The 115,343-nt window shown below is 61.2% G+C and carries 93 protein-coding genes, 4 tRNA genes and 5 pseudogenes (2 of these 102 cut by a window edge); 54 read left to right on the top strand and 48 right to left on the bottom strand.

Annotation, left to right across the window (positions count from 1 at the left end; genetic code table 11):
- A protein-coding gene (locus tag V3W27_RS15215; protein WP_330206955.1) for a hemagglutinin repeat-containing protein crosses the window boundary here: on the top strand, nt 1-4,392 show its 3' portion. The gene continues 78 nt to the left of window position 1, outside the view; only the last 4,392 of its 4,470 coding nucleotides appear in the window; its start codon lies beyond the left edge, outside the window; it ends in the stop codon at nt 4,390-4,392.
- A gap of 138 nt (nt 4,393-4,530) precedes the next feature.
- On the opposite strand, the gene nhaA is transcribed toward V3W27_RS15215, so the two are convergent.
- The gene (gene nhaA / locus V3W27_RS15210; protein ID WP_330206962.1) at nt 4,531-5,739 is read right to left on the bottom strand and encodes a Na+/H+ antiporter NhaA; all 1,209 of its coding nucleotides are present in this window, start codon (nt 5,737-5,739) and stop codon (nt 4,531-4,533) included.
- Between the two features lie 215 nt (nt 5,740-5,954).
- Between nhaA and V3W27_RS15205 the strand changes: the two genes are divergently transcribed.
- From V3W27_RS15205 to V3W27_RS15195, 3 genes are all read left to right on the top strand, one after another.
- A complete protein-coding gene (locus V3W27_RS15205) occupies nt 5,955-6,455 on the top strand; it encodes a sigma-70 family RNA polymerase sigma factor (RefSeq protein ID WP_003223490.1) in 501 nt (166 codons plus the stop codon).
- 40 nt (nt 6,456-6,495) lie between these two features.
- Nucleotides 6,496-7,479 carry a FecR family protein gene (locus V3W27_RS15200; RefSeq protein ID WP_027614009.1) on the top strand — a complete coding sequence of 328 codons (984 nt, stop codon included), beginning with the start codon at nt 6,496-6,498 and terminating at the stop codon, nt 7,477-7,479.
- Between the two features lie 98 nt (nt 7,480-7,577).
- Entirely contained in the window at nt 7,578-10,001 is a 2,424-nt protein-coding gene (locus V3W27_RS15195; protein WP_330206954.1) for a TonB-dependent siderophore receptor, read from the top strand.
- Nucleotides 10,002-10,118: 117 nt separating this feature from the next.
- Here the strand turns inward: V3W27_RS15195 and V3W27_RS15190 are convergent, their stop codons facing one another.
- Nucleotides 10,119-11,270: an MFS transporter gene (locus tag V3W27_RS15190; RefSeq protein WP_115990275.1), complete on the bottom strand. Its 1,152-nt coding sequence runs from the start codon at nt 11,268-11,270 to the stop codon at nt 10,119-10,121.
- Between the two features lie 373 nt (nt 11,271-11,643).
- Between V3W27_RS15190 and V3W27_RS15185 the strand changes: the two genes are divergently transcribed.
- Nucleotides 11,644-12,627 carry a diaminopimelate epimerase gene (locus V3W27_RS15185; RefSeq protein ID WP_247268305.1) on the top strand — a complete coding sequence of 328 codons (984 nt, stop codon included), beginning with the start codon at nt 11,644-11,646 and terminating at the stop codon, nt 12,625-12,627.
- Between the two features lie 128 nt (nt 12,628-12,755).
- Here V3W27_RS15185 and codA read toward each other — a convergent pair whose 3' ends face one another.
- The 5 genes from codA to V3W27_RS15160 form a co-directional block, all read right to left on the bottom strand.
- The gene (codA, locus tag V3W27_RS15180) at nt 12,756-14,003 is read right to left on the bottom strand and encodes a cytosine deaminase (protein ID WP_247268304.1); all 1,248 of its coding nucleotides are present in this window, start codon (nt 14,001-14,003) and stop codon (nt 12,756-12,758) included.
- A 14-nt stretch (nt 14,004-14,017) separates the two neighbouring features.
- Nucleotides 14,018-15,289: a cytosine permease gene (gene codB / locus V3W27_RS15175; RefSeq protein WP_247268303.1), complete on the bottom strand. Its 1,272-nt coding sequence runs from the start codon at nt 15,287-15,289 to the stop codon at nt 14,018-14,020.
- Nucleotides 15,290-15,534: 245 nt separating this feature from the next.
- Nucleotides 15,535-16,347 carry an alpha/beta fold hydrolase gene (locus V3W27_RS15170; RefSeq protein ID WP_247268302.1) on the bottom strand — a complete coding sequence of 271 codons (813 nt, stop codon included), beginning with the start codon at nt 16,345-16,347 and terminating at the stop codon, nt 15,535-15,537.
- 200 nt (nt 16,348-16,547) lie between these two features.
- The gene (gene queD, locus V3W27_RS15165) at nt 16,548-16,904 is read right to left on the bottom strand and encodes a 6-carboxytetrahydropterin synthase QueD (RefSeq protein ID WP_007915588.1); all 357 of its coding nucleotides are present in this window, start codon (nt 16,902-16,904) and stop codon (nt 16,548-16,550) included.
- A gap of 95 nt (nt 16,905-16,999) precedes the next feature.
- A complete protein-coding gene (locus V3W27_RS15160) occupies nt 17,000-18,079 on the bottom strand; it encodes a patatin-like phospholipase family protein (protein ID WP_330206953.1) in 1,080 nt (359 codons plus the stop codon).
- A gap of 245 nt (nt 18,080-18,324) precedes the next feature.
- Between V3W27_RS15160 and V3W27_RS15155 the strand changes: the two genes are divergently transcribed.
- The 4 genes from V3W27_RS15155 to V3W27_RS15140 are packed head-to-tail and all read left to right on the top strand — an operon-like array spanning nt 18,325 to nt 20,926.
- Entirely contained in the window at nt 18,325-18,633 is a 309-nt protein-coding gene (locus tag V3W27_RS15155; protein WP_027614000.1) for a PepSY domain-containing protein, read from the top strand.
- Nucleotides 18,633-18,944, top strand: a complete 312-nt coding sequence (locus V3W27_RS15150; RefSeq protein WP_027613999.1) for a PepSY domain-containing protein — start codon at nt 18,633-18,635, stop codon at nt 18,942-18,944. Before V3W27_RS15155 ends, V3W27_RS15150 begins: the two co-directional genes overlap by 1 nt.
- Nucleotides 18,945-18,947: 3 nt before the next feature.
- Entirely contained in the window at nt 18,948-19,616 is a 669-nt protein-coding gene (locus V3W27_RS15145) for a response regulator transcription factor (RefSeq protein WP_003223514.1), read from the top strand.
- Nucleotides 19,613-20,926, top strand: a complete 1,314-nt coding sequence (locus V3W27_RS15140; RefSeq protein WP_027613998.1) for a sensor histidine kinase — start codon at nt 19,613-19,615, stop codon at nt 20,924-20,926. Before V3W27_RS15145 ends, V3W27_RS15140 begins: the two co-directional genes overlap by 4 nt.
- Nucleotides 20,927-21,049: 123 nt before the next feature.
- Here the strand turns inward: V3W27_RS15140 and V3W27_RS28235 are convergent.
- Nucleotides 21,050-21,643, bottom strand: a pseudogene (locus V3W27_RS28235) (methyl-accepting chemotaxis protein); the annotation flags it as partial.
- 264 nt (nt 21,644-21,907) lie between these two features.
- A pseudogene (locus V3W27_RS28230) lies at nt 21,908-22,876 on the bottom strand (HAMP domain-containing protein); the annotation flags it as partial.
- A gap of 770 nt (nt 22,877-23,646) precedes the next feature.
- Here V3W27_RS28230 and V3W27_RS15130 point away from each other — a divergent pair.
- The 3 genes and pseudogenes from V3W27_RS15130 to V3W27_RS28220 all read left to right on the top strand — a co-directional run bounded on the left by V3W27_RS15130 (nt 23,647) and on the right by V3W27_RS28220 (nt 26,844).
- Entirely contained in the window at nt 23,647-24,966 is a 1,320-nt protein-coding gene (locus V3W27_RS15130) for a Na+/H+ antiporter family protein (protein ID WP_330206951.1), read from the top strand.
- Between the two features lie 195 nt (nt 24,967-25,161).
- Nucleotides 25,162-25,938 (top strand): annotated as a pseudogene (locus V3W27_RS28225) (cache domain-containing protein); the annotation flags it as partial.
- A gap of 84 nt (nt 25,939-26,022) precedes the next feature.
- Complete coding sequence (locus V3W27_RS28220) at nt 26,023-26,844, top strand: methyl-accepting chemotaxis protein (protein WP_442962656.1); 822 nt, start codon at nt 26,023-26,025, stop codon at nt 26,842-26,844.
- Between the two features lie 126 nt (nt 26,845-26,970).
- Here V3W27_RS28220 and V3W27_RS15120 read toward each other — a convergent pair whose 3' ends face one another.
- Nucleotides 26,971-27,906, bottom strand: coding sequence for a LysR family transcriptional regulator (locus tag V3W27_RS15120; RefSeq protein WP_330206949.1), 936 nt, complete (start codon nt 27,904-27,906; stop codon nt 26,971-26,973).
- 113 nt (nt 27,907-28,019) lie between these two features.
- Between V3W27_RS15120 and V3W27_RS15115 the strand changes: the two genes are divergently transcribed.
- From V3W27_RS15115 to V3W27_RS15105, 3 genes are all read left to right on the top strand, one after another.
- Nucleotides 28,020-28,505 carry a DMT family transporter gene (locus tag V3W27_RS15115; protein WP_097087815.1) on the top strand — a complete coding sequence of 162 codons (486 nt, stop codon included), beginning with the start codon at nt 28,020-28,022 and terminating at the stop codon, nt 28,503-28,505.
- 4 nt (nt 28,506-28,509) lie between these two features.
- Complete coding sequence (locus V3W27_RS15110; RefSeq protein WP_330206961.1) at nt 28,510-28,965, top strand: DMT family transporter; 456 nt, start codon at nt 28,510-28,512, stop codon at nt 28,963-28,965.
- A gap of 978 nt (nt 28,966-29,943) precedes the next feature.
- A complete protein-coding gene (locus tag V3W27_RS15105) occupies nt 29,944-30,111 on the top strand; it encodes a metallothionein (protein ID WP_081730276.1) in 168 nt (55 codons plus the stop codon).
- A 22-nt stretch (nt 30,112-30,133) separates the two neighbouring features.
- On the opposite strand, the gene V3W27_RS15100 is transcribed toward V3W27_RS15105, so the two are convergent.
- A complete protein-coding gene (locus tag V3W27_RS15100; protein ID WP_047597391.1) occupies nt 30,134-30,406 on the bottom strand; it encodes a hypothetical protein in 273 nt (90 codons plus the stop codon).
- 40 nt (nt 30,407-30,446) lie between these two features.
- Entirely contained in the window at nt 30,447-30,674 is a 228-nt protein-coding gene (locus V3W27_RS15095; protein WP_095138739.1) for a DUF6555 family protein, read from the bottom strand.
- A 136-nt stretch (nt 30,675-30,810) separates the two neighbouring features.
- Between V3W27_RS15095 and V3W27_RS15090 the strand changes: the two genes are divergently transcribed.
- The 3 genes from V3W27_RS15090 to V3W27_RS15080 all read left to right on the top strand — a co-directional run bounded on the left by V3W27_RS15090 (nt 30,811) and on the right by V3W27_RS15080 (nt 33,629).
- Entirely contained in the window at nt 30,811-31,587 is a 777-nt protein-coding gene (locus tag V3W27_RS15090; protein ID WP_330206948.1) for an AraC family transcriptional regulator, read from the top strand.
- 879 nt (nt 31,588-32,466) lie between these two features.
- The gene (locus tag V3W27_RS15085) at nt 32,467-32,640 is read left to right on the top strand and encodes a DUF1427 family protein (protein WP_095138741.1); all 174 of its coding nucleotides are present in this window, start codon (nt 32,467-32,469) and stop codon (nt 32,638-32,640) included.
- Between the two features lie 32 nt (nt 32,641-32,672).
- Nucleotides 32,673-33,629: a quinone oxidoreductase family protein gene (locus V3W27_RS15080; RefSeq protein ID WP_330206947.1), complete on the top strand. Its 957-nt coding sequence runs from the start codon at nt 32,673-32,675 to the stop codon at nt 33,627-33,629.
- 119 nt (nt 33,630-33,748) lie between these two features.
- Here the strand turns inward: V3W27_RS15080 and V3W27_RS15075 are convergent, their stop codons facing one another.
- Together V3W27_RS15075 and V3W27_RS15070 are read right to left on the bottom strand one after the other, a co-directional pair.
- Nucleotides 33,749-34,771 carry a purine-nucleoside phosphorylase gene (locus V3W27_RS15075; RefSeq protein WP_330206946.1) on the bottom strand — a complete coding sequence of 341 codons (1,023 nt, stop codon included), beginning with the start codon at nt 34,769-34,771 and terminating at the stop codon, nt 33,749-33,751.
- A gap of 15 nt (nt 34,772-34,786) precedes the next feature.
- Nucleotides 34,787-35,746, bottom strand: coding sequence for a nucleoside-specific channel-forming protein Tsx (locus V3W27_RS15070; protein WP_330206945.1), 960 nt, complete (start codon nt 35,744-35,746; stop codon nt 34,787-34,789).
- A 454-nt stretch (nt 35,747-36,200) separates the two neighbouring features.
- Here V3W27_RS15070 and V3W27_RS15065 point away from each other — a divergent pair, with 454 nt between their 5' ends.
- The 3 genes from V3W27_RS15065 (at nt 36,201) to mnmH (ending at nt 49,143) form a co-directional block, all read left to right on the top strand.
- Nucleotides 36,201-46,724 carry an autotransporter-associated beta strand repeat-containing protein gene (locus V3W27_RS15065; protein ID WP_330206944.1) on the top strand — a complete coding sequence of 3,508 codons (10,524 nt, stop codon included), beginning with the start codon at nt 36,201-36,203 and terminating at the stop codon, nt 46,722-46,724.
- A gap of 281 nt (nt 46,725-47,005) precedes the next feature.
- Nucleotides 47,006-48,040 carry a selenide, water dikinase SelD gene (selD, locus tag V3W27_RS15060; protein ID WP_330206943.1) on the top strand — a complete coding sequence of 345 codons (1,035 nt, stop codon included), beginning with the start codon at nt 47,006-47,008 and terminating at the stop codon, nt 48,038-48,040.
- Entirely contained in the window at nt 48,040-49,143 is a 1,104-nt protein-coding gene (gene mnmH, locus V3W27_RS15055) for a tRNA 2-selenouridine(34) synthase MnmH (protein WP_285373734.1), read from the top strand. Before selD ends, mnmH begins: the two co-directional genes overlap by 1 nt.
- Nucleotides 49,144-49,279: 136 nt before the next feature.
- On the opposite strand, the gene V3W27_RS15050 is transcribed toward mnmH, so the two are convergent.
- Nucleotides 49,280-49,954, bottom strand: coding sequence for a hypothetical protein (locus V3W27_RS15050; RefSeq protein WP_027613858.1), 675 nt, complete (start codon nt 49,952-49,954; stop codon nt 49,280-49,282).
- A gap of 223 nt (nt 49,955-50,177) precedes the next feature.
- On the opposite strand from V3W27_RS15050, the gene V3W27_RS15045 reads away from it, so the two are divergent.
- A complete protein-coding gene (locus tag V3W27_RS15045; RefSeq protein WP_098968051.1) occupies nt 50,178-50,876 on the top strand; it encodes a glutathione S-transferase family protein in 699 nt (232 codons plus the stop codon).
- Nucleotides 50,877-51,119: 243 nt separating this feature from the next.
- Nucleotides 51,120-52,094, top strand: a complete 975-nt coding sequence (gene hemB, locus V3W27_RS15040) for a porphobilinogen synthase (RefSeq protein WP_027613860.1) — start codon at nt 51,120-51,122, stop codon at nt 52,092-52,094.
- A 124-nt stretch (nt 52,095-52,218) separates the two neighbouring features.
- Here the strand turns inward: hemB and V3W27_RS15035 are convergent, their stop codons facing one another.
- Together V3W27_RS15035 and V3W27_RS15030 are read right to left on the bottom strand one after the other, a co-directional pair.
- A complete protein-coding gene (locus tag V3W27_RS15035; protein WP_330206942.1) occupies nt 52,219-53,754 on the bottom strand; it encodes an FAD-dependent oxidoreductase in 1,536 nt (511 codons plus the stop codon).
- A gap of 275 nt (nt 53,755-54,029) precedes the next feature.
- On the bottom strand, nt 54,030-56,234 hold the full coding sequence (locus V3W27_RS15030) for a TonB-dependent receptor (protein WP_330206941.1): 2,205 nt from the start codon (nt 56,232-56,234) through the stop codon (nt 54,030-54,032).
- 324 nt (nt 56,235-56,558) lie between these two features.
- Between V3W27_RS15030 and V3W27_RS15025 the strand changes: the two genes are divergently transcribed.
- A complete protein-coding gene (locus V3W27_RS15025; RefSeq protein ID WP_330206940.1) occupies nt 56,559-57,650 on the top strand; it encodes a DUF1615 domain-containing protein in 1,092 nt (363 codons plus the stop codon).
- A gap of 7 nt (nt 57,651-57,657) precedes the next feature.
- Here V3W27_RS15025 and V3W27_RS15020 read toward each other — a convergent pair whose 3' ends face one another.
- From V3W27_RS15020 to V3W27_RS14970, 11 genes are all read right to left on the bottom strand, one after another.
- Entirely contained in the window at nt 57,658-58,359 is a 702-nt protein-coding gene (locus tag V3W27_RS15020; protein ID WP_330206939.1) for an anti-sigma factor, read from the bottom strand.
- Nucleotides 58,356-58,889 (bottom strand): sigma-70 family RNA polymerase sigma factor, encoded by a 534-nt coding sequence (locus tag V3W27_RS15015; protein WP_330206938.1) that lies wholly within the window; start codon nt 58,887-58,889, stop codon nt 58,356-58,358. Before V3W27_RS15015 ends, V3W27_RS15020 begins: the two co-directional genes overlap by 4 nt.
- Before the next feature lie 179 nt (nt 58,890-59,068).
- Nucleotides 59,069-59,590 (bottom strand): DUF3455 domain-containing protein, encoded by a 522-nt coding sequence (locus tag V3W27_RS15010; RefSeq protein WP_225138259.1) that lies wholly within the window; start codon nt 59,588-59,590, stop codon nt 59,069-59,071.
- Nucleotides 59,591-59,758: 168 nt separating this feature from the next.
- Nucleotides 59,759-61,393, bottom strand: coding sequence for an ABC transporter ATP-binding protein (locus tag V3W27_RS15005; protein WP_330206937.1), 1,635 nt, complete (start codon nt 61,391-61,393; stop codon nt 59,759-59,761).
- A 14-nt stretch (nt 61,394-61,407) separates the two neighbouring features.
- On the bottom strand, nt 61,408-62,430 hold the full coding sequence (locus tag V3W27_RS15000) for an ABC transporter permease (RefSeq protein WP_096797383.1): 1,023 nt from the start codon (nt 62,428-62,430) through the stop codon (nt 61,408-61,410).
- Nucleotides 62,430-63,494, bottom strand: a complete 1,065-nt coding sequence (locus V3W27_RS14995; RefSeq protein ID WP_330206936.1) for a microcin C ABC transporter permease YejB — start codon at nt 63,492-63,494, stop codon at nt 62,430-62,432. Before V3W27_RS14995 ends, V3W27_RS15000 begins: the two co-directional genes overlap by 1 nt.
- Nucleotide 63,495: 1 nt before the next feature.
- Nucleotides 63,496-65,361 (bottom strand): extracellular solute-binding protein, encoded by a 1,866-nt coding sequence (locus V3W27_RS14990; protein WP_330206935.1) that lies wholly within the window; start codon nt 65,359-65,361, stop codon nt 63,496-63,498.
- A 124-nt stretch (nt 65,362-65,485) separates the two neighbouring features.
- Nucleotides 65,486-68,197 (bottom strand): TonB-dependent receptor, encoded by a 2,712-nt coding sequence (locus V3W27_RS14985; RefSeq protein ID WP_330206934.1) that lies wholly within the window; start codon nt 68,195-68,197, stop codon nt 65,486-65,488.
- A gap of 206 nt (nt 68,198-68,403) precedes the next feature.
- A complete protein-coding gene (locus V3W27_RS14980; RefSeq protein ID WP_003223575.1) occupies nt 68,404-68,805 on the bottom strand; it encodes an ExbD/TolR family protein in 402 nt (133 codons plus the stop codon).
- Nucleotides 68,805-69,512 (bottom strand): MotA/TolQ/ExbB proton channel family protein, encoded by a 708-nt coding sequence (locus V3W27_RS14975; protein WP_247268277.1) that lies wholly within the window; start codon nt 69,510-69,512, stop codon nt 68,805-68,807. The genes V3W27_RS14980 and V3W27_RS14975 overlap by 1 nt, the downstream gene beginning before the upstream one ends.
- Nucleotides 69,513-69,563: 51 nt before the next feature.
- Nucleotides 69,564-70,388: an energy transducer TonB gene (locus tag V3W27_RS14970; protein WP_027613873.1), complete on the bottom strand. Its 825-nt coding sequence runs from the start codon at nt 70,386-70,388 to the stop codon at nt 69,564-69,566.
- Between the two features lie 1,092 nt (nt 70,389-71,480).
- Between V3W27_RS14970 and V3W27_RS14965 the strand changes: the two genes are divergently transcribed.
- On the top strand, nt 71,481-72,104 hold the full coding sequence (locus tag V3W27_RS14965) for a glutathione S-transferase N-terminal domain-containing protein (RefSeq protein ID WP_103369787.1): 624 nt from the start codon (nt 71,481-71,483) through the stop codon (nt 72,102-72,104).
- Between the two features lie 133 nt (nt 72,105-72,237).
- On the opposite strand, the pseudogene V3W27_RS28215 reads toward V3W27_RS14965, so the two are convergent.
- A pseudogene (locus tag V3W27_RS28215) lies at nt 72,238-72,528 on the bottom strand (CBS domain-containing protein); the annotation flags it as partial.
- 84 nt (nt 72,529-72,612) lie between these two features.
- Nucleotides 72,613-72,747, bottom strand: a pseudogene (locus tag V3W27_RS28210) (CBS domain-containing protein); the annotation flags it as partial.
- Nucleotides 72,748-73,076: 329 nt separating this feature from the next.
- On the opposite strand from V3W27_RS28210, the gene V3W27_RS14955 reads away from it, so the two are divergent.
- On the top strand, nt 73,077-75,437 hold the full coding sequence (locus V3W27_RS14955) for a DNA polymerase II (RefSeq protein WP_330206932.1): 2,361 nt from the start codon (nt 73,077-73,079) through the stop codon (nt 75,435-75,437).
- Here the strand turns inward: V3W27_RS14955 and V3W27_RS14950 are convergent.
- From V3W27_RS14950 to V3W27_RS14940, 3 genes are all read right to left on the bottom strand, one after another.
- Nucleotides 75,402-75,872: a DUF1810 domain-containing protein gene (locus tag V3W27_RS14950; protein WP_007966638.1), complete on the bottom strand. Its 471-nt coding sequence runs from the start codon at nt 75,870-75,872 to the stop codon at nt 75,402-75,404. The two genes, V3W27_RS14955 and V3W27_RS14950, sit on opposite strands and share 36 nt — an antisense overlap.
- Nucleotides 75,873-75,900: 28 nt before the next feature.
- Nucleotides 75,901-76,722, bottom strand: coding sequence for an aldo/keto reductase (locus tag V3W27_RS14945; protein WP_225138374.1), 822 nt, complete (start codon nt 76,720-76,722; stop codon nt 75,901-75,903).
- A 178-nt stretch (nt 76,723-76,900) separates the two neighbouring features.
- Nucleotides 76,901-78,049 (bottom strand): aldose epimerase family protein, encoded by a 1,149-nt coding sequence (locus V3W27_RS14940; protein ID WP_097087765.1) that lies wholly within the window; start codon nt 78,047-78,049, stop codon nt 76,901-76,903.
- Nucleotides 78,050-78,283: 234 nt separating this feature from the next.
- Here V3W27_RS14940 and V3W27_RS14935 point away from each other — a divergent pair, with 234 nt between their 5' ends.
- From V3W27_RS14935 to V3W27_RS14925, 3 genes are all read left to right on the top strand, one after another.
- The gene (locus V3W27_RS14935) at nt 78,284-79,033 is read left to right on the top strand and encodes a hypothetical protein (protein ID WP_330206931.1); all 750 of its coding nucleotides are present in this window, start codon (nt 78,284-78,286) and stop codon (nt 79,031-79,033) included.
- Nucleotides 79,034-79,206: 173 nt separating this feature from the next.
- Nucleotides 79,207-80,424 carry an MFS transporter gene (locus V3W27_RS14930; RefSeq protein ID WP_330206930.1) on the top strand — a complete coding sequence of 406 codons (1,218 nt, stop codon included), beginning with the start codon at nt 79,207-79,209 and terminating at the stop codon, nt 80,422-80,424.
- Nucleotides 80,425-80,636: 212 nt separating this feature from the next.
- Nucleotides 80,637-81,422, top strand: coding sequence for a sulfite exporter TauE/SafE family protein (locus V3W27_RS14925; protein WP_064586898.1), 786 nt, complete (start codon nt 80,637-80,639; stop codon nt 81,420-81,422).
- Nucleotides 81,423-81,502: 80 nt separating this feature from the next.
- On the opposite strand, the gene V3W27_RS14920 is transcribed toward V3W27_RS14925, so the two are convergent.
- Nucleotides 81,503-81,976: a GNAT family N-acetyltransferase gene (locus V3W27_RS14920; RefSeq protein ID WP_330206929.1), complete on the bottom strand. Its 474-nt coding sequence runs from the start codon at nt 81,974-81,976 to the stop codon at nt 81,503-81,505.
- Nucleotides 81,977-82,185: 209 nt separating this feature from the next.
- Between V3W27_RS14920 and V3W27_RS14915 the strand changes: the two genes are divergently transcribed.
- Entirely contained in the window at nt 82,186-82,758 is a 573-nt protein-coding gene (locus tag V3W27_RS14915) for a DUF4174 domain-containing protein (protein ID WP_330206928.1), read from the top strand.
- Nucleotides 82,759-82,896: 138 nt separating this feature from the next.
- Here the strand turns inward: V3W27_RS14915 and ampC are convergent, their stop codons facing one another.
- Nucleotides 82,897-84,063 carry a class C beta-lactamase gene (gene ampC, locus V3W27_RS14910; protein ID WP_330206927.1) on the bottom strand — a complete coding sequence of 389 codons (1,167 nt, stop codon included), beginning with the start codon at nt 84,061-84,063 and terminating at the stop codon, nt 82,897-82,899.
- 160 nt (nt 84,064-84,223) lie between these two features.
- Between ampC and V3W27_RS14905 the strand changes: the two genes are divergently transcribed.
- Complete coding sequence (locus V3W27_RS14905) at nt 84,224-85,096, top strand: LysR family transcriptional regulator (protein WP_103369780.1); 873 nt, start codon at nt 84,224-84,226, stop codon at nt 85,094-85,096.
- 132 nt (nt 85,097-85,228) lie between these two features.
- Here V3W27_RS14905 and gudD read toward each other — a convergent pair whose 3' ends face one another.
- A complete protein-coding gene (gene gudD / locus V3W27_RS14900; protein ID WP_103369512.1) occupies nt 85,229-86,572 on the bottom strand; it encodes a glucarate dehydratase in 1,344 nt (447 codons plus the stop codon).
- Between the two features lie 34 nt (nt 86,573-86,606).
- Complete coding sequence (locus V3W27_RS14895; RefSeq protein ID WP_330206926.1) at nt 86,607-87,953, bottom strand: MFS transporter; 1,347 nt, start codon at nt 87,951-87,953, stop codon at nt 86,607-86,609.
- Nucleotides 87,954-88,319: 366 nt separating this feature from the next.
- On the opposite strand from V3W27_RS14895, the gene V3W27_RS14890 reads away from it, so the two are divergent.
- Both V3W27_RS14890 and V3W27_RS14885 read left to right on the top strand, forming a co-directional pair.
- The gene (locus V3W27_RS14890; protein ID WP_103369508.1) at nt 88,320-89,033 is read left to right on the top strand and encodes a FadR/GntR family transcriptional regulator; all 714 of its coding nucleotides are present in this window, start codon (nt 88,320-88,322) and stop codon (nt 89,031-89,033) included.
- A 92-nt stretch (nt 89,034-89,125) separates the two neighbouring features.
- Nucleotides 89,126-89,359: a hypothetical protein gene (locus tag V3W27_RS14885; protein WP_097087777.1), complete on the top strand. Its 234-nt coding sequence runs from the start codon at nt 89,126-89,128 to the stop codon at nt 89,357-89,359.
- A 136-nt stretch (nt 89,360-89,495) separates the two neighbouring features.
- Here the strand turns inward: V3W27_RS14885 and V3W27_RS14880 are convergent, their stop codons facing one another.
- The gene (locus V3W27_RS14880) at nt 89,496-90,389 is read right to left on the bottom strand and encodes a DMT family transporter (RefSeq protein WP_330206925.1); all 894 of its coding nucleotides are present in this window, start codon (nt 90,387-90,389) and stop codon (nt 89,496-89,498) included.
- Nucleotides 90,390-90,490: 101 nt separating this feature from the next.
- Here V3W27_RS14880 and V3W27_RS14875 point away from each other — a divergent pair, with 101 nt between their 5' ends.
- Nucleotides 90,491-91,354, top strand: coding sequence for a LysR family transcriptional regulator (locus V3W27_RS14875; protein ID WP_096797757.1), 864 nt, complete (start codon nt 90,491-90,493; stop codon nt 91,352-91,354).
- Between the two features lie 118 nt (nt 91,355-91,472).
- On the opposite strand, the gene trhP is transcribed toward V3W27_RS14875, so the two are convergent.
- The gene (trhP, locus tag V3W27_RS14870; protein ID WP_330206924.1) at nt 91,473-92,807 is read right to left on the bottom strand and encodes a prephenate-dependent tRNA uridine(34) hydroxylase TrhP; all 1,335 of its coding nucleotides are present in this window, start codon (nt 92,805-92,807) and stop codon (nt 91,473-91,475) included.
- A 192-nt stretch (nt 92,808-92,999) separates the two neighbouring features.
- Here trhP and V3W27_RS14865 point away from each other — a divergent pair, with 192 nt between their 5' ends.
- Nucleotides 93,000-93,686 carry a cysteine hydrolase family protein gene (locus V3W27_RS14865; RefSeq protein WP_330206923.1) on the top strand — a complete coding sequence of 229 codons (687 nt, stop codon included), beginning with the start codon at nt 93,000-93,002 and terminating at the stop codon, nt 93,684-93,686.
- A gap of 117 nt (nt 93,687-93,803) precedes the next feature.
- Complete coding sequence (locus tag V3W27_RS14860) at nt 93,804-94,865, top strand: AI-2E family transporter (RefSeq protein ID WP_027613894.1); 1,062 nt, start codon at nt 93,804-93,806, stop codon at nt 94,863-94,865.
- On the opposite strand, the gene V3W27_RS14855 is transcribed toward V3W27_RS14860, so the two are convergent.
- The 3 genes from V3W27_RS14855 to V3W27_RS14845 all read right to left on the bottom strand — a co-directional run bounded on the left by V3W27_RS14855 (nt 94,862) and on the right by V3W27_RS14845 (nt 95,915).
- Nucleotides 94,862-95,044 carry a hypothetical protein gene (locus V3W27_RS14855; RefSeq protein WP_330206922.1) on the bottom strand — a complete coding sequence of 61 codons (183 nt, stop codon included), beginning with the start codon at nt 95,042-95,044 and terminating at the stop codon, nt 94,862-94,864. The two genes, V3W27_RS14860 and V3W27_RS14855, sit on opposite strands and share 4 nt — an antisense overlap.
- A 102-nt stretch (nt 95,045-95,146) precedes the next feature.
- Nucleotides 95,147-95,341: a hypothetical protein gene (locus tag V3W27_RS14850; RefSeq protein ID WP_047597446.1), complete on the bottom strand. Its 195-nt coding sequence runs from the start codon at nt 95,339-95,341 to the stop codon at nt 95,147-95,149.
- 229 nt (nt 95,342-95,570) lie between these two features.
- The gene (locus tag V3W27_RS14845; RefSeq protein ID WP_330206921.1) at nt 95,571-95,915 is read right to left on the bottom strand and encodes a hypothetical protein; all 345 of its coding nucleotides are present in this window, start codon (nt 95,913-95,915) and stop codon (nt 95,571-95,573) included.
- Nucleotides 95,916-96,172: 257 nt separating this feature from the next.
- Between V3W27_RS14845 and V3W27_RS14840 the strand changes: the two genes are divergently transcribed.
- Both V3W27_RS14840 and V3W27_RS14835 read left to right on the top strand, forming a co-directional pair.
- The gene (locus V3W27_RS14840) at nt 96,173-96,991 is read left to right on the top strand and encodes a shikimate 5-dehydrogenase (RefSeq protein ID WP_330206920.1); all 819 of its coding nucleotides are present in this window, start codon (nt 96,173-96,175) and stop codon (nt 96,989-96,991) included.
- 212 nt (nt 96,992-97,203) lie between these two features.
- Complete coding sequence (locus tag V3W27_RS14835; protein ID WP_330206919.1) at nt 97,204-97,722, top strand: cupin domain-containing protein; 519 nt, start codon at nt 97,204-97,206, stop codon at nt 97,720-97,722.
- A 132-nt stretch (nt 97,723-97,854) separates the two neighbouring features.
- Here the strand turns inward: V3W27_RS14835 and V3W27_RS14830 are convergent, their stop codons facing one another.
- Nucleotides 97,855-98,499, bottom strand: a complete 645-nt coding sequence (locus tag V3W27_RS14830) for a YceH family protein (protein WP_330206918.1) — start codon at nt 98,497-98,499, stop codon at nt 97,855-97,857.
- A gap of 125 nt (nt 98,500-98,624) precedes the next feature.
- Between V3W27_RS14830 and V3W27_RS14825 the strand changes: the two genes are divergently transcribed.
- Nucleotides 98,625-99,134 (top strand): DUF1993 domain-containing protein, encoded by a 510-nt coding sequence (locus V3W27_RS14825; RefSeq protein WP_007965386.1) that lies wholly within the window; start codon nt 98,625-98,627, stop codon nt 99,132-99,134.
- Between the two features lie 150 nt (nt 99,135-99,284).
- Here the strand turns inward: V3W27_RS14825 and sstT are convergent, their stop codons facing one another.
- On the bottom strand, nt 99,285-100,517 hold the full coding sequence (gene sstT, locus V3W27_RS14820) for a serine/threonine transporter SstT (RefSeq protein WP_027613899.1): 1,233 nt from the start codon (nt 100,515-100,517) through the stop codon (nt 99,285-99,287).
- Between the two features lie 337 nt (nt 100,518-100,854).
- On the opposite strand from sstT, the gene V3W27_RS14815 reads away from it, so the two are divergent.
- Nucleotides 100,855-102,018: an MFS transporter gene (locus V3W27_RS14815; RefSeq protein WP_330206917.1), complete on the top strand. Its 1,164-nt coding sequence runs from the start codon at nt 100,855-100,857 to the stop codon at nt 102,016-102,018.
- Here the strand turns inward: V3W27_RS14815 and nhaR are convergent.
- Nucleotides 102,013-102,912, bottom strand: coding sequence for a transcriptional activator NhaR (gene nhaR / locus V3W27_RS14810; protein ID WP_134785956.1), 900 nt, complete (start codon nt 102,910-102,912; stop codon nt 102,013-102,015). The genes V3W27_RS14815 and nhaR overlap by 6 nt on opposite strands.
- Before the next feature lie 153 nt (nt 102,913-103,065).
- Between nhaR and V3W27_RS14805 the strand changes: the two genes are divergently transcribed.
- Complete coding sequence (locus V3W27_RS14805; RefSeq protein WP_330206916.1) at nt 103,066-103,308, top strand: hypothetical protein; 243 nt, start codon at nt 103,066-103,068, stop codon at nt 103,306-103,308.
- A gap of 29 nt (nt 103,309-103,337) precedes the next feature.
- A complete protein-coding gene (locus V3W27_RS14800; protein ID WP_027613902.1) occupies nt 103,338-104,087 on the top strand; it encodes a TerC family protein in 750 nt (249 codons plus the stop codon).
- A gap of 73 nt (nt 104,088-104,160) precedes the next feature.
- Here V3W27_RS14800 and V3W27_RS14795 read toward each other — a convergent pair whose 3' ends face one another.
- Nucleotides 104,161-104,316, bottom strand: a complete 156-nt coding sequence (locus V3W27_RS14795) for a hypothetical protein (RefSeq protein ID WP_179353273.1) — start codon at nt 104,314-104,316, stop codon at nt 104,161-104,163.
- A 244-nt stretch (nt 104,317-104,560) separates the two neighbouring features.
- Between V3W27_RS14795 and V3W27_RS14790 the strand changes: the two genes are divergently transcribed.
- The 3 genes from V3W27_RS14790 (at nt 104,561) to V3W27_RS14780 (ending at nt 105,735) form a co-directional block, all read left to right on the top strand.
- Nucleotides 104,561-105,232, top strand: a complete 672-nt coding sequence (locus V3W27_RS14790; protein WP_330206960.1) for a peptidase C39 family protein — start codon at nt 104,561-104,563, stop codon at nt 105,230-105,232.
- Between the two features lie 89 nt (nt 105,233-105,321).
- A complete protein-coding gene (locus V3W27_RS14785; RefSeq protein WP_027613904.1) occupies nt 105,322-105,528 on the top strand; it encodes a DUF6021 family protein in 207 nt (68 codons plus the stop codon).
- A 12-nt stretch (nt 105,529-105,540) separates the two neighbouring features.
- On the top strand, nt 105,541-105,735 hold the full coding sequence (locus tag V3W27_RS14780) for a hypothetical protein (RefSeq protein WP_047291581.1): 195 nt from the start codon (nt 105,541-105,543) through the stop codon (nt 105,733-105,735).
- 150 nt (nt 105,736-105,885) lie between these two features.
- On the opposite strand, the gene pbpG is transcribed toward V3W27_RS14780, so the two are convergent.
- Both pbpG and folD read right to left on the bottom strand, forming a co-directional pair.
- On the bottom strand, nt 105,886-106,824 hold the full coding sequence (gene pbpG, locus V3W27_RS14775; RefSeq protein ID WP_047597458.1) for a D-alanyl-D-alanine endopeptidase: 939 nt from the start codon (nt 106,822-106,824) through the stop codon (nt 105,886-105,888).
- Between the two features lie 229 nt (nt 106,825-107,053).
- Nucleotides 107,054-107,908, bottom strand: a complete 855-nt coding sequence (gene folD, locus V3W27_RS14770) for a bifunctional methylenetetrahydrofolate dehydrogenase/methenyltetrahydrofolate cyclohydrolase FolD (RefSeq protein ID WP_003223627.1) — start codon at nt 107,906-107,908, stop codon at nt 107,054-107,056.
- Nucleotides 107,909-108,182: 274 nt separating this feature from the next.
- Between folD and V3W27_RS14765 the strand changes: the two genes are divergently transcribed.
- The 9 genes from V3W27_RS14765 to V3W27_RS14725 form a co-directional block, all read left to right on the top strand.
- Nucleotides 108,183-108,259 (top strand) — tRNA-Arg (locus V3W27_RS14765).
- 32 nt (nt 108,260-108,291) lie between these two features.
- A tRNA-His gene (locus V3W27_RS14760) sits at nt 108,292-108,367 on the top strand.
- 58 nt (nt 108,368-108,425) lie between these two features.
- Nucleotides 108,426-108,510 (top strand) — tRNA-Leu (locus V3W27_RS14755).
- A gap of 76 nt (nt 108,511-108,586) precedes the next feature.
- Nucleotides 108,587-108,662: transfer RNA gene (locus V3W27_RS14750), tRNA-His, on the top strand.
- Between the two features lie 398 nt (nt 108,663-109,060).
- Nucleotides 109,061-110,371, top strand: a complete 1,311-nt coding sequence (gene tig, locus V3W27_RS14745) for a trigger factor (RefSeq protein ID WP_027614582.1) — start codon at nt 109,061-109,063, stop codon at nt 110,369-110,371.
- Nucleotides 110,372-110,463: 92 nt separating this feature from the next.
- Nucleotides 110,464-111,099 (top strand): ATP-dependent Clp endopeptidase proteolytic subunit ClpP, encoded by a 636-nt coding sequence (gene clpP / locus V3W27_RS14740; protein WP_007951559.1) that lies wholly within the window; start codon nt 110,464-110,466, stop codon nt 111,097-111,099.
- Between the two features lie 112 nt (nt 111,100-111,211).
- Nucleotides 111,212-112,495, top strand: a complete 1,284-nt coding sequence (gene clpX / locus V3W27_RS14735; protein WP_003223632.1) for an ATP-dependent Clp protease ATP-binding subunit ClpX — start codon at nt 111,212-111,214, stop codon at nt 112,493-112,495.
- A gap of 163 nt (nt 112,496-112,658) precedes the next feature.
- Nucleotides 112,659-115,055, top strand: a complete 2,397-nt coding sequence (lon, locus tag V3W27_RS14730; protein ID WP_003223634.1) for an endopeptidase La — start codon at nt 112,659-112,661, stop codon at nt 115,053-115,055.
- Between the two features lie 148 nt (nt 115,056-115,203).
- Nucleotides 115,204-115,343, top strand: partial view of an HU family DNA-binding protein gene (locus V3W27_RS14725; RefSeq protein WP_008077714.1) — the 5' portion only. The gene runs 133 nt beyond the window's last position; the window shows 140 of its 273 coding nt (coding positions 1-140); it begins with the start codon at nt 115,204-115,206; its stop codon lies off the right edge, out of view.

The raw sequence follows: 115,343 nt of genomic DNA, 5'->3' as shown, positions 1-115,343 counted from the left end.
GTGCACCTGCCCAGCGCCATCGCCGGCGGTGTGGTGGTCGCTCCCGGCCCCGGCGGCACCGCGCAATTGCAGACCCAGGGCGGCGTGCCCATCGTCAATATCGTCGCGCCCAACGGCTCGGGCCTGTCGCACAACCAGTTCCTCGACTACAACGTCGACCGTCAGGGCCTGGTGCTGAACAACGCCTTGCAGGCCGGGCAATCGCAGCTCGCCGGGCAACTGGCAGCCAACCCGCAACTGCAGGGCCAGGCGGCGAGCGTGATCCTCAACGAGGTGATCAGCCGCAACCCTTCGGCGATCAACGGCGCCCAGGAAATCTTCGGCCGCGCGGCCGATTATGTGCTGGCCAACCCCAACGGCATTTCGGTGAACGGCGGCAGTTTCATCAACACGCCTAACGCCAGTCTGCTGGTCGGTCGTCCGGAATTGAACGACGGCAAACTGCAAGCCTTGAACACCCGCGACGCCAGCGGTCAGTTGCAGATCCAGAGTGGCGGCCTGCGTAACGCCGAGGGTTCGGTCAATCTGATCGCCCCGCGTATCGACAGCCAGGGCCGCATCGATGCCCGCGATCAGTTGAACCTCACGGTCGGACGCAATCAGATCGATTACGCCAGCGGTCAGGTCAAAGCCGTGGATCCGGCGGGCAACACCCAGGATCAACGCATTGACGCCAGCCTGTTCGGTGCGATGCAGGCCGGGCGCATCAACATCGTCAGCACCGCCGAAGGCGCGGGCGTGCGTGTGGGGGCGGTGCAAGTGGCCGGGCGTGACGGGGTGCAGATCCGTTCCGCTGGCGACCTCAGCGTCAGCGGTGAAGCCATCCCCAACAGCCTCGATGTGACCCGTGCCGGCATTCGCAGCAGTCAGGGTGATGTCGGGCTGCACAGCGGCAACGACCTGAACCTGGTCGCCACCGATGTCAGTGCTCGCGACGTCAGCGTCAATGCCAAGCGCAATCTGACCCTGAGCAGCGTCGAAAGCCGCAAGCTCCAGGAGCAGCGCGAAAACTGGAGCAACAGCACCATCGGCATCACCTGGGAAACCTACGACCGCACCCAGACCGACAGTGAAACTCGCCAGCACGGCAGCCAGATCGTCGCCAGCCGCGACGTCAAGCTGACTTCCGGCAAAGACACCGAACTCAAAGCCGCCAAGGTTGAAGCGGCGAAAAATCTCGATGTGCAGAGTGGCGGTGATCTGCGCCTGACTGCGGCCACCGAAAGCCACACCCAGACCGATCAGGGCAACCATCGCAAGCATCTGTGGAAGGCTGACTGGAACAACAGCAGCGAAGAACAGCACAGCATCGGCAGCCAGTTGAAGGGCGGCAATATCGCGCTGCAGACCGCCGCGTTGTTGCGCGCCGAAGGTGCCGAACTGAACAGCACCGGCGATGTGAAACTGGCGGGCAAGCAAGTGGACGTCACCACCGCCACGCGCACCAGTCGCAGCAACAACAACAGTTACTCCGGCGACCTGGTGGGTGGCGGTTTCTTCGGCAAGACCGGTGACGCTGACAAGGGCCAGACCCGGCATCAGGGCAGCAAAATCAATGCGGCGGGCAAACTGATCGTCAAGGCTGACGACGTGCGCATCAGCGGCAGCCAGGTCCGTGGCGGCACCGAGGCCAGCGTGATCAGCGATCAGGGTTCGCTGGTGATCGACGGTGTGCAGGACACTTCGCACAGCAACAACCACGACAAGGACAGCAAGTTCTTCGGCATCAGCAAGGACGAGTCGCGGCAGAACGCCAGGGACAGCACCACGGTGCGCAGCGAGCTGGTTTCCGACAGCAACCTCAAACTCAAGAGCGCCAAGGACATCGAAGTGGCCGGCTCCACGGTCAAGGCTGGTGGCGTGCTGACCGCAGACGCAGCGGGTGATGTGAACGTGCATTCCACGCAGAACACCCACGACAGCAGCTCGACCACCGAGACCCGTGGCTTCGATGCCTACGCCAAAGAGCAAACGCCGGAGCAATATCGCGCCGGGGTGCACTACGAAGACAAGCAGCAGACCGTCACCCGCAACGACGTCAATCAGCAAGGCTCGAGCCTCAGCGGCGGCACCGTGCAAGTGAAGGCCGGCGGCGATCTGACGATCAAGGGCGGTGAAGTCAAATCCACGGCCGGCGACACCACGCTGAGCGGCAAGAATGTGTCGTTGCTGGCCGAACAGGACAGCCACAAAACCTCATCCGACACCTCTAGCACCGGCGGCGGTTTCTACTACACCGGTGGCCTCGACCGTGCCGGCAGTGGCGTCGATTTTGCCCACAGCACCACGCAAGACAGCAGCAGCAAAACCACCGCGCAAACCACCCACGTGCAAAGCAGCGGCAGCCTGAACATCAATGCCGACAAACTGCTGACCGAAGGCGCGCAGGTCAAGGCTGGCAACGGTCTGAACGTCGCGGCCAACGAGGTCGACAACCGCGCCGCCAGCAACACCGAAAGCAGCACTCACAACCAGAGCAACTGGTCGGCGGACATCGGCGCCAACGTCGAGTACAAGGACATCGCCCGCCCGATTGCCGGTGCGGTCAAGGATGTGCTCAACGGCAAGGTGCCGGACAAGGAAGCCCTGAGCAATCTCGGCCAGCCGAACGTCGGTATCGACGTGGCGATCGGTCACGGCAGCGCCGACAAGACCGAGCACAACAGCAACGCCGTGGTCAGCCGTTTCGACGGTGGCAGTGTCGACGTGAAAACCGCCAGCACCCTGCACGACCAGGGCACCCAGTACAGTGCGAGCAACGGCATGGTCAACATCAGCGCTGACAAACTGGTTGCCGAAGCCGCGAGCAACACTCACAGCAGCACCGATAACTCGGTGGACGCCAAGGTCGACGTGCGCGTCTACACCAAGACCGGCGAGGACGTGAACGTCGCCGGCAGCGGCGCCGGTGGCAACAGCTACAGCAGCAAGGACAGCAGCACCGCAGTGGTCGGCGGTTTTGCCGGCAGCCAAGGCGTGAACATCAAGGTGGGCGGTGATGCGCAGTTCGCCGGCAGCCGTTTCGATGGCGGGCAGGGCGGTGTGAGCATCAAGACTGGCGGCGATCTGGCGCTGAATCAGGCAAACGACCGTCAGAGCAGCAGCGACTCCAGCCTGCGCGGCAACGGCTCGCTGACGGTCGGCACCTTGCCGGGCACCGACGGCACCAACGTCGACCTCGGCGCTGGCTTCCAGCTTGACCACACCGGCAAGCAGACCAATGACACCCAGGCTCACGTGGCGAGCATCAGCGGCAACGGCCCGGTGCAACTGAGCAGCGGCGGCAATCAGGTCCAGCAAGGCACCAGGATCGACAGCGCCGGCGCCATCGATCTGCACGCTGATGGCAAGCTTGATCTGCAAGCGGCCACCGCTACGCACACCGCAACCGGCAGCAATCTCGGCGGCGGCTTGAAGGGCGGCGGCAGCAAATCCAGCAGCGAGAAGAGTCGCGATCAGGGCGGTAATCTGAGCGGTAACTTCAACATTGGTCGGGTCAACGAAAACTCGCAAACCCTGACCGGTGGCCAGCTCAACAGCCAGAGCAACGTCGCCTTGAGCGGTGACGCGGTGCACCTGCAAGGCACGCAAGTCAGCGCGCCGAACGTCAGCATCGATGCGCAGAAGGGCGGTTTGGTTCAGGAATCGGCGCAGTCCACCGAGAGCCGCAACAACTGGAACGTTGCGCTGAATGCCGGCGGCAACCTGAGCAGCAAGACCCCGACCGCAGCCGATGAAAAGGCCAGCAGTGACCACGGCTTCAACGCCGGGGCCAAGGTCGGCGTCGATTACCTGCAAGGCACCACCCAGCAGAACAGCCAGATCAAGGCTGACAGCGTGGTGCTCAACAGCGCAGGTGATGCACAACTGTCTGGCGCGCGGATCGACGCGAACACTGTCGGCGGCAAGGTTGCCGGTAATCTGACCGTCGAAAGCCGTCAGAACTCGAAGACGCAGGCCAAGGTCGATGTTGATCTGGGCCTGACGGCGAAGAAAAATCCACCGAGCGACAAGGAAAAGCTCGCCGGCACCGACTATAAACCGACGCTGAAAGCGCAAGGCGAATACGCGCACAAGGACAGTGTGGTGCAGGCGTCCGGCATCAGTGGCAATCAGGGTGTGAAGTTGAACGTTGGTGGTGGTACGCAGCTGACCGGCGCACGGATTTCATCGACGGACGGCAAGGTCGATCTGGGCGCTTCGAAGGTCGTTGGCAGCGATCTGGTCAACCGTGACTACGGGGTGAAAGCCGGACTGGACCTGCCGCAGAAAACCGAGGAGAACGCACCGAAGGTATCGTTCGATAACGGCAATCTGAAAGTCGGTCCGGTGACCCTGAGCGGCAATCTGGACAGCCAGACCCTACAGGCCGGGATCGACGAAAAAGGCTGAGCAGCACCGCTGTAAAAACTGTGGGAGCGGGCTTGCTCGCGAAGGCGGTGATTCAGTCGATAAATTAGCTGACTGAATTGACGCTTTCGCGAGCAAGCCCGCTCCCACATTGGTTTCTGTCTCGACCAGATCCGGCGGTCAGTTCGAAGCCTTCGCCTTACCCGCACTCATCAGCACGACCACCGCCAGCAGCGCGGACAGGATCGAACCCAGCAACACCCCAACTTTCACCGAGTCGACCAGATGCGGCGCGCCCGGGAACGCCAGCGCGCCGATGAACAGGCTCATGGTGAAGCCGATCCCGCAGAGCAGGGCGACGCCGTACAGCTGCAGCCAGCTCGCGCCTTGCGGCAGTTGTGCCAGACCACTGCGAATCGCCAGGGCGCCGAGGCCGAGGATACCGATCTGCTTGCCGAACAACAGCCCCAGCGCCACGCCCAGTGGTACCGGCTCAAGCAGGTTGCTCGGAGAAATGCCGGTCAGCGACACACCCGCGTTGGCGAAGCCGAAAATCGGCACCACGGCGAACGCCACCCACGGATGCATTTTTTCTTCGAGGTACAGCAGCGGCGAGTTGTGCTCGTCCTCCGGGTTACCCAGCGGAATGCACAGGGCCAGAATCACCCCGGCGAGGGTCGCGTGGATCCCCGATTGCAGCATGAAGAACCACAGGAAGGCGCCGGCGATCAGGTATGGCCAAAGCTTTCTGACACCGCAGCGATTGAGGATCACCAGCAGTGCAATCACTGCCAACGAGGCCAGCAGCATGCTCACCGACAGGCCGCTGGTGTAGAAAATCGCGATGATCACCACTGCGCCCAGGTCATCGAGGATGGCCAGCGCCGAGAGGAAGATTTTCAACGAGACGGGCACCCGTTTGCCCAGCAGCGACAGCACGCCCAGGGCGAAAGCAATGTCGGTGGCGGCGGGGATCGCCCAACCGCTCAGGGTCTGCGGATTACCCCAGTTGATCGCAACGTAGATCAAGGCCGGGACCAGCATCCCGCCCAGCGCGGCGAAGCCCGGCAGCGCGCGCTGACCCCAGGTCGACAACTGACCGGCGAGCATTTCGCGCTTGATCTCCAGGCCCACCAGCATGAAGAAGATCGCCATCAGGCCATCGTTCACCCAATGCTCGATCGACAGACCGGCGATCTTGATGTGCAAGGTCGAGAAATACGTGGCCGCCCAAGGCGAGTTGGCGACCAACAGTGCGGCGAGGGCCGCGGCCATCAGGATCAGACCACCGGCGGACTCGGCGGCGAAGAATCGGGTGAGAAAGGCCAGGGCAGACGGCGCCTGCTGGCGGGCAGGGGCAGCATGCAAGCGTGACGGATCGTGGCTCATAGGCACGGCGACTCCGCGCGGCGGCCCGACCTGCGCTGAATTAAACCTGCCCTGCCGCGTTGTTGCGGTGGCACCCGGGCGGCATTTTACACAATAGGTGGGGGAAGGCGCGGTTTTACTGACGATTACCCTTGAATCGAGCGTTTCCAAGGAATGAATTGCCGGCCTTAATAGGAAGCATTACTATTCACGCCTCTTTCCCCCAGCACGCTGTCATGAACCCCATGCTGCCCCGCAGACCCGGCTTTTTCGAGCATTACGAAGAGTTGATCGGCACCTGGACCCGGCGTCTGCGCAATCGCGCGCAGGCCGAGGATCTGGCGCACGACACCTTTGTGCGGGTGCTCGAATCCGATTCGGCAGCGGTGCAGCAGCCACGGGCGTATCTGCACCAGACCGCACGCAATATTGCGGTCGACGGTTATCGGCGTGAGGACCGACGGGAAGCCATGGAGTCGCAGGCGATCGATCACAGTGTGTCGTCCACCGGCGACCCGGAGCATTACATGCAGGCGATCCAGCTGGCCGACTCCATCGAACGGGCGCTGCAGGAACTGCCGCTCAACTGCCGGAAGATTTTCGTCTGGCAGAAGATCGAAGGGCTGACCCAGGCGGAAATCGCCGAACGCCTGGGGCTGTCGAGGAACATGGTCGAAAAGTATATGATCCGCACCCTGCGCCACTTGCGCGATCGCCTCGACGGCATGCAGTCATGAGCGGCCGCCGCTTTTCATCTTCAGCCCGACAGGACACTCCATGATGGATACCCGTGATTGCGCGTGCGGGCAAACAACGGTGCGCGATGAAGCGGCACGCTGGTTTGTGCGTTTGCAGGAACCGCTGATCAGCGCCGACGAACAGCAGCGCTTCGATGCCTGGCTGAACCAGCATCCGCAACACCGTGACGAATTCCAGTTGCTGCAAGGCCTGTGGACGGCGGCCGATCTGCTGCCGGCGCCACGTCTCAAGTCCCTCGTCGAAACCCCGCCGGCCCGTCGCGAACGTCGCCCGCTGCTGCGCTATGCCGTGGCCGCCAGTGTGCTGGCGGTGGCGCTCGGCCTCGGTCTGTTCAGCGGTCTGAATCTCCCCGACGGCTACAGCGCCGAGTTCGCGACGGCGCTGGGTGAGCGCAAGCACGTGGCGCTGCCGGACGGATCGGTGATCGACCTGAACAGCCGCAGCCGTCTGCAGGTGCGTTTTGAGAAGGATCGGCGGCTCATTGAATTGAGTGAAGGCGAGGCGCTGTTCAGCGTTCAGCACGACACCGCGCGCCCGTTCGTGGTCGAGGCCGGCAGTGGCAAGGTCACCGTGACCGGTACGCGGTTCGATGTGCGCCGCGACGTCATGCAAACCCGGGTCGCGGTGGAGCAGGGCACGGTAAAGGTGCAGGGGCGCAATGCGCCGGACAACGAGTTCATCAACTTGACGGCAGGTCTCGGTACCCACGTCGATGCCGAGGGTCGCGTCGCCGCCGCATATGCGGTCAACCCCGCCGAACTGACGGCGTGGCGAAGCGGCAAACTGGTGTTCAACAACGCCAGCCTCGGCGAAGTGGCAGCGGAAGTTTCGCGTTATCGCGACAAGCCACTGACGGTCAGCAACCCGGCCGTGGCCAGTTTGCGCCTGACCAGCGTGTTCAAATCGGACAACACCGACGCCTTGCTCAAGGCCCTGCCAAACATCCTGCCGGTGGCCGTTCGCACCCTGGCCGATGGCAGTAAGGAAATAATTTCAAAATAACATTCAGGTTTTTTTCGAGTTCATCGTCTTCCTGTTCAACTGCAACTGGTTTGCATTAACAGACGCACACTCTTGCGCTCCACAGGACTACGTTCGACGTGAAAAACACCTCAACCAACAACAAAAAATCCCCCTGGTTACCGCTGGCCCTGGCGTTGGCGGTCAACGCCGCCGTGCCGCTGGCCTTCGCCGCTGAAGCCATTCACATCCGCGCCCAGCCGTTGGGCCAGGCCCTGAGTGAACTGGGCCAGCAAACTTCGCTGCAAGTGTTTTTCAGCCCGGAACTGGTGGCCGGCAAACAGGCACCCGCGGTCGATGGCAACATATCTCCCGAGCAGGCGTTGCGCCAATTGTTGCAGGGCAGCGGCCTGGACTATCAGATCAACGAAGGCTCGGTGACCCTGGCCCCGGCCGCCACTGCCGCCAGCAATGGCCCGCTGGAACTGGGCGTGACCGACATCAAAGTGGTCGGCGACTGGCTCGGTGACGCTGACGCCGCCGTGGTGCAGAACCACCCGGGCGCACGCACGGTGATCCGCCGCGAAGCCATGGTCGAGCAGGGCGCGATGAACGTCAGTGATGTGCTCAAGCGTGTGCCGGGCGTACAGGTGCAGGACTCCAACGGCACCGGCGGCAGCGACATCGCGCTGAACGTCGGCGTGCGTGGCCTGACTTCGCGCCTGTCGCCACGCTCCACGGTGCTGATCGACGGCGTGCCGGCCGCGTTCGCGCCGTACGGCCAGCCGCAGCTGTCGATGGCGCCGATCTCCTCGGGCAACCTCGACAGTATCGACGTGGTACGCGGTGCCGGTTCCGTGCGTTACGGCCCGCAAAACGTCGGCGGGGTGATCAACTTCGTCACCCGCGCCATTCCGGAAAAAGCCACCGGGGAAATCGGCACCACCCTGGAGACCACCCGTTACGGCGGCTGGAAGCACATCGACACGGCGTTCCTCGGCGGCACTGCCGACAACGGCATGGGCGTGGCGCTGTTGTATTCCGGGGTCAACGGCAACGGTTACCGCGAGCGCAACAACGACAACGACATCGACGACGTGCTGCTCAAGACCCATTGGGCGCCGACCGATCAGGACGATTTCAGCCTCAACTTTCATTACTACGACGCCAGCGCCGACATGCCCGGCGGCCTGACGCAGAAGCAGTACGACGACAAACCGTATGATTCGGTACGCGATTACGACAACTTCAGCGGTCGGCGCAAAGACGTGTCGTTCAAGTGGATTCGGCAGATCGACGAGCGTACTCAGGCAGAAATCCTTACCTATTACACCGACAGCTTTCGCGGCAGCACCATCGCCGCCCGCGACCAGAAAACCCTCAGCTCGTACCCGCGTTCCTACTACACCCTCGGTGTCGAGCCGCGTGTGTCGCGGGTGTTTGACGTCGGCCCGACCACGCAGGAAGTCAGCGTCGGTTATCGCTACCTGAAAGAGGCGATGCACGAACAGTCGAGCCGTCTGGCGCTGGTCAACAATCAGCCGGTGGTCACCCCGACGTCCGACGGCCATGTGTTCCAGGATCGCACCGGTGGCACCGAGGCCAACTCGGTGTATGTCGACAACAAGATCGACGTCGGCAACTGGACCATCACTCCGGGCATTCGCTTCGAACACATCAGCACTGACTGGCATGACCGCGCCGTGCTCGACACCGCAGGCAAACGCGTGCCGGAGAAAAACCGCAGCATCGAAAGCAACGAACCGCTGCCAGCGCTGAGCGTGATGTATCACCTGTCGGACGCGTGGAAACTGTTCGCCAACTACGAAACCTCGTTCGGCAGCCTGCAGTATTTCCAGCTCGGCCAGGGCGGCTTGGGCGACCAGACCGCCAACGGCCTGGAGCCGGAAAAAGCCAAGACTTACGAGATCGGTACGCGCTACAACGATGACGTGTGGGGCGGGGAAGTGACGCTGTTCTACATCGACTTCGATGACGAACTGCAATACATCAGCAACGATGTCGGCTGGACCAACCTCGGCGCGACCAAGCACCAGGGCATCGAAGCGTCGGTGCACTACGACATGGCAGCGCTCGATCCGCGTCTCGACGGTCTGACCGCCAACGCCGGTTTCACCTACACCCGTGCGACTTACGAAGGTGAGATTCCGGGCTTCAAGGGCCGTGATCTGCCGTTCTATTCGCGGCAGGTGGCGACCGTGGGCTTGCGTTACGACGTCAATCGCTGGACCTACAACATCGACGGTTTCGCCCAGTCGAAACAGCGCTCGCCGGGCACCGGGGTCAACGCCGATGGCAGCTTCAACGGCAACTACATCACCGAAGGCACGGCCGACGGGCAGTACGGCGACATCCCGGGTTACGTGACCTGGAACGTGCGCGGCGGGTATGACTTCGGGCCGCAAGTGTCGAACCTGAAGCTCGGCGCCGGGGTGAAAAACGTCTTCGACAAGCAGTATTTCACCCGTTCCAGCGACAACAATTCGGGGATGTATGTGGGCGCACCGCGGACGTTCTTTGTACAGGCCAGCGTCGGTTTCTAATGACGCCTGACCCTGTGGCGAGGGAGCTTGCTCCCGCTGGACTGCACAGCAGGCCCGATTTTTTGGGGTCGCTTCGCAACCCGGCGGGAGCAAGCTCCCTCGCCACAATGATGGTGTTCAGACCTTGAGGACTTTGCCGCCGATGGCGACGGCCACCAACAGCAGCGCCATCAACCCGAAAGCAAAACTCAAACTGCTGGCATGCGCGACAAAACCGATCACCGCCGGCCCCGCCAGAATCCCTGCGTAACCCAGCGTGGTGATTGCCGGCACCGCGATGCTTTCCGGCATCACCGTCTGCTTGCCCACCGCCGTGTACAGCACCGGCACGATGTTCGAGCAGCCGGCGCCGACCAGCGCATAACCGAGCAGCGCGGCTTCCCAGCTCGGGGCGAAGGTCGCCAGAAACAGGCCTGCCGCCGCCAATAACCCGCCGAACAGAATGATCCGCGTGGCACCGACACTGCGCACGATCCTGTCACCCAGCAAGCGTCCCGCCGTCATGGTCAGGGCAAATGCGGCGTAACCCAAGCCCGCATACGCCGTGTCGATCCCGCGTTCCTGTGCGAGGAACACCGCGCTCCAGTCGAGCGCCGCGCCTTCGGTGAGGAACACGATGAAACACATCCCGCCGATGAACAGCACGATGCCGTGGGGAATGGCGAATGCCGGGCCCGAGCTTTCACTGCCGTACGGCAGCATGTGCGGCACCGCTTTGACCAGCGCACCGATCAACACCGCCACCACCACCAGCATCGCCGCCAGCGGCGTCAACCCGAGACCGAGCAGGGCGCTGACACCGGCCGCGCCGACAATCCCGCCGAGGCTGAACAGGCCATGAAACCCCGACATCATGTGCTTGCCGCTGGCCCGTTCGACGATCACCGCTTGCAGGTTGACGGTCGAATCCACCGTGCCCAACCCGGCGCCGAACATGAACAGCGTGGCGATCAGCGCCGGTATCGACGACACCGTCGCCAGCAACGGCAGCGCCGCGCAAATCAGCAGGGTGCCGCCGGTGGCGACTTTGCGGCAGCCGAAGCGCGTGGCGAGAATCCCCGCCAAGGGCATCGCCAGAATCGAGCCGACTCCCAGGCACAGCAGCAACAGGCCCAACGTGCCTTCGTCGAGTCCGGCGCGGGCCTTGGCGTACGGCACCAGCGGCGCCCATGCGGCAATGCCGAGGCCGGCGATGAAAAAAGCGATGCGCGTCGACATCTGTTGCAGGCGTCCGGGGACGAAGGTGTCTTGGGGGTTGAGGCTGGTCATATCGATCCTTGGCAAAAAACGTCGCGTCCCCGAATGACAGTGATAGCGCGTCGAGGTTCGATCGCAAGTCTCGGGGGCGGTGCAGCCGACATCCTAACCTGTAGGGATAAGTCTGCTCGCGATAGTGGTGTGTCAGCCAAAGAATATAGTGAGTGACACACCGCCTTCGCGAGCAAGCCCGCTCCCACAGTGATCTGCGCATGACAGCAGATTTGTGAGCGCCCGCCATTTAATGTGGGAGCGGGCTTGCTCGCGAAGGCGGTGGCTCCGGCAATGAACAGGGCGCCTGACACCCCGCTATCGCGAGCAGGCTCACTCCTACAGGGGATCGCGGTTTACAGTAGGTGCTTCGACTAGGTGAGTGAGGCTAGTGATGACGCAGTTTTACGATGCACGGGGCAATATCTACGGGGTGGTTTCGCCTCAGGCACTTCGTGAGGCGGGGATCGATTTGCCTGTCGGTGCCGCGCAGTGTGCCTTGTCGACACAGGCATGGAGTCAGGCAGCCATTGCGCTGTGCTGCGACTGGCCCGAGGGCCAGCGTCCGGCGGGGAGTAAATCGCACCGCAGCGACGGTCTGCTGATCGGCCCGTTCCAGGCAGTGCCGCCGTTCGACGTGCTGATCGTCAATACCGACGGCACCTTGGCCGAGCGCAGCGGCAATGGCCTGACGATTTTTTCCCAGTCGTTGCTGGAGCAGGGGCTGATGCCGACGGAAGGGGCGTCGCTGCGAGTGCATCACGACAAGGGGGGCGACGCTGTGGAAACTTCGGTGAAAACGGCCACAGTTGAAGGCGTGAACGGCTTCTGGCTGGACCTCGGTCAACCGGGCTTCGGGCCTTCAGCGGTGACCGCCCGGAATGTTGAAAACCGCGAATTCAATGGTCATGAAGTGAGCCATGTAAAACCCTTGGCACAGCTCGATCCCGCGTGGCAGCACAGCCAGTTTGTGCGCATCGGCAACCCGCATTGCGTGACCTTGCTCACCGACGTCGCCGAGCTGCCGAGCAACCCGCAAATGCGCGAATCGCCCTGGGCCGAAGGCCTGACCCGAATCGCCTACGCGATGCCGACCGGCGCCGGCCAGCCATGCCCGGCGGGCATCAATCTGCAATGGGCCGCGCTTGAGTCAGCGCAGCGCATCGTCGCCCGAGTATTCGAGCGTGGCGAAGGGCCGACGGCGTCTTCCGGTACCAGCGCCAGTGCGGTGGCCTGCGCAGCATGGGCGGTGGGTTGGGTGGCGAGCGGCGAAGTGCACGTCGTCATGCCGGGCGGGACGGCGCCGGTGTTGCTCGAAGAAAAGCAGGGCGAATTGGTGCGGGTCAGGCTGTTTGGTACGGCTCGATTGATCGACTGAAGCGGCAATCGCCTTCGCTGGCAAGCCAGCTCCCACAGGGTTATGTGGTGAGCACAAATCACGCGTTCACTGCTGAATACTGTGGGAGCTGGCTTGCCAGCGAAGAGGCCATCAGCCTGACAACCATTTCAGATCTGTCCGCTGTTGAACTCCACCAAGGGCATCTTCCGCTGCATCAACACCTTGCCGCCGCGAATCGAATACAACGGCAAGCCTTGGCTGCGAATAACCTCGTAATCGCTGTCCGCCGACAGAATCAGCAAGTTCGCCGGACGCCCCTGTTCCAGGCCATAACGCTCGCCCAAGTGCATGGCCTTGGCGCTGTTGTCGGTGACCAGGTCCAGCGCGTTCTGCAGGTTGCGGTAACCGAGCATGTGGCAGATGTGCAACCCGGCTTCCAGCACCCGCAGAATGTTGCCGTTGCCTAGCGGATACCAAGGATCGACGATCGAATCCTGGCCAAAACACACGTTCATCCCGGCCTCAAGCAATTCATTCACGCGCGTCACGCCACGGCGTTTCGGGAAGTTGTCGAAGCGCCCCTGCAGGTGAATGCTTTCGGTCGGGCACGAGACGAAACTGATCCCGGAATGCCCGAGCAGGCGGAACAGTTTGGCGCAGTAAGCGTTGTCGTAAGAACCCATTGCCGTGGTGTGGCTGGCGGTGACCCGCGCGCCCATGTCGCGGCTGCGCGCCTCTTCGGCGAGCACTTCGAGAAAGCGCGAGTGCGGGTCGTCGGTCTCGTCGCAATGCACATCGACCAGGCACCCGGTGCGCTCGGCCAGATCCATCAGAAACTTCACCGAACTGACGCCCTGATCACGGGTGTACTCGAAATGCGGAATGCCGCCGACCACATCGGCGCCCATGCGAATCGCTTCTTCCATCAGCTCGCGACCGTTGCGGTACGACTCGATGCCTTCCTGTGGGAACGCGACGATTTGCAGATCGATCAGGTGCCGGGATTCTTCGCGGACTTCGAGCATCGCCTTGAGAGCGGTGAGTTGCGGATCGGTGACGTCGACGTGGGTGCGCACGTGCTGGATGCCGTGTGCGGCCAGGGCCTGGATGGTCTTTTTCGCGCGGGTCTTGGTGTCTTCTTCGGTGATGGTGACTTTGCGCTCACCCCAGCACTCGATGCCCTCGAACAGCGTGCCGCTCATGTTCCAGCGCGGCTCGCCAGCGGTCAGCGTGGCGTCGAGGTGGATGTGCGGCTCGACGAAGGGCGGCACCACCAGATTGCCGCCGGCGTCGAGGTCGCCGGGATTGAGGCTCGGGGCTTCGGTCTGGCGACCGATGCTGCGGATCAGGCCGTCTTCCAGGTGCAATTCGTGCAAACCTTCCTGGTTGCGCAGCCGGGCGTTGATGATGTGCATCAGGCGAATCCTTCTTATAGGTCTGGTAGTGGCGCACTGGCGCGGCGGGCGCCGAGCAGGCCGGTGACGATGACATACGTTAGCGCGGCGGCGGCAATCCCTACCAGCGGCGCGACCCACGGCGAGTGGAACGCAGCGAGCGTACCGACCGCGTAAGCCCCCAGTCCCGGCCAGTTGAACGCCGGCAGCCGTGCGTCGGCCAGACGCGGATAGCGCCCGCGCCAGCGAAAGAAAAAGTCGGCCATGATCACCCCGCCAATCGGCGGAATCACCGTGCCCAGCAAAATCAGGTACGGCACCAGCATGTCGTACATGCCCAGCAGGGCGAGCAGGGTGCCGATCACCGCGCCGGCCAGGGTCACGGTTTTGCGTCGGCCGGTGCGCAGCAGGTTGCAGCCGGCGACGGCAAAGTTGTAGATGGTGTTGTCCTGGGTGCTCCAGATATTCAGTAGCAGCATGGCCATTGCGGCCATGGCGAAACCTTGCAGCAGCAACACTTCAACCACGTCGGGCTGCTGATAGACGATCGCGCCGTAGGCACCGATCAACACCATCAAGCCATTGCCGATGAAAAATCCGATCAGGCTCGCCAGCACGGCAACCCGTGCCGAGCGCGAGAAGCGGGTCCAGTTGGTCGCCTGGGTCGCGCCGCTGACGAAGGTGCCGAACACCAGCGTGATCGCGGTCGACCAGTCCAGCGAACCCGTCGGCACCACGCTGAGCAAACCATCGAGGCCACCGACTTTTACCGTCGCGACCCACATCGACAGCATCAACAGCAACATCATCGCCGGCACCGCGATGTACGACAGGATCTCCAGGCCGCGATAACCGATATACGCCGTGGCGCAGAACACCAGGCCGAACAGCACCATCAAGCCGAGCACTGTGCCTTGCCCCAGATCGAAGTATTTGCCGAGCACCACGGCGGCGGTCGCAGTGCCCCAGGCGTACCAGCCGATCTGGGTGAAACCGAGGATCAGGTCACTGAGCTTGCTGCCGACTTCACCAAAACAGAACCGCCCCATCAGTACCGAATTAAGCCCGCTCTTGAAGGCGATATAACCCAGCCCCGCCGCATACAGACCGAGCAGCAGGTTACCGACGATGATCACCGCCATCATCTCGCCAAAACTGAAGGCGACCCCAAGCTTGCCGCCGGCGAACATGGTTGCGGTGAAGAAGGTGAAACCCAGCAGCACCATGGCGGTTGAGGCCAGACCTTTGCGGGCATGCATGGGCACTTCGCTGAGCGGGTAGTCGTTGCCGGGATCGTTCTGCGTCATGGGGCGTTCCTTGCTGGATTGGGGAGACGCGAAGCAAGTTGCAGTGGTCGTGCCAAATACCGTTATGCGGATTATGTATAGCCGAGTCAGGGATTTCGGCGCGAAAGCAGTGCACCAGAACGCACACAGGCCCAATGTGGGAGCGGGCTTGCTCGCGAAGGCGCCGGGTCAGCCATTGCAGGTGGTGACTGATGCAGCGCTTTCGCGAGCAAGCCCGCTCCCACCGTTTTGAACTGTGTTGGGGGTCAGAGGAAGCGCAGCAGGGCGGCGACGATGGCTTCCGGGGCGTCTTCCTGGACGAGGTGGCCGGCGTTGAGGATTGGGTGAAATTGTGATCCCGGAATCATCTGGTGCAACGCCCGACCCCGCTCGATGGGAATCCACTGATCGGCTTCACCCCAGAGAATCTGCACCGGGCAGCGGATGCTCGGGTACAGCGGTTCGGCCTCGCGGGTGTAGCGCTCGTCCATCTGCGCGATCTGCCGATAGAACGCCGCTTGCCCCGGATCGCCGAGCCACGGTTGCACGTAGGGCGCCAGTTCAGCGTCGGGGATGTCGCGGTGAATCGCCCCGCGAATGTAGGTCGGGACGGTAGCGCGCTGGATGTAGTCCGGCAGGCCGCTGAACGCCGTTTCATGCTGGCGCACATGCTGCACGAACGGCGAACCCCATGGCGTCAGCGCCACCGGATCGATCAGCGTCAGGCTGCGGTAGTCCTTGCCATCGAGCAAATGCGTGCGCAACGCGGTGGCGCCGCCGAAGTCATGGGCGACCACGTCCGGGCGCTGGATGTTCCAGTGATCGAGCAACTGCGCGAGCAGTTGATTCTGTACGCCGAGGGAAACGTCGGCGTCCGGTTGTGCGGAGCGTCCGTAGCCCAGCAGGTCGAAATAATGCACCCGATGACTGGCAAAGAAATGCGGCGCGATGCGGTGCCACACGTAAGACGAGAACGGCGTGCCGTGCACGAACACCAGTGGCGGGCCGTCACCGCGCACGGCGTGGCGCACCGGATGCCCATTGAAATCGAAGACCTGATCCAGCAGCCAGTCTGTCATCGGCCTGTCCTCTTGGCGGGGTTGAGCCAAAAAGCATAGGCATAAAAAAACAGCCGTGAAGGCTGTTCTCTATTTCCCTGACAAACACCGATCCTTTGTAGGAGTGAGCCTGCTCGCGATAGCGTCGGCACATCCGAAATCAATGTGTCTGACAAACCGCTATCGCGAGCAGGCTCACTCCTACAGGGGGATGTGTTGGATCATTCACCGCGATAAATGCAACCGCTGGTGCAGGTCTCGTGAATGCGGATCGCGCTGAGTTCCGGCAGCAGTGGCTTCATTTCATTCCAGATGAATTTGGCCAGGACTTCGCTGGTCGGGTTTTCCAGGCCGGGAATGTCGTTCAGGTAGTTGTGGTCCAGACGCTCGTACAACGGCTTGAAAATCGCCTTGATCTCGGAGAAGTCGCGGATCCAGCCGGTGTGCGGATCGAGGTCGCCGCTCAGGTGCAGCGCCACTTTGAACGAGTGACCGTGCAGGCGTCCGCACTTGTGGCCGTCCGGGACGTGCGGCAAGCGGTGGGCGGATTCGAAAGTAAACTCTTTGAAAATTTCCACAGTATTTTCGGCTCTGTTCAGGTGGCGTTCGCCGCAGCGATTCGGGCAGGCGGCGAGTTTACCAGCTTGTGTTTGGCGATGCGGGAAAACACTGACTAAAGGGTCAGCAAGCGCTCGGCGAGGCGACCGTTGGTGGTCAGTTCGAGAAACTCGTCGCCCAGTCGGCGGCTCTCGTCCATCGCCGCGTGCCAGTACTTTTGGCGGCTCGGCGCATCACCCATGAAGCGCTTGAAGTCGTTACGGTCGGGCAGTTTGCCGTAGGGCAGCCGTGCCAGATATTCCTTGGATGGCGCGAGCAACAGCACGTCCTGCAAGCGCTCGACCGACGCGCGGCGCCACGGCAGGGTCTTGTCGAACCAGCCGGGGATCACCCGATCGGTGAAGTGCGGATAAAGCACGATGCCGTCGCCGCTGTAGGGCAGGTCGAGGTGATAGTCGAGCAGGCCGCCGTCGCGGAACGTGCCGGCACCGGCGCCCGGCAGGTCGCGCACGCCTTCCATGACCATCGGGATCGACCCCGAGGCCAGCAGCGCCTGGCGCAGGTTGCCGGCGTTGAGGGCAACGAAGCGCGACGGAAAGTCATTCAGCGCATTCACCGGCGGCGCCAGGCGCGGGTCGTGGATAATCAGGCGTTCGAAGTGCCGCGACAGCCGCGCGCGACCGCGCAGGTTATCGGCAATCACCGAGCCCAGCGCCAGACCGAGGCGGCCACGATGATCGTCGGCCAGGCGTCCGTGGCTTTTCACCACCATGATGTTCAGGCGGTAGTCGGCGTTGTTGAGGATACTGGCGTCGCGGCCGTCGAGCAGGTCATTGAGCATGCGCTGCGAGCTCTGGCTGATCTCGGCCATGGTCACGCCTTTGTTGAAGTTCTGCTCGGCGTACAACTGACCGAGGCGGCGGATGCCTTCGGCGGCGTCCGGCAGGCAGGCGCTGGCGAAGCGCCAGGAACCGACCGACGCGCCGATCAGCGAGCGCTCACGCGGCGCGCTCGGCAGCCATTCACCGAACAACGCCAGGTCCAGCCCCTGAATCCCCAATGCCTTCGGCCCGCCGGCCGCACCGGGCAGGGTGCCGACGTCAGCGGCGTTCAGGCCTTGGGCACGAATGCGCGCCATGGCCCGAGGGCCGGCCTTGAGGGTGAGGGCAGGGAACTTGATGTGGATGGCAGTCATACCGGTCTCGATCGTTAGCAAGCGAACAATTATAAGCACATGTTACAAAACACTGTAGGAGTGAGCCTGCTCGCGATAGCGGTGTATCAGACATATCAATGCTCAATGACACATCGCAATCGCGAGCAGGCTCACTCCTACAGGGGAAACGGGTTGCTCTGGGGCAATGATGGCAATTCAGTTTCAGTTAAGTTCGCACCGCTATGGTGCCGACCGTAGCTGCACATAAAAACACGGAGACACCCATGAAAACCCTGACTGCCCTGTCCATTGCCTCGATCATCGGCCTGACCGCCAGCCTCGCCCACGCCCGCGATCTTGGCCCGGATGAAGCCCTGCGTCTGCGCGACGCTGGTACTATCGTCTCCTTCGAGAAGCTCAACGCCACGGCGCTGGCCAGACACCCGGGCTCGACCATCACCGAAACCGAGCTGGAAGAGGAGTACGGCAAGTACGTCTACCAGGTCGAAATGCGTGATCCGCAAGGGCTGGAGTGGGATCTGGAATTAGACGCGGTCACTGGGCAGGTTCTCAAGGATCATCAGGATACGTAATGAAGGTTAATGTTCGCGCCACCAGCCGCACGGCGTTGGCGCTTGTGATTGTTTGCTCGGCGGCGATGGCCCGCGACCTCGATCAGGACGAAGCGCTGAAGCTGCGTCAGCAGGGCGTGATCCTGCCGCTGGAGCAGGTGCTGCAACAGGCGCTGGATCGCTATCCGGGGGCCAAACTGCTGGAGGTCGAGCTGGAGGAAAAGCACGACGTCTATGTTTATGAAGTCGAGCTGCTGACGGTCGAGGGCGTGGCGCGCGAGCTGCATCTGAAAGCCGATACCGGCCAATTACTCAAAGACAAGGAAGATTGACCGATGCGTTTGCTTCTGGTGGAAGACCACGTGCCGCTCGCCGACGAACTGATCGCCGGCCTGCAGCGCCAAGGCTACGCGGTGGACTGGCTGGCGGACGGACGCGATGCGGTCTATCAGGGCAGCAGCGAGCCCTATGACCTGATCATTCTAGACCTCGGTCTGCCCGGCGTTCCCGGGCTGGAGGTGCTGGCGCAATGGCGTGCCGGTGGCCTGTCGACCCCGGTGCTGATCCTCACCGCCCGCGATTCCTGGGCCGAGCGCATCGAAGGCCTGAAGGCCGGCGCCGACGATTACCTGACCAAACCGTTCCATCCCGAAGAGCTGCACTTGCGGGTGCAGTCGTTGCTGCGTCGCTCCAAGGGCCAGGCCAATCAGCCGACGCTCAAGGCGGCCGGCCTGCATCTGGATGAAGGTCGCCAGTGCGTGATCCGCGACGGCAGCGAGATTCAGCTGACCGCCGCCGAATTCCGCCTGCTGCGCTATTTCATGCTGCACCCGGAACAGATCCTGTCGAAAACCCACCTCGCCGAGCACCTCTACGACGGCGAAACCGAGCGCGATTCCAACGTCCTCGAAGTTCACGTCAACCACCTGCGGCGCAAGCTGGGTAAAGCGGTGATCGAAACCCGTCGCGGCCAGGGTTACCTGTTCGGCGGGCAAGCTTCGTGAGGTCGATCCAGCGCCGCTTGAGCCTGGGGTTGATCAGCGTGATGGTGATCGTCGGCCTGGTGTTGGCGCAAACCAGTCTGTGGTTGTTCGAAGTCGGGTTGCAGCGTTACCTCGAGGCCGGTCTGCGCAACGACAGCGAAAGCCTGCTGGTCGCACTGGTGCGTGGCCCGCAAGGTTTGCAACTGGATGAGCGGCATCTGTCGCCGGCCTATCAGCGACCGTTTTCCGGGCATTACTTCCGCATCGATTTTGCCGACAGCCACTGGCGCTCGCGTTCGCTGTGGGATCAGGATCTGCCGCTGCTGGAACACCCAGGTTTGCACAGCAACCTGCAACTGGGGCCGGACGGTCAGCAGTTGCTGGTATTGCGTTCGGATTATCGGCGTCTGGGGCAGTCGATCTCGATCAGCGTCGCCCAGGATTACACCCCGGTGCGCGAGAGTTTCCAGCGCATGCGCCAGATCGGCCTCGGTCTGGGCCTTGCCGGTTTGCTGCTGATTCTGCTGCTGCAACGGCTGACGGTGCGCCGCGCGTTGAAGCCGCTGGAACGCGCGCGCGAGCAGATCGCCCAGTTGCAGCAGGGCCAGCGCTCGCAACTGGACGATCAGGTGCCAGTCGAGCTGGAGCCGCTGGTGGCGCAGATCAACCATTTGCTCGCGCACACCGAAGACAGCCTCAAGCGCTCGCGCAATGCACTGGGCAATCTGGGACATGCGCTGAAAACCCCGCTGGCGGTGCTGCTGAGTCTGGCGTCGAGCGAGAAACTCGACGCCCACCCGGAGTTGCGCCGAATCCTCAAGGAACAACTGGAGCAGGTGCAACAGCGGCTCAATCGCGAGCTTAATCGCGCGCGGTTGTCAGGTGATGCGCTGCCCGGCGCGCTGTTTGATTGTGACGCGGAACTGCCGGGATTGCTGGCAACGCTGAACATGATCCACGGCGAGCATCTGGCGTTGAGTTACGTCGCGCCGCCGGGGCTGCAACTGCCGTGGGACCGCGAGGACTTGCTGGAACTGCTCGGCAACCTGCTGGACAACGCCTGCAAATGGGCGGACGCCGAGGTGCGTCTGAGTGTGATCGAACGTACTGACGGTTACGCCCTGAGCGTTGAAGATGACGGGCCGGGAATTCCTGAGGAGCAACGCACTCAGGTGTTCAGCCGTGGCACGCGGCTCGATGAGCAGACTGACGGGCATGGCCTGGGGCTGGGAATTGTGCGCGATATCGTCGAGACGTGGGGTGGGTTGCTGATGTTGGGCGAGAGTGAGTGGGGCGGGTTGAAGGTGGTGATCGAGTTGCCTAAACGCTGATCCCGGCCTGCCAAAGAACTGTAGGAGTGAGCCTGCTCGCGATTGCGCCGATACATTCGAATCAATGTGTCTGACAAACCGCTATCGCGAGCAGGCTCACTCCTACAGGGACGGTGATGGTTTTCAGACCCGGAACTGATCCATCAGACTCTGCTGTTGATTCGCCAGGCTGTTCAGCGACTGGCTCACCCGCGCCGACTCATTGGCCTGTCCGGACAGCGATTCGGTCACGTCACGAATGGTCGCGACGTTGTTGTTGATCTCCTCGGCCACCGCGCTCTGTTCTTCCGCCGCGCTGGCGATCTGCAGGTTCATGTCGCTGATCACCGTCACCGCATCACCGATCTGGCGCAGTGCGGTCACCGCTTGCCCGACCTGTTCGACACTGCCCTGCGCCTGACGATGGCTGTTGCCCATCGACCCGACCACATCCTGGGTACCGGTCTGCAATTGCTCGATGACCTGACGGGTTTCTTCCACCGACTCCTGCGTGCGGCGGGCGAGGTTGCGCACTTCGTCGGCGACCACGGCAAAACCGCGCCCGGCTTCACCGGCGCGAGCGGCCTCGATCGCCGCGTTGAGCGCCAGCAGGTTGGTCTGTTCGGCGATGGCGCGGATGGTTTCCAGCACGGTGCCGATCTTCTCGCTGTTGGCAGCCAACCCTTCGACCTGAACCATCGCCGCGCTCATGTCGGCGGCGAGGGTGTCGATGCTCGCGGTGGTGCGGTCGATCACGGTCAGGCCCTGGCGGGTGGCGCGGTCGGCGTCCTTGGCCGCTTCGGCGGCTTGCGCGGCGCTGCGTGCAACGTCCTGCGCGGTGGCGCTCATTTCGTGGGAGGCAGTGGCGACCTGATCGACCTGACGGTATTGCTGCTCCATGCCGGCGCTGGTCTGGGTGGCGATGGCCGAGGACTGGTCGGCGGTGTTGCGCGCATCCTGCACCGAGCGTTTCACCTCGGCGATGATCGGCTGCAGCTTGTCGAGGAACTTGTTGAACCAGCCGGCCAGTTGACCGAGTTCATCTTTCTTGTCATACGCCAGACGGCGGGTCAGATCACCTTCACCACTGGCAATGTCTTCGAGCATGTGGGCCACGCCGAGGATCGGTTTGGTCACGCTGCGCGCCATCAGCCACACCAGCAGCAGGCCGACCAATGCCGCCAGCACGCCGAGGCTCAGCTCGATCAGGGTGCCGGAGTTGTTGCTCGCATCCAGTTGCTGCTTGAGCGCTTCGGCGCGGCTGACCAGCACCTTTTCCGGCACGTCGAGCAACACGCCCCACGACGGGCCGCCGGGGATCGGCTGGAACGGCGACAGCACTTTCAACTGGCCGTTGCTGTGCAGGCTGCTGACGCTGCTGCTGGCGGCGAGTTGACGCAGCAGTTCGGCGCCGCTGACGGTATCCACGGCATCGAGGCGCTTGCTCAGTTTGCTGGCGTCCGGGCTGTAGCCGGCGAGCAGGCCGGTGGGGCTGATGATGCTCACGGCGGTCTGGCCGTCGTAGAGTTTTTTGCTCGCGCCCTGGCTGATCGCCTGCAGGCTGTTGAGATTGATGTCCACCGACAGCGAGGCGATGACTTTGCCGTTGACCATCAGCGGGAAGACGATGCTGGTCATCAGCACGTTCTGACCGTCGATCACATAGAAGTACGGTTCGATCACGCACGGTTTGAGCGTGGTGCGCGGGCAGGTGAACCAGGCGTTGGCCGCCTGACCGCTGGGGCCGGTGCTGGTGTCGGTCATGTCGCTTTCCGGCAGGGCCATCGAGGTGACTTTGCCGGGAGTCGGCTGCGACCAGTACAGGGCAAAACGACCCTTGTCGTTGCTGCCGAGTTCAGCCTGACCGGCGAACAGCTCATCCTTGCCATCCAAGGCGTTGGCTTCGAACACCAGCGACAGACCGAGCAGCTCCGGGTTGGCCTGCAGCGCGGACTTGACCTGACGGGTCATGTCTTCGCGCAGGTCGAAGGCATCGAGGAAGCGCTTCTCGGCCTGTTCGCGCAGGAACAGCACCTGACGCGAGAAGCCGTGGCCATATTGATAGGCGTCCATGAACTGCTGGCGAATCCCGGCAGCCTGCACCTCACCCTGCGACTCAATGCGCGCCTGGGCCGACTCGGTCAGCATCTCCATGCTCGAAGCCTTCACCAGCTCGGAGCTGTGCTCCATGCGGTACAGCGAAAGACCCACCAGCAGGGTCACGATGCCCGCCAGGCACAGGCCGGCGAGCAGGGTGATTTTCCATTGAATGGAAAGTTGTCTGAGCGACATGGAGACGTCCTTATTCGATAAATATCTGAGACTTTGCACTGTAACGGCCGCGTTTCGGCTTTCTTTATTGTTCAAGCGCAATATGACCAATTGCCGCAGTTGAGTGACGTTTAGCCCCCTGTGGCGAGGGAGCTTGCTCCCGCTGGGGTGCGTAGCGCCCCCAAATCCTGCTGATGCGGTCATTCAGGCATAACGCGTCTACCGGGTTTGCGACTGCTGCGCAGCCGAGCGGGAGCAAGCTCCCTCGCCACAGGGATCTCCTGCGCATCACCGGGTTGTGCATTGGCAGTTACATTTCAGTTCAGCCGCTCGCTTTGACACCGCCGCCACTCTGCGGCACAGTGCGCGCCCTTCTAATAAGACCCTCTTTGCAAATCCGCCGGTTAACCGTTGGCGGACTCATCCTGTCTGGCGGTGATCGTTCATCGCAGTGTTTTTGAGGTAGTGAAATGAATGCAGTGATTGCTGCGGTCGGCGTCATGCTGATCCTCAGCCTGTCCCGCGTGCACGTGGTGATCGCCCTGATCGTCGGTGCGCTGGTCGGTGGCCTGACCGGTGGTCTGGGCATCGACGCCACGCTCAAGGCGTTCAACAGCGGTCTGGGTGGCGGGGCGACGGTGGCGTTGTCCTACGCATTGCTCGGCGCTTTCGCCGTGGCGATTGCCAAGTCCGGCCTGGCCCATGCGCTGGCCGACAAGGCCCTGGCGATGGTCGATCGTCAGCATTCGACCGGCGGCGGCAGCGTCAAATGGCTGCTGATCGGTCTGCTGTGGGTGGTGGCGATTGCCTCGCAGAACATCCTGCCGATCCACATTGCGTTCATTCCGCTGCTGGTGCCGCCGCTGCTTTATGTACTGACCAAGTTGCAGCTGGATCGCCGGTTGATTGCCTGCGTCATGACCTTCGGCCTGATCACCCCGTACATGGTGTTCCCGGTGGGTTTCGGCAACATCTTCCTCAACCAGATCCTGCTGGCCAACGTCAGCAAGGCCGGGGTCGATATCAGCCAGATCAACGTCATGCACGCCATGGCGATTCCGGCCCTGGGCATGGTCTTCGGCCTGTTGCTGGCGGTGTTTTTCAGCTATCGGAAAAAGCGTGTTTACGATCTGGAGAAAATCGAGCAGGTCGAGCAAGTCAGCGTGGCGTACAACCCGAAGACCATCGGCATTGCCGGTCTGGCGATTGCCGCCGCGTTCATCATTCAGTTGCTGCTGGACTCGATGATTATCGGTGCGCTGGCCGGGTTCCTGATCTTCTCGGCGTCGGGCATCGTCAAATGGCGTGAGACCGACGACCTGTTCACCGAAGGCATGAAGATGATGGCGATGATCGGCTTCATCATGATCTCGGCCTCGGGTTTCGCCGAAGTGCTCAAGGCCACCGGTGAAGTGCGCTCGTTGGTGGAAAGCGCAGCGGCGTGGATCAATCACAGCCAGGCGATTGGTGCGTTGTTGATGCTGCTGGTGGGCCTGATGGTGACCATCGGTATCGGCTCGTCGTTCTCCACGGTGCCGATTCTGGCGGCGATTTTCGTGCCGTTGTGCGTGCAACTGGGCTTCAGCCCGATGGCCATCGTGTGCATCGTCGGCACCGCCGGGGCGCTGGGCGATACCGGCTCGCCAGCCTCCGACTCGACGCTGGGCCCGACCTCGGGTCTGAACGTCGATGGCCAGCATCACCACATCTGGGACACCGTGGTCCCGACCTTCCTGCACTACAACCTGCCGCTGCTGGCGTTCGGCTGGGTGGCGGCGATGGTTCTCTAAACCCGCCAATCCCCTGTGGGAGCGGGCTTGCTCGCGAAAGCGGTGTATCAGAAACATAAATGTTGACTGACACGACGCCTTCGCGAGCAAGTCCGCTCCCACAGGGGAATGCGGTGAATCCCCCGCTCAACTTTTGCTATTGCGTGCCGTTAACGCCTTTAACCACGCCAATAAAACCAAAAGAGTGAGCCCCCCATGCGCTTGAGTCTCAAGGCCAAAGTCCTGTCCCTTGCCGTCCTGCCGGTGCTGCTCTTTGCGCTGGTCATCAGCCTGACCACGCTGTTTATCCTCCAGCAGCAGGCGCACACCGAGGTCGAACAGACCCGCGATCGCTTGCTCGCCGATGCCAAGGCCACCCTGCAAAGTTACGTCGCCGTGGCGATGACCACGATCAAACCGCTGTACGACGCTGCCGCCCCCGGTGACAACGCGGCGCGGGCGCAGGCGATCAAGCTGCTGTCGGGCATCCGCTACGGCAAGGACGGCTACTTCTTCGGCTATGACTCCGAGACCGTGCGCCTGTTCAAGGCCAACGACCCCGAAGGCGTGGGCAAAAGCTTCAAGGACAACCGCGACCCGAATGGCGTCTACGTCAACCTCGGCCTGGTGAAAGTGGCGAAAGACGGCACCCACTATCTGCAATACAGCTCGCCGCTGCCGGGCAATGCCAACGTGCTGGTGCCGAAACTCGGCTACACCGAGTACCTGGCGAAGTGGGACATGGCGGTCGGTACCTCGGTCAACCTCGACGGCATTGAAGCGCAAGTGGCAGTGGTCGAGGCGCAAGTGCAGGAGCGCATGCAAGGCGTGATCCTCAGTATCGTCGGCGTTGCGGTGCTGGTGCTGTTGGTGATTGCCATCGCGGGGATGCTGCTGGCCAACACCATTCTGCGGCCGCTGAACCTGATGAAAGCCAATCTCGACGACATCGCGGCGGGCGAGGGCGATCTCACGCGCCGGTTGAACATCACCAGCCAGGACGAACTCGGCGAACTGGCCGGCTCGTTCAATCGCTTCGTCGACAAGATCCACGGTCTGGTGCGGCAGATCACCGAGATGACCACGCAACTGACTGGCCTGGTGACCCAGGTGTCGGATCAGGCCCAGCGTTCCGATCAGGCGATGGAGCGTCAGCGCCACGAGACCGATCAGGTCGCCACGGCGATCAACGAGATGTCCGCCGCCGCCCAGGAAGTTGCCAAGAGCGCGCAGAACGCCGCGGTCGCCGCGCAGCAGACCGACGAAGAAGGCCAGAGCGCCAAACGCGTGGTGGCCGGCAGCATCAAACAGATTCATGCGCTAGTGGATGAAATTCGCAGCAGCGGCGTGTCGCTCGACAGCCTGCAACAGGACGTGTCGTCGATTGTCGGCGTGCTCGGGGTGATCCGCTCGATTGCCGAGCAGACCAACCTGCTGGCACTGAACGCGGCGATTGAAGCGGCGCGTGCCGGGGAGGCCGGGCGCGGTTTTGCGGTGGTGGCGGACGAAGTACGGGCACTGGCCAGCCGCACGCAGATCAGCACCCAGGAAATTCAGGGCATGATCGATCGCCTGCAAGCGGGTACGCAGTCGGCGGTCGAGGCGATGCGCCGTTCCAGTGAAGCGGGCGATGGTACTTCGGCGCAGGCCAATCAGGCCGGGGCGTCGCTGGATGCCATGGCTGACCTGATCGCGACGATCAACTCGATGAACGCGCAGATCGCCAGTGCTGCCGAGGAACAAACGGCAGTGGCCGAAGAGATCAACCGCAGCGTGCATCAGATCGCGGTGGCGGTGGACAGCGTGGCGGACGAGACGCAACTGGGGGCGCAGACTTCGCGCAGTCTGGCAGAGCTTGGGCAGCGGTTGGGCAAGCTGGTGGGCCAGTTCCGCATTTAAAAAGTCTGTAAAACCTCATTGTGGGAGCGGGCTTGCTCGCGAAGGCGTCATGTCAGTCAGTATTCTTGTATCTGACACACCGCCTTCGCGAGCAAGCCCGCTCCCACATTGGGTTTCGTGTAGGGCTTAGGGTCTGTCCCAGTACGGCACTTCGCCAAAGCACTCGATGAAGAAATCAATCACCGTCCGCACCTTCACCGACAACCTTCGACTCCCCGGCCACAGCACTGCGATCTGCTGCGGCTCCAGGCTGTTCGACACCTGATATTCGCCCAGCACTGGCACCAGCGTGCCTTCGCGCACCGCCTCACCAATCAGCCAGGACGGAAACATCACCAACCCCAGGCCTTGCTCGGCGGCCTGGGTGAGGGTGTCGGCGTGGTTGCCAGTGATCGGGCCTTTGACCGAGTAAGGCGTCCAGTCGCCCTGATCCTTACGGAAAAACCAGCGTTGCTGACCGGTCGCACCTTTGTAGGCCAGGCACTGGTGTTGCGCGAGTTCGTCGGGATGCTGCGGCGTGCCGTGACGTTTCAGGTAAGCCGGGCTGGCCGCGACCTGAAAGCGGTGCGGCGCGAGAATCCGCGCCTGCATGCTCGAGTCGTGCATCGGGCCGATGCGAAACAGCAGGTCGGCGCCTTCCTGCAACGGGTCGACGTAATGGTCAGTCTGCTGGATGTCCAGTTGCAGCTTTGGATAGCGCGCGCACAACTGACCGAGCCACGGCGTCAGATGCCGTTGGCCGAACACCACCGGCGCGTTGATCCGCACCAGTCCGGTGGGTTCGCTTTGCTGCTCCTGCAACGCTTGCTCGGCTTCCTCCAGTTGCACCAGCACCAGCCGCGCATGGTGGCCGAGCATGCGCCCGGCCTCGGTCGGCATCACGGCGCGGGTGTGGCGGTAGAGCAATTGCTGGTTCAGCGCCTGCTCCATCAACTGGATCTGCCGTGAAATCGAAGAGGGCGCCACGCCCTCGCGCCGGGCGACTTCGGAAAAACTGCCGTGGTCGAGCACCGCCACAAATAGCCTCAGCGCCTTGAAGCCCAGTTCATTCAGCCCGTGCATGAATCGTCCTGCTGTGCGAGTTGCGCAAAAGTGTTGTCTGGATGCTCCCATTTATCGCACAGCGGCGCCAGCCGATAATCCGCGCCATCGTTTACTTGCGTGGGTTTTGGATGATGCAGACATTGGATGAAGTGAGTGTGCCGGCGCCGGCGACCCGGTCGTGGTTGCGCCTGTTGTTGCTGCCGCTGGTGATTCTGGCCGGCATGGGCCTGTCGGTGGAGGCCGGGTTACTGGGGCCGCTGGGGGAGCAGGTCGGGCATCTGTGGGCGACCTTGAGCATCTTCGGCGTGGGTTCGGCGATTCTGTTTTTGCTGCTGTTGTTCGCCGGCCCGCAGAAAGGCCCGGCGCTGACCGATCTGCCGCGCTGGCAATTGATCGGCGGCTTTCTCGGGCCGATGTACGTGGTGGTGCTGACCCTGGCGACGCCGCATATCGGGATCGCGATGACGATGATCGCGATTTTGTCCGGGCAGGTCGGCAAGAGTGTGCTGATCGACCATTTCGGCTGGTTCGGCGCGACGCGCAAGAAGGTCAATGCCGAGCGGTGGCTGGCGTTGGGGTTGATTGTGGTGGCACTGGTTCTGATTGCGCGGGGTTGAGAATATGAGTCTGGTTATTTTGTTGGCAGTGGTGGTGTTGGCTGGCGCGGTGTTGAGTGTGCAGGCGGCGATCAATGGGCGCCTCGGTGAAAGCGTCGGGGTATTGCGCAGCAGTTTGCTGACGTTTTTCGTCGGGGCTGTGGTTAGCGGGTTGTTGATTGTGTTTTTTGAACCGGCGCATGCGGTGAGTTTGCTCGATGTGCCGAAGTGGCAGGTCTGCGGGGCGCTGTTTGGCGTGGTTTACATGATGGTCATGGTTGGCGCGGTGCCTGTTGTGGGGACTGCGGTGGCGACTGTTGCGGTGATTGTCGGGCAACTGGGGATGGGGATGTTGATCGACAATTTTGGCTGGCTGGGGAATCCGGCGATCGAGCTTTCGTCCTCGCGGGTGTTGGCGATGGTGTGTCTGGGGTTGGCTTTGGTTTTTATGTATCGGAGTAGTGTTCGCGGTTCTGATTGAGTTTTGGGTGTATATCCGTTGCTGCGGTCACGGCGGCTTAGGGTTCCGCCCTTACGGCGGGTCACTTTTTCCAGACGCCGAAAAAGTAACCAAAAAGGCTTTACCCTGACGTTCGGCCCTCGCCTAGGCTCGGGTTCCTTCGCTGCGGGATTCATCCGGGGGGCAGCGCCTACGGTTTGCTTCGCTGCACCTCCTCTCGCTGTGTTTGGCTGCGCCAAACGGTCGCTGCGCTCCCACCCCCGGATAAACCCCTCCACTCAGCCTGCCGACGGGCCCTCAGATCAAAAGCGGTACTCGAGCTAACGCTCATTGTGTTGAGTGGGGCGGCCTCGCCGCATGGGGCGCACACTCTCTAAATTGTAGGAGCTAGCCTGCTGGCGATGGCGGCCTGACAGCCGACCAATTTCCAACTGAAGCCACCCATTCCAACTGTGGGAGCGGGCTTGCTCGCGAAGGCGGCCTGCCAGCCGACCAATCTCTAACTGAAAGCCCCCCCATCCCATGTAGAAACTGTCGAAGGCTGTGATCTTTTGATCTGCTCTGGCTCTGGCTCTGGCTTTTGATGTGGCTTTTGATCTTCAGCCCCTTCGGCAGGCCGAGCGTAGGTGTTCATCCGGGGGTTAGGCGCGCAGCGCCATGCGGCGAAGCCGCATCCATCAAGAGGAGGTGCAGCGAAGCAAACCGGAGGCGATGCCCCCGGATGGACACCGTAGCGAGGGAACACTGAGCCTCAGCGAAGTGCCGTACGCCGGGGCAAAGCCTTTTGGGTTACCTTTTCGGCGTTTGGAAAAGGTGACTCGCTGTAAGAGCGAAACCGCCAGCGGCAGCACCCGAAAAAACGGATATACACCCAAAAACAAAGTATCCAAATCGCACCCAAGCAAAATCAAAAGATCGCAGCCTGCGGCAGCTCCTACACTGGTATTTACGGCTTATCCCAAGAGCCCAGACAACCACCAAATAAAGGAGTCTGCCCCCATGCCCGATAGAAAATGCGATTGCCCCAACTGCAAATGCACCATCAAGGAAGGCGACCACGCTTACGCCGTGCACGGCAAACACTATTGCTGTGAAGCCTGCGCTCACCACCACAAGGGCGGTGAAGAGTGTTCAAGCAAAGGCTGCCATTGCGCCCACCCCAAATAACCGCGCGCAAAAAAAGTGGAGCCTAATCAGGCTCCACTTGCAGTTTCAGGCTTTCATCATCCAGCCGTTCGGTATGGCGCACCGTGCCTTGCAGTCGTCGCCCGTCAACCCTGACCACCACGGTTTTCGCCTGGTCGAGGTCTTCCGGTAACGGCGCCGGCACACGCAGGGCGAAGCTATACGGGTCGTCTTCGACAGCCTCAAGACCCACCCGACAGTCCACGCTTTTGGTGATACGTCCGAACAGGGTGTCCAGTCCGTAATCCAGATGCGCCGGGCTGAAGATGCTGGTCATTGTGTACGCCCCCAAAGAGTCCCCATCGCCTGACGAGAGTCTAGCCCGCCGGTCGCCATGTGACGTTTTCCACGCCGAATTTCTCCGCCATCGGTTTGCTGGTCTTTTGCACTTTTTCCCGGCCGAAACGCGGGATGCGACCCACACCGGCGTCGCAGCTTGCCCAGTGCCACGCCTCGGCGTTGTCCATTCTGTCCGAGCGGATAATGAACGACTTAGGCGTGCCGTGAAGGGTGTAATCGATGACAAACAGTTTTGCGTTGTTCATAAAGCCCGTAATCCTCCCTGTGGTATTAGAAGGATCGCGGCGCGTCGGGAAAATTCACTCGGATTGTCCGACGGTATCTATCGTTGTCGACGCTGTGACCGACTGGTTACCATGCGCCTTCCGCCAACCCCAATGAATGCTCGCCATGGCCCTCGCCGCACCCCCCGATCTCACGGATACCGATGTGCCGGTGCAACCGCTGGCGCGCACTTATCCGCGTGGTTTGTTCATCGAGCCGCACGAGCATGTCTGGGGGCAGTTGCTGTATGCGATGAGCGGAGTGATGTGGGTCGAGACCCCGCATGAGGCACTGGTGGTGCCGCCGCAGCGCGCGGTGTGGTTGCCACCCGGGGTGCCCCATGGAATTCGTGTGGTGTCGGACTTGCAAATGCGCAATATCTACCTGCGCCCGGTGCTGGCGGCAACGCTGGATCCGACAGTGCAGGTGATTGAAGTCGGAGGGCTGTTGCGCGAGTTGATCGTCGGGCTGGTGGAGCAGGGCGATAGCGGTGAGCCGGCCTATTACGACGCGTTGGTCGGGCTGGCGTTGCTGGAGCTCAAGCGTGCCCGGCGCTCGCAATTGAAGATCCCGCTGCCGGACGATTCCGACCGGCGCCTGATGAATTTGTGCCAGGCGGTGATGGCGGCACCGTCGCTGGACATTCCGTTCGAACAGCACGCGGAAAACGCCGGGGCCAGCGTGCGCACGCTGGCGCGGCTGTTCAAGGACAGCCTCGGCATGGGCTTCGCTGAATGGCGGCGGCAGGTCCAGTTGGCGACGGCGGTGACGGAGTTGATTCAGGGCGTGCCGGTGAGCGCGATCGCTCGCGAGCTGGGGTATTCGCCGAGCAGTTTCAGTGACATGTTCCGCCGCGAGCTGGGTGTGGCGCCTTCGCAATTTACGATCACCTGAACGCAATCCCCGTGGGAGCGGGCTTGCTCGCGAAAGGCGGTGTGTCAGCGAAGCATAAAGTGACTGACCCGCCGCCTTCGCGAGCAAGCCCGCTCCCACATTTTTACCGTGTTGTATTCAGGATTTCGGGACGCTGTTTTCTCACGCCGACCAGTGTTTCAGGATGTCTGCACCAACGGATTGCCAGCACGATAGAGGTTCTCCAGCACCGGCTCCCCTGACATCGCAAAACAACAGTGGGAGCGGGCTTGCTCGCGAAAGCGGCAGGTCTGTGAAGCATAAAGTGACTGACCCGCCGCCTTCGCGAGCAAGCCCGCTCCCACATTTTTACCGTGTTGTACTCAGGATTGCAGGACGCCGTTTTCCCACGCCGACCAGTTTTTCAGATTGTCCTGCACCAGCGGATTGCCGGCGCGAAAGAGGTTTTCCAGCGCGGGCTCCCCTGACACCGCAAAACCACTGTGGGAGCGGGCTTGCTCGCGAAAGCGGCAGGTCTGTGAAGCATAAAGTGACTGACCCGCCGCCTTCGCGAGCAAGCCCGCTCCCACCGTGTTGTACTCAGGATCGCGTGACGCCGTTTTCCCACGCCGACCAGTTTTTCAGATTGTCCTGCACCAGCGGATTGCCAGCACGGAAGAGGTTTTCCATCGCCGGCTCCCCTGACACCGCAAAACCACTGTGGGAGCGGGCTTGCTCGCGAAAGCGGCAGGTCTGTGAAGCATAAAGTGACTGACCCGCCGCCTTCGCGAGCAAGCCCGCTCCCACAGGGGACGACAGAGAACGCGGGGAATTGGCCGAAATTCAGAAGTCCTTGGCCGACGCCTCTGCCGATCCTTCCCTAGACTCTGCCCATTCCTTCAACGCGGCGGAGTTTCCTCCATGAACTACCTGATTTCGCTGGGCATCGGTCTCGGTGTCGGCCTGCTCTATGGCGCGCTGGATTTTCGTTCCCCGGCACCTCCGGCGATTGCGCTGGTGGGGCTGCTGGGCATGCTCGCGGGTGAGCAGCTGTGGCCAATGGGCCGGCAACTGGTCGCCGGTTGGTTGTCCTGAATGTCCTTTTTTTCCCTTTGGTGGATGTCCTCATGAAAGCACTGCAATTCGATAAAACCGGCGATCTGTCCTCCCTGCGCTTCGCCGATGTCGCCAAACCCGTACCGAGTGCTGGTGAAGTGCTGGTCGAGATCAAGGCGGCCGGTCTGAACCCCAGTGATGTGAAGAACGTGCTCGGGCGATTTCCGTACACCACGTTGCCACGGATTCCCGGGCGCGATTTCGCCGGTGTCGTGGTCGAGGGGCCGCAGGCGTTGCTCGGTCAGGAAGTCTGGGGCACCGGGCGCGAGCTGGGCTTTTTCGCCGATGGCTCGCACGCGCAGTTCGTCAAACTGCCGGCCAATGGTGTGGCGCACAAACCGTCGCACTTGAGTTTCGCCCAGGCGGCCAGCCTCGGCGTGCCGTACACCACGGCGTGGGATGCGCTGGAGCGTAGCTTGGTGACGGCTGAAACCCGTTTGCTGGTGATCGGTGGCGGCGCGGTGGCGACGGCGGCGTTGGCGCTGGCCAAGGTGCGTGGTGCGCAAATCCTCGCGGCAGCGCGTAGGCCGGAGCAGGTCAAGGAGTTACAGGCGCAGGGCTATGCGACGATTCAGCTTGATAAACCCGAAGACCTCGGCGCGCAGGTCAACGCGGTGTACAGCGGCGGCGCCGACGTGATCTTCGACACCACCGGCTTCTGGCTGCCGGCCTCGGTGGCGGCACTAGCAGCGTTCGGCCGCATCGCGATCATCGCCGCACCGGTCGACGGCCATGTGCAATTGCCGGCATTGGCGTTGTACCGCAAGGGCGGTTCGGTGGTCGGGATCAACTCGCTGCTGTACGGCGTGCAAGCCTGTGCGGTGATGCTCGAGCAGTTTGGGCGGTTCTTTGATGAGGATCTGTTGCCGTTGCCGCAGGGGTTGGTGCAGGTGCCATTGGCGGAGGGGTTGGACAGCTACGCGCAGGTGAATCAGGGCAGTGGCGACAAGATTATCCTTATTCCCTGACACCGCAAAACAACTGTGGGAGCGGGCTTGCTCGCGAAAGCGGTGTGTCAGCGAAGCAAGTATTGGCTGATACACCGCATTCGCGAGCAAGCCCGCTCCCACATTTTTACGTGTTGTACTCAGGATTGCGGGACGCCGTTTTCCCACGCCGACCAGTTTTTCAGAATGTCCTGCACCAGCGGATTGCCCGCGCGATAGAGATTTTCCAGCGCCGGCACAAAGCCGCCCTGATCGGCGTACTTGAGCAGATTATCCACTTCACTGCCGCCCGGTGCCGGCCGATCAAAGTCAGAGCCGGCACGCACCACGGCCAGACGCTGCACATCCACCAGACCTTCGCGACTGGCGCGTAACAAGGCCTCGTAGGTCGAGTTGTCTTCCTGTTGTGTGGTGCAGTATTCACCCTTGTTATCGGTCAGCAGTTTGGTCCAGACCTCGGCGCGTTCGCTCAGGCGTGTACCGGAGAACCAGGTGTTGCCCGCCAGCGTGTCGCAGCGCGTAACCACTGGCGGCTGATTGGCCGGGGCCGAAGGGTATTTGCGACGCCACGCTGCTGATTCCTTGCTCTCGCTCAACTCGACCTTGTGGCTCAGGGCGAAGGCTTTGGCCTGCAGTGTCGGGTTGAGTTCGAAGACTTCGGTCTTGTAGTCCAGCGGCGGTTTTTCGTTCGGACCCTTGGTGTTGATGCCCAGGTAGCCAGTCGGCCAGCTCGCCGGCACATCGCGCGAATCCAGCTCCCATTGCGTGCCGAATTCCACCAGGTAATGCGCCCACGCCGCAGTGCCGATGGTCCCGTGTTTCGGGCTGATGCCGGCGATCCCGGCGATCAGAAACCAGCTTTTGCGCAGGTCGAATTTCGGCGACAGGGCCAAGGCCAGGGTTGAAGCGGCGGCGTTGCTCTGGCCCATGCCGGTGGTCAGCAGGCACACCTGTTGCGCGTTGCAGCGGATGGTCGGGTACTCGGCGGACAGCCCCGGTACGCGGATTTCCTGCTTGAGATCGAGGCGCTCGATCCAGTTCTGTGCCTCGGGGGCGAACATGGTGATCAGCACCACTTTCGGCTGGATCGGCGCTTCAGCCGCCCACGCAGTGGAAGAGAGCAGGGCCGCAGCGGCCAGGGTCAGACGCGTCATTGCTTGCATGAGAATCTCCTGATTTCAGAACTGGTAGCCGATGCCGGCGTAGTAACCCCAACCGTTGGAGCGCGCGCGGAAATTGCCGTCGCCGAAGTTCAGCTCGCTGCCGTCCTCCCAGTTGCCGCCGTTATGGAAGTAACGGCCGACCAGGGTGAAGCGCAGGTGGGTGAACGAGTACAACAGCACGTTGGTCGCCACCGTGGCATTGGCGGTGCGCGCCGGATTGTCCTTGTGAATGTCCGAGCCGAAATCGAAGTTGGTGAAACCGATGTAGGTCAGCGACGCGCCGTTGCTGAATTTGTCGATGGGCACGATGTACTTGAGCTGCGCGCGGTAGCCGTCCCACGAATACTCATTGCTCGCGCCATAGTTTTCCCACTGGTAGCGCCCGTACAGGTTGGCCGACAGGTTGACCCGCGAATGGGTGTCGATGTCGGTGCCGAAGCCGCTGTACAGCGTGTTGGCGCGGTTCTCTTTACGGCTGCCGTGATCGTAGATCCAGTCGAACGCCACGTACCATTCCTTGAACGGGCCGATGGCCAGGCTGCGGCCGGCGAGGTAGTCGATGGAGATGCGCGGCTCGTGTTCCATGAACACCGGTGAGCCGTGATCCCACACGCCTTTGTCATGGCTGTTGCCGATGTTGAAGATCTTCGGAATGTCGACGTAGCCGTACAGCTCGAACGGGCCCTTGCGCCCGAAGTACTCGTATTCCAGATAAATGTCGTCGGCCGGTTGCGGCCCGAAGCTGATGTCCTTGCTGCCGATCAGCGTCAGGTCCTGGTTGTACCAGTCCGACAGATACGCGCCTTTTTTCGGCGGGGCAGCTTCCGGGCTGAGGGCTTCACCCTGGGCGGACTCGTCGGGCAGCGCCGGTTGCGCCAATGCGCTGTGGCTGAGAACTCCGGTAACGCCGGTCAGTAGCAGGGAAACAGCAAACGTGCGCGCACACGGGGCGCGAAGAAGGGAAGCAACGTGCATTCAAAGTCCTTTTTTTGCGGATCGAGGCCCGGGTTCTGCGGGTCTGTACGGTTTTGTTACGAAAAAGTCGTTATAGGCAGGTCGCAAACGTTTGCACAAGGCGTACCAGTTTCTTTTAAACGCTGAAATTCTCCTGTGGGAGCGGGCTTGCTCGCGAAGGCGTCGGGTCAGGTGACACATCCTTCTCAGTTACACCGCTTTCGCGAGCAAGCCCGCTCCCACAGGGTTAGTCAGGTGTCGCCAAACCCAGTGTTTACTGGCCGAAACCCGCGTTCTAGACGGTTCTAGTATTAAAGTATTAACACCATTTAATCAGTGCCCCATCGCGGGGCGTCTACTAGCTTGTCAGCCAAGACGCGGTTTTGTGATGACCGTCGCAGTCTTGATTCGCGTGTGGAATAAGCACCTCTCCCACGCCTTCAAGGAAGAATTTGGCCACGACAAGGAGTAGCCCGTGGAAGCAAGGTTTGGTGTCGCCCTCGTTTCGCGTTTTTCCCCACTTTCCCTTGCTGTGCACCTGAGCGTTGCCGGGCTGTTGTTCGGCGGCGTCAGTGCACCGGCACTGGCCACATGCTCCACGGCGGGTTCCACCGTGACCTGTACCGGCGTGCCGAGTCTGCCGCTGTTTCTCAACAATTTCGCCAGTGCCACCAACGGTCTGACGGTCAACGTCAACTCCGGGGCGCAGATGAACGCGACGCTCGGCGGCCATGTGATGGACCTGACCGGGGTCAACATCAGCCTGAACAACTCCGGGACGATCGACCCGGCGCTGCTCGGGCTGGTCTCGGTGTTGAGCGGCGGTGCGTTCATCGGTACGGGCGCAACCAGTACGGTCAGCGTGCTCAACAATGCCAGCGGGATCATTCGCGGTACCGGCATGTTGCTCGGGCTCAACCTGACCAGCGTTGACGGCCTGGGCATCGCGGTGAACAACGCTGCGGCCGGCACTACCAGCATCACCAACAACGGCACCATCACCTCGACCGGACTCTCGGTCGGCGGCATCACCCTGGCCGACACCCCGGTGGTCGGTGTGTACGGCGGCTCGCAGGTCAATATGACCAACAGCAGCACCGGCGTGATCAACGGCCGGATCGCCTTCGAGACCTCGACGGCGGGCAACACCTTCACTAACGCCGGTGCGATCACCGGCGGCGTGTCGATGGGCGCGAGCAGCACCAACACCTTTACGGCGGTAACCGGCTCCAGCGTCAACGTGGGTGACGGCGTGCAGGTCAGCGTCGGCCTCGGCGGACTGATCGGCATCAACCTGACGTTCGCCCCGACCGGCACTGTCGATGGCGGCGCGGGCGGTACCAACAGCCTGATTCTGCAAAACCCGAGCGGTGTCGGCGGCGGCACCACCGGGGTCGGCACGGCGTCGAGCGCCACTTACGTCAACTTCAACAACCTGACCATCAACAGCGGCACCTGGACCTTGCAAGGGCCACTGGTCAGCGGCGCGACCACGCTCAATGGCGGTGTCGCCCAGTTCAACAACAACGCCACGTTCGGCAGCGGGGTGCTCACCTCCAACGGCGGGATCCTCCAGGCCAGCAACGCCGGGTTGAATCTCAGCAATCTGATCTCTCTCGGCGCCGGTGGTGTGACCGTGCAGGGCACCAACGCCACCACCCTGAGCGGGGTGATTTCCGGCAGCGGCGGCCTGACCAAAGTCGGTTCCGGGCAACTGAGCCTCAGCGCTGCCAACACCTATCTGGGCAACACCACACTCAACGGCGGCACCGTGCAGTTGGGCAACAATCTGGCGCTGAGCACCGGTACCGTCAACGTCACCGGCGCGACCACCTTGAGCGCGCCCGGCACGATCAACCTGAACAACGCCATCAGCCTCGGCGGCACATTGACGGCCGGCGGCACCGGCGCTCTGACCCTCGGCGGCTTGATCACAGGCAACAGCGGTTTGACCAAGACCGGCACCGGCAGCCTGACCCTCAGTGGCGCCAACAGCGGCTATACCGGCACTACCACTTTGAGCGCCGGCAGCCTGCTGGTGACCAACAACAACTCGCTGGGTAGCGGCGCGCTGAACACCGCTGCCGGCACCAGTCTCGATAGCACCGCCAACGTTACCTTGGCCAACAACATCGGCATGACCGGCGCGCTCAACGTGCTCGGCAGCAATGCCCTGACCCTGGGCGGCGTCTTGTCCGGTACTGGCGGGATTACCAAATCCGGTACCGCCAGCCTGACCCTGACGGGGAACAATACCAACGCCGGCAACACGCTTCTCAACGCCGGCAGCCTGTTCGTCGGCAGCAACACCGCACTGGGGACTGGCGCGTTGAACGCCGCGGCCGGCACCACGCTGGATGCGACCACGGCGGTGACCCTGGCCAACGCTGTCGCGCTGGCGGCGGATCTGACCATTGGCGGCACCCAGGCACTGGGCCTGAGCGGGGTCGTCAGCGGCGCCGGCAATCTGATCAAGAACGGCACTGCGAGCCTCAGCCTCAGCGGCAATAACACTTTCTCCGGCGGCACTGCGCTGAATGCTGGCACGCTGATTGTCGGCTCCAACACCGCGCTGGGCGCGGGCGCATTGACCACGGCAGCAGGTACCACCCTTGATGCCAGCACAGCGGTGGCGCTGACCAACGCGGTGTCACTCGGTGGCAATCTGAACATCGGCGGCAGCGCCAACCTGACCCTCGGCGGTATCGTCAGCGGCAGCGGCGGGCTGACCAAGAACGGCGCGGCCAATCTGATTCTCAATGGCGCCAATACTTTCCTCGGTGCCGTCGCGTTGAACGCCGGCACCATTACGGCCGGCGCGAATGCGGCGCTCGGCAGCGGCAACATCACCGTCGGCGGCGTGGCGACGCTCGACAGCAATGCGGCGGTGACACTGAACAACAACGTCATTCTCAATAACAGTCTGGGGATTGGCGGCAGCAACGCGCTGACCCTCGGTGGCGGGATCAGCGGTACCAGCCAACTGGTGAAAAACGGCACCGCCAATCTGACCCTCAACGGCACCAATACCTACAGCGGCGGCACCACCCTGAATGCCGGCAGCCTGACCGTCGGCAACGGTGCGGCACTGGGCACCGGCGCCTTGTCGGTGGAAGGCGCCGGCACCCTCAACAGCAGTTCCGCCGTGACCCTGAACAACAACGTGATTCTCAATGCCAACCTCACCGCAGGCGGCGCCAACGCGCTGACCCTCGGCGGGGTAATCAGTGGCGCGAACGGCCTGATCAAGACCGGCGCATCGAGCCTGACCCTGACCGGCAACAACACCTACACCGGCACCACGGCGTTGAATGCCGGTTCGCTGGTGGTCGGCTCCAACACCGCTCTGGGTACGGGCGCACTGAACGCGTCGAACGGCACCACGCTGGATGCAAGCACGGCGGCGACCCTGGCCAACAACGTCAACCTCGGCGGCACGCTGACTGTCGGCGGCAGCAATGCGCTGACCCTCGGCGGGGTGGTCGCCGGCATCGGTGGGCTGACCAAGAACGGCGCGGCCGACCTGACCCTCAACGGCGCCAACACCTATTTCGGCAACACTGCACTGAACACCGGCAAGCTGATTGTCGGCAGCAACACCGCGCTGGGCGTCGGTACGCTGAATGCGGCGGCCAATACCACGCTGGACGCCAACACCGCCGTCAGCCTGAACAACGCAGTGGGCCTGGCGGGAGCCTTGAATATCGGTGGCACGGCAGATCTGACCTTGACCGGTCTGGTCAGCGGCGCCGGCAGTCTGGTGAAAGACGGCGCGGCCAATCTGATTCTCAATGCGGCCAACAACTACCTCGGCGGCACCACGTTGAACGCCGGTACGCTGACCGTCGGCAACAGTTCGGCGCTGGGTTCCGGCGCACTGACCGTCGCTGGCGCTGCCACACTGGACAGCAATTCGCCGCTGGTCAGCCTCAATAACGGCGTCGCTCTCAACGCGGCGTTGACTGTCGGCGGCACGCAGAACCTGACCCTCGGTGGCGTGACCAGCGGCAGCGGCCAGTTGATCAAGGACGGCGCGGCCAACCTGACGCTCAACGGCAACAACACCTTCAGCGGCGGCACCACCCTCAACGCCGGTACCCTGACCCTGGGCAATGCCAACGGTCTGGGTAGTGGTGGCTTGACCATCGGCGGCGCGGCGACTCTCGATAACAGCGCCTCGTTCGGCATCGGCAACGCGATCACCCTCAACGCCGGGCTGACGGTGGCCGGCAATAACGACCTGAGCCTCAACGGCATCATCGACGGCGCCGGCAGCCTGACCAAAAACGGTCTGTCGGACCTGACTCTGGCCGGCAACAACACCTTTACCGGCGCCGTGAACATCGTCTCCGGCAGCGTCACTACCCTCAACACCAACGCACTGGGCAACACTTCTGGCGTCAACATCAGTGCCGGTGCCGGCCTGAATCTCGGTAGCGATGCCAGCCTCGGCGCGCTGACCGGCAGCGGCAGTGTGCAACTGACTGGCAGCAACACGTTGACCGTCGGTGGCGGCAACGTCACCAGCACCTTTGATGGTGATCTCAGTGGCAGCGGTGGCCTGACCAAAGTCGGCACCGGCACCTTGAACCTCACTGGCATCAACGGCATTACCGGCAATACCGCGATCGATGGCGGTATCGTGAACCTGAGCGGTTCGCTGGGCAGTGCACAGGTCAACGTCAACACCGGCGGTACCCTGACCGGTACCGGCTCGGCGCTTGGCACAGTGAACATTAATAGCGGGGGCCATCTGGCGCTGTCATCGGGCAATACCTTGTCAGCCAGTGGCCTGACCCTCGGTGCCGGTAGCAACGTGGATGTGGCGCTGGGGACTCCGTCGACCAGTTCGCTGATGAACATCGGCGGCAACCTTACCCTTGACGGCAATCTCAACGTCACCGATGCCGGCGGTTTCGGCGTCGGTGTGTATCGCCTGTTCAACTACACCGGTGCCCTGACCAATCTCGGTCTGGACGTCGCCAGCGTGCCGGTCGGCTATGGCCTTGGCGATCTGGTGGTGCAGACCGGCGTGGGCAATCAGATCAATATTCAAGTGTCGGCACCGAACAGCAACATCCGTTACTGGGACGGCAGCCAGACCATCGCCAACGGCGTGGTCGATGGCGGCAGCGGCACGTGGAATGCTGTCGGCACCAACTGGACCGATGCCAATGGTCTGGTCAACCAGCCATGGGCCGGTGACTTCGCGGTATTCCAGGGAGCTGCGGGCACTGTGACGGTGAACGGCACGCAAGCGTTCACCGGCATGCAATTCCTCACCGACGGCTACAACCTGGTCAACGGCGCGGCGGGGCAGCTGACCGCAGTCAACGGCACTGGCGGTACCACAGCGCTGCGGGTTGATCCGGGCGTTACTGCGACCATCGGCGTGAATATCGATGGCAGCGGCATCCTCAATAAACTCGACGCCGGTACCCTGGTGCTCAATGGCGCCAACACCTACAGCGGCGGCACGCAGCTGGACGGCGGCACCCTGGTGGTCGGCAGCAACATCGCACTTGGCACCGGCGCATTGATTGCCAACGCTGGCACGCAACTGGACAGCAACACGGCCGTGACCCTGGGCAATGCCGCCACGCTCAATGGCAATCTGACCGTGGTCGGCAGCAATACGCTGACCCTCAACGGCGTGATCGGCGGCACCGGCGGGCTGATCAAAAACGGCGCGGCCAACCTGACCCTCGGCGGCAACAACGCCTTCCTCGGGCCGGTAGCGCTGAATGCCGGCGGACTGGTTCTGGCGTCGAACTCGGCGCTGGGTTCCGGCACCTTGAACGCGGCGGGCGGCACCACGCTGGATGCGAGCACGGCGGTTTCGGTGAACAACGCGGTGAATCTGGCCGGCAATCTCGGCATTGGCGGCACCGCGGATCTGACCCTGGCCGGCACGGTCAACGGCGCCGGCAGTCTGAGCAAAAACGGCGCGGCCAATCTGACCCTCAGCGGCAATAACAACTTCCTCGGCGGCACTACCCTGAACGCCGGCACCCTGACCGCCGGTAGCAACTCAGCACTCGGCTTGGGCAACCTGACCGTGGCCGGCGCTTCGGCGCTGGACAGCAGCGCAGCAGTGAGTCTGGGCAACAACGTGGTGCTCAACGCCAACCTGAGCAACAGCGGCAGCAATAACCTGACCCTCGCTGGCGTGGTCAGTGGCGCGGGCGGGCTGATCAAGAACGGCGCCTCGAACCTGACACTCAACGGCATCAACACTTACACCGGTGGCACCACACTGAATGCCGGTACGCTGACCCTTGGCACTGGCGCCTCTCTGGGCAGTGGTGCGCTGACCGTTGCTGGTGCTTCGAGTCTCGACGCCACCGCGCCGCTGGTACTGGCCAACAACATCACCCTCAACGCCAACCTCGGTCTGACCGGTAACAACAACCTGACCCTCGGCGGTGTGATCGCCGGGGCGGGCACCCTGACCAAAAACGGTCTGGCCGACCTGACGCTATCCGGCAACAACACCTTCAGCGGCACCTTTGATGTGCAATCGGGCAGCCTCACGACACTGGGCAACTCGGCACTGGGCAGCAATGCCGGGGTCAACCTCGGCGCTGCGTCAACTCTCAATCTCGGCGGCTCGGGCAGCCTCGCCAGTCTGACCGGCAGCGGCACCGCACTGATCGGCGGCGGCAACACTCTGAGCATCGGCGGTAACAACGCCAGCAGCCTTTTCGCCGGTGTCCTCACCGGAACCGGCGAATTGAACAAGCTCGGCACCGGAACCCTGACCCTGACCGGCCTCAACAGCCTGACCGGCAACACCACGGTCAACGCCGGCACCTTGAACGTCAGCGGCTCGCTGGACAGCGCCAGTGTGCTGGTCAACAGCGGCGGCACCCTGACGGGCGGCGGCTCGCTGGGCGGCGCGGTGACCGTGGCCGACGGCGGTCATCTGGCCGGCGCCACCGGCAGCACCCTGTCGGTGAACTCGCTGGTGTTCAACGCCAACTCCAATTTCGATGTCGGACTGGGCACGCCGGTTTCCGGTGGCGGCAATGCGCTGGTGAATGTCGGCGGCAACCTGACCCTCGACGGCACCCTGAACGTCAGCGACATCGGCGGTTTCGGCAGTGGTGTGTACCGGTTGATCAACTACACCGGCGGCCTGACCGACAACGGCATGCTGATCGGCACGGTGCCGGGCAGCGTCACTCCGGGCGATCTGACTCTGCAAACCGCGCTGGCCAACCAGATCAATTTGCTGGTCACTGCACCGGGCGTCACCGTGCAGTTCTGGGACGGCAACCAACTCGTCGCCAACGGTTCGGTCGATGGCGGCAGCGGCACCTGGGGCACCGGCACCACCAACTGGACCGACGTCAACGGCACCACCAATCAGGCCTGGACCAACAACTTCGCGGTGTTCCAAGGCACGGCGGGCACGGTCACCGTGAACGGCGCACAAACCATCACCGGCATGCAGTTCGTCACCGATGGCTACAGCCTGCAGGACGGCACCGCGGGTTCGCTGAATCTGGTCAACGGTTCGTTGGGTAACGCCACGGTGCGAGTCGATCCGAACGCCACCGCGACCGTTGGCGTGGCACTCAACGGCAGCGGCACCCTCGGCAAATACGACACCGGCACGCTGGTGCTCAACGCTGCCAACGGTTACACCGGCGGCACCGCGCTCAATGGCGGCAAGATCGTCGTGGGCAACAACGCAGCGCTCGGCAGCGGTGTGTTGACCGCTGCGGACGGCACCGCGCTGGACAGCAACGCGGCCGTCACGCTGGGCAACGATGTGGTGGTGAACGGTGGCCTGACTGTCGCCGGCAGCAACGCCTTGACCCTCGACGGTGTAGTCAGTGGGGCGGGCAGCCTGATCAAGTCTGGCGCTTCGAGCCTGACCCTCAACGGCAGCAACACTTACAGCGGTGGTACTCAGCTCGCTGGCGGTACGCTAGTGCTGGGCAACAACAGCGCAATCAGCAGCGGTGCACTGAGCGTGACCGGCAACGGCAGCCTCGACAGCAGCTCGGCGCTGCAACTGGCCAACGCGATCAATCTGGGGTCGCAACTGACCCTGGCCGGCAACCAGAACACCACGCTGCTCGGCGCCATCACCGGTACCGGCAGTCTGGTGAAAAACGGCAGCGCTGACCTAGTGCTTAGCGGCGCCAACACCTACAGCGGCGGCACCACGCTGAACGCTGGCACTACCACTGGCGACACCAGCAGCCTGCAAGGCGCCATCATCAACAACGCAGCGCTGACCTTCGCGCAGAACGCCGACGGCAGCTACACCGGTAACCTCACCGGCGCTGGCACGCTGAACAAAACCGGCACCGGCCAATTGCTCCTGACCGGCAACAACACCTTCACCGGTGACACTTCGGTGCAGGCCGGCAACCTGATCGTCAACGGCGTGCTCAACAGCGCCAACGTCAACGTCGCCAGTGGTGCGAAAGTCGGTGGCAGCGGACAACTGGGCGGCAACGTGCAACTGGCCAGCGGTGCGACGCTGACCGGTGGCGGCACGGCTACACCGTTGTCGGTCGGCTCGCTGGCGCTGTCCTCGGGCACCAACCTGGACTTCAGCCTCGGCTCGGCCGCCAGCTCCACCACGGTGGTCAACGTCGCCGGTAACCTGACCCTCGACGGCACGCTGAATATCAGCAACGCCGGCGGTTTCGGCACCGGGGTCTATCAACTGTTCCGCTACGGTGGCAGCCTGACCGACAACGGTCTGGTCTACGGCAGCCTGCCGGTGTCGGCGGCCAACCTGACCCTGCAAACCGCGATCGCCAATCAGGTCAACCTGTTGGTACAAGGCACGCCGGGTGAGGTGCAGTTCTGGAACGGCGGCACTACCAACCCTGATGGCAGCATCGGTGGCGGCAGTGGCGTGTGGGGCCCGGGCACCAACTGGACCGATCCGAGCGGCACTCAGGCGCTGGCGTCCAATGGTCAATTCGCAGTGTTTGGTGGCCAGGCGGGTACCGTCACTGTGCAGGGCAATCAGAACTTCACCGGTCTGCAGTTCCTCACCGGCGGCTACAGCCTGGTGCCGGGGGCTGGCGGTACGCTGACACCAGTCAACGGTGCCGACGGCAGTCTGGCGCCGGTGCGGGTCAATGCCGGGGCCAGTGCTGAAATCGACGTGCCGCTGATCGGCACCGGCGGTATCGAGAAACTCGATTCCGGCACCCTCGTGCTGACTGGCGCCAATACCTACAGCGGTGGCACCACCGTCAATGGCGGTACGCTGATCGGTAACACCACGAGTCTGCAAGGCAACATCACCGACAACGCCACGCTGGTGTTCCAGCAAAACACCGATGGCCAGTTCAATGGTGTGCTTAACGGCACCGGCGCGCTGTTCAAACGCGGCGTGAGTCGCCTGTTGATGGTTGGCAATCAACCGTTCAGCGGTACGGTTTCCGTCGATCAAGGCCTGCTGCAAGTCGGCAGCCGTGCGGCCCGGGCTTCGCTGGGCGCACAAGTCACGGTCGCCAACGGCGCAGGCCTGAGCGGTAACGGCAGCGTCGGTTCGGTGGTCAACCACGGTGTGGTGGCTTCCGGTGGCGCTGACGGCACCTTGAGCGTGGCCGGCAACCTGACCAACGGCAGTGATGGTGTGCTGGCGCTGACGGTCAGTTCGCCAACCGCTACACCGCTGGCGGTAGGTGGCACGGCAGCTCTGGGTGGCGGTCTGGTGGTCAACAGCCTGGCGCCGTTCACTGGCAACACCACTTACTCACTGATCACTGCGGGCGGTGGTGTGACCGGGACCTTCAGTGCCGCCGATCTGCCGCAGTACGCGTTCCTCGACAGCTCGCTGGTCTACGGTGCCGATTCGGTGACCCTGGCTGTGAGCCGCAACGGCAACTCGTTCGCCGACGTCGCTGCCACGGGCAACCAGCGCGGCACCGCCACGGCACTGTCCAATAACGGTGCGGCCGGCGCGGCGTTGCAGAACCAGATCGTCAACCTCAGCGTGGCCGGTGCGCGCAATGCGTTCGACAGCCTGTCGGGTGAAATCCACGCCAGCACCGCCAGCGCCATGCTGGAGGACTCGCGGTTCATCCGCGAGGCGGTCAATGACCGCATGCGCCAGCCATCGTGCAGCGCCGCGGATGATCCACGCAGAACCCTGGCCCCGAGCGACACGCAACTGAGCAGCAACGGCTGCCACGGTGAAATGGTCGGCTGGATCCGGGCCATCGGTGCCTGGGGCGACATGGGCGGCGACAGCAACACGGCGAAAGTCGATCGCAACCTCGGCGGTTTCATGCTCGGCACCGACAAGGCGCTGGATGACACCTGGCGTGCCGGGATGGCGGCCGGCTACACCCGCAGCAACCTCAATGCGCACGATCGCAACTCAAATGCCAAGGTCGACAGCTACCACCTGGCCGGTTATCTGAACTCGCAATTCGATGCACTGGCGGTGCGCCTCGGCGCGGCTTACAGCTGGCACAGCATCGAGACCAAGCGCGATGTCAGCGTCGGTACTTACAATGATCGCCTGAAGGCCGATTACGACGCGCGCAGTGCGCAGGTGTTCGGTGAAGTGGGTTACGCGATCAACGCGGCAGGCGTTGCCATCGAACCGTTCGCCGGGCTGGCCTACGTCAACTACGACAGCGACACCGGCAAGGAAAAAGGGGGAGTGGGGCGCCTGAAGGCCGACGCCGATCAGGACATCACCTACTCGACCCTCGGTGTGCGTGTCGGCAAATTGGTGACCCTGGCCAACGGCAGCCAACTGACACCGCGCGCGGCCATCGGCTGGCGGCATGCCTACGGCGACACCAAACCTGACGCCGACCTGACCTTCATCGACGGCGGCGCCTCGTTCAGCACCCAGGGCGTACCCATCGCCAAGGACAGCGCATTGCTCGAAGCCGGCATCGACTTCCAGGTCACCCCGACCGGCAAGCTGGGCATCGGCTACTCAGGCCAGGTGTCGAGCGACAACAACGACAGCGCGTTCAACATCAGCTTCAGTCAAAGCTTCTGAATCATGGTCGAAGTACTTTAGCCGCCCGAAAGGGCGGTTTTTTTTGGGAGGCAGAATAGAGCGGCTTTATAGGTCCGGCGATGAAGTGGCGGTGACCGCTCGATAGCTTTCGCGAGCAGGCTCACTCCCACATTTGCTCTCTGTCACCCACCGACTCTGTGTCCACTGGAGATCCCGTGTGGGAGCGAGCCTGCTCGCGAAGGGGCCGTGACAGTCAGCGCAAAAATCAGCCGGCCCGCGCTCTGCTAGAATCCGCCCCATCAACTGCCAGAGACTCTCCCATGAGCGAGCCGATTCGCCTGACCCAATACAGCCACGGTGCCGGTTGTGGCTGCAAGATTTCCCCGCAGGTGCTGGAAGTGATTCTGGCCGGCAGCGGTGCGCAGAACCTTGACCCGAAACTGTGGGTCGGCAATGCCTCGCGTGATGACGCGGCGGTGTACGAGATTGATGCCGAGCGCGGTGTGGTGTCGACCACGGACTTCTTCATGCCGATTGTCGACGATCCGTTCGACTTCGGCCGGATCGCTGCGACCAATGCGATCAGCGACATCTATGCGATGGGCGGCGATCCGTTGATGGCGATTGCGATCCTCGGCTGGCCGGTGAATGTGCTGGCGCCGGAAGTGGCGCGGGAAGTGATTCGCGGCGGGCGCGCGGTGTGTGACGCCGCCGGCATTCCGCTGGCCGGCGGGCATTCAATCGATGCGCCGGAGCCGATCTTCGGCCTGGCCGTGACCGGTCTGGTGGAAAAACGCCACATGAAGCGCAACGACACCGCCACCGCCGGTTGCCTGCTGTACCTGACCAAGCCGTTGGGCATCGGCATCCTCACCACCGCCGAGAAGAAGGGCAAATTACGCCCCGGTGATGTCGGTGTGGCCCGCGACTGGATGTGCACCCTGAACAAGCCCGGCAGCCGTTTCGGCAAACTGGCCGGCGTCACCGCGATGACCGACGTTACCGGTTTCGGCCTGCTCGGGCATCTGGTGGAAATGGCCGACGGCAGCCACCTGACCGCACGTATCGGCTACAACCACGTGCCGCGTCTGGACAGCGTCGAGTACTACCTCGAACAGGGCTGTGTGCCCGGTGGCACCTTGCGTAACTTTGACAGCTATTCGAGCAAGCTCGGCCGTCTGCAGGAGTTGCACAAGCGCGTGCTGTGCGACCCGCAGACCAGCGGCGGTCTGCTGATTGCAGTTACACCGGAAGGCAACGCCGAATTCCTCGCCGTGGCTGCCGAACTGGGCCTGAACCTGGCGCCGATCGGCGAGCTGGTCGAGCGACAGACCCACGCAGTCGAGGTGAACTGATGTCACGCGACTGCACCGATTACCGCGATATTTTCCTCAACGACCGGCCGATGATGGATGCCCGTGCGCCGATCGAGTTTGCCCACGGCGCGTTTCCCGGCGTGGTCAACCTGCCGCTGATGAACGACCGCGAGCGCGAGCAGGTGGGGACTTGCTACAAGCAGCATGGACAACAAGCCGCCATCGCCCTGGGTGAGCGGCTGGTTTCTGCCGACGTGCGAGAGCAGCGCATTCAGGGCTGGGTCGAGTTTGCCCGGGCACACCCCGACGGCTACCTGTATTGCTTTCGCGGCGGCCTGCGTTCGCAGATCGTCCAGCAATGGATCAAGGAAGAGGGCGGGATCGATTACCCGCGTGTCGGCGGTGGCTATAAGGCGATGCGTACGTTCCTGCTGGAGACGATCGATCAGGCCGTGGCCGAGTGCGATATGGTGCTGCTGGGCGGCATGACCGGCACCGGCAAGACCGAACTGTTGGTGCAGTTGAGTAATGGTCTGGATCTGGAAGGCCACGCCAATCATCGGGGCTCGAGTTTCGGCAAGCGCGCCACCGGCCAACCGACCAACATCGATTTTGAAAACCGTCTGGCCGTTGATGTGCTGAAAAAACGCGCCGGCGGAATCCAGCAGTTTGTGCTGGAAGACGAGAGCCGGGTAGTCGGCAGTTGTGCCTTGCCATTGCCGCTGTACCGAGGCATGCAAGTGGCGCCGATGGTCTGGCTCGAAGACAGCCTGGAGCAGCGGGTCGAGCGGATTCTGCAGGATTACGTGATCAACCTGCACGCTGAGTTTGTCGCGGTGCATGGCGAGCAGGGCTTTGCGCTGTATGCCGAGCGGTTGATTGCGAGTTTGAACAATATCCAGCGCCGGCTGGGCGGCGAACGCCATCAGCGGATGTTCCTGCAGATGGAAGAGGCCCTGGCCGAGCAGGCGCGCAGCGGTTCGGTCGAGGCGTTCCGTGACTGGATCAGCGTGTTGCTGCGCGAATATTACGACCCGATGTATGCGTTCCAGCGTGAGAAGAAGGGCGGGCGGATTGAATTTGCCGGGGAGCGCGGGGCGGTGCTTGAGTATCTGCGTGAGCGGGTGAATCAGCGGGTTTGAGGGTGTTGTTGCGGGCCTCTTCGCGAGCAAGCCCGCTCCCACATTGGGTCTCCACTGGGCAGAAATTTCTGCCTGACGCAGATCCCCTGTGGGAGCGGGCTTGCTCGCGAAAGGGCCGGTACAGGCAGCGCAAAACTCAAGTCGGACAGGTCGCCTTGCCGTTATCCAGCCCCTGCTTGTAGCTGTGGCTCTGCAAACTGGCCTTGCCGTTGTGCCAGGTCAGGGTCAGCACGTACAGCGAATCGAAATCGCCCGACGCCCAGTCATCGGTGATGGTCTGCTTCTCGCCGACGGCCTTGCCGGCAACCTTGTTGATCAGCTCCGGCAAATAGCCGTGCGACCAGGCAGTGTAGATCGTCGCGTTGTGGTACTTGTCCTCGATCAGCTCGCGCGCCAGATCACTGGTGTCGTTGGCGGAGAACTCGATGTTCACCGGCAGGCCGAGCTTGATCGCGGCGGGGCTGATGGTCATCAACGGACGGATGTAGCTGTAGGAGTTGTCCAGTTCGCCTTCCTCGACATTGCGTGTCGGGTTGGCGGCGAACACGTAATCGGCCTTGCCGAATTTTTCCGGCAGCAGGGTCGACAGCTCGATCGCCCGGTTCAGACCCTGACAGTTGAGCTGGCCGAGACCGCCCTCGGGTTTTTCCGCGTGGCGCAGGAAGATCAGCGTCTGCGTACCGTCCACCGGTTGCGCGCGAATCTGGCTCGATTCGAGCGACAAGGTCAGCGCACTGACTGCCAGCAGGGAGGGCAGGGCCACATAGGCGCGATGTTTGAAGCGTTTGGCGAAACTCATGAGGTTCGTCATTGAATATAGGATTCTTCAGCAAATTCGGTTGGGGCTGACCAACCCTTACACCGCGGGCTCCCAGCACCGGGTGTTGTCCATGTCGTGTCGTACTTCCCTTGCAAAGACATAGCTCAGAGTCTACTGAGGCCGCTTGGTTCGATCCTGGCTTCTGCACACTAGCTGCAGAATGTTACGGTTCCTGGATTATGATCAGCGCTTCCCATGTGACTGGATGTTTCCCATGACCGATCTGTCCGCGTTCCCCATCACCCAGAAATGGCCGGCGCAGTACCCCGACTGGATTCAACTCTATTCCCTGCCGACCCCCAACGGCGTCAAGGTCTCGATCATGCTCGAAGAGATCGGCCTGCCCTACGAGCCGCACCGTGTGGGCTTCGATACCCAGGATCAGCTGTCCCCCGAGTTCCTGTCGCTGAACCCCAACAACAAGATCCCGGCGATCCTCGATCCCCACGGCCCGCAAGACCAGCCGCTGCCGCTGTTCGAGTCCGGCGCGATCCTGATCTACCTCGCCGACAAGAGCGGCCAGTTGCTGGCGCAGGAAGGCGCGCTGCGTTACGAGACGATTCAGTGGCTGATGTTCCAGATGGGCGGTATCGGCCCGATGTTCGGCCAGCTCGGTTTCTTCAACAAATTCGCCGGCAAGGACTACGAGGACAAGCGTCCGCGTGACCGCTATGTCGAGGAGAGCAGGCGCCTGCTCAACGTGCTCGACAAGCGCCTGGAAGGTCGCGACTGGATCATGGGCGAGCGCTACACCATCGCCGACATCGCCACGTTCCCGTGGGTGCGTAACCTGATCGGGTTCTATGAGGCCGGGGATCTGGTCGGGATTAGCAACTTCCCGAACGTGACCCGGGTGCTGGAGCGCTTTCTGGCTCGCCCGGCTGTGGTGCGCGGGTTGACCATTCCTTCCTGACCTTCACCCGACCCTGTGGGAGCTGGCTTGCCAGCGATGAAGCCGGCACAGTCAATATCTATGTTGCCTGACCCACCGCTATCGCTGGCAAGCCAGCTCCCACAGGTAATCGGATTGTTCCGAGGATTATTGCACCCCCGGTAATGCTGTCTTGATTGATCCAGGTTTGTACCTGCGCCCACCGAAGGCATAAGCTTCGCCCCCTACGACTTTCGTCTCATCTTCCGATTTCAGGAAAGCCCCATGTCCAGCCAGTTCCCCGAAGCACGTCCCCGCCGTCTGCGCCGCAATGCGAGCCTGCGCAGCCTGTTCCAGGAAACCGAGTTCAGCCTGAATGATCTGGTGCTGCCGATTTTCGTCGAAGAAGAGATCGACGACTTCGTGCCGATCAAGAGCATGCCGGGGGTGATGCGTATTCCCGAGCGCAAGCTGGCCAGTGAAATCGAGCGTTATGCCCGTGCCGGGATCAAGTCGGTAATGACCTTTGGCGTTTCCCATCACCTGGACGCCAACGGCAGCGACACCTGGCGCGAAGAGGGACTGGTCTCGCGCATGTCGCGGATTGCCAAGGACGCGGTGCCGGAAATGATCGTGATGTCCGACACCTGCTTCTGCGAATACACCGATCACGGCCACTGCGGCGTGATGCACAACCACGAAGTCGACAACGACCAGACCCTGATCAACCTTGGTAAACAGGCGGTGGCCGCGGCGCGTGCCGGTGCTGACGTGATCGCCCCGTCGGCGGCGATGGACGGCCAGGTGCGGGCGATTCGCCAGGCGCTGGACGCCGCCGGTTTCACCCAGATTCCGATCATGGCCTACTCGACCAAATTCGCCTCGGCGCTGTACGGCCCGTTCCGCGAGGCCGGCGGCAGCGCGCTGAAGGGTGATCGCAAAAGCTATCAGATGAACCCGATGAATCGCCGCGAAGCCCTGCGTGAATCGCTGCTCGATGAGCAGGAAGGCGCCGACGCGCTGATGGTCAAACCGGCCGGCGCGTACCTCGACATCATCCGCGACATTCGTGAAGCCTCGAACCTGCCGCTGTCGGCGTATCAGGTCAGCGGCGAGTACGCGATGATCAAATTCGGCGCGCAGGCCGGTGCAATCGACGAAGATCGCGTGGTGCGCGAAAGCCTGGGCGCGATCAAGCGCGCGGGGGCGGATCTGATCTTCACCTACTTTGCGATGGATCTGGCGCTGGCCGGGATCTGACGAACACCGCACAACCCCCTGTGGGAGCGGGCTTGCTCGCGAATGCGGTGTATCAGCAACGAATAGGTTGACTGACACGACGCCTTCGCGAGCAAGCCCGCTCCCACATTGGGACTGTGTAGAGTCAGGGGCAGTTGAAGTAGGGCCGGATGCCGTGATCCCGAAAGTACCGCTCGATCACCTTCGGATCCGCGCTGTTATCGGCAATCGCCACATAGGTATCCGGGCGCAACAGGTAAAAGCCGTTACGCCCCAACCCCGCCGTATCAAACGCCGGCCGCCAGTCGAACACGTGCAGCGGCAGATGGTGTTCATTGCACCAGGCGATCATTTCGTCGCTGGTGTCGCCGTACACGTGCACCTGCCAGCAGGGCTGGCGCAGCGGCTCGAAATTATCCCCCTCACCATCATGCGCCCACGGCAAGCGGTCGCCGCCGTGGACGTGGCCGGCCGTGCCTTGGCTCAGCGGCATGCCGCGATAGTTGAGGGTGACCTGTGAGACGGTGCGAAAGAGGAATTCGCGGCTGGCCTCGAACGTGGCCATTTTCGGGATCAGAAACGGTGCCAGGCGCGTGCGCAGCAGATCGGCAATGCGCCCTTCGGCGGTGACGAAGCTGAACACCTTGTCGGTGGTCGACACCAGCCTGCGGGCGAAGGCGATGCGTTCGGTTTCGTAGGTGTCGAGCAGTTGCGCCGTGGCGCTGCCGTTGAGCACCGCGGCGAGTTTCCAGGCCAGGTTGATCGCATCGCCAATCCCGGTGTTCATGCCCTGGCCGCCGGCGGGGCTGTGCACGTGCGCCGCGTCGCCTAGCAGAAACGCCCGGCCGCTGCGAAAGTGCTCGGCCACGCGGTGATGCACGCGGTAGGTGGAGAACCAGTTGACCTCGTCGATATGCACTTTCAGGTGCTCGATGGCGCGGCTGCTGACGTCGGCAAATTGCAGGGTTTCGGCGCGGTCGGCACGTTCGTCACGCACGGTGCCGATCAGTCGGGCACGGCCTTCGCCGGCCAGTGGAAACACCGCAAGGAAGTCCGCTTCATCCAGATCCAGGTGCAGCTCACCGTTCATCGCCGGGCCGCTGGCCTGCACATCCGCGACGTAGAAAACCTGCTGATAGGTGCCACCCGGGAAACCGGTGTCGAGGGTTTTGCGCACCATCGAGCGGGCGCCGTCGGCACCTGCCAGATAGCACGCCTGACAGATTTCCTGCTGCCCGTCCGGCAAGCGCAAATGCGCGCTGAGGCCGTCGCCGGTTTCTTCGAAACTCTCAAGCTCGGTGTTGCGCTCAACCGTCACGTCATAGTCTTCGAGGCGTTCGAGCAGGAGCTGTTCGTGTTGGTCCTGGGGGAAGATTTCGATGAACGAGTAGGGCGTCAGGCCTTCGCCGATGCGCTGCAACGGCAACTGCGCGACCGGTTTGCCCTTGACCCAGAAATTCGCCGCCGCGACCTTGTGGCCGTTGCGCACCACGGTGTCGGCCAGGTCCAGCTGGCGGTACAACTCCAGCGTGCGCGCCTGCACCGCCAGTGCTCGTGATGTGGTGCCGGGCGCGGAGGTCTTGTCGATGATGCGCACGCGCACGCCCAGTTTGCTCAGCCACAGGGCCAGCACCAGACCGGTCGGGCCGGCACCGATGATCAGTACGTCGCTGCGGTTCATGGGCCTGTCCTCCGTTGGCTGTGGAGCAAGTATGGATCAGATGGAAAGGCTAGCCAGTGCCGGTCCCTTCGCGAGCAGGCTCGCTCCCACAGTCGAACGCATCCCAATGTGGGAGCGAGCCTGCTCGCGAAAAGGCCTTTTCAGGCACCCAAAAACCAAAAAGGCCCCACAGCGGTGAAGCTGCGGGGCCTTTTTCATTTTTGGCTGAGACTCTGTGGCGAGGGAGCTTGCTCCCGCTGGACTGCGCAGCAGTCCGCTTTGCTCACAACAGCGGGTTAGAAATCGATCGTGCCCGACAACTTCGCCACCCGCGGCTCACCTTGGGTCAGATAGCCGCCCTGCGCCGATTCCCAGTATTTCTTGTTCGCAAGGTTTTCGACGCCCAGGCGCAGGGTCACGTCTTTCTGCGAAACCTTGAAGGCGTAACGCGCACCCGCGTCGAAGCGGTTCCAGGTCGGCAGGCTGAGGTTGTTGGCCGCGTCGGCGTACTGGCCGCCGGTGCGTAGCATCCGCGCATTCAGCGCCACGCCTTGCAGGCCCGGTACATCCCAGTCGGCGCCGGCGTTGAACTGGAAACTCGGCACGCCAATCGCACGGTTGCCGTCGTTGGCGCCGTTCTGGGTGTTGCGCAGTTCAGTGTCCATCAGCGTCAGGCCGCTGATCAGGCGCAGGCCATTGATCGGCTCGCCGAACACGTTCATCTCTACGCCTTTGTTGATCTGCTCGCCTTCACGCACGTAAGTGCAGGTGGTGGCGCTGTTGATTTCGCAGTAACCGTCGCTCGGCTGCTCGATGCGATACACGCCCAGGCTCGCGCCGTAGCTGCCCATGTCGACCTTGACCCCGGCCTCGGTCTGCTTGGAGCGCGCCGGTGCGTAGACTTCGTTGCCGTTGGTCACACGCAAGCCGCCGGCGCTGGTCGGCGAGGTCGGCCCCTGGGCCAGGCCTTCGATGTGGTTGGCGTAGAACGACACGTGCTCCCACGGCTTGAACACGATGCCGTAGACCGGCGTGGTGATCGATTCGTCGTAGCTCGACTTGCGGCTGCCGCTGCCGTAACTGGCGTAGTTGTAGCCTTGCACCACCAGTTGCTGACGACGTAGGCCAGCGGTGATCAGCAGGCGATCATCGAAGAAACCGAGGGTGTCGGAGAGCGCGAGGCTGCGGTTGAAGGTCTTGCCGACGATGCCCGGATCGCTGACGTCGCCGCCGGCAAAATTGCCGACCGGCGACGGCGTTTCCACCGGGTGGTAGATGTTGTTGGCGTACTTGGTCAGGTCGAAATCATAGGCGCTGCGTTGTTCGGCCCACAGACCGCTGAGGCCGAAGTTGAGTTTGTGGCTGACCGCGCCGGTATTGAACTTGCCGTTGAGGCCGGCAATCAGGCTGGTGTTGTCCTCATCGTGGGGGATGAACGAGCCGGTGGTGTAGGAGGCGCCGTTGTTGCCCACCAGCGTGGTCGAATTGTAGCGGCCGACCTCGCGGGTGTGCTTGGCGCCGCCGGCGACGTACGCGGTCCAGTTGTCGTTCAGGTCGTACTCGGCGCGGAGCATGCCGAAGGTGTCTTCGATGTCGGTGTAGCCCCACTTCGGCGCGTAGTTGGTGTCGGCCGACGGCGCGTCCGGAATGTGCGTGGCGGTGCCGAGGTTGACCGAGTTGCGGCCACCGTTGACGCGTTCCTTCTGGTAGGCGAAGTCGCCGGAAATACGCAGCGCGTCACCGCGATAATCGAGGCCGATGCTGAACAGTTTCGAGCGCTGGTTTTCGTGATCGATGCCGGTGTCGCCTTCGCGCTGCGACAGGTTGATTCGCGCGCCGAAGCGGTTGTCTTCGCCGAATCGCTGGCCGATATCAAAGTGCTGACCGATGCGACCTTCGCTGTTGATATCGGTGGTGTAGCGGCGCAGCGGCTCGTCGCCGGCTCGCTTGGGCTGCAGGTTGACGCCGCCACCGATGCCGGAACCGGTCGGGGTCACGCCGTTGATGAAGGCGTTGGGGCCTTTGAACACTTCCACGCGCTCCAGGGCGTCGGTGGAAATGATCTGCCGCGGCAGCACGCCGTACAGGCCGTTATAGGAAATGTCGTCGCCGTTCAGCGGCAGGCCGCGAATCATGAACACCTGCGCCTGGTTGGAGAAGCCCGAGGCCTGACGCACCGACGAATCGTTGAGCAACACGTCGGCAACGTTTTCCGCTTGCTGGTCCTGAATCAGCTGTTCGGTGTACGACGCGGCGCTGAAGGGCACGTCCATCATGTCCTGATTGCCGAGCACGCCGAGCTGACCACCACGGGCGACCTGACCACCGGCGTAGACCGGGGGCAGGGCGTTGGACGTTGGCGCTTGGGCGTTGATGTTGACGTTGTCGAGCACCAGCGCCTTGCCGTTTTCATCGGCAGCGTAAGCGGTGACAGTCAGGGAGCACAGCAGGGCGAGAAGCGTCGGGCGAAACGGGACGGCGAGTCGAGCTGGAGCGGGCATGTTGATACCTGGAGGCGTACGGCCGGTGAGAAAATTAGAACGGCGCGGGGAACTCCTTGCGCAAATACGACTCCAGGCGCAAATGATAGGAGTTCGCAGTAACGTTTTGCAATCAGTTTATCTTGGTGAATTTCCCGATCCGAATGGAAACCTGTAGTGAGGGGATTTATCTCCGATGGCGCGCGGAGCGGGTCGCTTTGATATTGGAAGGCTGCTGCGAAGTCCATCGGGGATAAATCCCCTCACCACTAAGGTCACAGTCCTAGCCTGCGTCACCCCTTTGATCGTATGGTGAACCCGCCTCAACGCACGCCAAGGAGCGCCATGCACATCCCTCGATTAATCATTACCCTTGCCGCGCTACTGGTGCTCGCCGGTTGCGCCGGCCAGCGCAGCCAGGAGCCGGCACCGCGTGCGCCGGCTGAAGTGAAGGCCGAAATAGTGCGGCTGATGCCGGCGAAAGTGCCCGACCGTCAAGGCTGGGCCACCGACATCTATGCCGCGTTCGCCGCACAGAACATCAGCCCGACCACGCAGAATCTGTGTTCGGTGCTGGCCGTGGCCGAGCAGGAATCCACCTTCCAGGTAGACCCCACGGTGCCAGGCCTGGGCAAGATCGCCCGCGACGAAATCGACCGTCGTGCCGCCAAAGTGCATATTCCCAGTCTGTTGGTCAGTGGCGCTCTGCAAGTGCGCTCCACCAACGGCAAGACCTACAGCGAACGCCTGAACGCGGCACGCAGTGAAAAAGAACTCAGCGCCATTTTTGACGACTTCATCGGCAGAGTGCCGATGGGCCGCACCTTGTTCGGCGGCTTCAACCCGGTACACACCGCCGGACCGATGCAGGTCAGCATCGAATTCGCCGAGCAGCACGCCAAGGAGTATCCGTACCCGGTAGACGGCACGATCCGCCACGAAGTGTTCACCCGCCGTGGCGGCATGTACTTCGGCATCGCCCATTTACTTGGCTACCCGGTGAGTTACCGCGAGCCGCTGTACCGCTTCGCCGACTTCAATGCCGGCTGGTACGCCAGCCGCAATGCCGCGTTCCAGAACGCCGTCAGCCGAGCTTCGGGCATCCCGCTGGCGCTGGATGGCGACTTGATTCGCTACGACTCGATCATGCCTGGCAGCACCGAACTGGCGGTGCGCACCCTCGGCAAGTCGCTGGGCATGCGCAACCCGACCATTCGCGATCAACTGGAGAAGGGTAAGACCCTGGAATTCGAAGAAACCAAACTCTACCAGCGCGTGTTCGAACTGGCCGAGAAGGCTGAAGGCAAGACCTTGCCACGCGCGGTGTTGCCGGGGATCGTTTTGCAGAGCCCGAAAATCACCCGCAAGCTGACCACGGCGTGGTTCGCCAAACGCGTGGACGAGCGCTACAAGCGTTGCATGGCCAAGGCCGGTTGACGCGGCTTCAAATCACTTTGACGGCTCGGCCAATGGCCTGAATCGGCCCGGTCGGTTTACCGATCGGCGAGCCATTGGCGCCTTCCAGCGTCAGCTCGAACAGCTGATTCGGTTGCAGCGGCGGCAATTTATCCAGCGGCACCGAGAGCGTCTGCCCCGGTTTGACCAGCCCCAGCGACACCGGCCCTTGCCAGCCGTCAGCCTTGGTCCAGAACTCCAGCGCCTTGTCCGCCGGCACTTCGACCACGCCCAGCGGGATTAACTGAATTTCCCGTGGATTACTGGCCTGAATCACCCAGCCTGGCGCCTTGTCCTGCGGCGCGACCAGCACCACCAGATAATTCGGCTTCGGCGTGGTCTGAGTCAGCAGGATCGAGCCCAAAACCAATGTGGCGACCAAGCCGGCCGCACTCAAGCCGCGCCACAGCGGCAGCAGATTCCACCACGAGGTTGACGGCGCAGCCGGCGCTTTTTGCGCGAACCGCTCGACACTGCGCTCGATGCGCGGCCACAAGTGCGGCGAAGGCTGCTGCGTCCCGGCAAATTCGGTCAGGTCGAGCAAGCGTCGCTCCCAGGCATCCACCGCCGCTTGCAGTTCGGGGTCGTGTGGCAAGCGCTGTTGCAGCGCTTCACGCTCCGGCGCCGACAGAGTGCCGAGCACGTACTCGCTGGCCAGTTCATCACGTTCCTGCGCCGATTCAGTGGTCATCCCATGCACTCCCGCAAAGCGTTGAGACTGCGTTTGATCCAGGCTTTGACCGTGCCCAGCGGCGTGCCCAACCGTTGGGAAATCTGCGCGTGGCTGTAGCCGTCGACATAAGCGTGGAGGATGCAGCTTCGCCGCTGCGGGTCGAGTTGTTCCAGACAACGATGGATCCGCGCCGAATGGCCCTGCACATCGAAGGCGTCCTCGTCAGGCTCGGCATCGTGTTCTTCGTTGAACGGCGTCTCCCGGTTTTGATCACGCAACTGGTTCAACGCCAGATGGCGGGTCACGCTAAACATCCAGCCGCGCGCTGAACCGCGCGCCGGATCAAATTGCGCCGCAGCGTTCCAGATCTTGATGAACGCCTCATGCACGATGTCTTCGGCCAGCGCCGTGTTACGTACCAGCCGCCTGGCCACGCCGAGCAGGCGCGGGCCTTCCTGCACGTACAAATCGCGCAGAGCCTGACGCTCGCCGCGAGCACAGGCAGCGAGGCGGGCTTCGTAATCGAATTCAGATTCGGGCAAGGACATGTCGTGCAATCTAGCTCACATTCCGCAAACATCCAGACAACCCGGGGCCCGCTGTGGACTCCTCTGTGGGAGGGGGCTTGCTCCCGAGGGCGCTGTGTCATTGAAACAGATGCTGGCTGACACGCCGCCTTCGGGAGCAAGCCCCCTCCCACAAGGAAAGATTTGAGTGGGCCAGAAACTCAGTTCGCCGCCCAGAAAATGTAGTCGGCCTGATACTTCACCACTTCCTGCTTGCCCTTGTTCGCTGCTGTGCATTCACTGCCCGGCGCCACGCCGCCCTTGAGCGCGACACGCTGGATGTAGCTCACGCCACTCATCGCGCCTTTGCCTTCAGCCGGGTTGGCCTTGACCAGTTGATAGGGCAGGTTGCCCGGGCTCGACGGAGCGACGGCCAATTGCGTGCCGGTGACTTTCGAACCGTCCTTGGCCTGCCAGGTGGCGGGCGGGCCGAAGTAGGTGCCGACCTGCTTGCCGCTGCGATCATTGAGCACCGCTTTCGGGCCGACGAAGGTCCATTCGGTCTGCCCGGCGGCATTGGGCTTGTCGCGGCATTCGTAAGTGATCTCGCCGACCCCGGTGGTTTCCATCGCGATCTTGTGGCCTTCCGGGACTTTGATTGCGTCGGGATAGTTGCTTTGGGCGAAGGTTGTCGAGGACAGGGCGAGCAAACCGGTGAGGCCAATCAGTTGAGTGATGTTCATCAGTGTTATCTCCGAAAGGGGTAGACCGCTGACAGCCGAAGAGGGCTGTTACAGGGACTACCCGTGGCGGAGGCGTTTGGATGCAGTGCCCGACAAATATTTTCCACCTCCACCGATCTCCCCCTGTGGGAGCGGGCTTGCTCGCGAAGGCGTTCTGTCAGTCGATATTCATGTCACAGGCATATCGCATTCGCGAGCAAGCCCGCTCCCACAGGGATTTGCGTCGGGCTTGAGGCCGGAGGCTTTCAGCAGTTCCTGGGTGTAGGGGTGGGCTGGCGCAGCAAAAATCTCCCGCGACGAACCCTGTTCCACGACCTTGCCATCCTTGATCACCAGCAAGTCATGGGCCAGCGCATGCACCACCGCCAGGTCATGGCTGATGAACAGATAGGTCAGCCCATGCTTGATCTGCAGTTGCCGCAACAGCTCCACCACTTGTTTCTGCACCGTGCGATCCAGCGCCGAGGTCGGTTCGTCGAGCAGGATCAGCGCCGGCTCCAGCACCAGCGCGCGGGCGATGGAGATGCGCTGACGCTGGCCGCCGGAAAACTCGTGGGGGTAGCGATGACGGCTCTTGGGGTCAAGGCCGACTTCTTCGAGTACGCGAATCACTGCTGCTTCGCGCTCGGCTTCGGTGCCGATGCCGTGGGTCAGCAAGCCTTCGGCAATGATCTGCTGCACCGACATACGTGGGCTCAGGCTGCCGAACGGATCCTGGAACACCACCTGAATCTGTCGCCGCAAGGGGCGCATCAAGCGTTGATTGAGCAGGCTCAGCTGCTTGTTGCCGAAGCGGATATCGCCCTCGGATTCCACCAGCCGCAGGATCGCCTGGCCCAGCGTCGATTTGCCCGAACCGGATTCGCCGACAATCCCCAACGTTTTGCCGCGTTGCAGGCGGAAACTGACTCCGTCCACGGCTTTGATGTACGCCTGCGAACGACTCAACAACGCCTTGGGCAGTGGAAACCAGACCTTCAGATCATCGACTTCCAGCAGGTTGTGCTGGTACGGGCTCGACACCGGCGCACCGCTCGGTTCAGCTTCGATCAGCAAGCGGCTGTAAGGATGCTGCGGCGCGCGAAACAGGGTCTCGCAGTCAGCCTGTTCGACGATTTCGCCGTGGCGCATCACGCACACCCGTTGCGCGATGCGCCGCACCAGATTGAGATCGTGACTGATCAGCAGCATCGACATGCCGAGCCGCTGTTGCAGTTCGATCAGCAGCTCGAGAATCTTCTGCTGCACGGTCACGTCCAGCGCCGTGGTCGGCTCATCGGCGATCAGCAGTTCCGGTTCGTTGGCCAGTGCCATCGCAATCATCACCCGTTGCCGCTGACCGCCGGAGAGCTGATGCGGATAGGCTTTCAAACGCTGCAACGGCTCGCGAATGCCCACCAGTTCCAGCAGCTCCAACGTGCGCTCACGGGCTGCGCGGCCCTTGAGGCCCTTGTGAATCTCCAGCACTTCACTGACCTGTCGCTCCACGGTGTGCAGAGGATTGAGCGAGGTCATCGGCTCCTGGAAAATCATCGCAATCCGGTTGCCGCGCAAACCGCGCATCTGCTGCTCGCTGGCGTGCAGCAAGTTCACCCCGTTATAAGCGATCGAACCGTTGCTGCTGACGGTTTTGCCCGGCAACAGGCGCAAAATCGAATGCGCCGTCACCGACTTGCCCGAGCCGGACTCGCCGACCAGCGCCAGACACTCGCCACGACGAATGTCGAGGTTCAGACCGTGCACCACTTCCTGCCCGGCGAAGGCGACACGCAGGTCGCGGATTTCAATCAGGTTGTCGCTCATGTCAGCTCCTCGGATCAAGATCGTGGATCAAACGCATCACGGCAAGCCTCACCGATGAACACCAGCAACGACAGAATCAGCGCCAAGGCAAAAAACGCTGTCAGCCCCAGCCACGGCGCTTGCAGATTGCGCTTGGCCTGGCCGATCAGTTCGCCCAGCGAGGCGGTCCCGGCGGGCATGCCGAAACCGAGGAAATCCAGCGCGGTGAGGGTGGCGATGGCGCCGGTCAGAATGAACGGCAGGTAGGTCAGGGTGGAAGTCATCGCATTGGGCAGGATGTGCCGCAGCATCAGTTCGCTGTCGGTCAGGCCCAGCGCCCGCGCGGCTTTGACGTATTCCAGATTGCGGCCACGCAGAAACTCGGCGCGCACCACATCCACCAATGCCAGCCAGGAAAACAGCGCCATGATCCCCAGCAGCCACCAGAAACTTGGCGAGACAAACCCGGACAAGATGATCAGCAGATACAGCACCGGCAGCCCCGACCAGATCTCCAGCACCCGTTGCCCAAGCAAATCCACCCAACCGCCGTAATAACCCTGCAACGCCCCGGCAACGATGCCGACCAGCGCACTGATGCCGGTGAGGATCAGCGCAAACAGAATCGAAATTCGTGTGCCGAAAATCACCCGCGCCAACACGTCCCGCGCCTGATCGTCGGTGCCCAGCCAATTGCTCGAAGAGGGTGGGCTGGGTGCCGGTTCAGTCAGGTCGTAATTGACCGTGTCGTAGCTGAACGGGATCGGCGGAAACAGCATCCAGCCGCCCTGATCCTCGATCAGCCCGTGCACATAAGCGCTGGCGTAATCAGGCTGGAACGGCAGTTCGCCGCCGAAATCGGTTTCCAGGTATTCGCTGAGGATCGGGAAGTAGTAGGCGCCGTGGTAGCGGATCACCAACGGTTTGTCGTTGGCAATCAGTTCGCCGCCGAGGCAGATCAGGCACAGGCCAATGAACAGCCACAGTGACCAGCGTCCACGGCGGTTGGCCTTGAACTGCGCGACCCGGCGCTGACCCAAAGGAGAGAGTGTAAACATCAGGCAGTCCTCGCCGAGAAGTCGATGCGTGGGTCGAGCAGGGTGTAGCAGAGGTCACCGATCAGCTTGATCAACAGGCCAAACAGGGTGAACAGAAACAGCGCGCCGAACACCACCGGATAGTCACGCGACACCGCCGCCTCGTAACTCATGCGCCCGAGGCCGTCGAGGTTGAAGATGGTTTCGATCAGCAAGGAGCCGGCGAAAAACACCTCGATCAGCGCCGAGGGCACACCGGCCATCACCAGCAGCATCGCGTTGCGAAACACGTGGCCGTAGAGCACGCGACGCTCGGTCAAACCCTTGGCCCGCGCGGTGATCACGTATTGGCGGCTGATCTCGTTGAGGAAGCTGTTTTTAGTGAGGATGGTCAGGGTGGCGAAACCGCCGATCACCAGTGCCGTGACCGGCAACACCAGGTGCCAGAGGTAGTCGCCGATCTTGCCCAGGGTGCTGAGGCTGTCGAAGTTATCCGACACCAGGCCCTGCACCGGAAACCAGTTGACGTAGCTGCCGCCGGCGAACACCACGATCAGCAGCATCGCAAACAGAAACGCCGGCATCGCGTAGCCGATGATGATCGCCGTGCTGCTCCAGACATCGAACGCGCTGCCGTTGCTGATCGCTTTGCGGATGCCCAGCGGGATTGAAATCAGGTAGGTGATCAGCGTTGCCCACAGGCCGAGCGACAACGACACCGGCAGTTTCTGCACGATCAGATCGGTGACCTTGGCGCCGCGAAAGAAACTGCTGCCCAGATCCAGCTGGGCGTAGTTTTTCAGCATCAGCCACAAGCGTTCGTGCATCGGTTTGTCGAAGCCGTAGTGGTGTTTGATTTCCTCGATCAGCGCCGGATCGAGGCCACGGCTGCTGCGCCCGGCACCGCCAACCGCGGCGACTTCGCCACCACCGCTCATGCCGTGCCCGCCGAAACCTTGCAGGCGGGCAATGGCTTGCTCCACCGGGCCGCCCGGTGCGGCCTGCACAATCACGAAGTTGACCACCAGAATGCACAGCAGCGTGGGGATGATCAGCAGCAAACGTCGACTCAGATAACGCAGCATGTCACTGGCCCCCCGCGAGCTGGGTGTGCATCTGTTGCGTGGTCAACGGCTTGGCCGAGACCTCCCACCAGGTGTTGAGGCCTTCGTCGTACGCCGGTTGCACCGGCGGCATGCCGAAGCGGTTCTGATACACCGTCGGCGTGCCCTTGGAGTAGTAGTTGGGAATCATGTAGTAACCCCATTGCAGCACCCGGTCGAGGGCGCGGGCGTAATGCACCATGGCGTCGCGGGTGTCAGCCTTGACCAGCCCGTCGATCAGTTGATCGACCGCCGGGTTGGCCAGCACCATCGAGTTCGAACTGCCGACTTGCGTGGCACTTTGCGAGGCATACAGGCTGTACAGCTCGCGGCCGGGGGAGACGATCGGGTCGCCACTGCGCGGGAAACTGGTGACGATCATGTCGTAGTCCCGGGCGTTGAGCCGATTGACGTATTGCGCCGAGTCGATCCGCCGTAGATTGAGGGTGATGCCGATCTGCGCGAGGGTGCGTTTGAACGGCAGCAGCATGCGATCGAAACCGCCCTGACCGTCGAGGAAGGTGAACTCCAGAGGCTCGCCGGCGGCGTTGACCATTCGGCTGTGTTGCGGCGTCCAGCCGGCCTCGGCGAGCAGCTTGAGGGCTTGCAGCTGCTTGTCGCGGATGTAGCCGCTGCCATCGGTTTTCGGCGCCTGATACACCGTGGTGAACACCTCGTCGGGAATCTGTCCGCGCAGCGGTTCGAGAATCTTCAATTCTTCGGCGTCGGGCAGGGCGGTCGCGGCCATTTCACTCTTCGGCCAGAAGCTGTTCTGGCGCACGTAGAAGCCGCGCATCATCTGCTTGTTGGTCCATTCGAAATCCCACAGCAGGCTGATCGCCTGACGCACGCGGCGATCCTGAAAAATCGGGTTTTGCAGGTTGAACACGAAGCCTTGGGCGGCGGTGGGTTTTTCCGGAGCGAGGATCGCCTGCTGCAAGCGACCGTCACGCAGCGCCGGACTGTCGTAACCCACCACATAACCGGACGAGGAAAACTCGCGGTTGTAGTCGAAAGCCCCGGCCTGCAACAGTTGCCGGGCGACGTCGGTGTCACCGTAGAAATTCACCGTGAGCGTGTCGAAGTTGTACATCCCGCGACTGACCGGCAGGTCTTTGCCCCACCAGTTCGGGTCGCGCTGGAAACTGATGCTGCGTCCGGCATCGACTTTGCTCACGCGGTACGGGCCGCTGCCCAGCGGCGGTTCGAAGCCACCGCCGTTGGCGAAATCGCGAGTCTTCCACCAGTGCTCGGGCACCACGCGCAGTGTTGCCAGGTCCAGCGCCAGGGTGCGGTTGAGGTTGTTCTTGAAGGTGAAACGCACCTGCCGTGGGCCTTCGATCAGCACGTCCTGCACGTCGGCGTATTGCTGGCGATAACTGAGGCTGCCCTTGGTCATCAGCAGGTTGAAGGTGTAGCGCACGTCTTCGGCGGTGATCGGCGTGCCATCGGCGAAGCGAGCCTTGGGGTTCAGGGTGAAGCGCACCCAGAGGCCTTCGGGATCGCGCTCCATCTGTTGCGCGACCAGACCGTAAACGGTGTAGGGCTCGTCGAGCGAACGGAACGCCAGCGGCGCATAAACCCAGTCGTTGACCTGCACCACGGAAATGCCTTGATCGGCATACGGGGTGATGTAGTTGTACTGGCCGATTTCCATCGACGCACGACTGAGTGAACCGCCCTTGGGCGCGTCGGGATCGACGAAATCGAAATGCTGGAAACCCGCCGGATACTTCGGCGCCTCGCCGTACACCGTCAGTGCGTAGCTGCCGGCGGCCAGTGCCGAGGGGCCGGTGCACAGCAGTGCACTGCCGAGCAGCAGGCTAGCCATGTTGCGCAAAACACTCATGCAATCACTCCTCAAAATCCCTGGAAAAGCTCAGCTCAACCTGTGGGAGATCTACTGTGGGAGGGAGCAAGCCCCCTCCCACAGTGGAAACATCTCCCACAGGAGAGACACCCGGTGCTCTCGGTCAGAAGTGATACGTCATGCGCGCAAACAGCGTGCGGCCCAGCGGGTCGGTGTAGCGCGGGTCATAGCCGCTCTGGAAGTTGTAGGCCTGGTTGGAGAACGGCGGGTTGCGGTCGAACATGTTCTTCATCCCCGCATCCACGTCCAGCACCTTGTTGAAGGTGTAGCCGGCCGACAGGTCCCACACCGAATAAGACGCCACGCGCGCATGGGTATCGCGGTCGTAGTCGTTGTAGCCGGTGGTGAAGCGGTTGGTCAGCGACGCACGAGCCGCGCCGAAGGTCCAGCTGCCGGTGAGGTTGTGTTTCCAGCGCGCGATCACGCCGTCCCCTTCGAAGTCGCCGACCTTGTCGGTGAACGGGCCTTTGATGGTGCTCTGGAAATCGTACTCGTCCACGTAGGTGCCTTGCAGCCCCAGACCGAACTGGCCGTAAGGGGTGTTCGGGAAGCGGTAATCCAGCGACACATCGACACCGTTGGTTTCGACGATGCCGAGGTTGGCGTTGCCGGTGACGATGTAGTTGAGCGTGCCGTCGGCGTTGCGCACGAAGCGATCCGGGTAGCTGCCGGCCTGATCGAACACGGTGGATTCGGGGAACGGCTGGATCTGGTTGGAAATGTGAATCCACCAGAAATCCAGCCCCACCGACAGGTTGCTGACCGGCTGATAGACGAAGCCCAGGGTCACGTTGCGCGCCTTCTCCGGAGCCAGATCTTCATTGCCGCCGATCTGATTGAGGAATTGCTGGCCGCAATCGCGCCCGCCGTTGCCGCCCGGTTGCACCACGCCACCGGTACACAGCACCGGGTCGTTGTAGTAGCCCTGGGTGTAGGTGATGCTGCGCGGCGAATACAGCTCGTAGAGCGATGGCGCACGGAAGCCTTCGCTGTACGCGCCACGCACTACCAGCTCTTTGAGCGGCTGATAACGGAACGAGTATTTCGGGTTGGTGGTGCTGCCGAAGTCGCTGTATTTGTCGTGACGCACAGCGGCGGACAGTTCGAGGCTGTCGAGCACCGGCACGTTGATTTCGGCGTACGCGGCTTTCACGCTGCGGTCGCCCTCGACGCTGCCGGCCGGGTCGATACCGAGGCTCTGAATGTCGCCGGCAAACTGTTCGAAGTCCTGGTGGAATTTCTCTTTGCGGTACTCGCCGCCCAGCGCCAGACCGGAGGGACCGGCACCGAACCAGTCGCCGATTTCGCGGCTGATCCGCCCGTCAAATCCGGCGACCCGACCAACAGCCGTGGAGTAGGCGCCGTGATACATGGCCTGGTCGATGTACTGCTGACCGGCGGCCGATTGCGGGCCGAACGGGTTGAGCAGACCGCTGGCCAGACCGTTGATCATCGCCTGATCGCTGACATAACCGCTGGTGACGCTGGAGACAATTTTGTTCTGGTTGTACGAGGCGCCGACGTTGTAATCCCAGCCGCCGACCAGACCGTCGAAGCTCAGCAGAAAGCGCTGGCTGGTGTTCTGGTCTTTCGATTCACGCGGGCCGGCAGCGGTTTCGCGCCAGTTGACATCGACCGGTTGCGTCGGGTCGAGGGCGAAACCAGTCGGGCCGGGGGTGATGCCGTTGCCGGGGTAGTAGGGCGATGACGAATCCAGGCTCAAACCGGTGAGCGGGGCCGGGCCGACCGCCGTGGCGTTGTTGTTGCGTGACCAGAAGTATTCGAGGTTGACGTTGTGGTCATCCGCCAGCTTGCCGGTGGTCTTGCCGAAGAACGACGTTTTTTCGGTTTGCGGAATCAGGTCGATGTATTCGCGGGTGCTGAAGCGGCACAAGCCGTCGCGGGCCACCAGGTTGGGGCCGTTGCAATTGCTGTTGGCCAACGGGTTGGTGGCGTTGCCGTTCTGGCTGTAGTTGCCGGGGAACGCGGTGCCGGAGGTCTGATCCAGACCGCGGCCGGGCACATAGTCGCGGGCGAAGGAGCGGTCGTTGGCGTCGAGGTTCTGCTGCTTGTTGTAGTTGAACACGCCGAGGACGTTGAAGCGGTCTTGCTCCAGATCGCCGTAGCCCCAACTGGCGCTCATGTCTTTGGTGGCACCGCCGCCGCTGTGGGTCGGGGTTTCGCCACCGAGGGTGAGCTGGCCGTCGGTCATGGATTTCTTGGTGATGAAGTTGATCACGCCGCCGATGGCGTCGGTGCCGTACAGGGCTGATGCGCCGTCGCGCAGAACCTCCACGCGCTCGATCGCGGCAAACGGGATCATGTTCAGATCCACCGCGCCGCCGGCCGAGTTGGTGCCCGACAAGGCGTTGTTCGCCAGGCGTCGACCGTTGAGCAGCACCAGCGTCTTGTTCGCGCCGATGCCGCGCATGTCGGCAAACGAAGCGCCACCGGTGGCGGCGCCGACCGAGCCGGCGCTGTTGTTGATCGACTGGCTGCCGGTGATCCGCTGCACCAGTTCGGCGGTGGTGGTCACGCCCTGTTTGCGCAACTCATCGGCCTTGAGAATGGTGATCGGCACCGCCGTTTCCGCATCGACCCGGCGAATCGCCGAACCCGTCACTTCCACCCGTTGCAGTTGCGTGGTCGGCGCCACCACCGCTGCCGCAGCGGGCACGGTGGCGTTGTCATCCTCGGCGGCTTGCACAGTCCCGGCGCTCATCCCCATGGCCACCAGATACAACGGAACAAAACGGTGACGAGAGATCGTTGCCACCAAAGGTTTGAGCGTGAAGCGTGGAGTGTTCATCAGCATGGTTGTTTCCGACTTGTCAGACGTTATCGAATTGGCCTTGTGAGCCCCTCATTGCTCCGCTTTCGGTGATACCGCGTGCGGAAAACCACTTTCTTCAAGCAAGCCGATCCCCTCCGAAGACGCCTGGCGTTTTTTCGGTCGGCTGATTGCGACGGGATTCTTCAGCGGTGCCGGGCGCGCTTCTCAAGGTGCGCCCGGCACCGCACTCAGTGGGTGGTCATCACCGAAATCTTGCTGATGCCCGAGCGTTCGATGGATGCCATGGCCTTGGCCACCTGGCCGTAGTTGACGTTGGCGTCGGCCTGCAACTGTACGCGTACTTCGGCGTCCTTGGCCTTGACCTCCTTGAGGCTGGCTTCCAGCGATTCCGGCGCCAGTTCGGTTTTCGCCAGGTAGAACTTGCCGTCCTGATCGACGCTGACCACCACTGGGTCTTTCTTTTCGGCGGGAGCGACGGCGTCGGTTTTCGGCAAATTGACCTTGATCGCATTGGTCATCAGCGGCGCGGTGACGATGAACACCACCAGCAGCACGAGCATCACATCCACCAGCGGCGTGACGTTCATTTCGCTGAGCACTTCATCGCTGTCTTGGGTAGAAAAGGACATCAGCTGGCCTCCCGCACGGCGGCTGTGGTTTTGCTGGCGATGGCCTGGCGGCTGATGGAGAACGCGCTGCGTGAGGCCAACGCATCGAAATCGTGGGCGAAGTCATCCATGTCCGCCGAGGCGAGTTTCAGGCGGCGCAGGAAGAAGTTGTAAATCAGCACTGCCGGGACCGCGACGGCGATCCCCACGCCAGTGGCGATCAGTGCATGACCGATGGGGCCGGCGACCGCTTCAAGGCTGGCCGAGCCGGTTTCGCCGATGCTTTGCAGGGCTTCCATGATTCCCCACACGGTACCGAACAGGCCAATGAACGGCGCGGTGCTGCCGATACTGGCGAGAATCGCCTGACCGTTTTCCAGCGAGCGGCGTTCCTTCTGAATCTGCTGGCGCAGGTTGCGCTCCAGGCGATCGGAACGGTTGATGGTGTGCGCCAGTTGTTGCGTGGTACGCGGCGATTCTTCCACCAGCAAGGCTTCGAAACCGCTGCTGGCGATGCGTGCCAGCGAGCCCGGATACTGGCTGGCGTGTTCGGCAGCGGTGAGCAGATCCGGCGCGCCCCAGAAGGCTTTGCTGAACTGTTTGTTCTGGGCTTTCTGGCGCAGGTATTGCGCCGACTTGACCAGCAGGATCGCCCAGCTGACCACGGAAAACAGCACCAGGCCCCAGAGCACACCGGGGACAATCATCGAAGACAGTGAATGGTTCATCGCTACACCTCGCTTGCATTAAGTCGGTTGTGAGTTCGTTGGGTTGTGCCGTTATTGCGGCAATTTGAAATCGATGGTCTGGGTGGCGAAGCCGTCAATCGGCGTGTCACCGCGTTTGGCCGGAATGAACTTCCAGTTCTTTACCGCCGCGACGGCGGCGTCATCCAGTTGCGGCTTGCCGCTGGACTTGGTCACTGTCACCGAGCCGGCGCGACCGTTGGCCAGCACCTGAATGCGCAGCACCACGCTGCCTTCCCAATTGCGCCGCAGCGCCAGCGACGGGTATTCCGGCGGCGGGTTGCCAAGGCTGGCGAGACCGGAAATCGCTGCCGATTCCTTGACCGGGGCAGGCGCTGCGGCCGGGGCCGGTGGCGCGCTCGGTGTCGCCGGCGCAGCGGGAGCGGCCGGTTGTGCCGGGGCGGGCGGAGCTTTCGGCGGCTCGACTTTCTTCACCGGTTTGGGCTTCTCGACCGGTTTCGGTTTTTCGATCGGCTTGGGTTTCTCTACCGGTTTTGGCGGTGGCTTGACCGCGTCTTCGTCTTCCACCGGTTGTTCAGGTTCCGGAGGGGGCGGCGGTGGCGGTGGGGGCGGCGGTTCCGGTGTGGGCGGTGCCGGCGGCGTGGGGCTGCTCAGCTCGACGGTCATTTCCGGAATCTGCGGCGGAGTCGGCAGTGGCTCGGGCCGGGTCTGCTGGAAAAACCACCAGGCGCCGCCGTGTATCAGCGCCGATACCGCCACCAGCAACAGCATTTGCTGTTTGTTCAACCCGCCGGGTTGCGAGGTATTGGCCGTGAAGGCTGGCCTGTCCGGTGACAGCGGGATTGGCGCTTCCCGTAACGACCCCGGCAGGGTTCTGTGCTTTACCGCATCGTTCATTAAAGCTCCCTCGGGTTGATGAAGGGCAATAAGGTGCCGTCCGAACATTGGGGTGATGTTCGAGTGGGTGGGTGTAACTTTTTTCAAGGTGTACGCAGGCCGATAGTTGAACTATCTATAGAACAGGGCTTGCTTACAGTTACTGGCTTAGAGCCATCGACTTCGAGTGTTCATTAGCCATTCCCTGGTTGTTCTTCTATCGCTTGAGATCAGTGTTGGTGTCTCATGCTTGTGCTTTTTGCATGTAGCAACCGCTGTGCCAGATGTTGCCGAAATGTATAGGTCTTATTTCATCAGTGTTACCCATGTCGCATTTATATAAGTTTTGCCTTTGTCGTGTATTTCTCCGGCCAACAGTTTCCCGAAACTCCATTGAGTGGAGTTTTTTCAGAGGCGAGTCAGGCTCTACGCGGTATCACGCTGATCGGCGGGATAGAGCGGCGGCTTGGCTAACGGCCCGGGCACTTGCTGGTGCGCGGCGGACTGATTTGGTGCGGGTCTGTGTTTTAGCGGGTCACGGCGTATGTTCCTTGTTCTTTTTTAAATGAAATCACTGTTTCCAGTGCTGAATAATTCAACTCACTGGAGCCGTTTTGGTGCACTTGCAAAGTCGCTGAAAGTTATTGTCCGACAATCCAGCCTGCGTTCATTAATACGGCGCTGGTGCAGGAATTTTTGCAGTTGTATTTAAAAAATAAATAACACGCCGTTGTCAGCGAAGCGTCATCGCCAATCACGGTGTGTGGTCATGGAGTCAGGTAATAAAGTAGAGGCACTGGCCGCCGGGACTGTTCGAATGAACTCGGCGTTGTTGATAAACAAGCAAGCAGAGGCTGATGCGGCAGAGCGTTTGAAGATTCACGCGGTGAACTCCTTGTTGCCAGCTCGGATACGCGAACTTTTGGTTCGGTATCGCACCTTACAAGAACGCGGATAGCGTTCGATGATTGCTCTTGGTGCGGGATGGGCACCGCCAGCGCTGTTTTGCGAGGTTTGAATTCGCAAGTCGCCAATGCATGGGAAAAACGTGCCAAAGCGGATACACCCGCTATAAATAGGGCTACACAGATCTGTCGAGATCGAGGAGGGGGCATGTATCAACTGTACGGACATCGCAATTCAGGTGCCGCAGCCATCGAGGCGGCGCTGGAGTTATGCCAGATCGCCTATCGCTTTATCGATATCGAAGCCTCAAGCGAAGCCGCCGAGGCACTGGCGCGCCTCAATCCACTGAAGCAGGTGCCGACCCTGCAATTGCCCGATGGCAGTGCGATCACCGAGAGTGTGGCGATTCTGATTCATCTGGGCCTGAGTTTTCCCGAGTCCGGTCTGTTGCCGGCCAAGGCGGCTGATCGCGATCAGGCGATTCGCGGCATGGTCTACATCGCCAGCAATTGCTATGCAGCCATCGGCGTCATCGATTACCCCGAGCGCTGGCTGGTGATGCCGGACGAAGCCTCACGGCAGAACCTGATGGCCGGCGCACGTGAGCGCCTGCACTGGAGCTGGGAAGTGTTTGCCGATCAGTTTTCCGCCGAGTTGTACCTGGACGACGAAACGCCCGGCGCGCTGGACGTGCTGGCGGCCGTGGTGACGCGTTGGGCGGGCAGCCGCGAGTACTTGCGCCAGAGCCGTCCGGGGTTTTATGCGTGGTTGCAGCGCATCGACCGGCACCCGGTGCTGGCACCGGTCTTCGCCCGGCATTGGCCGTCCTGAACACCCTGTTAACCAATGTGGGAGCGGGCTTGCTCGCGAATGCGGTTTGCCAGTCAGAGATTTTTCGACTGATACACCGCATTCGCGAGCAAGCCCGCTCCCACAGGGGAGGCGGTGCATGGGCGAAAGGAGATTATTCCCCGCGAATGTACTGCTCCAACTGCTTGATCAGCTCCGCTTGTTCGGCAATCGCCTCTTTCACCAAGTCGCCGATCGACAGCAGACCGATCAGCTTGCCGTTCTCCACCACCGGCAAGTGGCGCAGGCGTTTGTCGGACATGATGCCCAGGCAGGTGTCGACGGTCTGGTGGGTGTCCACGGTGATGACGTCCTTGACCATGATCTCACTCACTGGTGTACCCACGGACGAACGACCTTTGAGTACCAGTTTGCGCGCGTAATCACGCTCACTGATGATGCCTACGACTTCTTCCACTTCTTCGAATTGTTTACCTGTCTTGACGTCCTCGGTTATCTCCTCGGCATTCAGCAAAGTTTTGGTCTTTTTCACCACGAGCAATGCGCCGACGTTCTTGGCGGCCATGTCCATCAAGGCTTGCAGAACCATGTCGTCAGGCGAGATGGTGTGCACTTTCTGATTTTCCTGGACTTTGAGTTTGAGCAGTTGGGCGACGGTCTTCATGGCGGTTACTCAGGTGTTGTCGTTGTTCTTCAAGCATCGTAGACCCTTGCGCGCAGGGCAAGGTGGCAAAGCGGCAGATAGCACGCAAAAAACGTCATTTGGCGGTTTTTCCGCCTTTGCTCTAACCCTGTGGCGAGGGAGCTTGCTCCCGCTGGACTGCGTAGCAGGCCCAAACCCTGAGAATTCGGTTTGCCTGATACACCGATTTGCCTGGTTTTGCGACTGCTGCGCAGCCGAGCGGGAGCAAGCTCCCTCGCCACAGGGGATGGGGTTATCTCGGACGATGCCGCGTAGAATGCCCCTCTGATTCAATTCCTGAGGTTGCAGTGGTGGATTTACAGCAGGGCTTCGTCCTGACCCGGCATTGGCGCGATACCCCGGCCGGCACCGAAGTCGAATTCTGGCTGGCGACCGACGCCGGGCCGCGCCGTGTGCGCCTGGCGCCGCAAACGTCAGTGGCGTTTATCCCCGCCGAACAGCGTGAAGCGGCCGAACGCCTGCTGCACGACGAAAAGAACGTCGAACTGCGCCCGCTGGCCCTGCAGGACTTCGAACATCGCCCGGTGCTGGGCCTGTATTGCCAGCAACACGGCCAGTTGATGCGCCTGGAAACCGCGCTGTCCCGCGCCGGTGTCGATGTCTTCGAAGCCGACGTGCGTCCGCCCGAGCGCTACCTGATGGAGCGCTTCATCACTGCACCGGTGCTGTTCGGCGGTAGCGCCGACGCCGATGGCGTGCTGCTCAACGCCCAACTGAAACCCGACCCTAAATATCGCCCCAAACTACGGCTGGTCTCGCTGGATATCGAAACCACCGAAACCGGCGAGCTGTATTCCATTGCCCTCGAAGGTTGCGGCCAGCGTCAGGTGTACATGCTCGGCGCGCCCAACGGTGACGCCAGCATCGTCGACTTCGACCTCGAATACTGCGACTCACGCACGCTGATCCTGAAAAAGCTCAACGACTGGTTCGCCCTCCACGACCCCGACGCGATCATCGGCTGGAACGTCGTGCAGTTCGACCTGCGCATCCTTCACGAACACGCGCGACGCCTCGGTGTGCCGTTGAAAATCGGCCGTGGCGGTGAAGAGATGCAGTGGCGCGAACACGGCAGCCGCACGCACTACTTTGCCTCGGCAGCGGGGCGCTTGATCATCGACGGCATCGAATCGCTGCGTTCGGCGACCTGGAGTTTCCCCTCGTTCAGCCTGGAAAACGTCGCGCAGACCCTGCTCGGCGAGGGCAAGGCGATCGATAACCCGTACCAGCGCATGGACGAAATCAACCGCATGTTCGCCGAGGACAAACCGGCGCTGGCCAAGTACAACCTCAGGGACTGCGAGCTGGTGACGCGGATCTTCGCCAAGACCGAACTGCTGACGTTTCTCCTCGAACGCGCCAGCGTTACCGGCCTGCCGGCGGATCGCAGCGGCGGCTCGGTAGCGGCGTTTACCCATTTGTACATGCCGCTGATGCACCGCCAGGGTTTCGTTGCGCCGAACCTGGGCACCAATCCGCCACAGGCCAGCCCCGGCGGCTTCGTCATGGACTCACAGCCGGGGCTGTACGAGTCGGTGCTGGTGCTGGATTACAAGAGCCTGTATCCGTCGATCATCCGCACTTTTCTGATTGACCCGGTGGGACTGATCGAAGGCCTGCAACACCCGGACGATGCCGATTCGGTGCCGGGGTTTCGCGGCGCACGGTTTTCGCGCACCCGGCATTGCCTGCCGTCGATTGTCGCGCGGGTCGCCGAGGGCCGCGAGACCGCCAAGCGCGAGCACAACGCGCCGTTGTCGCAAGCGCTGAAGATCATCATGAACGCCTTCTACGGCGTGCTCGGTTCCAGCGGCTGCCGGTTTTTCGATACGCGGCTGGCGTCGTCGATTACCCTGCGCGGCCACGAGATCATGCTGCGCACTCGTCAGTTGATCGAAGCGCAGGGCCACGCGGTGATCTATGGCGACACCGACTCGACCTTCGTCTGGCTGCGTCGCGCGCACGGGCTGGAGGAAGCAGCGCAGATCGGTCAGGCGCTGGTCAAGCACGTCAACGACTGGTGGCGCGAGCACGTGCGTAAGGAATACGGCCTGCAAAGCGCCCTCGAATTGCAGTACGAGACCCACTACAAACGCTTTCTGATGCCGACCATTCGCGGTGCCGAGGAGGGCAGCAAAAAGCGCTACGCCGGCCTCGTTACCCGCGCCGATGGCAGTGACGAAATGGTCTACAAGGGCCTGGAAACCGTGCGCACCGACTGGTCGCTGCTGGCTCGGCAGTTCCAGCAGGAACTCTACGAGCGGATCTTCCAGCGCAAGCCGTATCAGGATTACGTGCGCGATTACGTGCGCAAGACTCTGGCCGGCGAGTTCGATGAACGACTGGTCTACCGCAAGCGCCTGCGCCGCACCCTCGACGACTACGAACGCAACGTGCCGCCGCATGTGCGTGCAGCGCGGCTGGCCGACGATTACAACGCGCAGCACGGGCGCCCGCGGCAATACCAGAACGGCGGCTGGATCAGTTACGTGATCACCCTGGCCGGGCCGGAACCGCTGGAAGTGCGCCGCGCGGCGATCGACTACGACCATTACATCACCCGCCAGCTGCAACCGGTGGCGGACGCGATTCTGCCGTTCGTCGATGACGATTTCTCAACCCTGATCGGGGGACAACTGGGCCTGTTTTGAGTCCAGCAGTTGCAGGGTCCATTCATCGAGGATGCCGTGGAAGTAGCGCTCCAGCGCCTGAGCGAACGGGCAATCTTCGGCGCTGAACTGCGCAAACAGGGTCATCGAGGAGTGGAATTTCAGGTCGTCGGGGTGGCCGAAAATCTCGGCAATCGAGCGCTGACGGATGTTCAGTACCAGCTGCGTGCAGGTGCGCAGCCGCGCACCGAGCAGGTCGTGGGCCAGATAGGCCCGCGCCTCGTCGGCGGATTGAATGGCGAAGCGCCGGGACATTTCGCTGCCGCCCAGCCCGGCGAACTGCGGGAACACAAACCACATCCAGTGGCTACGCTTGCGCCCCTCGTCGAGTTCACGCTGGACCCGTTCGAAAACCGGGTCCTGCGCCTGGACGAAACGCTGCAGATTGAACGGGTCGTACTGATCAGTGCTTCTCATGACGAAGCCCTCGCCAACGGCCAGCGACTCAGACCATCGCCAGCCGCTGCTTGCGTTGTGGCGCTTTGAATACCTGATCCAGCGCCGCCAGATCCCCGGCATCCAGTTGCAACTGCGCCGCTTGTGCATTGAGTTGCACGTGTTCCGGTCGCACAGCCTTGGGAATCGCAATCACACCATCCTGACGCAGAATCCACGCCAGTGAAACCTGTGCCGGGGTCACGTTGTGACGAGCGGCAATCTTGTTCAGTACCGGTTCTGCCAGCATCGCGCCGCCCTGGCCGATCGGGCAGTACGCCATCAACGGCATACGCTGTTGTTGGCACCAGGGCAGCAAGTCGAATTCGACGCCGCGCTCTTCCAGGTTGTACAGCACCTGATTGGTGGCGCAGGCCGGGTTGGCCAGTTCTTCGAGGTCATCGACATCGAAATTCGACACGCCCCAGCGGCCGATCTTGCCGTCCTCGCGCAGGCGTTCGAACGCTTCGACGGTTTCATCCAGCGGATACTGGCCGCGCCAATGCAGCAGATAGAGGTCGATGTAATCGGTGTCGAGCCGGCGCAGGCTGCGCTCGCAGGCTTGGGGGATGCCTGTGCGGCTGGCGTTGTGCGGGTAGACCTTGCTCACCAGAAACACCTGGTCGCGCAGACCGGCAATGGCTTCGCCGACCACGCTTTCGGCACCGCCCTCGGCGTACATTTCTGCGGTGTCGATAAGGGTCATGCCCAACTCGATACCTTGTCGCAGCGCGGACACTTCACGCGGGTGCGCCGAACGGTCTTCGCCCATGCGCCAGGTGCCCTGGCCAATCACTGGAACCTGCACGCCTGCCAGTTCAAGGGTACGCATTCAAACCTCCTGTGCTGATGGTCATACCTTAGTGGGCAGCAGGATAGCGCAGGGGTTCCAATGGAGGTCGATGAACCTGTGGCGAGGGGATTTATCCCCGATGGGCGCGTAGCGCCCCCAAGAAGCAGGGTTGCTGCGCAATCCATCGGGGATAAATCCCCTCACCACAAGACCGGTGTTACTTAGCGGAGAACTTCAGGACTACGCTGTGGTTGTAAGTCTGCCCCGGATCGAGACGCGTGCTCGGGAAGTCCGGCTGATTCGGCGCATCCGGATAGTGCTGGGTCTCCAGGGTAAACGCGCCCCAGTGCGGATAGACCTTGCCACCCTTGCCCTTGACCGTGCCATCAAGGAAGTTGCTGGTGTAGAACTGCACACCCGGCTCGCTGGTGAACAACTGCAAATGCCGCCCTGACTGCGGATCGCTGACCTCGGCGGCGACTTTGCTCACATCACCTTTGGTATCCAGCACCCAGTTGAAATCGAAGCCGCCCTGTTTCGGCTCGGCGAATTTCAGCTGTGGGTGATCGGCCTTGATGTGCGTACCAATGGCGGTGGGTTTGGTGAAGTCCATTGGTGTGCCGGCCACTGGCGCCAGTTCGCCGGTCGGGATCAGTTTGCCGGTGACCGGGGTGTAATGGCTGGCGTGCAAGGTGGCCACCTGCTTGAGGATGTCGCCATTGCCGGCACCGGCGAGGTTGAAGTAGCTGTGGTTGGTCAGGTTGAGCACGGTCGGTTTATCGGTGCTGGCCTTATAGTCGATGCGCAACTCGTTGCTGTCGGTCAGGCGATAGGTCACCTGCGTTGTGAGATTGCCGGGGAAGCCCATTTCACCGTCTGCCGACAGATAGGTGAGGGTCACGCCGACGGAATCCTTGTCCTTGGTTTCCTGCGCTTTCCAGACCTTCTTGTCGAAACCCTGAGTACCGCCATGCAAGGCGTTGGACTTGTCGTTCTGCGGCACCTGATAGCGCTTGCCGTCGAGTTCGAACGCGCCGTCCGCGAGGCGATTGCCGAAACGGCCGATGGTCGCGCCGAAATACGCTGTGCCTTTCTGGTAACCCTGGACATCGTCGAAACCGAGCACCACATCGGCTGCTTTGCCGTGTTTGTCCGGCACCAGCAGCGATTGCAGGGTGGCGCCGTAGGTGATGACGGTCGCCTGCATGCCGTGGCTGTTGCGCAGGATGTATTGCTCGACGGGCGTGCCGTCGTTGGTTTTGCCGAAGGCTTTGTGTTCGGCGCTGAGGCCGGCCGCGTTGGCGGAGAGGGTGGCGATCATCAGGGACAGTCCGAGGCCGGAGAGCAGGTGACGTGATTGAAGCATGGTTGACCTTCCTTTTTGTTGTTGTTTTCAAAACAGGGTAATAGTCATGCTAATTGTGGGTTGAGTCAGAATTTATAGCCGGTTAAAGGTTTAGTGCAAATATAAAGTCATACTAAATAGTTGCCGAAGGTCGGGAAATCTTGCCAGCGCTGCACTTTTCCGGATTCGGCGGCTCTATCCATGGCCAGGATGCGGCGACGCCCGCCGCACAGGAATGTGCCCGTTCGAGAATTCATGCCGAGAGTTTTTCACCCGATCGCCCAATTTTTCCGCCGCCCGTGCCTGCTGCTGGCCTGTCTGTCATCGCTGTTTGTCAGCGGTTGCACGCACCAGACCGGCAACGGTTTCATCGCTCAGATGCGTGACGGTCAACCGCAGGAATTCCTGCAGACCAGCGTCGATCGCATGGCCACGTTGGCGATGCGCGACAACCTCAACAGCCTTTATCGCCTGATGGGCAAGCTGTATTTGCGCAACCCGGAAGAACTGCGCAAGTCGGGCTTCCTCGACATCAACACGGCGGTGAAACAGGTGCGCCTTGCCGTCGAGCAGCAGCAACCGTTACCGGTGTTGGGCGGGCGCAAAGATCTGGCGGCGCTCAGCTATGCGATGAGTCCGGAGTTTCTCGGGGATCGGGTCGGCGCCTTCATCTATGCCATCGGCAGCATGCTGGTCACCGCCCACGGCAATCGCATCGAGTTCTACATGACCGATGCAATCAACCCGACCTTCGTCCACAACGCCGCGCGCAACATCGAGAAAGCCACGTGGATTCTGGCCCAGCGCCAGAACAAGGAAGGCCAGCCGCTGCTGTTCTCCAATGAAATCTCGGAGGAGGGCAGCAACCTGAGTTTCGCCACCGAGTTCGGCAAGATCGTCGCGCGGCTCGACTTGCTGGCGCAGATGCTTGATGAGCGCTACCGGCGCATCGGCCTGAACTACGCGCAGAGCCTGCTGTTCCTGAATTTCCTTCCGGTGCAGTAAGTGCGGAGATCCATGGGAGCGAGCCTGCTCGCGAAAGCGATCTGCCAGGCGCTGAATCTCTGATAGATCCACCGCATTCGCGAGCAGTCTCGCTCCCACATTGATCAAATTGTGCATGGGATTTTTGTATACAATCCATCGCTACTATTGATCCAAAGGGAGCTGCACCTGTCATGACCGACTCCGCAAGCACCGACTTCAACCGTATCGACCGCGCCACCCGTGCAGAAAAACTGCCCTATGCCGCGTTGCTGGCCTTCGCCATGACCGGCTTCATCGCCATCCTCACCGAGACCCTGCCGGCCGGGCTGCTGCCGCAGATCGGCGCCGGGCTTGGGGTCAGCGAAGTGCTCGCCGGGCAACTGGTGACGCTGTATGCGCTGGGCTCGATTGTCGCGGCGATTCCGCTGACCGTCGCCACCCGGGGCTGGCCACGGCGGCGGGTGCTGTTGATGACGGTTGGCGGGTTCCTGGTGTTCAACACGGTGACCACGTTCTCCAGCCATTACGGCTTGACCCTGGCCTCGCGGTTTCTCGCCGGGATGGCGGCAGGGCTGTCGTGGGGAATCATGGCCGGTTACGCCCGTGGCATCGTGCCGGTGCACCAGCAGGGGCGGGCACTGGCAATCGCCATGCTCGGCACCCCGGTGGCGCTGTCGCTGGGCACCCCGGCGGGAACCTGGCTGGGCAACCTGATCGGCTGGCGCGCCTCATTCGGGATCATGTCGGCGCTGGCGTTGGTGCTGGCGGCGTGGATTGTGCTGGCGGTGCCGGACCGTCCGGGCCAGGCCAGCGCCGAACGCCTGCCGTTGCTGCAATCTCTGCGTCTGCCGGGCGTACGGCCGGTGCTGTTCGTGGTGCTGACCTGGATGCTCGGGCACAACATTCTCTACACCTACATTGCGCCGTTCCTGATGCAGGCCGGGCTGGCCGAGCGCGTCGATCTGGTGCTGCTGGTGTTCGGCCTGTGTTCGCTGGTGGGGATCTGGATCATCGGCCTGCTGGTGGATCGCTGGTTGCGCTGGCTGACGCTGATCAGCCTCGCGGTGTTTGCCGTGACCGCACTGGTGCTGGCGCTGATATCTCCGTCGCCGTGGCTGATCTACACCTGCATGGCCGTGTGGGGCCTGTCGTTTGGTGGCTCGGCGACGTTGCTGCTGACGGCGGCGGCGGATTCGGCCGGCGAGCATGTGGACGTGGTGCAAGCGATGCTCACCACCTCCTGGAACGTGGCGATTGCTGGCGGCGGTCTGTTTGGCGGGTTGCTGCTGGATCGGGCGGGCGCGATGTCGTTTCCATGGGCGTTGTTGATCCTGTCGCTGATCGCGCTGGCGACGGTGTGGATCAACCGGCATCACAGTTTCAAACCGGGCCGGCGCGTCACCGCATGACTTTGTAGGAGTGAGCCTGCTCGCGATAGCGTCTCCGCAGACAAATCATTCGTGTCTGATAAAACGCTATCGCGAGCAGGCTCACTCCTACAGTAGAGATGATGTGGATTTGAACAAAGGCATAACGATAGACCGCATCGATATATGTGGTTATATGAAAAATCGCTATGCTGCGGGCCAGATTTTTCCTGTCGTTTTTTCTGGACGTCTTAATGGAATTGGCAAATTTCGGCCTGGTGATTGCCGGGCTGGTGGTGGGTTTTATTGTCGGCATGACCGGTGTCGGCGGCGGTTCGTTGATGACGCCGATCCTGCTGTGGTTCGGTATCAACCCGGCAACCGCGGTGGGCACTGACCTGTTATACGCGGCCATTACCAAATCCAGTGGCGTGCTGGTGCACAAAAAGAACAACAACATCGACTGGGCCATCACCGGCTGGCTGACCCTCGGCAGCGTGCCGGCAGTCGCCATGACCCTGTGGTTTCTCAGCACCCTGCACACCGCGCCCGAGGCGATGAACGCGATCATCAAACAGGCCTTGGGCTTCGTGCTGTTCGCCACGGCGCTGGCGATTCTGTTCAAGAAGCGCCTGCTCGAATTCGCCCACAAACGCGCGGGCGGCAACTACAACCCGAGCGGCGCGCGCCTGAATGTGATGACAGTGATCACCGGGCTGATCCTCGGCACCATGGTTGCCCTAACCTCGATCGGCGCCGGCGCCCTCGGCACGGTCGCGTTGTTCATCCTCTATCCGCTGCTGCCAACCCGGCGCCTGGTCGGCACCGAAATCGCCCACGCCGTGCCGTTGACCCTGGTTGCCGGTCTGGGCCACGCGAGCATGGGCAACATGGACTGGGGCGTGTTGGGCTTTCTGCTCATGGGTTCGTTGCCAGGCATCTGGCTCGGCAGCCACCTGACCGGGCGCATTTCCGATGAATTGCTGCGCCCGTGCCTGGCGACCATGCTGCTGTTGATCGGCTATAAACTGGCGTTCTGATGTAGGAACTGCCGCAGGTTGCGATCTTTTGATCTTCGTTTTTACGATCAAGATCAAAAGATCGCAGCCTGCGGCAGCTCCTACGCTGGGGTATGAAGGATGTTGAATTTCATGACGGTCACCGGCAAATCCTCGTAGACCAGATCCTCGACCACCTCCCAACCCAACCCCGCATACAGTGCTTGCGCCGCATCGGTGTACAGATACAACGTCTGTACGCCCAACGCCCTGGCTTCTTCGACAATCCGATTGACCAGTTGCGAAGCAACCCCGCGTCCACGCTCTTCGGCCTTCACATAAACCCCGGCCAGCCATGGCGTCAGCTCGGGACGGATCTTCATGTCGCTGTCGATCAGCAGCGCGCCACCGAGCAATCTGCCGTCTTCAATGGCCACCACCACGCTGGGAACCGCACCCTTGCCGCAGGCCGCGCGCATCCGCTCGGTGCGGGCTGCAAGGGTGTCGCCGTCACGGAATTCGCCCCATTCCTTGAAATTGAGTTCGGCCAGTTCCTCAATCAAATGCGGGTGATCGCACAGGTAGTCGATGTGCATGGGTTGAACTCCATTTCGTGGGCAGAACGACCACCCTAATGCGCTGATAAAAGGTAATCAAATCCGGGTCACGATTATGCCGATGCAGTTGCGCAATGACGTGGCTGACCTAAGCTTCTGACAAGGCGAAACATATTTGCCGGGCACGACCCCGGAACAATCGCCGCGATGCGCAATCATTAGAGCGTGGATATCAAAAGGAGATGCGCATGCTCATCAGGTCACTGACCCTGACACTCTTGCTGGCGATTGCCGGCCCCTTGTTCGCCGCTGACAATGACTCGCCCATAGCCGGGGATATGGGACGGGCCCGACCGTTGATCGTGATCGCCCAAAGCACCGTCGACCCGGTGTGGGTGGGGTTGAAAAAGTCGCTGGAAGATCCGGCGAACAAGAAGGGCGTCGCCGACCGCAACATCAAGGTCTACACCATCCTCAATATGGCCGGACAACTCGACGGCAAGGATCTCGGCCAGCAAGACACCATGGCTTTGCTGCGGTCGCTGAAACTCGGTGCCGGCGCGTACCCGAAAGTATTCCTGCTGGGCAAGGACGGCGAGACCAAACTCTCGGCCTCGGGCGATGAAGCGAAATCGGTGGACCTGAAGAAAATCTTCGACACGGTTGACGCGCTGCCGGCCAGCGAAAAGGAAATCAGCGCACCGACGGTCGCTGAAACCAAGGCCTCCGTCGCCGAACCGGCAGGCAAGAAAGGCGAGAAGGGCGCCAAGGCGAGCAAACCGGCGAAACCGAGCAAGCCACCGGAAATGCCGGATGACTGATGGCATGGCCTGAATCAAAAAAATGGGCGACCTCTGCAGGTCGCCCATTTTTATTGCCCGCCCAAAAAGATCGCAGCCTGCGGCAGCTCCTACATGGGATCGGTGTAGGAGCTGCCGAAGGCTGCGATCATTTGATTTTCAGTCGACTAAAGCGCTGAAGATCGTGTGAGCAATCTTCACCCGCTCCGGAATCGGGAAGTTCTTGTTCGCCAGAATCACCACGCCGACATCCTTCGACGGCACAAACGCCACGTAGGTCCCAAATCCACCGGTAGAGCCGGTCTTGTTGATCAGCACATTTTCCGCCTGCGGTTGTGGCGGGGTCAGCCACTGCACCTTGTGCGGCCGCATGGCCATTTCCGTGCTGTTGCCGGCCAGCAAGCGGTCGAGGCTGATCGGGTAACGGTACATTTCCCAACCCAGGCCCTGGGTCATTTCGCCGACGCTGTAATAACCGGTGTGGGTGTTGGCGATGGCTTGTTGCAGCGGAGTTTCAAGGCTTGCCGGTTTCAGGTTGGCCTGCACGTAACGCAGCATGTCGGCGGCGCTGGTTTTCACGCCGTAGGCTTCTGAATCCATGGCGCCCGGGGTGACGCGCACCGGTTGGTTGTTTTTGTCGTAGCCCTGCGCGTACAGGCTCATTTGTGCTTTCGGCACCTGCAGGTAAGTGTGTTGCAGGCCGAGTTTCGGCAGCAGGGTTTCGCTTATCGCCTGATCATATGACTGACCGAGGGTCTTGGCGGCCAGATAACCGAACAGGCCCAGGCTCGGGTTGGAATACAGGCGCTGGCTACCGGCCGGGAAGCCCGGTTTCCACTGTTGGTAGTAGCCGAGCATCTTCTCCGCCGAATCCCACTGGCCAGGGAATTGCAGCGGCAGGCCGCCGGCGCTGTAGGTGCCCAGTTGCAGCACGCTGATGTTGTCGAAAGCGCTACCTTTCAGTTCCGGCCAGAGTTGGCTGGCCTTGGTCGACAGGTCCAGTTTGCCCGTCGCCTGCGCATAGCCGGCCAGGGTCGCGGCGAAGGTTTTGCTCACCGAGCCGATTTCGAACAGGGTGTTTTCGCTGACTTTCTGCCCCGTGTCCTTGGCAGCGAAGCCGTAATTAAAGTAATGCGGTTGGCCGTTGATGGTGATGGCGACGGCGAGGCCGGGGATGTTCTGCTGCTGCATCACCGGGGTGACGGCTTTGTTCACCAGCGCTTGCAGTTGCTCGTCGCCGGGTGTGGCGGCCATGCACGCGGTGGCGCCGAAAAACAGGCCGAAAGCGCTGCAGGAAATGAATTTTCTCGGGGTGATGAAGGACATGAGTGAACCACTCTCCATGAGTGTTGAGGGTGATATCCCGCTACACTGCGGGCGATTTTGTTGTTGGGCAGCTGATCAGCGCCGACAATTTAGGCAGTCTGGCACTCGTCGACAAACGATGATATTTCGGATGAGCCATTAGAAAAATTTGGGACTGGGCATGATTCGACCTCAATTGCCGCTCAATGCACTGCGCGCGTTCGAAGCTTCGGCGCGGCATCTGAGCTTTACCCGTGCCGCCGTGGAGTTATGCGTGACTCAAGCGGCGGTGAGCCATCAGGTGAAAAGCCTCGAAGCGCAACTCAACGTCACCCTGTTCAAACGCCTGCCCCGCGGGCTGATGCTGACCAGTGAAGGGGAGACCCTGTTGCCGGTTTTGACCACGTCGTTCGATCATATCGCGCAGATGCTCGAGCGACTGGCCGGCGGTCAGTATCGGGAAATGTTGACCGTGGGTGCCGTCGGAACCTTCGCGGTTGGTTGGCTGCTGCCACGGCTGGCAGACTTCCAGGCGAAACATCCGCTCATAGATTTGCGACTGTCGACTCACAACAACCGGGTCGACGTCGCCGCCGAGGGGCTGGATTACGCGATTCGTTTTGGCGCCGGAGCGTGGCACGGCATCGAGGCCACGCGCCTGCTCGATGCGCCATTGTCGGTGCTGTGCGTGCCGGAAATTGCCCGGCAGTTGCATACCCCGGGCGATCTGCTGCAACAGCGCTTGCTGCGTTCCTATCGCACCGATGAATGGCCGGAGTGGTTTCACGCCGCCGGCCTGGCGACCCACGCGGCGCCGCCGCAGAGCATTGTCTTCGATTCGTCGCTGGCGATGATGGAGGCCGCGCTGCAGGGCAGCGGGGTAGCGTTGGCACCGCCGCTGATGTTCGCCCGGCAACTGGCGGCGGACGTGATTCGTCAGCCGTTTGCGATTGAAATCACCACCGGCAGTTATTGGCTGACGCGCTTGCAGTCACGGCCGGAGACGGCGGCGATGACGGCGTTCAAGCAGTGGCTGGTACAAATCTCTGCCTGACACAAATCCCCCCTGTGGGAGCGGGCTTGCTCGCGAAGGCGGCGTGTCAGTCAACTCAAATATCGATTGACACGCCGCCTTCGCGAGCAAGCCCGCTCCCACAGGGGACAGTGGTGGACTGCAGATCAGAATTCAGCGCACCAGACACGGCCGCTTGTTATCGAACGTCCACCCCGGTATCAAAAACTGCATCGCCACGCTGTCATCCCGCGCGCCGAGACCCATGCCTTTGTACAGTTCGTGGGCCTTGGCCAGCTGATCCATGTCCAGCTCCACCCCCAGCCCCGGTTTCTGCGGCACTTGCACGCAACCGTCGACAATTTGCAGCGGAGCCTTGGTCAGACGCTGGCCGTCCTGCCAGATCCAGTGCGTGTCGATGGCGGTGATGTCGCCCGGTGCCGCCGCCGCGACATGGGTGAACATCGCCAGCGAGATATCGAAGTGATTGTTGGAGTGTGAGCCCCAGGTCAGGCCCCACTCATGGCACAACTGCGCGACACGTACCGAGCCTTGCATGGTCCAGAAGTGCGGGTCGGCCAACGGAATGTCCACCGACTGCAACTGAATGGCGTGGCCCATCTCGCGCCAGTCGGTGGCGATCATGTTGGTCGCCGTCTTCAGTCCGGTTGCGCGGCGGAACTCGGCCATGACTTCGCGCCCCGAGTAACCGTTTTCCGCACCGCACGGGTCTTCGGCGTAAGCCAGCACCTTATGTTGATCGCGGCACAGGCGGATCGCTTCTTTCAGTGACCAGGCGCCGTTCGGATCAAGCGTGATACGCGCCTCGGGAAAGCGTTCGGCCAGTGCCGTCACCGCTTCGATTTCCGCGTCGCCACTGAGCACGCCGCCCTTGAGTTTGAAGTCCTGGAAACCGTATTTCGCCTGGGCCGCTTCAGCCAGGCGCACCACCGCTTCGGCGCTCATGGCCTTCTCGTGACGCACGCGGAACCAGTCGTTATCGGCGTCCGGTTCGCTGCGGTAGGCGAGGTTGGTCTCGCGTTGATCACCGACATAAAACAGATAACCGAGCATCTTCACTTGATCGCGTTGCTGGCCTTCGCCGAGCAGCGCCGCGACCGGTACGTCGAGGTGTTGCCCGAGCAGGTCGAGCAGGGCGGCTTCGAGTCCGGTGACCGCGTGGATGGTGATGCGCAGGTCGAACGTCTGCAGACCACGGCCGCCGGCATCACGTTCGGCGAAGGTCTGGCGCACCTGATTGAGGATCTTCTGATAGTTGCCGATTGTGCTGCCGAGCACCAGGCTGCGGGCGTCCTCCAGTGTCTGGCGGATGCGCTCGCCACCGGGCACTTCACCGACGCCAGTGTGGCCGGCGTTGTCCTTGAGAATGACGATATTGCGGGTGAAAAACGGCCCGTGGGCGCCGCTCAGGTTGAGCAGCATGCCGTCGTGGCCGGCCACGGGAATCACCTGCATTTCAGTGATGATTGGCGCTTTGGCAGTGTCGTGTGCGGTCATGTTTTTATCCTTGTCAGCATCTTTAAAAAGGAAGTCATGCGTGCTTTGGCGCGGCCTCGGCCACGGCGAGGTCAGCAGCGGGTTTCGGGGTGGTGCGTGCAGCGAAGACGATGATCGCGGCGATGATCGAGGTCGCGGCCAGGCCGTAGAGGCCGCCCTGAATCGAGCCGGTGTGTTCTTCGAGCAAGCCGAAGGTGGTCGGCGCGACGAAGCCGCCGAGGTTGCCTACCGAGTTGATCAGTGCGATCACTGCCGCGGCGATCCGTGCATCCAGATAGGCCTGCGGAATCGGCCAGAACAACGATGAGGCGGACTTGAAGCCCAGCGCGGCAAAACAGATCGCGACAAAGGCGAAGATCGGCCCGCCGGTGGTGGACATGAACATCCCTGCTGCGGCGATCAACAACGCGGTGGCGACCCAGGCTTGCTGGTGCTTCCACTTGGCCGAGAAAGCGGCGAAGGCGTACATGCCGACGATCGACAGCAGCCACGGGATCGAGTTGAACAGCCCGACCTGGAAGTCACTCATCTCACCCATTTTCTTGATGATGCTCGGCAGCCAGAACGTCGCGGCGTAGATCGTCAGCTGAATGAAAAAGTAGATCAGGCAGAACAGGATGATTTGCCGGTCCTTGAGCAGTTTGCCCATTGACGGGCGGATCGGCGTCGCGGCTTCGCGGGCCTTCTGTTCATCATCGATGGCGCTGACCAGTGTGTCCTGTTCGGCGCGGGTCAGCCATTTCGCGTCATGCGGTTTGGCGTCGAGCCAGAACCACACAAACACGCACAGCCCGACGGAAAACATCCCCTCGATGAAGTACATCCATTGCCAGCCGTGCATGCCGAGGCCGTTGATCTGCAAGAGCAGGCCGGACAACGGGCCGGAGATCAGCGAGGCGACTGCCGAACCACTGAGGAAAATTGCAATCGCCTTGCCGCGTTCGGCGCCGGGTAGCCAGCGCGTGAAGTAGTAGATCACCCCGGGAAAGAACCCGGCCTCGGCCACGCCGAGCAGAAAGCGCAGGATGTAAAAGTGCGTTTCGTTCTGGATGAACGCCATGCCGGCGGCGACCAGGCCCCAGGTGAGCATGATGCGGGTCAGCCAGATACGCGCGCCGACTTTTTGCAAAAGCATGTTGGACGGCACTTCGAACAGCGCGTAACCGATGAAGAACAGACCGGCGCCGAAGCCGTAGGCGGCAGCCCCGATGCCCAGATCATGTTCCATGTGAGTGCGGACGAAACCGATGTTCACCCGGTCAATGTAATTGACGATGAACATGATCACGAAGAGCGGCAGGACGTGGCGTTTCACTTTCGAGATGGCGGACGCGAGTGTCGAATCGACGCCCTCGTTCATCCCGGAGACGGAGGTTTTCACTTGGTTTTCTCCCACTGATTATTTTTATGCGGGGTAGGGCTGGATGGTGCGTTGTTGATAGACATCATACAACTGAGATTTTTTGTCCTACAAGTGGGGTGGAGCGATTAAATTTGTCTGGTGAACGAATTCTTTATTTCTTTTTGGTGTTTTTCCCCGTTTTTATTGGTTTTAATCGCGGCCGTCAGACGCGCCTCTTGGGGTTCACGATCCAAATGCTCAAACAGGGCGTAGCGCTTGGTTGTTGCGTTTTTTTCGATTTATTGAGTGTTGTCATACAAGTTGAAGGCGGTTTCGGCGCTAAAATCGACTCGTCAGCCACCCCGCAGTGCTACGATCGGCAAGCCCCGATCACCGGAACCGAACATGCAAGAAGACCTCGACGCCCCCGCGCCCAAACGTGCGCACAACCTCGCACACGATCTGGTGGAAAAACTCACCCAGAGCATCCTGCTCGGCCGGCTGTCGCCCGGTGACAAGCTGCCGTCGGAGAACGCCATCGTTCAGGAGCACGGCGTCAGTCGCACGGTCGTGCGCGAAGCGATTTCCAAGTTGCAGGCGTCGGGGCTGGTCGAGACGCGGCACGGCATCGGCAGTTTTGTCATCGAGCGCGCTGCCGAGCAGGGCTTGCGGCTGAATGTCGACACCGCGCTCGGGGTGCGCAGCATTCTTGAATTGCGCATGGGCCTGGAGACACAGGCCGCGGCGTTGGCCGCGTCACGTCGCAGTGAGCAGCAATTGCTGCAGATGCGTCAGGCGCTGGATGACTATCAGCGTCTGCTGGACAGCAACGACAGTTGTGTCGAGGCCGACCGACGCTTTCATTTGCTTATTGCCGAAGCCACCGGCAACGTCTGCTTCAGCGAAATCATGCAGCACTTGGGCAGCGCGATGATTCCACGTCAGCGGCTCAACGCTGCCGAGCGTGGCGCGGCGGATCTGAGCAAGCTGGGGCAGTTGGCCCATCTGGAGCACGAAGCGATCCTGAATGCGATCAAGCGGCAGGATCCGGACGCGGCGCGCGCGGCCATGTGGCTGCACCTGACCAACAGCCGCGACCGCTTCAGTGCGCAGGGCTGATTGCCGTTGGTCTGCTCGATAGCACCGCCTGCGCAGGCACGCTTCCAAGCTGTATGGCCCGGGTTCTCCGGACCTCCTTGGTGAGGTGTGTCATGGCTAATGATTTGCTGTTTCAGGGTGGTGTGTTGCCGACCGATCCAACCCGTCCGGTACCCGGCACGGATGAGCCGACACTGGCCGATCACGATGCGCCGCCGGGCATGAGTCCGGGGCGCGATCCGTTGAGTGATGCCGATCGGCCGGAAGACTGGAAGGACCCGGCGGCGGACGATGATGATGTGCCACCGGCGGATGAGCCGACGCCATTGTCGGATGACAGGCGCTGAGGCTAACCCGGCATGAGATATTTATAGTCTGCGCCGGCCCTTTCGCGAGCAAGCTCGCTCCCACAGGTAGAACGCATCCCCCTGTAGGAGTGAGCCTGCTCGCGATGGGGTCATCAGCCTCAGTAAAAAACCTCGATCAGACCTCAACCGGTCGACCCTCCACCCGCCGCTCCAGATTCAACGCCAGCACACTGATCAACACCACCGCCGACCCCGCCAGCACCATCAGCGTCGGTCGCTCGCCCAATCCCAGTGAAGCAATCCCCATCGCCGTCGGTGGTATCAGGTACAACGTCATCGTCGCCCGGCTCAAGTCCACATGCCTGAGCACAAAGCCCCAGGCCAGATACGCCAGCGCGCTGGGAAACACCCCCAGCGCCAGCACCGCCCATTGCACTCGCAGTGGTGCTTTGACTACCGCCGCACCCAGCCCCGGCAGATAAATCAGCAACAGCAACGTCCCCGACCACACCGCATAGCAGGCCAGACTGAAGCCGTCATAACGTCGGGCGTGATGTTTTTGCAGGGCGAAATAAATGCTCCATGACAGCGCCGCCAGCAGAATCAGCAAGCCATGCGCGTCGATCTGCCCCAGGCCCCGATCGGCGCTGACCACGATCACCACCCCGACCAGTCCCAGCAAGACGCAGCCCCATCGCCAGACACTGACCTGATCCTTGAACACGTAACGCGCCAGCAGCGTACTGAACAGCGGGCTCGACTGCGCCAGTACGCTGGAGGCGCCGGCGCTGACACTTTGCTGGCCGATGTTCAGCGCCACGTGATGCAGGCTGACCGCGAACAAGCCCAAAGCGAACAGCAGCGGCACATCGCGCCGTTGCGGTAGGCGAATACCTTTGAAGGCAGCGATGACAGCCATGAACACCGACGCCAAAAGAAACCGCAGCAGCGCCAGATGCCCGGGGTCGTAGGCTTGCAGGCCGATGTGAATGCCGGTCGGCGAATAGGCCCAGCAGCCGACCACGAACGCCATGGCCAGAATGATTTTCAAGGGAGAAGGAGACGGCATGATCGGCGCACCGCAAGGGTTGATGCGCCGAGTATCCGGGCGGCCGACAAGTCTCCGCAACTGACTTATACTGCGCTGAATGTTCACTTTGAGTGATGAGTATGGAGCTGGCGCAGATCCGCATGTTCAAGACCGTGGCCGACGAGGGCAGCATTGCCCGGGCCGCTGAAAAGCTGTTTTGTGTACCGTCGAACATCACCGCACGGATCAAGGCGCTTGAGGCGGAACTCGGCGTCGCACTGTTTCTGCGCGAGGGACGCGGGCTGCGGATCAGTCCGGCGGGACAGACGTTTCTCGCGTATGCGGAGCGGATTCTGGCGCTGACCGCCGAAGCCAAGCGCGCGGTGGATCCCGCCGCCGAACCGTCCGGCCCGCTGCGTATCGGCGCGATCGAGTCCTCGGCCACCGGGCGATTGCCGCGGCTGTTGGCCAAGTTTCACCAGCGCTATCCGCAGGTGGCGCTGGAATTGACCACTGGCACCTGGGGCCAATTACTCGACGACACCGTCAGCCATCGCCTCGACGGCGCCATCGTCGCGGTGGACGTCGAGCGTTCGCAACTGAAACGCACGCCGATGTACCGCGAAGAATTGCTGCTGATTGCCTCGACGTCATTCGGCCCCGTGCGCGACATCCACGATCTGCAGGACAAAACCGTGTTCATGTGGCCGCAGGGTTGCCCGTATCGGGCGGCGCTGGAGCACTGGTTGTTGCGTCAGGGGCAGGCGCTGCCGATTGTCAGCCTGGCGAGTTATGGGGCGATTGTCGGTTGCGTGAGTGCTGGCGCCGGCGTGGCCTTGGTGCCTAAAGGCGTGTTCGAGCAATACGCCAAGGGCGCTGGATGCGTGGGGTATGAGTTTCCCGAACTGACGGCGATCGACAACCTGTTTTACTGGCACGAAAACGCCGGGGTACACCCGGCGCGTGAAGCGTTTGTGGCGATGTTGCGTGAAGAATTCCTCTGATTCCGCTACGCCCGCATTCCCTGTGTAGGAGCTGCCGAAGGCTGCGATCTTTTGACTTTGTTATTGAAGAACAAGATCAAAAGATCGCAGCCTGCGACAGCTCCTACAGGGGAGGGGGTCAAGGAGTCAGGTCGCGCATCAGCAGGCCAAAGCGCAAATCCACCGCATCCGGAATTGGCAGGTAAACCGTGTGCCCGTCGCCGGGGGCGACTTCAATGGTTTCACCCTTGGCACTCTGCAACTGGTGCAGATCGAAGTGGAAATTGCCCTTGGGTGTCATCAGTTCCAGATGATCGCCCAAGGCAAAACGGTTCTTCACTTTGACCTCGGCCAACCGGTCGCGGCGTTCGCCGGTGAGTTCGCCAACGAACTGCTGACGCTCGGACACCGAGCTGCCGTTCTGATAATTCTGGTATTCGTCATGCACATGGCGACGCAGGAAACCTTCGGTGTAGCCGCGCTGGGCCAGTGATTCCAGATCGGTCATCAGACTGCGGTCGAACTCGCGCCCGGCCATCGCATCATCAATTGCCCGGCGATAGACCTGGGTGGTGCGTGCGCAATAGAAGTGCGATTTGGTCCGGCCCTCGATCTTCAGCGAATGCACGCCCATGCGCGTCAGGCGTTCGACATGCTGCACCGCGCGCAGATCCTTGGCGTTCATGATGTAGGTGCCGTGCTCGTCTTCAAAAGCGGGCATTAATTCATCGGGGCGATTGGCTTCCTGCAGCAGGAACACCTGATCGGTCGGCGCGCCGATGCCCAGGGTCGGCTCCGGCTGGAAGGTCTGCACGATCTCGCCGAGCTGGTTTTCCGTGGCTTGCTGCGCCGAATACTTCCAGCGGCAGGCGTTGGTGCAGGTGCCCTGATTGGCGTCGCGCTTGTTCATGTAGCCCGACAGCAGGCAGCGCCCGGAGTAGGCCATGCACAGTGCGCCATGGACGAACACTTCCAGTTCCATGCCCGGTACCTGTTCACGGATTTCGCCGATTTCTTCCAGCGACAGCTCCCGCGACAGAATGATCCGGCTCAGCCCCTGTTGCTGCCAGAACTCGACACTCGCCCAGTTCACCGTGTTGGCCTGCACCGAAAGGTGGATCGGCATCTGCGGGAAATGCCGGCGCACCAGCATGATCAGGCCCGGGTCGGACATGATCAGCGCGTCCGGCGCCATCTCGATCACTGGCGCCAGATCCTTGAGGAAGGTCTTCAGTTTGGCGTTGTGCGGGGCGATGTTGACCACCACGTAGAAGCGCTTGCCCTGTGCCTGCGCTTCGCGAATGCCGAGGGCGAGGTTGGCGTGGTCGAACTCGTTGTTGCGCACCCGCAGGCTGTAGCGCGGCTGGCCGGCGTAGACCGCATCGGCACCGTAGGCGAAGGCATAGCGCATGTTCTTCAGGGTGCCGGCAGGGGCGAGCAGTTCCGGGGCGGCGAGGGGGAGTTCAGGGATCATGGCGGCATCGGTCGCAAAAGCGCGGCAGGGTAGTGCAGTGGCAAGTGCGGTTTATTGATCTGGATCTACGTTTGAGTGCGTGGACTTTATCTGTGCAGAAAGGGCACAGATCATGTGCCGGTTTCATTGTGTTCGGTGCGGCGGTGGCTGCTTAAGATTCGCTTGTCAAATCAACCGAGGCAGGACTTTCCCATGCAGAACTTTACTCGCCGCTTTCTCACCGCTTGTGCATTTTCCGGTGTAATGGCCAGCAGCGCAGCGATGGCCGACAACCACCCGACCATTCGGGCATTGTCCGGCGCTACACCGGTCGATCATCTGCCAGCGGGCAAGTCTGCGCTGGTGGTGATCGACTTCCAGAATGAATATTTCAGCGGCCGGATGCCGATCCCGGACGGTGCCGCTGCCCTGGCGAAAACCCATGAGCTGATCACTTTCGCTGACAGTCACAAGATCCCGGTGTATCACGTGCAGCACGTCGCGCCGGCCGGTTCGCCGGTATTTGCCGTCGATGGCCAGACCGTCAAATTTCACCCGGACATGCAGCCGCGCCCGCAAGACGTGGTGCTGCAAAAGAGCACCGTCAGCGTGTTCGCCAGCACCGACCTTGACCAGCAATTGAAAAACGCCGGCATCCAGACCCTGATCATTTCCGGCCTGATGACCCACGCCTGTGTGGCGGGTGCCGCGCGGGACGCCGCGCCTTTGGGCTACAACGTGATTGTCGCGTCCGATGCCTCGGCGACCCGCGCCATCACTCGCGCCAACGGCGTGTTTATCGACAAGGATTCGCTGCACAAGGCCGCGCTGGCGGAAGTCGAAGACACCTTCGGCGACGTGTTGAGCACTGCGCAGATCGTCAAACTGCCGTTGCGCTGATTAGCCGGGCTGCTTCGTCCAGGCAATCTATGCTCCATGAACAAAGATGGCACTCGCGCGCGCCCCGGCTGACTAAGGTTCGGGGCGTGCGAGACGCCTGACTGACATGGATCGGACATGAACGAAAAAACCCTGCAATTCAAATCCCTCACCGTGCTGTTGCTGTTGGTGACGGTCGCCTTCATCTGGATTCTGCTGCCGTTCTACGGCGCGGTGTTCTGGGCGGTGATTCTCGGCATTCTGTTTGCGCCGATGCAGCGCAAGTTACAGCTCAAATTTGGCTGGCGGCGCAACCTGACAGCGCTCTGCACGCTGGGCATCTGCCTGGTGATCGCGATTCTGCCGGTGATCATCCTCAGCATCCTGTTGGTCCAGGAAGGCGCGACGGTTTACAACAACATCGAAAGCGGCCAACTGGACATCGGTGCCTATCTGGCACAGTTCAAACACAGCTTACCGCCGTATTTTCAGCATTTGCTCGATCGCTTCGGCATGGGCGAGTTGAACGGTTTGCGCGAGAAAATCGTCAAGGCGTCGATGCAGGGCAGTCAGGTGCTGGCCAGTCAGGCGTTCAGTTTCGGTCAAGGCACATTCGAGTTCGTGGTCAGCTTCGGCATCATGCTGTACCTGCTGTTTTTCTTTCTGCGCGATGGCGCCGAGCTGGTGCGCAAGGTACGCACTGCGGTGCCGTTGGAAGAGAGCCACAAACGCCGTTTGCAGTTGAAGTTCAATCGGGTGGTACGCGCGACGGTCAAGGGCAACCTGGTGGTGGCGGTCACTCAGGGCGCATTGGGTGGGGCGATTTTCTGGTTTCTCGACATCCCCAGCGCGTTGCTGTGGGCGGTGCTGATGGGCTTTCTGTCGCTGTTGCCGGCGGTGGGTGCGGGAATCGTCTGGGCGCCGGTGGCGGTGTACTTCCTGCTCAGCGGGATGATCTGGCAAGGCGTGGTGCTGGGGCTGTTCGGGGTGTTTGTGATCGGTCTGGTGGACAACGTGCTGCGCCCGATCCTGGTCGGCAAGGACACGCGCATGCCGGATTACATGATCCTGATCTCGACCCTTGGCGGCCTCGCAGTGTTCGGCCTCAACGGTTTCGTGATCGGGCCGCTGATCGCAGCGCTGTTCATGTCCAGTTGGGCGTTGTTCATCGAGACCAAACCGAAAGTCCAGTTGCCTTAAGCGTGGAATCGGCCGCTGACGATTTTCTGCGACAGGGCCTGCGCCGCGGGCAGCGAAGTGAGCGGGCCGCTGATCGGCTCGCCATCGCGCACCACATACCAGCAGGCGAGCAATCCCGACGCTCTGAGCGATGCCGGAACAGCGCTGCCGATTACCGACATGATTTGAACCTGAGCCATGACAAGTACCTCCATCAATCTGTGGAGCTACCTTAGGGATTCGCTGCGCTCAGGGACAATCAACGCTTTCGATAGTGGTCATTGATCACAGTGAGGACTGCATCAGTCGACAACCTGGTCGAGCATGTGCACCACTTCGTGCTCATTGAGCAGGCCCTTGTGCACGAGATTCTCCGCCAGCAGCGAAAGAAACTTGGCGCAGCGGTGGCCTTCCAGGTGTTTCAGTTCAGTCAACGCGCTGTACACCTTGCTTGAAGTGCACAGGCCGACGATGCGGTGCGGATTTTGTGTAGGCATGGGTCGTCCTTGTTTTTATCAACCTGTTGTTTACGGACGGATTCAGATTGCGGTTCCGTCATGACAAATAGATGACCGTTCTGTGTTTTGCCCCCAACGGTCAAGTCCATCATGCCGACTTTAGCTGCTGGAACTGTCCTCACAGCGACCTTGACGAGATTTTTTCAGACTTTGCCCGACCGACGGTCATAAAAAAGCCCCGCTATAAAGCGGGGCTTGTCGGTTGCGATTACCAGCGCGGGCCACCGTAGTAGCCGTGTGGTCGGCCGTAGTAGCCGCGTGGTGGGCCGTAGTAGACCGGGCCAGGCACGTAAACAGGTTGTTGCACGTAGACCGGGGCCGGCTGGTAGTAGACCGGTGGCGGTTGCACATAAACCGGTGCCGGTTGAGCGTAAACAGGCTGTTGCACGTAGACCGGCCGGTCCTGGTTGATCAACGCGGAGCCGATGATGGCCGAGCCGACGATCGCACCAAACACTGCCGGACCCTGCCAGCCACCGCCGTGGGCTTCTGCCTGACCTGTGATAGCGAATGCACCAATCAACAAGGCCACGATGGGGAGTTTACGAATCATGATAATTCCTCGGTTCTTCGACCCGGCGTCCGGGCCTGCACCAGGCCCAAAGTTGTCGCGGGGATACTTCTATGACAGCGAAATTCTGAAAATCAGCACAGCCGCTGGGTAAATTTTGTGTAAGGTCTGTACCGGCTTCTTTACCAGTCGGTCAAAGGGGCACGCGGCCCGTTGCAGACAGGCGCTTATGATCGTCCAGAACCCGATGGAATGGCTAACTCCGTCCATCCGAAAGTCCGTTTTGAAGGAGAAGTTTCATGCAGATGAATCCCAACAAAGACACCCAGCTGTGCATGTCCCTGTCGGGGCGCCCGGGGAATTTCGGTCTGCGCTTTCATAACCATTTGTATGAGCAGTTGGACCTGAACTTCTATTACAAGGCGTTCAGCAGTCAGGACCTGCCGGGGGCCGTCGGCGGCATTCGTGCGCTGGGGATTCGTGGTTGCGGGGTGTCGATGCCGTTCAAGGAAGCCTGCATCGCGCTGGTCGATGAGCTGGATGCGTCGGCAGCGGCGATCCAGTCGATCAATACCATCGTCAACACCCACGGCCATCTCAAGGCTTACAACACCGATTACATCGCCATCGCGCAATTGCTGGAAACCCACGCGGTACCGCAAGACACGACGTTTGCCCTGCGCGGCAGCGGCGGCATGGCCAAAGCAGTGGCGAGTGCCTTGCGCGATGGTGGCTACAAGAATGGCTTGATCGTTGCGCGTAACGAGCGCGCCGGACGGGCACTGGCGGACTCGCTGTGCTATCGCTGGCAGGCGGAGCTCGGCGACGAGCGGCCGCAGATGCTGATCAACGTCACCCCGTTGGGCATGGACGGCGGGCCGGAGGCCGGGCAACTGGCGTTCGAGCCTGAAGTGATCCAGGCCGCCGGGATCGTGTTCGATGTGGTAGCGATTCCGTCCGAGACGCCGCTAATCGTGCGTGGGCGGGCTGAGGGCAAGAAGGTGATTACCGGGCTGGAAGTGATTGCGATCCAGGCGCTGGAGCAGTTTGTGCTGTACACCGGGGTGCGGCCAAATGAAGAGCAGTTTGCGGCGGCGGTGGCATTTGCTCGCAGCTGATCATTGAGTTTTGCGCTGATCCATCGGGCCTCTTCGCGAGCAAGCCCGCTCCCACAGGTATCAGGTTGCAACACAACCAGGTGAGCAACCACAAATCCTGTGGGAGCGGGCTTGCTCGCGAAGGCCGCGACTCGGTTGTTAGTCGGTTGCCTATACTGCGGCCTCAGCAAGCCCAGACTTGCCCCTCATAAAAAACCTGATCGAGGCTCCCCATGCATCCGCCCATCCTCAACCTGCACCAGGTCGAACTCGAATCCCTGCCCGAAGCCCTTGCCCCGGAAGGCGAAACCGCTGGCCGCTATCAACAACGCATGGCGCGCATCGGCCAGCAGCTTGGTGCGCAGAAACTCGGCTATCGGTTGTACGCCTTGCCGCCAGGCATGCGCGGCAGTCCGTTTCACAGCCATCGGGTCAATGAAGAGATGTTCTATGTGGTGGCCGGGGAGGGCGAAGTGCGGTTAGGAGCCGAACGCTTTCCGATCCGCGCGGGCGACGTGATCGCCTGCCCGCCGGGCGGCCCGGAAACGGCGCATCAGATCATCAACACCAGCGACGCGGAGCTGCGTTACCTGGCGGTCAGCACCCAGCAGCAACCGGATATCTGTGAATACCCAGACTCCAACAAATACGCGGTGATGGACAATTTCAAGGTTGATGCCGAGGGCAATGCGTCAGGTTTTGTTGCCGTGGCGCGGCAGGCGGATGGTGTGGATTACTGGGATGGTGAATAAATAGAGATCTTCGGCTTGGTGCAGACCCTGTGGGAGCGGGCTTGCTCGCGAATGCGGTGTGTCATTGACAGTGATTCGACTGACACAGCCCCTTCGCGAGCAAGCCCGCTCCCACCATAGGATTGGGGGTGATTATTCGAGGCGCGCCAGGCGTTCTTCCAGTGCGGCAATTCGTGCTTCCAGCTCTTCAATGCGTTCAACTGACACACCGCTGGTCGAGCGTTCCCCAGGATTCTGCCGCGTCGCCAGGATCGCCTCGATATCCGCCGGATCGCCCAGCGCATGGGTGTAGCGGTCTTCGCGCTGACCGGCCTGACGTGGAATCAACACCGCCAGTCCGCGCGCGATCAGGCGCTCAAGCTGATGCATCACTTGCTCGGCATCTTCGAAGTCATGCATCCGGCCGCTGCGGGTCAGCAGCTCATTCACTGTCTGCGGGCCACGCAGGAACATCAGGCCAGTGAGAATCACTTGGGCCGGCACCAGTTCCAGCGCCTTGTCGAGCTTGTGCTCCCAGCGGTCGGCGCGACTGCCCATGACCAGTTTGGCGTAACCGTGGCTTTCCAGCGCCCGCAGGCTCTGGCCAACCTGGCCTTGAGTCAGGTTCATCACCGGTTCACGGCTGGTTTTCTGATTGCAGGCCAGCACCAGCGCATTGAGGGTCAGCGGATAGGTTTCCGGGCTGGTGGCCTGTTTTTCGATCAGCGCACCCAGGATGCGGATTTCCGTGGCGGTGAGCCGTGGTTCGTCGGTGGTGGTTGCAAGTTCGGTGGTCATCGCGCGTTCCCTCAGCAGTCGAAGGCGCCTAGCCTAATCCTTGGCTAACAAAAGGCAAGCCGTGTGGTCATCAAGCATGGCTATAATCGCCTCCACGTTCCACCCAGCCACCACACGAGACTGCCATGACCATTTCCCTGTACGCCGCATCCGTCCCGGTTTTTCAACAAATGCTCAACGCCCTGAGCGATGTCCTGAAAAAGGCTGAAGCCCACGCCACCGAGAAAAACATCGACCCGAACGCCTTCCTGCAAGCGCGCCTGTACCCGGACATGTTCCCGCTGGTGCGTCAGGTGCAGATCGCCGTCGACTTCGCCAAGGGCGTTTCCTCGCGTCTGGCCGAAGTCGAAATCCCGAAATATGACGACACCGAAACCACTTTCGCCGAGCTGCAGGCGCTGATCGCCAAGGTTCTGGCCTACATCGGCGAGATCAAGCCGGAGCAGATCAATGGCAAGGAAGGCATCGAGATCGTGACTCGTCCGGGCACCCCGAAAGAGAAGCGCTTCAGCGGCCAGGCTTACCTGCTGAGCTACGGTCTGCCGCAGTTCTTCTTCCACGTCACCACCACCTACGCGCTGCTGCGCCACAATGGTGTTGAAGTGGGTAAACGCGATTACATGGGCGCGTACTAAAACACCCAGCTACAAAAAAGCCCGCCAAGGTTTGCGCCTTGGCGGGCTTTTGTTTTTTGTAGGAGTGAGCCTGCTCGCGATAGCGGTGTGTCATACCGAGACGATGTGACTGACACACCGCTATCGCGAGCAGGCTCACTCCTACAGGGGTTATGCGGTGCGCTGGGCTTTCGCCTCTTCACCCAGGCACGCCGCGGCGGTAAACAGCACATCGGTAGACGAATTCAACGCCGTCTCCGCCGAGTCCTGCAACACCCCAATGATGAAACCGACCGCCACCACCTGCATGGCAATCTCGCTCGGAATGCCAAACAGGCTGCACGCCAGTGGAATCAGCAGCAGCGAGCCGCCGGCCACGCCCGAGGCGCCACAGGCGCAGATCGCCGCGACAACGCTGAGCAGGATCGCGGTCGGGATGTCCACGGCAATCCCCAGCGTGTGCACGGCGGCCAGGGTCAGCACGGTGATGGTGATCGCCGCGCCGGCCATGTTGATGGTTGCGCCCAATGGGATCGAGACCGAGTAGGTGTCTTCGTGCAGGCCCAGGCGCTTGCTCAATTCCAGATTAACCGGAATGTTCGCCGCCGAGCTGCGGGTGAAGAACGCGGTGATCCCGCTTTCGCGCAGGCACTTGAGGGTCAATGGGTACGGGTTGCGACGCAGTTTCCAGAACACGATCAGCGGGTTCATCACTAGCGCGACGAACAGCATGCAGCCCAGCAGCACGCCCAGCAGATGCGCGTAACCGATCAGTGCACCGAAGCCTGAAGTGGCCAGAGTCGAAGCCACCAGACCGAAAATGCCCAGAGGTGCGAAGCGAATCACCACGCGCACGATCAGCGTCACGCCATTGGACAGGTCGCCGAGCACTTCGCGGGTGGTGTCACCGGCGTGGCGAATCGCGACGCCCATGCCGATCGCCCAGGCCAGAATGCCGATGAAGTTGGCATTCATCAGCGCGCTGACCGGGTTGTCAACCACGCTCAACAGCAGGCTCTGCAGGACTTCAGTGATCCCGCCCGGCGCCGTCACCGCGACGTTGTCGGTGGACAGCACCAGATGCGAGGGAAACGCCATGCTGGCCACCACCGCAACCACCGCCGCAGCGAATGTGCCGAGCAGATACAGAAACAGGATCGGCCGGATATGGGTTTCCTGACCGTGCTTGTGGTTGGCGATCGACGCCATTACCAGCACGAACACCAGAATCGGCGCCACGGCTTTCAGCGCCGAGACGAACACTTTGCCGATGAACGCCGAGCCTTTCGCCGCTTCCGGGGCGAACAGCGCCAGAGCGATACCGGCAATCAGGCCGATCAGGATCTGCGTGACCAGGCTGAGGTTTTTCAGGCGTTGCAATAGAGAAGGGGATGAAGCGGTCATAACGGCATCTCTGATTTTTTATAGGGTGCAAGGTTGCGTGAAACCGGTGATACATCGGGGGGCAGGTCACCGGCACGAACCGAAAGGGCTGACGCGCCATCAACGCTGTTAAACAGGCCGCTGAATAGGGTGTACGTTTTTCAGGGCGCGGACTTTATCACAGCGTAGGCGTTATCCTTCAGGCCTGTGACGATCTGCCACCGGATTGATCGGCAAGTCGGCAGGTTTGTGCAAGTCAGCCCGGAAACACTCTGTTAAGATTCGCCATCCTCATTTTCATAGTCTGCCAGCGGGCCTCTTGGTCATCGCTGGTGTCGTCGTTTTGCTGGAGTTGCTCATGCTGTTGCCCATTCTTCTGTTGTCCGCCGCCGGATTCACGGTGCTGACCACGGAATTCGTCATCGTCGGCCTGTTGCCGGCCATTGCCCGCGACCTGGCGGTAACCATTCCGCAGGCCGGTTTGCTGGTGACTCTATTCGCTTTCACGGTGGCGATGTTCGGTCCATTTTTGACCGCGTATTTCGCCCGGTTCGAGCGGCGCAAGTTGTTCATCACGATTTTGATCATGTTCGGCCTGGCCAACACCGTTGCGGCGCTGGCGCCGAACATCTGGGTCATGGCCATCGCCCGGTTGATCCCGGCGCTCGGCCTGCCGGTGTTCTGGGCCTTGGCCAGTGAGACTGCGGTGGACATCGTCGGCCCGGATCACGCCGGCCGCGCGATTGCCAAGATCGGCTTCGGCATTGTTTGCGCGACGGTGTTCGGCATTCCGGTGGGCACCTTGATTTCCGATGCGTTCGGCTGGCGCAGTGCATTCGCGATTCTGGCGGTGATCGCTTTCGCCAAGGCCTTGCTGCTGTTTGTTTACCTGCCGAAAACCAGTCTGCATCAGCATCAGGTCAGTTTCGCCTCGCAGTTCAAGATCCTGCGCAACCCGCTGATGATCGGCCATGTCGTATTGTCGATCCTGGTATTCAGCGGCATGTTCACCGCTTATACCTATCTGGCCGACATTCTTGAGCGTCTGGCCGGGTTCAACGGTACGGTGGTTGGCTGGTGCCTGATGGGCTTCGGTGCGGTCGGGCTGATCGGCAACTCACTGGGCGGTCGCGCGGTGGATCGTCATCCACTGGGCGCCTCGGTGTTGTTCTGCGCGTTCATGATTGCCGGCATGGTCTCGCTGGTGCCGAACATTCACTCGACGGTGGGGCTGGCGGTGGCCATGGGCATCTGGGGTATCACCCAGGCTGCGTTGTTCCTGGTCAGCCATGTACGCCTGATGAAGGCCGCACCGGAAGCGCCAGCCTTTGCCGCCTCGCTGAATATCGCCGGGGCCAACCTCGGGATCGGCCTCGGAGCGATGATCGGCGGGCGGGTGATCGACAGTGCCGGTCTCGGTTTTCTGGGGTTCGCCGCTGCCGGGTTCATTCTGTTGTCGGTGTTCCTCGCCATGGTGTTGATGACGCTCAAGCCGCGCGACGCGTGCGCCCAGGCGTCATAACGCGGTAAACAGCTCGCGTCGGGCACCTTCGGTAATCGCAACGATGCCGGGGTGCTTGACCTTGCGCTCCACCGAAATGGCATAGAACGACTCGGTCACCGCATCGGTCTGGCCAATCACTTCGACGCCGTACTGGCGTTTGACTTCATCGGCAATCACGCTCGGACCGATGAAGATCCCGCTGCCCGATTGGCCGAAGGCCTGCATCAGGGCGCTGTCATCGAACTCCCCGACGATTCGCGGCTGGATCTGCTGCTCGGCAAACCAGCGCTGCAAACGGCTGCGCACCACGGTTTCCGCGCCTGGGATCAACAGCGGTGCGCCGTTGAGGCTGCGCGGGAAATCCTGCCCGTATTGCGCCGCCAACTTCGTGGTGGCGAAGAAACTGATCCCGCATTCGCCGAGCTTCTGGCTGTAACCCTTGATGTCGAGGTGCGACGGCATCGGGCTGTCGGAAATCACCAGGTCCAGGCGCTGGATCGCCAGATCCGCCAGCAAGCGTTCGAGTTTGTCTTCGCGGCAGGTGATGCGCAGTGGCTCGTGCAGCTCCATGGTCGGCGCGATCAGGCGGTAGACGATGGATTTGGGCACCACGTCCGCCACGCCGACGCGAAAAAGGATCTGCTGTTCGTTGGGCTGGGCGCGCAGCATCAATTCCAGCTCGCCGCCCAGCTGGAACATCTGCTCGGCGTAGGGCAGGGCCTGACGTCCGGCCTCAGTCAGCTCAAGCTGCCGGCCGACCCGTTGAAACAGTTCAATGCCGTAGGTTTGTTCGAGCAGCGAAATCTGCCCGCTGATGGTTTGTGGCGTGAGGTTAAGCTGCTCGCAGGCACGCACGATGCTGCCGGTTTTGGCGACCACCCAGAAGTAATGCAGTTGTCGGTAGTTGAGCATCGAGCCACGACCTCTGTTTTGAAGGTATTGGATTCGTAAAAACCGAAGTATAGCCGCTAAAAATACGAATTTTCCTGAAGTGTTTGTCTCCCTAGAATGCCCAGCCATCGACGGGCGGTCTGTGACCCTGTCTGTTCATTCGAAGGAAGTCCCATGAAATACACAATTCCAGCGTTGATGTTTACGTCTTTACTGCTTATGGCCGGTTGCGATCAGGCCGAGAAAAGCGCCCAGCAGTTGATGGGCAAGGCCGCCGAAAGCGCCAAACAGGCGATCGACGACACGCACAAGGCTGCTGAACAAGCGCTCAGCGACGCCACCGGCGGCCTGATCGAGAAAAAAGAAATACCGGAAAAAGACGCGGAAAAATCCGAATCTTCCTCCAAGACCATCTAAACCGTCTTACACAGAGTCAGGACTGACCCATGGAATATCTGTTAGAACTCGCCGCCAGCCCCGCCGCCTGGGTTGCTTTGGCCACACTGGTGGTGATGGAAATCGTGCTCGGCATCGATAACCTGATCTTTATTTCGATCCTGACCAACAAACTGCCCGTGCAGCATCGGCAGAAGGCGCGGCGCATCGGTATCGGCATGGCGCTGATTCTGCGTCTGGCCCTGTTGAGCACCATCGCCTTCATCGTGCAGTTGACTGCCCCCGTGATCGAAATCATGGGCCAGGCGTTCTCCTGGAAGGACATGATCCTGATTGCCGGTGGTCTGTTCCTGGTGTGGAAAGCCACAACCGAGATCCATCACAGCATGGACCCGGCGCCGGAAGACCCGAAAAGCGCAACATCGACCGTGACCCTGGGCTTCGCTGCCGCGATCGGTCAGATCCTGATGCTGGACATGGTGTTCTCGATCGACAGCATCATTACTGCGGTGGGCATGACTGAGCACTTGCCGATCATGGTGATCGCAGTGGTGGTCTCGGTAATGGTGATGCTGTTTGCGGCTGAACCGCTGGCCAAGTTCATCAACGACAACCCGACGGTGGTGATGCTGGCGCTGGGCTTCCTGATCATGATCGGCATGACGCTGATCGCCGAAGGCTTCGGCGCCCACGTACCGAAAGGTTATGTGTACGCGGCCATGGCGTTCTCGGCAGCGATTGAGGTGCTGAACATGATGTCGCGCCGGGCGAAGCAGAAGAAACTGGCGCAGCAGGCGTAAGCGCTGACCAGCCAAAAGCCCCCTGAGCGCCAAGCGTTCAGGGGGCTTTTTTATGGGCGGAACGTTTGCAGTATCAATGTGCGGTCGCGTGCCGTGCGTTGTGCTTTTGCGGTTTTTCGACCGCCACAGGTGGCTGCGGGTGATGGTGGCGCCGCGAAATCCGCAGCACGCCCCACAACATGGCAGTGGCCACGGCCAGCCAGCCGGCGATCAGCATTACGATAGTCATGGTCAGGCTCATCAGTGCCTCCTCTTTGCCCTGCGTCGGGCACTCACTTTTTCAATTCGCTCTGTTTCAGTGACAGTCTAGACAATGGGGTGTTTCAGACTATTGACCAAAGGTCGGTAATGACCAATCAGTTCGCTCTATGCAAACGATCGGTCTGCGGTTTAAGGCTATACCGCAGGCCTGCGCCGCCCTATGATCGCAGGCGTTGCCGGAACACGATGACCGGCGTCTGACGAGAGTGATGATGGTGCAGGTATTTTCTCGATTGCGAGGGGCGTTGCTGGTGGCCGGTTGTGCGGCCGTGTTGGCAGGGTGTGCGGGCAGTGTCGCGCCGCAGGTCAAGCGTCTGCCGGAACGGGTCGAACTCAGCGGCACGTTCTATCGCGGCGAAGCCAATCAGAGTGGTCCGCAAGTGCTGGCCAGCCTGTTGTCGCAGCAAGGCATCATGATCACCCCGGGCCTGCTGGAAAAACCGTTGCATCTGCCGGGGGCACAGGATCAGTTGCAGCAGAATCTGCAGAACCTGGCCCGTGATTACGGCATGGTGGTCTACCCGCTGGACAAGAACCTGCCTGCCTTGTTGACTCAGGTGGCGGCCGGTTATCCGGTGATGGTGCGCTTTAGTGAAGGCTCGGCGTTCTGGGCTGAACCGCGTTACGCGATCCTTTCCGGTTATGACCGGCTGAAACAGAAGGTGCTGTTGCGCGCCGGGATGAATCGCCGCGAACTGATGAGTTTCAGTTCCTTTGAATCCGCCTTCGAAAAATCCGGCGGCTGGGCAGTACTGATCCAGAAACCGTCGCAGATTCCTGCCGAAGTCGACCGCGAGCGCTGGCTCAAGGCCGCGGACGAGCTGACGCAGGCCGGGCAGGAACGTGAAGCGGCGCAAGCCAGAAAGGCCTTGGCCGCACATTAAGGCTCCGTTCGTCATCTGCCGGGCACCCTCACGCCCGGCAGGCCTCTCACTGATAGAGCCCGAATGTGCGGGTGAATCAGGAGGCGAGCATGGCAGATTCCCCATCCCCGAAAGGCCCACACTCAAGCGAGCATTCGTCCGGTCATGATCTGGGTTTCGATCCGGATTCACCGGATCTCGACGATCCGCAAGTTGATCCGGTCGGCCCCGCCAAGGCGCCGCGAGACGTGCAACCGGACGACGACAGTAAACGTCCGGCCAAGCCTTACGATCCTTTGGCTGATCTGAAACCCTGAAGTGAGGTGCGTATGAGTACCGATTCCAGCTTCGACGATAAAAAACCGGACAGCGTGCCAACCACGCCTGAGGACGACGTGGATCCTGTGCTGGATCCGGACAGTCCGCTGCGCGATCCGTTGGCGCGGCCTAATGTGCTGACGCCAGATCCGAGCGCTGGTGACGGCATTCCGGACGACGACAAAATGCCGCTACCCAATGATTGAATAACGGGTATTTAACCACTGGCTGAATACCTCTGTGGCGAGGGAGCTTGCTCCCGCTGGACTGCGCAGCAGGCCTTTTCTGTTAAAAAAGAAGGTCCTCTACGCGTCCCAGCGGGAGCAAGCTCCCTCGCCACAGTTGGATTTTTCTGGTTACTTGGAGGCTTCGACCACGCCGCTCTGGCGCGACTTGAGGTTTTTCTCGGCCTTGTATTGCTGCGCAACTGCCGGAACGCTGGCGCTCCGGCCGGTTTCCATCCAGCTGCGGATTCGGCTGGCATCGGCAAAATGCGTGTACTTGCCGAACGCATCGAGAATCACCAGGGCAACCGGGCGGTTGCTCATTCGCGTCACCAGTACCAGGCAATGACCCGCCGGGTTGGTGAAGCCGGTTTTGGTGATCTTGATGTCCCAGTCAGCCTTGTTCACCAGGTGATCGGTGTTGCGGAAACCCAGGGTGTAATTGGGCTTGCGGAACGCTACGGTTTTTTCCTTGGTGGTGGTCAGCTCGCTGAGGATCGGATGCTTGCTCGCGGCGACCAGCAGTTTGCTCAAGTCGCGGGCGGTGGACACGTTGCGTTCCGACAACCCGGTCGGCTCGACATAGTGCGTATTGGTCATGCCCAGCGCTTTGGCCTTGGCGTTCATTGCGGCGATGAACGCGGCGTAACCGCCTGGATAGTGATGCGCGAGGCTGGCGGCCGCACGGTTCTCCGAGGACATCAGGGCAATCAGCAGCATCTCGCGACGCGGCAATTCGCTCTTCAGTTTGACTCGGGAGAACACGCCTTTCATTTCCGGCGTGTGGCTGATGTCGACGTCGATCCATTCGTCCATGTTCTGGTGTGCTTCAACCACCACCAGTCCGGTCATCAGTTTGCTCACCGAAGCGATCGGTACGATCACATCCGGGTTGCTCGAATAGATGACTTTATTGGTCTGCAAATCCATAAGCAGGGCGCTGCCGGAGGCGATCTTCAGTTGTGAAGCGTCGCGTGGCGCGGCGGTAGTTTCTGCGGCGTTGACCGTTGGCGTGACGAATGTGCCTGAAAAAGCAAAAACCAGGCTCAGGATCGAAAGACGAATTTTCACGCGGGCGAACTCATAAAGGTTGGATATTCCGTTAGTTTGTAACGGGTTATTTCTTCAAAGCGTCGCATTCTAGGAGTATGGCTGAAGATCTGTCGATGGTTGTTTGAATGACCTGAAAATCTCGTGAAAAGGCCTGTGAAAAGAGGGGTTTCCGGCGAACGGTTAGTGTTTTTTCTCAGATACGAAAAACCCCGCACAAGGCGGGGTTCTTTTACCGCGGAAAAACGCCTCAGGCGTGCAGGGTTTCTGCCGCGTAGAGGGTGTTTTCCAGCAGGCAAGCACGGGTCATCGGGCCAACGCCGCCGGGGACCGGAGTGATCCAGCCGGCGCGGGGCAGGGCGGTTTCATACACCACGTCACCGACCAGCTTGCCGTCGTCCTGACGGTTGATGCCGACGTCGATCACGATCGCGCCTTCCTTGATCCACTCACCCTTGACCAGTCCCGGCTTGCCGGCGGCGACCACCACCAGATCAGCGCGACCGACGTGGCCGGCCAGGTCCTTGGTGAAGCGGTGGGTGACGGTCACGGTGCAACCGGCCAGCAGCAGTTCCATCGCCATCGGGCGGCCGACGATGTTCGACGCGCCAACCACCACCGCATCCAGACCATAAAGGTCAACGCCGGTGCTTTCCAGCAAGGTCATGATGCCCTTTGGTGTGCACGGACGCAGCAGCGGAATGCGCTGGGCCAGGCGGCCGACGTTATAAGGATGGAAGCCATCGACGTCTTTGTCCGGGCGAATGCGCTCCAGCAGTTTGGAGGCGTCCAGGTGCTCGGGCAGCGGCAGTTGCAGCAGCACGCCGTCGATGGCCGGGTCGTCGTTGAGGCGATCGATCAGATCGGTCAGCGCTTCTTGAGTGGTTTCGGAAGGCAGGTCGTAGGCTTGAGAGAGGAAGCCGACCTCTTCACAGTCTTTACGCTTGTGCGAGACATAAACCTGAGAGGCAGGATCGCTGCCGACCAGGATCACCGCGAGGCCGGGAGTGCGCAGGCCTTGCTGGCGACGCTCGGCAACTCGTTGGGCGATCTGCTGGCGCAGGCTGGCGGCGATCGATTTGCCGTCGATTAGTTGTGCAGTCATTGCGCGTGATTAACCATCGAGAGGGGAAAAAAAGAGAACGCATTCTCGCATGTCAGACGGTGAGGGCAAAGGCGCTTGGTCAGCAAATTCCCCTAACTCCTTTAATTAAATGAATTTTTTCAAAAAGGATTTGACGACCTTGGGAGCGCTCTATACTATTCGTCGCACTTGTCGGGCACAGCCTAGCACTGGTTAAGAAGGTTGAGCGGAATTAGCGTTCTGCGAAGCTGGAAAGCATTTAGTTTGTAGTCCTCCAAGAGTACAGATTAATAAGGCGCCCGTAGCTCAGCTGGATAGAGCATCCGCCTTCTAAGCGGATGGTCGCAGGTTCGAGTCCTGCCGGGTGCGCCATTAGGCAGCTTTGGCACAAGTAGCGCGATATGGTGGGCGTAGCTCAGTTGGTAGAGCACGGGATTGTGACTCCCGTTGTCGTGGGTTCGATCCCCATCGTCCACCCCATATTTCGAAAGGCGCCAGATGTAACAATCTGGCGCCTTTGCTTTAAAAAGCTTCATCTGCGGATGTGGTGGAATTGGTAGACACACTGGATTTAGGTTCCAGCGCCGCGAGGCGTAAGAGTTCGAGTCTCTTCATCCGCACCAATTAAAGCTTCATTCATGCCGCAGGCCTGATGAAGTTCAGCAAAGAAGTTGAATGGCTTTTTTGTGACGCAATATGGTGGGCGTAGCTCAGTTGGTAGAGCACGGGATTGTGACTCCCGTTGTCGTGGGTTCGATCCCCATCGTCCACCCCATATTTCGAAAGGCGCCAGATTTAACAGTCTGGCGCCTTTTTTGTTTTACGGCTGGTGGTTTGTCGCGCAGCGTTTCGGGTCGAAGGGCAGGGCGTTTCGTCGTGTTCAGGGGCTTGCTGTCAGCGTGCCGACCGCCGGCCATGTTCGCGGGATCAGCCGTCAGGGAGATGGCTCGCAGTCTCTTCTATATATAGAAGCGGTTGAAGCAGAGCCTTGGCGTGATGGTCTTTATTCGTCTTCGAGGTGGAGTGCATTGCTGCATTCACACCTATAAATGGCCTGCTGTTTTTTTACCCGTTTTCAGTAGGGTGACTTCTTGAGTTTGACCCACTAGAATGCATGCCCTTGATTCTGGGGTCGGAAACGGCCGGCTAACGTCTGTGCAACGAGGAATATCCATGCAAGTTTCTGTTGAAAATACTACTGCTCTTGAGCGCCGCATGAGCGTCACCGTGCCGGCTGAGCGCATTGAGAGCCAGGTCAACAAGCGTCTGCAGCAGACTGCCCAAAAGGCCAAGATTGCTGGCTTCCGTCCAGGCAAAGTGCCAATGAGCGAAATCAAGCGCCGTTTCGGTGCTGACGCTCGTCAGGAAGCTGTTGGTGATGTCATCCAGTCCTCCTTCTACGAAGCCGTGGTTGAGCAGAAACTGAACCCTGCCGGTTCGCCTTCGATCGAGCCGAAGTCGCTGGAAGCTGGCAAAGACCTGGAATACGTTGCCGTATTCGAAGTGTTCCCTGAGTTCACTGTTGCCGGTTTCGACGGCATCACTGTCGAGCGTCTGAGCGCTGAAGTGGCTGACGCCGATCTGGACAAGATGCTGGACATCCTGCGCAAGCAGAACACCCGTTTTGAAGTGGCCGATCGTGCCGCTCAGAACGAAGACCAGCTGAACATTGATTTCGTTGGCAAGGTTGACGGCGAAGCCTTCGCTGGCGGCTCGGCCAAAGGCACTCAGCTGGTGCTGGGTTCCGGTCGCATGATCCCGGGCTTCGAAGAAGGCCTGGTGGGCGCTAAAGCGGGCGAAGAGCGCGTGCTGAACCTGACCTTCCCTGAGGACTATCAGAACCTGGACCTGGCCGGCAAAACCGCCGAGTTCACCGTGACTGTAAACACCGTGTCCGAGCCTAAGCTGCCAGAGCTGAACGAAGAGTTCTTCGCTCAATTCGGCATCAAGGAAAGCGGCATCGACGGTTTCCGCACCGAAGTTCGCAAGAACATGGAGCGTGAGCTGCGTCAGGCCATCAAGTCCAAGGTAAAAAATCAGGTAATGGACGGTCTGCTGGCCACCAACCCGATCGAAGTGCCGAAGGCTCTGCTGTCCAACGAAGTTGACCGTCTGCGTGTGCAGGCTGTTCAGCAGTTCGGTGGCAACATCAAGCCTGACCAACTGCCGGCCGAGCTGTTCGAAGAGCAAGCCAAGCGCCGTGTAGTGCTGGGTCTGATCGTGGCCGAAGTGGTCAAGCAATTCGACCTGAAGCCTGACGAAGCCCGCGTTCGCGAAATGATTCAGGAAATGGCTTCGGCTTACCAGGAACCTGAGCAGGTCGTGTCCTGGTACTACAAGAACGAGCAGCAACTGAACGAAGTTCGTTCGGTTGTGCTGGAAGAACAAGTTGTGGATACTGTTCTGCAGAAAGCTAGCGTGACCGACAAATCGGTCTCTTACGAAGAAGCGGTCAAGCCGGTAGAAGCTCCAAAAGCCGACTGATTGTTTTTGCGTTAAGAAGTACACACATAAGCCAGCCTTCGAGCTGGCTTATGCGTATTCAAGACATAACTATTTGGGAGTGACTGCAGAGCATGTTCCGTAATTCGTATATTCAGCAGAACTCTGATATCCAGGCCGCCGGCGGCCTGGTCCCGATGGTTGTCGAGCAATCTGCTCGTGGCGAGCGCGCCTATGACATCTACTCGCGCCTTCTGAAGGAGCGCGTAATTTTTCTGGTGGGTCCTGTAGAGGACTACATGGCCAACCTGATCTGTGCGCAATTGCTGTTCCTTGAAGCGGAAAACCCGGACAAGGACATCCATCTCTATATCAACTCCCCGGGCGGTTCGGTGACAGCGGGCATGTCGATCTACGACACCATGCAGTTCATCAAGCCAAACGTCTCGACGACGTGCATTGGTCAGGCGTGCAGCATGGGTGCATTCCTGCTGACGGCCGGTGCTCCAGGCAAGCGTTTCTGCCTGCCGAACTCGCGTGTGATGATTCACCAGCCACTGGGCGGTTTCCAGGGCCAGGCGTCGGATATCGAAATCCATGCCAAGGAAATCCTCTTCATTCGCGAGCGTCTGAACACGCTGATGGCCAAGCACAGCGGTCGTACGCTTGAGGAAATCGAGCGTGACACCAACCGCGACAACTTCATGAGTGCAGAAGCTGCGAAGGAATACGGCCTGATCGACGAAGTCATCAACCAGCGTCCTGCGTAAAATAAGCAGCTCAAAATAAGGTGGGTCGGCAGGTCCGGCCACCAGCGGGCTTGAAAAAGCCCGCAATAGCCTTCATCTTGTGTTGCAAGCCTATCGGATTTGGATCGAACGAATGACTGACACCCGCAACGGCGAGGACAACGGCAAGCTGCTCTATTGCTCCTTCTGTGGCAAAAGCCAGCATGAAGTGCGCAAATTGATTGCCGGCCCCTCGGTCTTTATCTGCGACGAGTGCGTCGACCTGTGCAATGACATCATCCGCGAGGAGGTGCAGGAAGCACAGGCCGAAAGCAGCGCGCATAAATTGCCTTCGCCTAAAGAAATCAGCGGCATCCTTGACCAGTATGTAATCGGTCAGGAGCGTGCGAAAAAGGTTCTGGCCGTAGCGGTGTACAACCACTACAAGCGCCTGAATCAGCGTGACAAGAAGGCTGACGACGTCGAACTCGGCAAGAGCAACATCCTGCTGATCGGCCCGACAGGCTCCGGTAAAACCCTGCTGGCCGAAACACTGGCCCGCCTGCTGAACGTTCCGTTCACCATCGCTGACGCAACCACCCTCACCGAGGCCGGTTACGTAGGTGAAGATGTCGAGAACATCATTCAGAAATTGCTGCAAAAGTGCGATTACGACGTGGAAAAGGCCCAGATGGGCATTGTCTATATCGACGAAATCGACAAGATTTCCCGCAAGTCCGACAACCCGTCGATCACCCGCGATGTTTCCGGTGAAGGCGTGCAGCAGGCCTTGCTCAAGTTGATCGAAGGCACGGTCGCTTCCGTTCCGCCGCAAGGTGGTCGCAAGCATCCGCAGCAGGAATTCCTGCAGGTCGACACCCGTAACATCCTGTTCATCTGCGGTGGCGCGTTCTCTGGTCTGGAAAAGGTTATCCAAAACCGTTCCACCAAGGGCGGCATCGGTTTCAACGCAGAAGTGCGCAGCAAGGAAGAAGGCAAGAAAGTCGGTGAATCCCTGCGTGAAGTCGAGCCTGACGATCTGGTCAAGTTCGGTCTGATCCCGGAATTTGTCGGTCGTCTGCCGGTTCTTGCGACGCTGGACGAGCTCGACGAGGCTGCGTTGATGCAGATCCTCACCGAGCCGAAAAATGCTCTGACCAAACAGTATGCCAAGCTGTTCGAGATGGAAGGCGTAGATCTGGAGTTCCGGACCGACGCACTGAAATCGGTCGCCAAACGTGCCCTGGAACGTAAAACCGGTGCCCGTGGCCTGCGTTCGATTCTCGAAGGTGTGCTGCTCGACACGATGTACGAAATCCCTTCGCAGTCTGAAGTGAGCAAAGTCGTCATCGATGAAAGCGTGATTGAAGGCAAGTCCAAGCCACTGTATATCTACGAAAACAGTGAGCCGACGGCCAAGGCAGCGCCGGACGCGTAAGCGTCCACACTGCCGGAACAAAGAAGGGGCCTTCGGGCCTCTTTTTTTTTATGTCGTTTTTTACATCCGCTTTGCGCTTGTTTTTTTTCAAGGCAGCCCCCATCTTGGTTTCAAGTTTAATTCCATCTGATTACGGCCATATGGCCGCCGTAGAGGCGAAATCATGAAGACAACCATCGAATTGCCTCTCCTGCCATTGCGTGATGTCGTGGTTTATCCGCACATGGTTATCCCGCTGTTCGTGGGGCGCGAGAAATCCATCGAAGCCCTCGAGGCCGCGATGACGGGCGACAAGCAGATCCTGCTGCTGGCCCAGAGAAACCCGGCTGACGATGATCCCGGTGAAGACGCTCTCTATCGCGTAGGTACTATCGCCACTGTGTTGCAGCTGCTGAAGCTGCCGGACGGCACCGTCAAGGTTCTGGTCGAAGGTGAGCAGCGCGGTGCTGTAGAGCGCTTCAGCGAAGTCGACGGGCATTGCCGCGCCGAAGTCTCGCTGATCGACGAAGTCGACGCCGCCGAGCGCGAATCCGAAGTGTTCGTGCGCAGCCTGCTGTCGCAGTTCGAACAATACGTGCAGTTGGGCAAGAAGGTCCCGGCTGAAGTCCTGTCGTCGCTCAACAGCATTGATGAGCCGGGTCGTCTGGTCGACACCATGGCCGCGCACATGGCGCTGAAGATCGAGCAGAAACAGGAAATCCTCGAAATCATCGATCTGTCGGCCCGGGTCGAGCACGTGCTCGCCTTGCTGGATGCCGAAATCGATCTGCTGCAAGTTGAAAAACGCATTCGCGGCCGCGTCAAAAAGCAAATGGAGCGCAGCCAGCGCGAGTACTACTTGAATGAGCAGATGAAGGCCATTCAGAAAGAGCTGGGCGACGGTGACGAAGGTCACAATGAAATCGAAGAGCTGAAAAAGCGCATCGATGCTGCCGGCCTGCCGAAAGATGCCTTGGCCAAAGCCACCGCCGAGCTGAACAAGCTCAAGCAAATGTCGCCGATGTCCGCTGAAGCCACCGTGGTGCGCTCCTACATCGACTGGCTGGTGCAGGTGCCGTGGAAGGCGCAAAGCAAGGTACGCCTCGACCTGGCGCGTGCTGAAGACATTCTCGACGCTGATCACTACGGTCTCGAAGAGGTCAAGGAGCGCATCCTTGAATACCTCGCCGTGCAGAAGCGCGTGAAGAAGATCCGTGGCCCGGTGCTGTGCCTGGTGGGTCCTCCTGGCGTGGGTAAGACCTCGCTGGCAGAGTCGATTGCCCACGCCACCAACCGTAAATTTGTGCGTATGGCCCTCGGTGGCGTGCGTGATGAAGCGGAAATTCGTGGTCATCGTCGGACTTACATTGGTTCGATGCCAGGAAGATTGATTCAAAAGATGACAAAAGTGGGTGTGCGCAACCCGCTGTTCCTGCTCGATGAAATCGACAAAATGGGCAGCGACATGCGTGGCGACCCGGCGTCGGCGTTGCTGGAAGTGCTCGATCCGGAGCAGAACCACAACTTCAACGATCACTATCTGGAAGTCGATTACGACCTGTCCGATGTGATGTTCCTGTGCACCTCGAACTCGATGAACATCCCGCCGGCATTGCTGGACCGGATGGAAGTCATTCGTCTGCCGGGCTACACCGAAGACGAAAAGATCAACATCGCCGTCAAGTACCTGTCGCCCAAGCAGATTGCCGCTAATGGTCTGAAGAAGGGCGAGCTGGAATTCGACGAGGAAGCGATCCGCGACATCATCCGTTACTACACCCGTGAAGCCGGTGTGCGTGGCCTCGAACGTCAGATCGCCAAAGTCTGCCGCAAGGCTGTGAAAGAACATGCGCTGGAAAAACGCTTCTCGGTAAAAGTGACAGCTGACCTGCTCGAACACTTCCTCGGTGTGCGTAAATTCCGCTACGGTCTGGCAGAGCAACAGGATCAGATCGGTCAGGTGACTGGCCTGGCGTGGACGCAGGTGGGCGGTGAATTGCTGACCATCGAAGCGGCTGTGGTGCCGGGTAAAGGTCAGCTGATCAAGACCGGTTCGCTGGGCGATGTAATGGTCGAATCGATCACTGCGGCGCTGACCGTTGTGCGCAGCCGTGCCAAAAGCCTGGGTATTCCGCTGGACTTCCATGAGAAGCGCGACACGCACATTCACATGCCGGAAGGGGCGACCCCGAAGGACGGTCCTAGCGCGGGTGTGGGCATGTGCACGGCACTGGTGTCAGCCTTGACCGGGATTCCGGTGCGCGCCGATGTCGCCATGACCGGCGAAATTACCCTGCGTGGCCAAGTGTTGGCGATTGGTGGTCTGAAGGAAAAACTGCTCGCGGCTCACCGTGGCGGAATCAAGATTGTGATTATTCCGGAAGAGAACGTGCGCGATCTGAAGGAGATTCCTGACAATATCAAGCAGGATCTGCAGATTAAACCGGTTAAATGGATTGACGAGGTCCTGCAAATTGCGCTGCAATACGCGCCGGAGCCCTTGCCGGATGTGGCTCCGGAGATAGTTTCCAAGGACGAAAAACGTGAGTCTGATTCAAAGGAAAGAATTAGCACGCATTAATACGTTTTTGCCTGGGGGGCTTCCTTGACAGCTTTTTAGAGCCCTTGTTATAAAGCGGCTCTTAAGTGTCTGTAGGCCATTCAGCACTCGTTTTTGCTTTCACCAAAAAACTTAGAATCATCTCAAAATAGATATAAGGGGACTTAGAGTGAACAAGTCGGAACTGATTGATGCTATCGCTGCATCCGCTGATATCCCGAAAGCTGCTGCTGGCCGTGCGCTGGACGCTGTAATCGAATCCGTCACTGGCGCTCTCAAGGCTGGCGACTCCGTTGTTCTGGTTGGTTT

The organism is Pseudomonas sp. AM14(2022) (assembly GCF_036346455.1).
GTDB classification, from domain to species: domain Bacteria; phylum Pseudomonadota; class Gammaproteobacteria; order Pseudomonadales; family Pseudomonadaceae; genus Aquipseudomonas; species Aquipseudomonas putida_A.
Note: the sequence above shows the minus strand (reverse complement) of the source record. Positions and strands in the feature narration are given on the sequence as shown.

Excerpts from the sequence above, each read along its gene's own strand:
- V3W27_RS15160 (WP_330206953.1), bottom strand. The coding sequence starts at position 18,079 with ATGACTGCCATCCACATCAAGTTCCCTGCCCTCACCCTCAAGGCCGGC.
- V3W27_RS14865 (WP_330206923.1), top strand. The coding sequence starts at position 93,000 with ATGCAGAACTTTACTCGCCGCTTTCTCACCGCTTGTGCATTTTCCGGT.
- nhaA (WP_330206962.1), bottom strand. The coding sequence starts at position 5,739 with ATGAGCCACGATCCGTCACGCTTGCATGCTGCCCCTGCCCGCCAGCAG.
- V3W27_RS14930 (WP_330206930.1), top strand. The coding sequence starts at position 79,207 with ATGACCGACTCCGCAAGCACCGACTTCAACCGTATCGACCGCGCCACC.
- V3W27_RS14995 (WP_330206936.1), bottom strand. The coding sequence starts at position 63,494 with ATGCTGCGTTATCTGAGTCGACGTTTGCTGCTGATCATCCCCACGCTG.
- V3W27_RS15045 (WP_098968051.1), top strand. The coding sequence starts at position 50,178 with ATGACCGATCTGTCCGCGTTCCCCATCACCCAGAAATGGCCGGCGCAG.
- tig (WP_027614582.1), top strand. The coding sequence starts at position 109,061 with ATGCAAGTTTCTGTTGAAAATACTACTGCTCTTGAGCGCCGCATGAGC.
- V3W27_RS15185 (WP_247268305.1), top strand. The coding sequence starts at position 11,644 with ATGACGCAGTTTTACGATGCACGGGGCAATATCTACGGGGTGGTTTCG.
- V3W27_RS15080 (WP_330206947.1), top strand. The coding sequence starts at position 32,673 with ATGAAAGCACTGCAATTCGATAAAACCGGCGATCTGTCCTCCCTGCGC.
- V3W27_RS14875 (WP_096797757.1), top strand. The coding sequence starts at position 90,491 with ATGGAGCTGGCGCAGATCCGCATGTTCAAGACCGTGGCCGACGAGGGC.
- V3W27_RS14805 (WP_330206916.1), top strand. The coding sequence starts at position 103,066 with ATGAAATACACAATTCCAGCGTTGATGTTTACGTCTTTACTGCTTATG.
- V3W27_RS14905 (WP_103369780.1), top strand. The coding sequence starts at position 84,224 with ATGATTCGACCTCAATTGCCGCTCAATGCACTGCGCGCGTTCGAAGCT.
- V3W27_RS15200 (WP_027614009.1), top strand. The coding sequence starts at position 6,496 with ATGATGGATACCCGTGATTGCGCGTGCGGGCAAACAACGGTGCGCGAT.
- selD (WP_330206943.1), top strand. The coding sequence starts at position 47,006 with ATGAGCGAGCCGATTCGCCTGACCCAATACAGCCACGGTGCCGGTTGT.
- V3W27_RS15110 (WP_330206961.1), top strand. The coding sequence starts at position 28,510 with ATGAGTCTGGTTATTTTGTTGGCAGTGGTGGTGTTGGCTGGCGCGGTG.
- V3W27_RS15150 (WP_027613999.1), top strand. The coding sequence starts at position 18,633 with ATGAAGGTTAATGTTCGCGCCACCAGCCGCACGGCGTTGGCGCTTGTG.
- V3W27_RS14885 (WP_097087777.1), top strand. The coding sequence starts at position 89,126 with ATGGCTAATGATTTGCTGTTTCAGGGTGGTGTGTTGCCGACCGATCCA.
- V3W27_RS14840 (WP_330206920.1), top strand. The coding sequence starts at position 96,173 with ATGCAGATGAATCCCAACAAAGACACCCAGCTGTGCATGTCCCTGTCG.
- V3W27_RS14785 (WP_027613904.1), top strand. The coding sequence starts at position 105,322 with ATGGCAGATTCCCCATCCCCGAAAGGCCCACACTCAAGCGAGCATTCG.
- V3W27_RS14860 (WP_027613894.1), top strand. The coding sequence starts at position 93,804 with ATGAACGAAAAAACCCTGCAATTCAAATCCCTCACCGTGCTGTTGCTG.
- V3W27_RS28220 (WP_442962656.1), top strand. The coding sequence starts at position 26,023 with ATGACCACGCAACTGACTGGCCTGGTGACCCAGGTGTCGGATCAGGCC.
- V3W27_RS14980 (WP_003223575.1), bottom strand. The coding sequence starts at position 68,805 with ATGTCCTTTTCTACCCAAGACAGCGATGAAGTGCTCAGCGAAATGAAC.
- V3W27_RS15130 (WP_330206951.1), top strand. The coding sequence starts at position 23,647 with ATGAATGCAGTGATTGCTGCGGTCGGCGTCATGCTGATCCTCAGCCTG.
- V3W27_RS15050 (WP_027613858.1), bottom strand. The coding sequence starts at position 49,954 with ATGACGAACCTCATGAGTTTCGCCAAACGCTTCAAACATCGCGCCTAT.
- V3W27_RS14825 (WP_007965386.1), top strand. The coding sequence starts at position 98,625 with ATGACCATTTCCCTGTACGCCGCATCCGTCCCGGTTTTTCAACAAATG.
- V3W27_RS15085 (WP_095138741.1), top strand. The coding sequence starts at position 32,467 with ATGAACTACCTGATTTCGCTGGGCATCGGTCTCGGTGTCGGCCTGCTC.
- V3W27_RS15100 (WP_047597391.1), bottom strand. The coding sequence starts at position 30,406 with ATGACCAGCATCTTCAGCCCGGCGCATCTGGATTACGGACTGGACACC.
- V3W27_RS15120 (WP_330206949.1), bottom strand. The coding sequence starts at position 27,906 with ATGCACGGGCTGAATGAACTGGGCTTCAAGGCGCTGAGGCTATTTGTG.
- codA (WP_247268304.1), bottom strand. The coding sequence starts at position 14,003 with ATGCACATCATCAACGCCCGGCTGCGCAACCAGGAAGGTTTGCACGAA.
- V3W27_RS14795 (WP_179353273.1), bottom strand. The coding sequence starts at position 104,316 with ATGACTATCGTAATGCTGATCGCCGGCTGGCTGGCCGTGGCCACTGCC.
- V3W27_RS14945 (WP_225138374.1), bottom strand. The coding sequence starts at position 76,722 with ATGCGTACCCTTGAACTGGCAGGCGTGCAGGTTCCAGTGATTGGCCAG.
- V3W27_RS15190 (WP_115990275.1), bottom strand. The coding sequence starts at position 11,270 with ATGACCAGCCTCAACCCCCAAGACACCTTCGTCCCCGGACGCCTGCAA.
- V3W27_RS14855 (WP_330206922.1), bottom strand. The coding sequence starts at position 95,044 with ATGGCTCAGGTTCAAATCATGTCGGTAATCGGCAGCGCTGTTCCGGCA.
- V3W27_RS14830 (WP_330206918.1), bottom strand. The coding sequence starts at position 98,499 with ATGACCACCGAACTTGCAACCACCACCGACGAACCACGGCTCACCGCC.
- V3W27_RS14800 (WP_027613902.1), top strand. The coding sequence starts at position 103,338 with ATGGAATATCTGTTAGAACTCGCCGCCAGCCCCGCCGCCTGGGTTGCT.
- codB (WP_247268303.1), bottom strand. The coding sequence starts at position 15,289 with ATGACGCAGAACGATCCCGGCAACGACTACCCGCTCAGCGAAGTGCCC.
- V3W27_RS14850 (WP_047597446.1), bottom strand. The coding sequence starts at position 95,341 with ATGCCTACACAAAATCCGCACCGCATCGTCGGCCTGTGCACTTCAAGC.
- V3W27_RS14815 (WP_330206917.1), top strand. The coding sequence starts at position 100,855 with ATGCTGTTGCCCATTCTTCTGTTGTCCGCCGCCGGATTCACGGTGCTG.
- V3W27_RS14975 (WP_247268277.1), bottom strand. The coding sequence starts at position 69,512 with ATGAACCATTCACTGTCTTCGATGATTGTCCCCGGTGTGCTCTGGGGC.
- V3W27_RS14970 (WP_027613873.1), bottom strand. The coding sequence starts at position 70,388 with ATGAACGATGCGGTAAAGCACAGAACCCTGCCGGGGTCGTTACGGGAA.
- V3W27_RS15015 (WP_330206938.1), bottom strand. The coding sequence starts at position 58,889 with ATGTCCTTGCCCGAATCTGAATTCGATTACGAAGCCCGCCTCGCTGCC.
- V3W27_RS14990 (WP_330206935.1), bottom strand. The coding sequence starts at position 65,361 with ATGAGTGTTTTGCGCAACATGGCTAGCCTGCTGCTCGGCAGTGCACTG.
- V3W27_RS15105 (WP_081730276.1), top strand. The coding sequence starts at position 29,944 with ATGCCCGATAGAAAATGCGATTGCCCCAACTGCAAATGCACCATCAAG.
- V3W27_RS15205 (WP_003223490.1), top strand. The coding sequence starts at position 5,955 with ATGAACCCCATGCTGCCCCGCAGACCCGGCTTTTTCGAGCATTACGAA.
- V3W27_RS14835 (WP_330206919.1), top strand. The coding sequence starts at position 97,204 with ATGCATCCGCCCATCCTCAACCTGCACCAGGTCGAACTCGAATCCCTG.
- V3W27_RS15000 (WP_096797383.1), bottom strand. The coding sequence starts at position 62,430 with ATGTTTACACTCTCTCCTTTGGGTCAGCGCCGGGTCGCGCAGTTCAAG.
- V3W27_RS15030 (WP_330206941.1), bottom strand. The coding sequence starts at position 56,234 with ATGCCCGCTCCAGCTCGACTCGCCGTCCCGTTTCGCCCGACGCTTCTC.
- gudD (WP_103369512.1), bottom strand. The coding sequence starts at position 86,572 with ATGACCGCACACGACACTGCCAAAGCGCCAATCATCACTGAAATGCAG.
- V3W27_RS14935 (WP_330206931.1), top strand. The coding sequence starts at position 78,284 with ATGCCGAGAGTTTTTCACCCGATCGCCCAATTTTTCCGCCGCCCGTGC.
- trhP (WP_330206924.1), bottom strand. The coding sequence starts at position 92,807 with ATGATCCCTGAACTCCCCCTCGCCGCCCCGGAACTGCTCGCCCCTGCC.
- V3W27_RS15090 (WP_330206948.1), top strand. The coding sequence starts at position 30,811 with ATGCTCGCCATGGCCCTCGCCGCACCCCCCGATCTCACGGATACCGAT.
- mnmH (WP_285373734.1), top strand. The coding sequence starts at position 48,040 with ATGTCACGCGACTGCACCGATTACCGCGATATTTTCCTCAACGACCGG.
- V3W27_RS14965 (WP_103369787.1), top strand. The coding sequence starts at position 71,481 with ATGTATCAACTGTACGGACATCGCAATTCAGGTGCCGCAGCCATCGAG.
- V3W27_RS15075 (WP_330206946.1), bottom strand. The coding sequence starts at position 34,771 with ATGCAAGCAATGACGCGTCTGACCCTGGCCGCTGCGGCCCTGCTCTCT.
- V3W27_RS15155 (WP_027614000.1), top strand. The coding sequence starts at position 18,325 with ATGAAAACCCTGACTGCCCTGTCCATTGCCTCGATCATCGGCCTGACC.
- V3W27_RS15095 (WP_095138739.1), bottom strand. The coding sequence starts at position 30,674 with ATGAACAACGCAAAACTGTTTGTCATCGATTACACCCTTCACGGCACG.
- sstT (WP_027613899.1), bottom strand. The coding sequence starts at position 100,517 with ATGACCGCTTCATCCCCTTCTCTATTGCAACGCCTGAAAAACCTCAGC.
- lon (WP_003223634.1), top strand. The coding sequence starts at position 112,659 with ATGAAGACAACCATCGAATTGCCTCTCCTGCCATTGCGTGATGTCGTG.
- V3W27_RS14985 (WP_330206934.1), bottom strand. The coding sequence starts at position 68,197 with ATGCTGATGAACACTCCACGCTTCACGCTCAAACCTTTGGTGGCAACG.
- V3W27_RS14940 (WP_097087765.1), bottom strand. The coding sequence starts at position 78,049 with ATGCTTCAATCACGTCACCTGCTCTCCGGCCTCGGACTGTCCCTGATG.
- nhaR (WP_134785956.1), bottom strand. The coding sequence starts at position 102,912 with ATGCTCAACTACCGACAACTGCATTACTTCTGGGTGGTCGCCAAAACC.
- V3W27_RS15035 (WP_330206942.1), bottom strand. The coding sequence starts at position 53,754 with ATGAACCGCAGCGACGTACTGATCATCGGTGCCGGCCCGACCGGTCTG.
- hemB (WP_027613860.1), top strand. The coding sequence starts at position 51,120 with ATGTCCAGCCAGTTCCCCGAAGCACGTCCCCGCCGTCTGCGCCGCAAT.
- clpX (WP_003223632.1), top strand. The coding sequence starts at position 111,212 with ATGACTGACACCCGCAACGGCGAGGACAACGGCAAGCTGCTCTATTGC.
- V3W27_RS14845 (WP_330206921.1), bottom strand. The coding sequence starts at position 95,915 with ATGATTCGTAAACTCCCCATCGTGGCCTTGTTGATTGGTGCATTCGCT.
- V3W27_RS15025 (WP_330206940.1), top strand. The coding sequence starts at position 56,559 with ATGCACATCCCTCGATTAATCATTACCCTTGCCGCGCTACTGGTGCTC.
- V3W27_RS15020 (WP_330206939.1), bottom strand. The coding sequence starts at position 58,359 with ATGACCACTGAATCGGCGCAGGAACGTGATGAACTGGCCAGCGAGTAC.
- clpP (WP_007951559.1), top strand. The coding sequence starts at position 110,464 with ATGTTCCGTAATTCGTATATTCAGCAGAACTCTGATATCCAGGCCGCC.
- V3W27_RS15145 (WP_003223514.1), top strand. The coding sequence starts at position 18,948 with ATGCGTTTGCTTCTGGTGGAAGACCACGTGCCGCTCGCCGACGAACTG.
- V3W27_RS14950 (WP_007966638.1), bottom strand. The coding sequence starts at position 75,872 with ATGAGAAGCACTGATCAGTACGACCCGTTCAATCTGCAGCGTTTCGTC.
- V3W27_RS15005 (WP_330206937.1), bottom strand. The coding sequence starts at position 61,393 with ATGAGCGACAACCTGATTGAAATCCGCGACCTGCGTGTCGCCTTCGCC.
- V3W27_RS14920 (WP_330206929.1), bottom strand. The coding sequence starts at position 81,976 with ATGCACATCGACTACCTGTGCGATCACCCGCATTTGATTGAGGAACTG.
- ampC (WP_330206927.1), bottom strand. The coding sequence starts at position 84,063 with ATGTCCTTCATCACCCCGAGAAAATTCATTTCCTGCAGCGCTTTCGGC.
- V3W27_RS15010 (WP_225138259.1), bottom strand. The coding sequence starts at position 59,590 with ATGAACATCACTCAACTGATTGGCCTCACCGGTTTGCTCGCCCTGTCC.
- V3W27_RS14780 (WP_047291581.1), top strand. The coding sequence starts at position 105,541 with ATGAGTACCGATTCCAGCTTCGACGATAAAAAACCGGACAGCGTGCCA.
- V3W27_RS15170 (WP_247268302.1), bottom strand. The coding sequence starts at position 16,347 with ATGACAGACTGGCTGCTGGATCAGGTCTTCGATTTCAATGGGCATCCG.
- V3W27_RS14925 (WP_064586898.1), top strand. The coding sequence starts at position 80,637 with ATGGAATTGGCAAATTTCGGCCTGGTGATTGCCGGGCTGGTGGTGGGT.
- V3W27_RS14880 (WP_330206925.1), bottom strand. The coding sequence starts at position 90,389 with ATGCCGTCTCCTTCTCCCTTGAAAATCATTCTGGCCATGGCGTTCGTG.
- V3W27_RS14915 (WP_330206928.1), top strand. The coding sequence starts at position 82,186 with ATGCTCATCAGGTCACTGACCCTGACACTCTTGCTGGCGATTGCCGGC.
- V3W27_RS15070 (WP_330206945.1), bottom strand. The coding sequence starts at position 35,746 with ATGCACGTTGCTTCCCTTCTTCGCGCCCCGTGTGCGCGCACGTTTGCT.
- V3W27_RS14790 (WP_330206960.1), top strand. The coding sequence starts at position 104,561 with ATGGTGCAGGTATTTTCTCGATTGCGAGGGGCGTTGCTGGTGGCCGGT.
- V3W27_RS14890 (WP_103369508.1), top strand. The coding sequence starts at position 88,320 with ATGCAAGAAGACCTCGACGCCCCCGCGCCCAAACGTGCGCACAACCTC.
- V3W27_RS15115 (WP_097087815.1), top strand. The coding sequence starts at position 28,020 with ATGCAGACATTGGATGAAGTGAGTGTGCCGGCGCCGGCGACCCGGTCG.
- folD (WP_003223627.1), bottom strand. The coding sequence starts at position 107,908 with ATGACTGCACAACTAATCGACGGCAAATCGATCGCCGCCAGCCTGCGC.